Source organism: Sulfoacidibacillus thermotolerans (assembly GCF_003144315.1).
GTDB lineage: Bacteria > Bacillota > Bacilli > Alicyclobacillales > SLC66 > Sulfoacidibacillus > Sulfoacidibacillus thermotolerans.
The window spans coordinates 1-95,731 of sequence record NZ_MPDK01000010.1 but is presented as its reverse complement, the minus strand read 5'-3'; the positions used below and the strand labels follow the sequence as shown (position 1 = coordinate 95,731).

Annotated in this window: 84 protein-coding genes and 1 pseudogene; 73 read left to right on the top strand and 12 right to left on the bottom strand. The window is 47.3% G+C overall.

Annotated elements, in window-relative coordinates:
- Positions 1–118: 118 nt before the first annotated feature.
- From BM613_RS07800 to guaA, 6 genes are all read left to right on the top strand, one after another.
- Positions 119–982 (top strand): DMT family transporter, encoded by an 864-nt coding sequence (locus tag BM613_RS07800; RefSeq protein ID WP_109430610.1) that lies wholly within the window; start codon positions 119–121, stop codon positions 980–982.
- A gap of 91 nt (positions 983–1,073) precedes the next feature.
- On the top strand, positions 1,074–2,441 hold the full coding sequence (locus BM613_RS07795; protein WP_219930659.1) for a purine-cytosine permease family protein: 1,368 nt from the start codon (positions 1,074–1,076) through the stop codon (positions 2,439–2,441).
- 126 nt (positions 2,442–2,567) lie between these two features.
- Entirely contained in the window at positions 2,568–3,539 is a 972-nt protein-coding gene (locus tag BM613_RS07790; protein WP_245926301.1) for an AAA family ATPase, read from the top strand.
- 69 nt (positions 3,540–3,608) lie between these two features.
- Positions 3,609–4,751, top strand: a complete 1,143-nt coding sequence (locus tag BM613_RS07785) for a DUF58 domain-containing protein (protein ID WP_146192775.1) — start codon at positions 3,609–3,611, stop codon at positions 4,749–4,751.
- Positions 4,752–4,984: 233 nt separating this feature from the next.
- On the top strand, positions 4,985–6,829 hold the full coding sequence (locus BM613_RS07780; RefSeq protein ID WP_181362966.1) for a transglutaminase TgpA family protein: 1,845 nt from the start codon (positions 4,985–4,987) through the stop codon (positions 6,827–6,829).
- A 30-nt stretch (positions 6,830–6,859) separates the two neighbouring features.
- Positions 6,860–8,401 (top strand): glutamine-hydrolyzing GMP synthase, encoded by a 1,542-nt coding sequence (gene guaA, locus BM613_RS07775; RefSeq protein ID WP_109430616.1) that lies wholly within the window; start codon positions 6,860–6,862, stop codon positions 8,399–8,401.
- 32 nt (positions 8,402–8,433) lie between these two features.
- Here the strand turns inward: guaA and BM613_RS07770 are convergent, their stop codons facing one another.
- The gene (locus BM613_RS07770; protein WP_109430607.1) at positions 8,434–9,033 is read right to left on the bottom strand and encodes a TlpA family protein disulfide reductase; all 600 of its coding nucleotides are present in this window, start codon (positions 9,031–9,033) and stop codon (positions 8,434–8,436) included.
- 164 nt (positions 9,034–9,197) lie between these two features.
- Between BM613_RS07770 and argJ the strand changes: the two genes are divergently transcribed.
- Both argJ and BM613_RS07760 read left to right on the top strand, forming a co-directional pair.
- Positions 9,198–10,409 carry a bifunctional glutamate N-acetyltransferase/amino-acid acetyltransferase ArgJ gene (argJ, locus tag BM613_RS07765; protein WP_109430606.1) on the top strand — a complete coding sequence of 404 codons (1,212 nt, stop codon included), beginning with the start codon at positions 9,198–9,200 and terminating at the stop codon, positions 10,407–10,409.
- Positions 10,410–10,467: 58 nt separating this feature from the next.
- On the top strand, positions 10,468–10,974 hold the full coding sequence (locus BM613_RS07760; protein WP_342767160.1) for an N-acetyltransferase: 507 nt from the start codon (positions 10,468–10,470) through the stop codon (positions 10,972–10,974).
- A 20-nt stretch (positions 10,975–10,994) separates the two neighbouring features.
- Here BM613_RS07760 and BM613_RS07755 read toward each other — a convergent pair whose 3' ends face one another.
- From BM613_RS07755 to BM613_RS07735, 5 genes are all read right to left on the bottom strand, one after another.
- Entirely contained in the window at positions 10,995–12,707 is a 1,713-nt protein-coding gene (locus BM613_RS07755; RefSeq protein WP_109430604.1) for a DNA polymerase/3'-5' exonuclease PolX, read from the bottom strand.
- A 10-nt stretch (positions 12,708–12,717) separates the two neighbouring features.
- Positions 12,718–13,449, bottom strand: coding sequence for a CDP-alcohol phosphatidyltransferase family protein (locus BM613_RS07750; RefSeq protein ID WP_109430603.1), 732 nt, complete (start codon positions 13,447–13,449; stop codon positions 12,718–12,720).
- A gap of 51 nt (positions 13,450–13,500) precedes the next feature.
- Positions 13,501–14,238 carry a phosphocholine cytidylyltransferase family protein gene (locus BM613_RS07745; protein ID WP_109430602.1) on the bottom strand — a complete coding sequence of 246 codons (738 nt, stop codon included), beginning with the start codon at positions 14,236–14,238 and terminating at the stop codon, positions 13,501–13,503.
- Positions 14,238–15,386: a glycosyltransferase gene (locus BM613_RS07740; RefSeq protein ID WP_181362965.1), complete on the bottom strand. Its 1,149-nt coding sequence runs from the start codon at positions 15,384–15,386 to the stop codon at positions 14,238–14,240. Before BM613_RS07740 ends, BM613_RS07745 begins: the two co-directional genes overlap by 1 nt.
- 77 nt (positions 15,387–15,463) lie before the next feature.
- On the bottom strand, positions 15,464–15,712 hold the full coding sequence (locus BM613_RS07735) for a hypothetical protein (protein ID WP_109430600.1): 249 nt from the start codon (positions 15,710–15,712) through the stop codon (positions 15,464–15,466).
- A gap of 208 nt (positions 15,713–15,920) precedes the next feature.
- On the opposite strand from BM613_RS07735, the gene purB reads away from it, so the two are divergent.
- The 42 genes and pseudogenes from purB (at position 15,921) to BM613_RS15525 (ending at position 62,642) form a co-directional block, all read left to right on the top strand.
- Positions 15,921–17,228, top strand: a complete 1,308-nt coding sequence (gene purB / locus BM613_RS07730) for an adenylosuccinate lyase (protein ID WP_109430599.1) — start codon at positions 15,921–15,923, stop codon at positions 17,226–17,228.
- A 47-nt stretch (positions 17,229–17,275) separates the two neighbouring features.
- Positions 17,276–17,983 carry a phosphoribosylaminoimidazolesuccinocarboxamide synthase gene (gene purC / locus BM613_RS07725; RefSeq protein WP_109430598.1) on the top strand — a complete coding sequence of 236 codons (708 nt, stop codon included), beginning with the start codon at positions 17,276–17,278 and terminating at the stop codon, positions 17,981–17,983.
- 50 nt (positions 17,984–18,033) lie between these two features.
- The gene (gene purS / locus BM613_RS07720) at positions 18,034–18,285 is read left to right on the top strand and encodes a phosphoribosylformylglycinamidine synthase subunit PurS (RefSeq protein ID WP_425450693.1); all 252 of its coding nucleotides are present in this window, start codon (positions 18,034–18,036) and stop codon (positions 18,283–18,285) included.
- Positions 18,286–18,287: 2 nt separating this feature from the next.
- Positions 18,288–18,980: a phosphoribosylformylglycinamidine synthase subunit PurQ gene (gene purQ, locus BM613_RS07715; RefSeq protein WP_109430597.1), complete on the top strand. Its 693-nt coding sequence runs from the start codon at positions 18,288–18,290 to the stop codon at positions 18,978–18,980.
- Positions 18,961–21,270 (top strand): phosphoribosylformylglycinamidine synthase subunit PurL, encoded by a 2,310-nt coding sequence (gene purL, locus BM613_RS07710; RefSeq protein WP_281267836.1) that lies wholly within the window; start codon positions 18,961–18,963, stop codon positions 21,268–21,270. Before purQ ends, purL begins: the two co-directional genes overlap by 20 nt.
- A complete protein-coding gene (gene purF, locus BM613_RS07705) occupies positions 21,255–22,694 on the top strand; it encodes an amidophosphoribosyltransferase (RefSeq protein WP_109430596.1) in 1,440 nt (479 codons plus the stop codon). The genes purL and purF overlap by 16 nt, the downstream gene beginning before the upstream one ends.
- A 6-nt stretch (positions 22,695–22,700) precedes the next feature.
- Positions 22,701–23,744: a phosphoribosylformylglycinamidine cyclo-ligase gene (purM, locus tag BM613_RS07700; RefSeq protein WP_109430595.1), complete on the top strand. Its 1,044-nt coding sequence runs from the start codon at positions 22,701–22,703 to the stop codon at positions 23,742–23,744.
- A complete protein-coding gene (purN, locus tag BM613_RS07695; RefSeq protein WP_109430594.1) occupies positions 23,741–24,346 on the top strand; it encodes a phosphoribosylglycinamide formyltransferase in 606 nt (201 codons plus the stop codon). Before purM ends, purN begins: the two co-directional genes overlap by 4 nt.
- Positions 24,327–25,868, top strand: coding sequence for a bifunctional phosphoribosylaminoimidazolecarboxamide formyltransferase/IMP cyclohydrolase (purH, locus tag BM613_RS07690; protein WP_109430593.1), 1,542 nt, complete (start codon positions 24,327–24,329; stop codon positions 25,866–25,868). The genes purN and purH overlap by 20 nt, the downstream gene beginning before the upstream one ends.
- Positions 25,869–25,897: 29 nt before the next feature.
- Complete coding sequence (purD, locus tag BM613_RS07685) at positions 25,898–27,181, top strand: phosphoribosylamine--glycine ligase (RefSeq protein ID WP_109430592.1); 1,284 nt, start codon at positions 25,898–25,900, stop codon at positions 27,179–27,181.
- A gap of 61 nt (positions 27,182–27,242) precedes the next feature.
- On the top strand, positions 27,243–28,142 hold the full coding sequence (locus tag BM613_RS07680) for an EamA family transporter (RefSeq protein WP_181362964.1): 900 nt from the start codon (positions 27,243–27,245) through the stop codon (positions 28,140–28,142).
- 91 nt (positions 28,143–28,233) lie between these two features.
- A complete protein-coding gene (locus tag BM613_RS15020) occupies positions 28,234–28,374 on the top strand; it encodes a hypothetical protein (RefSeq protein WP_181362963.1) in 141 nt (46 codons plus the stop codon).
- A 211-nt stretch (positions 28,375–28,585) separates the two neighbouring features.
- Positions 28,586–28,927, top strand: coding sequence for a hypothetical protein (locus tag BM613_RS07675; RefSeq protein ID WP_109430590.1), 342 nt, complete (start codon positions 28,586–28,588; stop codon positions 28,925–28,927).
- A 139-nt stretch (positions 28,928–29,066) separates the two neighbouring features.
- On the top strand, positions 29,067–30,137 hold the full coding sequence (gene argC, locus BM613_RS07670) for an N-acetyl-gamma-glutamyl-phosphate reductase (RefSeq protein WP_181362962.1): 1,071 nt from the start codon (positions 29,067–29,069) through the stop codon (positions 30,135–30,137).
- 11 nt (positions 30,138–30,148) lie between these two features.
- Positions 30,149–30,955 carry an acetylglutamate kinase gene (gene argB, locus BM613_RS07665; RefSeq protein ID WP_181362961.1) on the top strand — a complete coding sequence of 269 codons (807 nt, stop codon included), beginning with the start codon at positions 30,149–30,151 and terminating at the stop codon, positions 30,953–30,955.
- A complete protein-coding gene (locus tag BM613_RS07660) occupies positions 30,948–32,174 on the top strand; it encodes an aspartate aminotransferase family protein (protein WP_109430587.1) in 1,227 nt (408 codons plus the stop codon). Before argB ends, BM613_RS07660 begins: the two co-directional genes overlap by 8 nt.
- 15 nt (positions 32,175–32,189) lie before the next feature.
- Complete coding sequence (gene argF, locus BM613_RS07655; protein WP_109430586.1) at positions 32,190–33,152, top strand: ornithine carbamoyltransferase; 963 nt, start codon at positions 32,190–32,192, stop codon at positions 33,150–33,152.
- An 11-nt stretch (positions 33,153–33,163) separates the two neighbouring features.
- Complete coding sequence (locus BM613_RS07650; protein WP_109430585.1) at positions 33,164–34,369, top strand: argininosuccinate synthase; 1,206 nt, start codon at positions 33,164–33,166, stop codon at positions 34,367–34,369.
- Positions 34,370–34,384: 15 nt separating this feature from the next.
- Positions 34,385–35,776 carry an argininosuccinate lyase gene (argH, locus tag BM613_RS07645; RefSeq protein ID WP_109430584.1) on the top strand — a complete coding sequence of 464 codons (1,392 nt, stop codon included), beginning with the start codon at positions 34,385–34,387 and terminating at the stop codon, positions 35,774–35,776.
- A 140-nt stretch (positions 35,777–35,916) separates the two neighbouring features.
- Positions 35,917–36,603 carry a cell division ATP-binding protein FtsE gene (gene ftsE / locus BM613_RS07640; RefSeq protein WP_109430583.1) on the top strand — a complete coding sequence of 229 codons (687 nt, stop codon included), beginning with the start codon at positions 35,917–35,919 and terminating at the stop codon, positions 36,601–36,603.
- Positions 36,593–37,471, top strand: coding sequence for a permease-like cell division protein FtsX (ftsX, locus tag BM613_RS07635; protein ID WP_181362960.1), 879 nt, complete (start codon positions 36,593–36,595; stop codon positions 37,469–37,471). The genes ftsE and ftsX overlap by 11 nt, the downstream gene beginning before the upstream one ends.
- A 95-nt stretch (positions 37,472–37,566) precedes the next feature.
- The gene (locus tag BM613_RS07630) at positions 37,567–38,973 is read left to right on the top strand and encodes a S41 family peptidase (RefSeq protein WP_109430581.1); all 1,407 of its coding nucleotides are present in this window, start codon (positions 37,567–37,569) and stop codon (positions 38,971–38,973) included.
- 89 nt (positions 38,974–39,062) lie between these two features.
- A complete protein-coding gene (locus BM613_RS07625; protein ID WP_109430580.1) occupies positions 39,063–40,328 on the top strand; it encodes a PDZ domain-containing protein in 1,266 nt (421 codons plus the stop codon).
- 88 nt (positions 40,329–40,416) lie between these two features.
- Complete coding sequence (locus BM613_RS07620; protein ID WP_109430579.1) at positions 40,417–41,223, top strand: flagellar motor protein; 807 nt, start codon at positions 40,417–40,419, stop codon at positions 41,221–41,223.
- 96 nt (positions 41,224–41,319) lie between these two features.
- Positions 41,320–43,290 carry an excinuclease ABC subunit UvrB gene (gene uvrB / locus BM613_RS07615; RefSeq protein ID WP_181362968.1) on the top strand — a complete coding sequence of 657 codons (1,971 nt, stop codon included), beginning with the start codon at positions 41,320–41,322 and terminating at the stop codon, positions 43,288–43,290.
- Positions 43,291–43,332: 42 nt separating this feature from the next.
- Positions 43,333–46,200 (top strand): excinuclease ABC subunit UvrA, encoded by a 2,868-nt coding sequence (gene uvrA / locus BM613_RS07610; protein WP_109430577.1) that lies wholly within the window; start codon positions 43,333–43,335, stop codon positions 46,198–46,200.
- A 34-nt stretch (positions 46,201–46,234) separates the two neighbouring features.
- A complete protein-coding gene (locus tag BM613_RS07605) occupies positions 46,235–46,564 on the top strand; it encodes a tRNA-binding protein (protein ID WP_109430576.1) in 330 nt (109 codons plus the stop codon).
- Between the two features lie 51 nt (positions 46,565–46,615).
- On the top strand, positions 46,616–47,650 hold the full coding sequence (locus BM613_RS07600) for a PucR family transcriptional regulator (protein ID WP_109430575.1): 1,035 nt from the start codon (positions 46,616–46,618) through the stop codon (positions 47,648–47,650).
- 164 nt (positions 47,651–47,814) lie between these two features.
- A complete protein-coding gene (locus BM613_RS07595; RefSeq protein WP_109430574.1) occupies positions 47,815–48,924 on the top strand; it encodes an ABC transporter ATP-binding protein in 1,110 nt (369 codons plus the stop codon).
- A gap of 119 nt (positions 48,925–49,043) precedes the next feature.
- Entirely contained in the window at positions 49,044–49,976 is a 933-nt protein-coding gene (gene hprK / locus BM613_RS07590) for an HPr(Ser) kinase/phosphatase (RefSeq protein WP_109430573.1), read from the top strand.
- Positions 49,977–50,088: 112 nt separating this feature from the next.
- Entirely contained in the window at positions 50,089–51,348 is a 1,260-nt protein-coding gene (hisZ, locus tag BM613_RS07585) for an ATP phosphoribosyltransferase regulatory subunit (protein ID WP_109430572.1), read from the top strand.
- Positions 51,342–51,953 (top strand): ATP phosphoribosyltransferase, encoded by a 612-nt coding sequence (gene hisG, locus BM613_RS07580; protein ID WP_109430571.1) that lies wholly within the window; start codon positions 51,342–51,344, stop codon positions 51,951–51,953. Before hisZ ends, hisG begins: the two co-directional genes overlap by 7 nt.
- Before the next feature lie 11 nt (positions 51,954–51,964).
- Complete coding sequence (gene hisH, locus BM613_RS07575; RefSeq protein WP_109430570.1) at positions 51,965–52,585, top strand: imidazole glycerol phosphate synthase subunit HisH; 621 nt, start codon at positions 51,965–51,967, stop codon at positions 52,583–52,585.
- 5 nt (positions 52,586–52,590) lie between these two features.
- Complete coding sequence (gene hisA, locus BM613_RS07570; protein ID WP_181362959.1) at positions 52,591–53,319, top strand: 1-(5-phosphoribosyl)-5-[(5-phosphoribosylamino)methylideneamino]imidazole-4-carboxamide isomerase; 729 nt, start codon at positions 52,591–52,593, stop codon at positions 53,317–53,319.
- Positions 53,320–53,331: 12 nt separating this feature from the next.
- Entirely contained in the window at positions 53,332–54,108 is a 777-nt protein-coding gene (gene hisF / locus BM613_RS07565; protein WP_109430568.1) for an imidazole glycerol phosphate synthase subunit HisF, read from the top strand.
- Between the two features lie 7 nt (positions 54,109–54,115).
- Positions 54,116–54,766: a bifunctional phosphoribosyl-AMP cyclohydrolase/phosphoribosyl-ATP diphosphatase HisIE gene (gene hisIE, locus BM613_RS07560; RefSeq protein ID WP_245926303.1), complete on the top strand. Its 651-nt coding sequence runs from the start codon at positions 54,116–54,118 to the stop codon at positions 54,764–54,766.
- A 253-nt stretch (positions 54,767–55,019) separates the two neighbouring features.
- Positions 55,020–56,000: an ABC transporter ATP-binding protein gene (locus BM613_RS07555; RefSeq protein WP_109430566.1), complete on the top strand. Its 981-nt coding sequence runs from the start codon at positions 55,020–55,022 to the stop codon at positions 55,998–56,000.
- Entirely contained in the window at positions 55,997–56,968 is a 972-nt protein-coding gene (locus BM613_RS07550; RefSeq protein ID WP_109430565.1) for an ABC transporter ATP-binding protein, read from the top strand. Before BM613_RS07555 ends, BM613_RS07550 begins: the two co-directional genes overlap by 4 nt.
- A gap of 17 nt (positions 56,969–56,985) precedes the next feature.
- Positions 56,986–57,900 (top strand): ABC transporter permease, encoded by a 915-nt coding sequence (locus BM613_RS07545; RefSeq protein ID WP_219930658.1) that lies wholly within the window; start codon positions 56,986–56,988, stop codon positions 57,898–57,900.
- 96 nt (positions 57,901–57,996) lie between these two features.
- A complete protein-coding gene (locus BM613_RS07540; protein ID WP_109430564.1) occupies positions 57,997–59,661 on the top strand; it encodes an ABC transporter substrate-binding protein in 1,665 nt (554 codons plus the stop codon).
- A 95-nt stretch (positions 59,662–59,756) separates the two neighbouring features.
- Positions 59,757–60,677: an ABC transporter permease gene (locus BM613_RS07535; protein ID WP_109430563.1), complete on the top strand. Its 921-nt coding sequence runs from the start codon at positions 59,757–59,759 to the stop codon at positions 60,675–60,677.
- Between the two features lie 294 nt (positions 60,678–60,971).
- Positions 60,972–62,642 (top strand): annotated as a pseudogene (locus BM613_RS15525) (ABC transporter substrate-binding protein).
- Between the two features lie 145 nt (positions 62,643–62,787).
- Here BM613_RS15525 and argS read toward each other — a convergent pair.
- Entirely contained in the window at positions 62,788–64,572 is a 1,785-nt protein-coding gene (gene argS / locus BM613_RS07520; protein ID WP_245926300.1) for an arginine--tRNA ligase, read from the bottom strand.
- Positions 64,573–64,750: 178 nt separating this feature from the next.
- Here argS and BM613_RS07515 point away from each other — a divergent pair, with 178 nt between their 5' ends.
- From BM613_RS07515 to BM613_RS07450, 14 genes are all read left to right on the top strand, one after another.
- Positions 64,751–66,433: a tetratricopeptide repeat protein gene (locus BM613_RS07515; protein ID WP_109430559.1), complete on the top strand. Its 1,683-nt coding sequence runs from the start codon at positions 64,751–64,753 to the stop codon at positions 66,431–66,433.
- Between the two features lie 53 nt (positions 66,434–66,486).
- Positions 66,487–68,382, top strand: a complete 1,896-nt coding sequence (gene selB / locus BM613_RS07510) for a selenocysteine-specific translation elongation factor (protein ID WP_245926302.1) — start codon at positions 66,487–66,489, stop codon at positions 68,380–68,382.
- 31 nt (positions 68,383–68,413) lie between these two features.
- Positions 68,414–69,727, top strand: coding sequence for a 3-phosphoshikimate 1-carboxyvinyltransferase (gene aroA, locus BM613_RS07505; protein ID WP_109430557.1), 1,314 nt, complete (start codon positions 68,414–68,416; stop codon positions 69,725–69,727).
- A 163-nt stretch (positions 69,728–69,890) separates the two neighbouring features.
- On the top strand, positions 69,891–70,877 hold the full coding sequence (locus BM613_RS07500) for an ROK family glucokinase (protein ID WP_181362958.1): 987 nt from the start codon (positions 69,891–69,893) through the stop codon (positions 70,875–70,877).
- A 14-nt stretch (positions 70,878–70,891) separates the two neighbouring features.
- Positions 70,892–71,773: an RNase adapter RapZ gene (gene rapZ / locus BM613_RS07495; RefSeq protein WP_109430555.1), complete on the top strand. Its 882-nt coding sequence runs from the start codon at positions 70,892–70,894 to the stop codon at positions 71,771–71,773.
- A 182-nt stretch (positions 71,774–71,955) separates the two neighbouring features.
- Positions 71,956–72,933 (top strand): gluconeogenesis factor YvcK family protein, encoded by a 978-nt coding sequence (locus BM613_RS07490; protein ID WP_281267837.1) that lies wholly within the window; start codon positions 71,956–71,958, stop codon positions 72,931–72,933.
- Between the two features lie 32 nt (positions 72,934–72,965).
- Positions 72,966–73,916, top strand: coding sequence for a DNA-binding protein WhiA (gene whiA, locus BM613_RS07485; protein WP_109430612.1), 951 nt, complete (start codon positions 72,966–72,968; stop codon positions 73,914–73,916).
- Positions 73,917–74,000: 84 nt separating this feature from the next.
- Positions 74,001–74,258: an HPr family phosphocarrier protein gene (locus tag BM613_RS07480; RefSeq protein ID WP_109430553.1), complete on the top strand. Its 258-nt coding sequence runs from the start codon at positions 74,001–74,003 to the stop codon at positions 74,256–74,258.
- 77 nt (positions 74,259–74,335) lie between these two features.
- Complete coding sequence (locus BM613_RS07475; protein ID WP_109430552.1) at positions 74,336–74,839, top strand: hypothetical protein; 504 nt, start codon at positions 74,336–74,338, stop codon at positions 74,837–74,839.
- A gap of 115 nt (positions 74,840–74,954) precedes the next feature.
- Positions 74,955–75,383 (top strand): DNA-3-methyladenine glycosylase I, encoded by a 429-nt coding sequence (locus BM613_RS07470; RefSeq protein ID WP_109430551.1) that lies wholly within the window; start codon positions 74,955–74,957, stop codon positions 75,381–75,383.
- Positions 75,383–76,477 (top strand): M24 family metallopeptidase, encoded by a 1,095-nt coding sequence (locus tag BM613_RS07465; RefSeq protein ID WP_109430550.1) that lies wholly within the window; start codon positions 75,383–75,385, stop codon positions 76,475–76,477. The genes BM613_RS07470 and BM613_RS07465 overlap by 1 nt, the downstream gene beginning before the upstream one ends.
- A gap of 29 nt (positions 76,478–76,506) precedes the next feature.
- On the top strand, positions 76,507–77,031 hold the full coding sequence (locus BM613_RS07460; protein ID WP_109430549.1) for a transcription repressor NadR: 525 nt from the start codon (positions 76,507–76,509) through the stop codon (positions 77,029–77,031).
- A 65-nt stretch (positions 77,032–77,096) separates the two neighbouring features.
- Positions 77,097–77,345, top strand: a complete 249-nt coding sequence (locus BM613_RS07455; protein ID WP_181362957.1) for a hypothetical protein — start codon at positions 77,097–77,099, stop codon at positions 77,343–77,345.
- A 2-nt stretch (positions 77,346–77,347) separates the two neighbouring features.
- Positions 77,348–77,965 carry an Hsp20/alpha crystallin family protein gene (locus BM613_RS07450; RefSeq protein ID WP_109430547.1) on the top strand — a complete coding sequence of 206 codons (618 nt, stop codon included), beginning with the start codon at positions 77,348–77,350 and terminating at the stop codon, positions 77,963–77,965.
- A 69-nt stretch (positions 77,966–78,034) separates the two neighbouring features.
- Here the strand turns inward: BM613_RS07450 and BM613_RS07445 are convergent, their stop codons facing one another.
- Positions 78,035–78,292 (bottom strand): hypothetical protein, encoded by a 258-nt coding sequence (locus BM613_RS07445; protein WP_109430546.1) that lies wholly within the window; start codon positions 78,290–78,292, stop codon positions 78,035–78,037.
- A gap of 134 nt (positions 78,293–78,426) precedes the next feature.
- Here BM613_RS07445 and BM613_RS07440 point away from each other — a divergent pair, with 134 nt between their 5' ends.
- The 3 genes from BM613_RS07440 to BM613_RS07430 are packed head-to-tail and all read left to right on the top strand — an operon-like array spanning position 78,427 to position 82,458.
- Positions 78,427–78,681: a spore germination protein gene (locus BM613_RS07440; RefSeq protein WP_109430545.1), complete on the top strand. Its 255-nt coding sequence runs from the start codon at positions 78,427–78,429 to the stop codon at positions 78,679–78,681.
- Between the two features lie 35 nt (positions 78,682–78,716).
- Positions 78,717–78,971, top strand: a complete 255-nt coding sequence (locus tag BM613_RS07435; protein WP_109430544.1) for a hypothetical protein — start codon at positions 78,717–78,719, stop codon at positions 78,969–78,971.
- Between the two features lie 55 nt (positions 78,972–79,026).
- Positions 79,027–82,458, top strand: coding sequence for a pyruvate carboxylase (locus BM613_RS07430; RefSeq protein WP_109430543.1), 3,432 nt, complete (start codon positions 79,027–79,029; stop codon positions 82,456–82,458).
- A gap of 98 nt (positions 82,459–82,556) precedes the next feature.
- Here BM613_RS07430 and BM613_RS07425 read toward each other — a convergent pair whose 3' ends face one another.
- On the bottom strand, positions 82,557–84,131 hold the full coding sequence (locus BM613_RS07425) for an APC family permease (RefSeq protein WP_109430542.1): 1,575 nt from the start codon (positions 84,129–84,131) through the stop codon (positions 82,557–82,559).
- Positions 84,132–84,718: 587 nt separating this feature from the next.
- Between BM613_RS07425 and BM613_RS07420 the strand changes: the two genes are divergently transcribed.
- From BM613_RS07420 to cobT, 4 genes are read left to right on the top strand one after another with little or no spacing between them, the layout of a single operon-like run.
- Complete coding sequence (locus BM613_RS07420) at positions 84,719–85,300, top strand: bifunctional adenosylcobinamide kinase/adenosylcobinamide-phosphate guanylyltransferase (protein ID WP_181362956.1); 582 nt, start codon at positions 84,719–84,721, stop codon at positions 85,298–85,300.
- Positions 85,301–85,304: 4 nt separating this feature from the next.
- Entirely contained in the window at positions 85,305–86,069 is a 765-nt protein-coding gene (gene cobS, locus BM613_RS07415; RefSeq protein ID WP_181362955.1) for an adenosylcobinamide-GDP ribazoletransferase, read from the top strand.
- Between the two features lie 8 nt (positions 86,070–86,077).
- Positions 86,078–86,689, top strand: a complete 612-nt coding sequence (locus tag BM613_RS07410) for a histidine phosphatase family protein (protein WP_109430539.1) — start codon at positions 86,078–86,080, stop codon at positions 86,687–86,689.
- A gap of 40 nt (positions 86,690–86,729) precedes the next feature.
- Positions 86,730–88,583, top strand: coding sequence for a nicotinate-nucleotide--dimethylbenzimidazole phosphoribosyltransferase (gene cobT, locus BM613_RS15735; protein ID WP_342767159.1), 1,854 nt, complete (start codon positions 86,730–86,732; stop codon positions 88,581–88,583).
- Positions 88,584–88,594: 11 nt separating this feature from the next.
- Here cobT and BM613_RS07395 read toward each other — a convergent pair whose 3' ends face one another.
- Both BM613_RS07395 and BM613_RS07390 read right to left on the bottom strand, forming a co-directional pair.
- On the bottom strand, positions 88,595–89,395 hold the full coding sequence (locus tag BM613_RS07395; RefSeq protein ID WP_109430538.1) for a C39 family peptidase: 801 nt from the start codon (positions 89,393–89,395) through the stop codon (positions 88,595–88,597).
- 122 nt (positions 89,396–89,517) lie between these two features.
- Positions 89,518–90,963, bottom strand: coding sequence for a cation:proton antiporter (locus tag BM613_RS07390; protein WP_181362954.1), 1,446 nt, complete (start codon positions 90,961–90,963; stop codon positions 89,518–89,520).
- Positions 90,964–91,236: 273 nt separating this feature from the next.
- On the opposite strand from BM613_RS07390, the gene BM613_RS07385 reads away from it, so the two are divergent.
- Positions 91,237–93,657 carry a transglycosylase domain-containing protein gene (locus BM613_RS07385; protein ID WP_109430536.1) on the top strand — a complete coding sequence of 807 codons (2,421 nt, stop codon included), beginning with the start codon at positions 91,237–91,239 and terminating at the stop codon, positions 93,655–93,657.
- Positions 93,658–93,728: 71 nt separating this feature from the next.
- On the opposite strand, the gene hemQ is transcribed toward BM613_RS07385, so the two are convergent.
- Entirely contained in the window at positions 93,729–94,478 is a 750-nt protein-coding gene (gene hemQ, locus BM613_RS07380) for a hydrogen peroxide-dependent heme synthase (RefSeq protein ID WP_109430535.1), read from the bottom strand.
- A 259-nt stretch (positions 94,479–94,737) separates the two neighbouring features.
- Here hemQ and BM613_RS07375 point away from each other — a divergent pair, with 259 nt between their 5' ends.
- Positions 94,738–95,625: a flagellar hook-basal body protein gene (locus BM613_RS07375; RefSeq protein ID WP_109430534.1), complete on the top strand. Its 888-nt coding sequence runs from the start codon at positions 94,738–94,740 to the stop codon at positions 95,623–95,625.
- The last annotated feature ends 106 nt before the right edge of the window (positions 95,626–95,731 follow it).

Genomic DNA, 95,731 nt, shown 5'->3' with positions numbered 1-95,731 from the left:
ACCGCCGTATGCGGACCCGCATGTACGGTGGTGTGAGAGGTCGGGGGCTAGCCGCCCCCTCCTACTCGATCCTATACCGGTTTTGTGCACCATTTATCGTTGAAGGAGGATTTATCGAGTGAAAAAGGGAATTTTACTCTTAGTTGTTGCGACCCTTTTATGGAGTGGAAATTATATTGCTGGCCGGGTCTTAGCTCCAGCTATGCCGGCTTATTTTCTTAACGGTGTGCGCTGGGTCATTTCTGCTTTTATTTTATGGCTGATTTTGCGCCTACAAGGGAAATCGATCCCATTAAAACGAGAGTGGAAAATATTATCTATTCTTGGATTTGTAGGGATGTTTGCTTTTTCGACACTAACTTATTTAGGGCTAAAGTCTATACCAGCTGCTCAAGCAGGAATGATTTCAGGGATGATCCCGGTTATTATCCTTCTCTTTAGTGTGCTGTTTTTGCATGATCGACCTCCCTTGATTGCTTGGCTTGGGATTGTGCTCTCTGTGATCGGTGTAATCGTACTGTTTGGGGCGGGAAGCGGTTCTTCGTTTACTTTTTCGCTCGGCGATTTGGAACTTGTCATTGCAGCTGTTGCTTGGGGACTCTATACCGTACTCGGAAAAAGGCGAAGTCATCATATTGATCCACTTACAATGACTGCTGGCGCCGCAATTTATGGTGCAATTCCAAGTGCGATTGCGGGAATTTTGTCGTATTCGCCGACAGCGATTCACATGACGCCAGTTGCGTGGCTTTCCTTACTTTACGTTAGTACTGCAGCTTCTGTTGTCGCTTATTTTGTATGGACGTCAGGAGTTCATGTTGTTGGGGCGAGTCGATCGGCACCTTTTATGAATTTACTGCCAATTTGGACGGTGATTCTTGGTATCTCATTGTTAGGAGAGCACTTAAGTATACATGAAATGATTGGAGGGACAATTATTCTTGCAGGAGCTGTACTAGCAAATTTGCGTGGCTATCAATAACTGGTAATCGCTTGCTTTTCCCTCAGCAACATTGTATATACAGTAGTGTACTTATAGTGTCATTGCTAGTGTATATAAACGGGGTGGCAAGATGGAGATGTCCCTAAAGCAACGAAAAGAAGCGCGCTATGGAAATCGCACGTTTCAGGTTGAACCGTATGGGATCGAAACAGTAGGACAAGTGGAACGCCATGGGAGTGTACGCAGTCAATTTACGCTGTGGCTAGGCAGTAATTTGACAATTGCAGATTTTGCACTGGGTTTTTTACCAGTGAGCTTAGGATTGCCTTGGCCGTGGATGATTTTAGCGATTCTCCTTGGCAATGTGGCGGGTAGTCTGCTATTAGGTATGAGTGCTGCAATGGGGCCGACATACGGATTGCCCCAATTGATGATTGGCCGCTTTTCTTTTGGGCGTATTGGGGGATTCATTCCTGCTTTATTCAATTATCTAAGCACGATTGGATGGTTTGCGGTCAATAACATTCTGGGCACTTTTGGACTGCGCGTATTGTTCCCGCAACTATCTTTTTGGCAAGGTGCGTTGTTTCTCGTAGTCATTCAAGGTTTACTTGCTATCTATGGGCACAATCTGATCCACGCGTATGAACGCCTCATGTCGATTGTTTTGGCGGTTTTGTTTGCCATTATTACCTTAGTTGCGTTACTGCATACTCGACAATTGACCGCGTATCATCCTGTGACCTCGGGTCTGTGGCCACTCTTTGCTACGATGGTTGCAGCAGCCTTTTCGTATGTAGGAAGTTGGGGACCCTATGCTTCTGACTATAGCCGGTATTTATCTGAGCGAACAGATCGGAGAAGTATTATCTGGCATGTTTTTGGGGGCTCTTTGATCGCCTCTGTTTGGTTGGAACTCGTTGGTGCTTTCGTTGCAGTTTTAGCTGGGGCGGATGCGAGTGATCCGATATCTGCGTTGCATGCTGTAACAGGTGGATTTGGTGCATTGGCAGTGATTGCAGTGGTTCTTGGCGGTACCGCGGCTGATGCGCTCAATTTATATTCAAATGCACTGACAGCGGGAGCATTAGGCATTCGTCTGCCGCGTTGGCTGCTTGCGGTAGTTGCGAGCGGGATTGGACTTGTATTGAGTTTGTTTGGATCAGGTCATTTTGAGCAAAATTATGAAAACTTTCTTCTCATGCTCGGTTATTGGATGACACCATGGCTTGGGGTTCTGTTCACAGATTTCTTTATTTTACGGCGTGATCAGATTGTCAAAACGGATTTTCGTGCTTCACGTAGCTTTTATTGGCCAGGGGTGTTTAGTTTTGTAATAGGGATCATATGTTCCTTGCCATTTATGAATGGTCCTTTTTATGAGGGACGAGTAGCAAAAATTATGGGGGGAGCGGATATAAGCTTTTACGTGGGGTTTGTCGTGGCAGGATTCATTTATTATGGTCTTGCAAAGCGTGCGTCAGTGAGTTTGGATTAAAAATTTTTTACTGCTGTGCTGTTTCGAAAAAGGCGCAATGTCACTTGCGAAGTGGCATTGCGTTTTTAGTGTGAGCATGTAAAGATGGAGGGGAAAAGGCAATTTTTGATGGGAGTGTGAATCGGCGTGCGTTTTGGGGAAGTAACGCCACCGCGGACCACCGAAGAGATTCAACAAGTGCTTGATAACGTGGCAAAGGTTGTTGTTGGCAAGAATGAAGCAATCTTTATGTGTCTAGTTGCGGTTGTCGCTGGTGGTCACGTGTTATTGGAGGATGTTCCTGGTGTAGGGAAGACACTTCTCGTGCGCGCATTAGCAAGAACTTTAAATTGTCACTTCAATCGGATCCAATTTACGCCTGACTTACTTCCATCTGATGTGACAGGCACGGAAATATACAATCGCGAGACGCGTCAATTCGAGTTTCGAGCAGGGCCCATCTTTGCTCAGATCGTGCTTGCAGATGAGATCAATCGAACGTCACCGCGCACGCAGTCAGCTTTGCTTGAAGCTTTAGAAGAACACACGGTTTCTTGCGATGGGACAACACATGAGTTACCCTCCCCCTTTTTCGTTTTAGCTACACAAAATCCGATCGAGTATGAAGGTACTTATGCACTTCCTGAGGCACAACTTGATCGTTTTTTGATGAAACTCTCACTTGGTTATCCCACACCCGACAAAGAACAAGATGTCTTGCGCGCGGCGCTTAGCGATAGAGGAATTGAGACCGTCCATTCAGTCGTAAATCCGCAAGCTGTGCTGGCTTGGCAAGTAGCTGCACGACAAGTGAGGGTGGAGGAAAATTTACTCCAATATATTGTGGAGATCATCACAAAGACGCGTCAGCACCCAGATGTTTTTCTGGGCGTGTCACCGCGAGGGGGAGTTGCTTTGGCGAAAGCTGCGCGCGCACTTGCCTGGCTGGAAGGTCGAAGATATGTGATCCCTGATGACATCAAGCGACTGTTGATCCCGGTACTCAGTCATCGCCTACTCTTACATTCACATGCGCATCTAAATAGACGCGATGAAAAAGCGATTATTGAACAAATTGCCAGGGAGACTCCTGTCCCTGTCGCAATGCCGCGGAGGTGAGCTGTGCGAGGATGGAACGTGTTGATCTTTCTATACCTAGTGGTAGTCGCATTTTGTTTCGGGGCGTACATGCGAAATGAGAGTGCGGAATGGTTCTTGTTTGGCGTCTATGTTGGCTTGGCGATCTATGAAACTTTGATTTGGATGGTTTTGCAAACTCCTTTATATGCTACGCGTAAAATCTCTGAGACAGTGCTGTATGCTGGCGCGACAGTTCATGTACAAATTACAGTGAGACGTTCAAAGTCTCTATGGCTACTTTCACCCCGTGTCCAGATTAAAGAGGTTTTGCCTAATAGAATAATAGATACTGCGTTGGTCTATGAGCGGCAAGCGCGGGGCAGGGAAGCATTAGAATATGTAGTGAATTATGAACTTCGTGATTTGATGCGTGGAATCTATGAATTTCATGCGTTGACTGTTCATAGCAGGGATTGGTTTGGGATCTTAACGCAACGCGTAATCGTTCCTTGTTATACAGAGGTGCTAGTATATCCACGTATAGATCCCTTATTGCATTGGCCGTGGTTTGATCAGATGTTGCGTCAGGAACGCGCTCAGACAACGGTTCTTGCGGATGAAAGTAGTCAAGTGATCGGTACCCGCAAATATCGTCCTGGAGACCCACTTCATCACATTCATTGGCTCGCGTCTGCACGAGCCAATGAGCTGCGTTCGAAAGAAATGGATTATGTGAATCACATTGCATTGTCGCTTGTTTTCTATGCGCATACAGATGTTCAAGGGATAGATGAAAGATACGAATTAGCAATTTCTGCTGCTGCATCCATTGCGACTTACGTTTTAAAACGTCATCTCGCGGTAGAGTATTATGATACAAGGGATGCTACTTCAAAGATCTATCAGGCAAATGGCAGTCGCGGATTGCCTGACTTGCTCACTGTTTTAGCGCGTATGGCCCCTCATGCTGGGCTTAATTCGACGCCTGTTTGGCGGGTTTTGCGAAGTCTCAAAGGGCGCATGCAAGTGATTGTTACGACGGCTTTATCTCCTTTTTTAGAGGGAATCGAAATGCAAAGAGCCTGGGAACAATCTCCGTTTGTTTTTTATCTCTGCTCAGGAGCCGTAATGTCTGAGTCGGAACAACAGGCATTTGCACGTGCGAGTGCTCACGGATGGCAGATTGCTTGTATTTCTTCGCCAGATGACTGGTCTATGGTGCAAGCGCAAGGGAGCGGCGTGAGATGCTAACTTTCCTCAGAGATCGAGTCATTGTGGACATAAGTGCGAGATTGGTGCTGTGGGGTTTTCTTGTAACGATTGCAGTGGTTTTTGTGCAAGTGACGCCAGTTCTCCTATGGGTTAGCGTCTATCTATTTTTTTTGCTGCTGGTTTTCAGATTACAAAACCGATTCATTTACTGGTTTCTATTCTTGTTGCTCGTTTTGTGCATGCCTGTAAAGCTGAATAATCCCTTTCAAAGTATGGCGCAACTGTGTTTTGGAATGATTCAGGGAGATCCAAGTAGACTTGATGCAAGTGTATTTGTGCGAGCTGTAGCAGTACTTGGTTTTATCACATTTAGCGTAAAACTTTTAGAAGAAAGTTTGCAAAAACCACTGTGGCTATGGAGTTGGATGACAGCGGCAGAAGCGATTCTGCTATTTCTTCAACCTGTACAGCCGTCGTTTATACTGTCGCTTTGTATTTGTCTTGCGATCATGGAATTCGTGTTGTTGGCGTTTGCAAGTGAATTGACGGGGAGTTTGTATGCTCTGCGATCAGAATCAATACTTTCTATTCCATGGACGATACGTTTGACTGTTCTTTTGGTTTCTTTTGTAACAAGTGGACTTCTTCTATCATTTTTTGCGCATGGGTTTGCACATTCTCATCTTGTCGAGGGGCGTCAGGCGAATTTGGGGCAGGGAGATCAAACGGCATTTGATACACTGAATGTCAGTCATTTGGGTGGTCCCTTCCTTGGGACTTCACGCGTGCTCTTACGTGTCTTTGCTAAGCGTCCCACCTATTACTTAGGGGAAATATATAGCGATTATACAGGGCAAGAATGGAAGGCCAATACACCTCAGATGATGCATTGGTATCCTGTAGGTGCGCCGATTCAAATGAATTTATTATCTGGTGGAGTGTCTTTACGTGCACCCTATGAACGGGAACTGAGACAAACGGTAGAAGTCGTTTCAGGATCTTATCCAGTTTTATTTGGGGCAGATCAAATTGTTGCAGTAGAGACTGCAAAACGTTCTCAACAGTATCAATTTAATCCACAGACAGATGCGTTTTCACTAGGAGAAGTCGGCCCAGGAACAACTTATACCGTGGTTTCTGAAGTGCCCCGGATCAGCGCGAGAGCTCTTTTGCAGGTGCGTAATGGGAGCCTAGCTTACGCATTTCCCACTGATCTAGAGCTTCCTGCAGATTTTCCAGCGCGGGATGTTGCACTTGCCCGAGCGATCACGCAAGGCGCTCGTGGGACGTATGAAAAAGTAGAAGCGCTGATTGCGTATTTGCGGACACATGAACATTATGCGACGAAGGACATTCCATTTTTAAAACCAGGACAAGACGCTGTTGACCAATTTTTATTTGTGACGCATCGGGGTTATTGTGACCAATATGCAAGTGCTTTGGCGACACTTGCGCGCGCGGTGGGGATTCCTGCACGCTATGCGATCGGATTTGTCGCTGTTCCTCCAGATAAAAGGGATTCAGGGAGAATGCAGGAGTATGAATTGCGTGGAACAGATGCACATGCCTGGACACAGATCTGGTTTGCGGGATATGGGTGGGTTTCATTCGACGCGACACCCCCTGCGTCATGGCCACAAAGTCAAAGGGTACAGCAACTAGCCTTAACAAAACGCGTTTTGCGGCAGATTGATCCTTCGTCTATGGATAAGAGATCTACTCTGAAACAAAGGTCGCTGACTTCAATTTCTGCAGTTTTTGCACACTCTACATGGTCAATGCTTGTCTTTGTGGCAGGGAGTGTTGTAGTATTCGGACTGATCCCTTTTTTCCTGTTGCGGCGGATTTCCTCGAGGCGCAATTGCAGCCATTTGATCTCGTCCAATGTCACGATGACAGATAGTGCGCAAGGCGTGAAGGATCTACTTGATCCAATTTACCGCAAGTATGGTCCACGTGCTTCTTCACAAACACTGCGCGAATATGTACAAAACATAGGTGCACCCGATGACCGGGGGAAACTCATGCAGTTTGTGCAGTGGTATGAAAAGATTTGCTATGGACAGGGAGAACTTACTGATTCAGCAGGTTTTTATAAAGATGCAAACGATACTTGAGTCATACAACAAATAAGGGAGTTGGCAGTGATCTTGAACGAGCAAAGAGAACGGGTGGTTGTCCTTGACTTTGGTGGCCAATACAATCAGCTCATCGCACGGCGAATTCGTGATTTACATGTATATTCGGAACTTCTTGCACATGACATTACGGCGGACGAATTGCGTGCGTTACCTATCAAAGGCATTGTGTTTTCCGGTGGGCCACGCAGTGTTTATGAAGATGGGGCCCCGCGTGTCGATCCAGCAATCTATGAACTTGGCATTCCCATTCTCGGGATCTGCTATGGCATGCAATTAATGGCGAGAGATTTTCATGCACATGTTGATCGCGCACAGATGCGTGAGTATGGACAAGCTATCGTTGAGACGACTGGTAAGGCGCCGTTGTTTGTGGGCACTCCGGATCAACAACGTGTGTGGATGAGTCATAGTGACATCGTTACCTCACCGCCACCTGGCTTTCAAATCGATGCGGTAACGAGCAGCGCGCCAGTTGCGGCGATGAGTGCTCCTGATCGCAAGTTATTTGGGGTGCAATTTCATCCAGAGGTTCAGCATACGGATTATGGAGATGCGATTTTGCGAAATTTTCTTTTTGACGTGTGTGGTTGTGAGCCGAACTGGAGTATGGATTCATTTATCGATCGGGCAATCGCTGAAATTCGCGCGCAAGTAGGTGATAAACGCGTACTGATGGCGCTCTCTGGCGGTGTGGATTCGTCTGTGACAGCGGCGCTTTTGCATCGGGCAATTGGAGATCGTCTAACCTGTGTGTTTGTCGATCATGGGCTATTGCGCTTAGGGGAAGCCGAACAAGTGATGGAGATGTTTGCTGGAGTCTTCCAGATGGATATTCGCAAGATTGATGCCCGAGATCGTTTTTTTGCTCTGTTGCGAGGAGTAACTGATCCTGAAGTCAAACGTAAGCGGATCGGCACAGAATTTGTCCGCGTATTTGATGAAACGGCACGAGATTTAGGTGAATACGCATTTTTAGGTCAAGGAACACTTTATACGGACGTAATTGAGAGCGGCACGAAGACTGCGGCGACGATTAAATCCCACCATAATGTCGGCGGCTTGCCCAAGGATATGCGGTTTCAATTGATCGAACCTTTGCGTTCCCTCTTTAAAGATGAGGCGAGGGCGCTTGGTGAACAATTGGGACTTCCACATGCGTTTGTCTGGCGACAACCATTTCCAGGTCCTGGGCTTGCGATTCGCGTGATTGGAGAAGTGACGCCAGAGCGTGTAGACATCCTCCAAAAGGCGGATGCAATTGTTCGCGAGGAAGTGATCAATAATGGGTTGGAACAGGAGGTGTGGCAGTACTTTGCTGTGCTCACTGATACAAGAAGTGTCGGCGTGATGGGGGATGAACGCACGTATTTTGCGACTGTGGCGATTCGTGCAGTCACCTCACGCGATGGCATGACTGCAGAATTTGCACAGATTCCGTATCACGTACTTGCGATCATGTCCAATCGGATCTGTAATGAAGTGCCGGGTGTCAATCGCGTGGTATATGATGTTACCTCAAAGCCACCTGCGACGATTGAATGGGAATAGAGAGTAGAAAGAGAGACATCGGAAGGGGACCCCTATGCCGATGTCTTTCTATTTGTGGAAATCTGTGCGTGATATAGTGCTTCTTTCCAAACGGGAAATGTATGTTCACCGGCGAGTTGCTCGACTTTTCCGTTGGTTGAATAAAAAACTAGTAAGGGGAACTCTGGAATTAGTGAACGCCATTGGTTTGAGAGAAGGAAGTACATCTGCTCATCACGCAATCCGAATGTCGTTGACTCCTTTTCTGTTAACTGAACCGCTTGCTGAAGCGTTGTACCAGGGGCAAAACCAGTGCTAATGAAAAGTGGAAGATGGTGCAAGTGCGTTCTCTTTTCATTTAAAAGAACGAGTGTGCGCTGACAATGTGGGCACCAGTAGGCTTCAAAGAGCAGAGGATATTCTTTGGCATCAAGCACAACGGGTTTCCCATTTGCTGTTTCTACGAGTAGATGGGTAAAAGCGCTTGCGTGGGACACGGGTTGTGGTTGATAGGTTGCGAGTGGAGTTGTTTTGTCGATGGCAAGCAAATTTTGAAAGGGAGGGTTTGTGTGTGCTGCATGCCACTGTAAGATCTCTAAGCCGCTAATGAGCGCGACTGCAAGTAAAACTGCGGCACTGACTTTGGATTTCATATGCAGACTCCTTATGGATTGACGATGTGTGATTGCGTTGAAAAGTGTCTTTATTATAATACGGGGCAAGAAAAAATGCAGTTTGCTAAAAAGTTGATTGCATAATTATAAATCGAGTTGTATAGTAATTAAATCATAATTTGCGAATTGAGGAGGTCGAGCGGATGGATATGCCGTCTTCGATCAGCATTACAGCCGTCCCGGGAATCTCTTGTGCGAGTGGCTATATCGGAATTAAGCGAGATGAGAGGCCGGATGCCGCTTTATTTATTTGTGATCAGAAAGCGGCTTATGCGGGTGTTTTTACGACAAATCAATTTCGCAGCGCTTGTGTGGAAAGTGCTCTTGAGCGGCTGCATGGTGGAAAACAGGTAAAAGCTGTGCTCATTACAAGTGGCAATGCGAATGCCGGAACGGGACTGGCGGGTCGAGCGGATACAGAGTTATTAGCCGCTGGTGTAGCTGAGCAGTTAGATTGCCAGGCGGATGAAGTCATTGTTTTGCATACGGGTGTCATTGGGGTGCCGATGCATGCAGAGCGACTTTTGCCGAGGCTGCGTAATCTTGTGGCTGCTGCAGATCGTACGAGTGAAGCAGGGATTGCCGCTGCAACGGCGATGATGACCACAGATACTTTTCCTAAGACGAGTGTGCGAGCTATCCACACGGGGCAATACTCAGGGATGATTGGCGGAGTGGCCAAAGGTGCAGGGATGATTCATCCGCGCCTAGCGACGATGCTTTCATTGATCGTGACAGATTTACCTGTTCATCCGGTCGCGTTGCAAAGAGCGTTAGTGAAGGCAGTAAAACCAAGCTTTAATGCGATTTCTGTCGATGGAGATACGAGTCCTAACGACAGTGTCATTTTACTTGCCACAGGCACAGGAACTGAAGTGATCACGGAGCAATCAAAAGAATTTAGCGATTTTTGTGATGCGCTCACTGAGGTAGCGCAAGAGCTTGCAAAAATGATTGTAAAAGATGGAGAAGGCGCAACGAAGTTTATCGAGATTGAAGTACAAGGGGGGGCAACGGAGGCTGATGTGGAGCGTGTGGCATCCACTGTGGCGACTTCCCCGCTCGTTAAGACAGCTTTTTACGGTGAGGATTTTAATCCTGGGCGCATCGTATCAGCTATTGGGCGTTCGGGTGCCCATTTTGTACTTAATCATTTGACACTGCAAATTGGTGGGATCACTGTATTTGTACATGGAGCCTTTACAGAAGTAGATGAACAAACGGCAAAACGCGTGATGAGTCAATCTGAGATTGTCGTCGTCATCGATTTAGCAGCTGGTTCGTTTGCAGGACGGTATTTCACGTGTGACTTGACGCACGATTATGTACAGATTAACAGTGAATATACTACTTGATGCATTGCAAAATCGGTTTGTTCCATCAAGCGAAAGTGTTCAGAGAGGGGCAGGTATAGTGATTCGGACCGCGACAGTGGAGGATGTAGAACAGATCGCGCTGCTTTTGCGGCACTATGCAGATCAGGGGCTTTTGTTGCCTCGCTCCCGGCAATCGATTTGTGAGAATCTGCTTTCTTTCTATGTCATAGAAGAAGCGGGTCATGTTTACGGCACGGGAGCACTGCACGTATTAGGGGATGACTTGGCAGAGATTCGCTCACTTGCCATTGCGCAGAATGCACAAGGAAAAGGATATGGACGGGTATTGGTGGACACGTTATTTCAACGTGCGCAAGAGCTAAAGATTCCACGTGTTTTAGCGCTCACCTATCAAGAAGCGTTTTTTTCACGTTGTGGGTTTCAAGTGGTTGAAAAGCAAAATCTACATCAAAAAATCTGGAAAGACTGCATTAACTGCAAAAAATTTCCTGCCTGTGATGAGATTGCGATGATACGTGAAACTGGGTATAAGCCTGTGCTTACTCCATGGATTGAATCGCCCTTATACAATGTCCAAAGCTAGTTGCTCTGTAGTCTAGGAGTTTAAGAGGTAGCAAGCCATTGCAGTAAATGCGAAAGCTCCCATGTATTGATTACGCGCTCAGGTGTGAGGAGGCCTTTGCGGCCAATGGCAGATCCATACAGGGTAAGGCGTTCTAGATCACGAACACTGTGTGCATCACTGTCAACTGCAAATAGACAGTGACTTTCCATCGCTTGGCGTAACCAAATCGGATCGAGATCCAGACGATTTGGATTGCAGTTAAGTTCAAGTGCAATATGATTGTGTTCTGCTGCAGCAAAGATGCGGTCAAAGTCCACAGAATAGCTCTCTCGATGACCTAGCATACGCCCTGTGGGATGGCCTATTATATCCACGTGTGGCGATTCAATGGCATATAGTAAGCGAGCCGTTAATTCATTTGCAGATTGCGTCATGGCGGTATGGATGGAAGCGACAACAAAATCTAAAGACGCAAGGATGAGATCGTCGAAATCGAGTGTGGCATCTGCCAAAATATCCACTTCAGTTCCATGGAGGATCGTGATTTGTGGATATTTTTCACGTAATGCAGCGATTTCTTCACGCTGGCGTAGTAGGCGATCGACGGTGAGTCCATGTGCGATGTCAAGGGACTGAGAATGATCAGTAATTGCTAGATACGTATAACCCTTCTCAATGCATCGTTGCACCATCGCTTCGATGGGATCTGCGCCATCACTATCGCGTGAGTGCATATGTAAATCTCCCTTAATTTGCCCTTCCTGTAAAAGCTTTCGTGCCTCCTGGTGAAGGCCCCACTGTTCGCGCATTTCAGGAAGTAGATAGGGGTGGTCAATAAGCTGATACACCTCTTCTTCATGCTGTGCACGTAGGCTTGCGACCTGTTTTTGTGGATCTATGTTTAAGCGATTGTGAACAAATTTTGCGTGTGCGTCATCTCCAGTTGTCAGAACCCATGCAAGGGCGAACGACTCTGGAGAAACGAGATGTACAGTAAGGGGAAATGTACGATCGTCGTGTTCTACCTCTTTTGTCAAAGTGACCGCAGTAAATTCAGATTCGATCATTTGATTCGTCGTGCGTGTATCGTGCTGTATGGAGAATCCATTCATCTGCAATTGCGCTAAGGTTTCCGTGTCCCCATCCCAGGAAGCTAAAAGCTCGATAGTTGTCGAGATAGGGCACATGCGTCGCAGGGATCCAGTCATCTCGATACGTAAAAGATGTGGATAGGTTCGGTGCAGGTGTTCAATCGTGACAGCAGCGACTTCGCGACCTGTAGGTATTGAGATAGCACGGTTTCTTTGGCGCAATTTGTAGATTTCCATCGGCAGTTGCTGTAATTGGCTTTCTGGAAGAATGCGCGCAAATTGTATTTTTCCATTGTTTAACGCAATCTCCAAATCGCGCAGAGAGCAAATATGAAGTGTTCGATATAAGCGGCCTGTGAGTTTGGGTCCAAAACCAGGCAGTTCCATGATCTCGAGTAAAGACAAAGGTACATCAATCGGGAGAGCAAGAAGAGCGGCTTTTCGACCCTTGGTAAGTAAAAGTTCGATGGTTTGGCGTATCGGTTCTTCAAAGTGAAATTGCTTCTGCAATTCATCGATACCCAATTGTACATGAACTGGAAGTCTCCGAATGGTGTCTGCAGCTTTTTTATACTGTAAGGCTAGTTTTTCTTCATCGTGTCCAAGAGCGTAGAGTGAAGAAATTGCGCGCAGGGTTCGAGCAACGCCACGCTTATCCATTGTTCATCTCCTAACTTTCAAATCGACGCTTAGTGATCGTGGCAAGTGGATGATATATGGCCATAATCAGCGCGACGTAAGTAATTCCTATCAAGGTATCTTTTTCGTTCGTAAAGAGCAGCAGGATTCCTGTCAAAAAGTATTGTTCGCCAATTGTAAAGCCGCGAAATGGGATGCGTGATCGCATGTTGCGCAGTGCTTGATAAAATCCTGACTCCGATTGCTTTTTTTTATGATCGTCAGGAGTTTGCTGATTCGTTATAGGTGCTGATGTCTTTCCAATCTTTCCTCTTTGCTGCTCATAGTATTCAAGCAAAAAGAGAAGGAAGAGTTCGGCTAACGCATATTCCCAAACGGCAATACCGGGATGAAAACGCGAGTAGCCATAAGCGAAAGCAAGCGCAAGGACATATTCTTTGATGCGGTCGGCAATTTGGTCGAGCCATGCTCCATAAGGTGAAAATTGCTGCTTGTAGCGTGCAAGTTGACCGTCTGCACAGTCAAAGACAAAAGACAGCTGATGAATGAGTACGCCAAATAAAATAGCATTTCGTGTTCCACGGCTAAATAGCCATGCAGCAAACAATAATAAAAAGAAAGAGAATAGTGTAACCTGATTAGGCGTAATATTTGTTTTGCGAATCAAATATACGAAGCGCAGTGAAAAAAAGTAATACCCATAATTTGTCCATATATCGACGGGACGTTTGGCACTCGCGTTGATTGCCTTAAATTCAGACACGGAACTTAACTCCTTTGCATGTTGGACCGTTTGACGAAGAAGTGTATAAAATTATTCTTGAAAGTGTTTTACGACATAGGAGACGGCATACTCATAGTCTTCCTTAAAATCAACTTCAACACACGGGAGACCCGTGATGTCGACGGGGGTTAACGTTTCCGTTTTTGCCAAATCGTCCAGTGCATATTCAAAGAATTTACGTTCATTACCGGAAATTGCAAGGCGTTTGACGGCGGAGCGAAAAGAATGAACAAATGCGCCGGAAAATTTTGCGACACCAATGAACTCTCCCAAACAAATTTCAGGATTGATTTCTTTTCCGATTTCTACTATTTGATTCTGGTTTACGCGAACTTTTACCTCTTCCTCACGGCATTGTTTGCAATCGATTGCGAGAAGAGCCTCCTCTTTATGTTCCTCTAAGCGCTTGATGATCTCTTTGTGGAATACAACGTCGGCATTTAAGTAGTAGAAGTCTTGAGCAGGTAATGCAGCAAATGCTTTTGCTAGTGAAAAGAGGGTATTGGTGGTAGCGTATTCTTTATTTTCGATGTAAGTCACTCGCAGATGCGACCATTTTTCCTGAACATGTGCACGTATAATTTCTTGTTTATAACCGACGACAAGAGCGACTTCCTTTATGCCAATCGCAGTTAATGCGTATAATTGCCAGTCAAGAATCGTGCGGTCGCCCATAGGGAGTAAGCATTTTGGCGCATCATCCGTAAGTGGTCGCAGCCGACTTGATAAACCAGCGGCAAGAATGATGGCCGTTGTTGATAAACTCATCACATGATCTCCTTTAATAAATGATCTGTCATTTCAATATGGGTGCTCCAGGCATTTGCTTTGGCAAGCGCAAGGCGGACACTCGGATCGAAGCGTCCAGTGCCATTGACGATCCCATCCATAAGGAGTGCAAACTCTTCGGCATTTTTTCCGAGGTGGATGGCATGTTGCATAGGTAATAATTCGCGCATCGGCGTAGCGATGACTTCAATGCCTGCCGCTAAATATTCGTATACTTTTACCGGATTCACACTTTCTGTTAACTCATTTAAGCGAAATGGCGCCAATCCAGCATCAAATGCTTGCACGTAATAGGGCAATTCACTATAAGATTTCGGCCCTAAAATTTTAACGTTGGGCAGTTTTTCTAATGCATGCAGATCTGTCAGCACGGGCCCGATGAGAGCAAGTGTATAGTGTTCTCGCAATTGAGCAAGTCGTGTCATCAACTCAATGTCGATCCAATCTGCGATTCCCCCAACAAACCCCATCACCACTTTGGCGCCCAGTTCTTTTTTCCATTCTTGTGCTCGCAATAAGCTTTCTTTGGTAGGGGTAAAATGTTCGACGTGCACTCCGTTTGGCACAAGTTTTGGCGTCGCACCATAACTTTGCAGTTGCTCTGCAAGCTTGTTTGATGTTGCAAGCGATAGATCGGATTGCAAAGTTAAGCGTTGTTCCAGTTGTCTGACGTACGTTTTCGAGATGAATCCCGTAAATGCAGCGTGATCGTCCACACAGTCGTAAAGTATGCGTTTTTCTCCTGCTAATAAGGGAAGTAAATCGGCTGCAGTTGGCAACAATGAATAGATCACGTACTTATCAATTTGCAAGTGCGCCAGTTCTTCATTGATCGCGCGGGCAATGCGGTGTTGGTTCCACACATTCGAGATTGCTGTCATAGAACCAAAAGGCGCGATAACGGGCGGTTCAAGCACTCGGATGTGAGGTTCAACCTCCTTGCTGTGCCACTGTGTCTTCCATTTATGAAGTAGTTTTCGATCCTTTATTGGAGAGAGCCACGTAATGGGTGCGTTAACATATAAGATATTCCAACCGCGGCCGGCAAGTCCACGTAACATATGTTGTGGTCGATGATTTATGCCATGCCAATCGGTAGATCCAATGCAAACAATCCATGGTTTCAAGAGGTTCGTGAACTCCTTCCGATTTTGCACAATGGATTTGCCCATTGATTAAGTTAAACAAACCAAAATAGACATTGTCAATCTTTTCGCTGGGCATCTTTTGCAGCCTCATGCGTGTCTATGGTTTGGCTTGTATCTAAATAGTGATCACGGGGTGTCCAGCAGTTAAATTTCCAGTTCGGACGCGTTTGATAACCGAGTCTGGAACAGTGAAAATGCACTCCATCGGCTTCGCGAATTGCTCGAATATGGCGACATGTAGCGCAAAAATGGATATCTCGTCCCTGATGATCAAAATGCGGAGGGGATGGAGAACGGTCATACATAGAAACTCCTCCTCGAACCATCCTAAACTTGAAAATAAAGGGTTGCATGAGGAAAAAATACGAACGATATAGGTTTTTTAAAAATAAATGTTCGTATTTTCGTTGACCCTCGTGCGCGAAGTTGATAGACTAAACATGTAAGAAAACCATAAGTAAAGCATAACACGAACTTCGCCCGTGCGTCTGCGGGCAGGAACGAGGGATTGCCTTGATCGAACGTTATTCGCTCCCAGAAATGGCTGCGATTTGGACACTTGAAAACCGTTATAAGACGTGGCTTGAAGTTGAAATTGCTGCTTGTGAGGCTTGGGCGGAACTGGGCGTCATTCCGAAAGAAGATGTACAACTCATCCGCCAAAATGCCAGAGTCGACGTGGAACGCGCCCTTGAAATCGAAAAAGAAACCCGCCACGATGTTGTGGCGTTTACACGTGCAGTATCTGAAACGCTTGGCAAAGAACGCAAGTGGGTACACTACGGTTTGACAAGTACGGACGTAGTGGACACAGCGCTTGGTGTACAATTGAAGCAAGCAAATGCGCTATTGCGCGTAAAAATTCAGGAATTGAGCGAAACATTGCGCAAGCAAGCTTGGCGCTACCGCAACACTGTGATGATGGGGCGCACGCATGGTGTTCATGCAGAACCTACGACATTTGGGCTCAAGTTAGCTTTGTATTATGCGGAAATGGTTCGCAATCTGGATCGTTTTATGCATGCCAGCGAGACGGTTCAATACGGAAAATTATCTGGTGCGGTAGGGACTTATGCAAATATTGATCCGCGCGTGGAAGAGATCGTGTGTGAGCGCCTTGGACTAAAGCCAGCGCCGATCTCAACACAAACTTTACAGCGGGATCGCCATGCAGAATACATGGCGACAATAGCTCTCATTGGCACGACGCTTGACAAAATTGCGACGGAGATTCGCGGATTACAAAAAACTGAAATTCGCGAAGTCGAGGAGCCGTTTTATGCTGGGCAAAAAGGCTCTTCGGCAATGCCACACAAGCGAAATCCCGTGACTTGTGAACAGATCTCTGGACTTGCGCGCGTACTGCGCGGCAATATGGTCGCAGCCTATGAAAATGTTCCACTTTGGCATGAACGCGACATTTCACACTCTTCCGTTGAACGGGTTATCCTCCCTGATAGCACAATTTTGCTCCATTATTTGTTGCATAAAATGAATCATATCCTCACTCATTTGACGGTCTTCCCGGAAAACATGAAGCGCAATATGAATCGCACATTCGGGCTCATCTACTCTCAACGAGTATTATTAGCGCTTGTAGAACACGGAGTTGCCCGTGAAGAAGCATATGATGCGGTACAGGCAATGGCGATGCAAGCGTGGGAAGAGCAGAGGCCATTTCGTGAGTTGATCGAGCAAGTGCCGCTTGTACAGCAACATCTGACAAAAGCAGAGCTTGATGCATGTTTTGATTATACCCACCATTTGCAACATGTAGAGATGATTCTGCGGCGTCTTGGCATTGAGTCGTCAGCAGAGTGAGAAAAAACAAGCTAGGCAAGAGAGCGAGAGAGATGGAGGGAACTGTAGTGCAAAAGGGCCGGATGATGTATGAGGGCAAGGCAAAGCGCGTCTATGAAAGTGAGCGGGAAGATGCGTATGTTGTCGAATTTAAGGATGATGCAACAGCGTTTAATGGCCAAAAGAAAGGGTCGATTGAACAAAAAGGCGTGTATAACAATCGGATTAGCACGAACTTTTTTCACTGGATAGAAGCGGAAGGTATCGCAACCCACTATCTAGATACGCTTTCAGATAGAGAAATGCTCGTTAAACGCGTTCGGATTATTCCAGTCGAAGTTGTTACACGCAATGTAGTTGCAGGTACACTTGCTACGCGTCTTGGGATGGCAGAAGGTACAGAATTATCTCGGCCGGTGGTTGAGTTTTATTTAAAAAATGATGAATTAGGAGATCCGTTGATCAATCGTTCTCACGCACTTGCGCTTGCGATAGCGACGCGCGAGCAACTGGACTTGCTTGAAGCGACTGCGTTGCAAGTCAACGCGATTTTGCGTCGGAGACTACTTGAAAAAGGTTTGTTGTTGGTCGATTTCAAATTAGAATTTGGTGTCACGCAAGCGGGTGAGATTCTTGTGGCGGATGAAATTTCTCCGGATACGTGTCGTTTTTGGGATGCCAAGACGAAAGAAAAATTGGACAAGGATCGATTTCGCCGCGATTTGGGGCGTGTAGAAGAAGCATATCAGGAAATTTTGCGACGCATAGAAGAGTAAGGAAAGCAGGCGATGTAGATTGCTTGCCAGTTTGGATGGAGGGAAATCTAGTGGACGTCTTGGCTAAAATCTACGTTACTCTTAAAGAAAGCGTTCTCGATCCACAGGGGGCGGCTGTCAGTCATGCACTGCATGCGCTGCGTTATGACACGGTGAGTGATGTGCGGATCGGAAAATATATGGAAGTCACTTTGTCGGCAGGATCAGAGCAGGAAGCACATCAGCTTGTGCGCGGGATGTGCGATCAGTTATTGACTAATCCAGTAATAGAAAAATATACGTATGAATTGGTGGAGGCGTGATCATGAAGTGTGCAGTGATCCAATTCCCGGGCAGCAACTGTGATTTCGATGCGGTCAAAGCGATTGAAGCGACGATTGCACAGCCAGTAGATTTGGTATGGCATACCGCGACAGATCTTTCACAGTATGATTTCATTGTCGTTCCAGGCGGATTTTCTTATGGGGACTATTTGCGCGCCGGGGCGATCGCGCGTTTCGCAGCAGTGATGAAAGAAGTGGAGCGGGCGGCAGCAGATGGAAGATTTGTCTTAGGCATCTGCAATGGGTTTCAGGTATTAACAGAAGCGGGTCTGCTACCTGGCGCTTTGCGGCGCAATGAGTCTTTGCAATTTCGCTGTGAGCTGACTGAATTGGTGGTTGCGAATGCTGCTACTGCATTTACTCGCCACTATCAAGAAGGGGAGCGGATTGTAATTCCGATCGCACATGGCGAGGGGAATTACTATGCAGATGAACAAACACTAAGACGATTGCAGACGAATGGACAGATTGTATTTCGCTATGCACAAGGGTGTAATCCAAACGGCTCGATAGACGATATTGCTGGAATTGTCAATGAGCGTGGGAATGTTCTTGGAATGATGCCGCATCCGGAGCGCGCGATTCACAGTCGTCTAGGCAGTGAAGATGGAACAAAGGTCTTTACGTCGATTTTGCAGGTTTGGAGGGAGACGCATGCGGCAATCCAGTCTTAATGAAAACGAGGCATTGACAACTGCGCTTCCATCGCCAGAAATGGTTCGGGAGCAAAAAATTTATCGCACATTTGGCCTCACGGATGCAGAGTACGCACGCGCCGTCGAACTCCTTGCGCGCGAACCGAATTATGTAGAGACAGGTATTTTTAGTGTTATGTGGTCTGAACATTGCAGTTATAAGAGTTCACGGAAGGTTCTACGCCGCTTCCCCACTCAAGGCCCCCAAGTGTTGCAAGGGCCGGGAGAAAATGCAGGCATTGTCGATATCGGGGATGGGCTTGCTGTGGCTTTTAAGATTGAGAGTCACAATCATCCAACAGCAATTGAACCGTATCAAGGAGCGGCAACTGGGGTTGGCGGTATTATACGCGACGTTTTTACAATGGGTGCTAGACCGATCGCGCTTTTGAACAGTCTGCGATTTGGTGAACTGGATCATGCACATACACGCTATTTATTTGCTGAATCTGTCGCTGGTATCGGTGGTTATGGCAACTGTATTGGCATCCCAACAGTAGGGGGCGAAGTTGTTTTTGACAATCGCTATCAACAGAATCCGTTAGTCAACGCAATGTGTGTCGGAATCATGACTCACGATCAGATTGCTACGGGCAGTGCGAGTGGAGTAGGAAATCCTGTGTTGATCGTTGGTGCACGCACAGGGCGTGATGGTATCCACGGTGCGACTTTTGCGTCTGCTGAAGATCCCCATGCAAAAGAGCGTTCAGCTGTGCAAGTAGGGGATCCTTTTATGGAGAAACTACTGCTTGAAGCTTGTCTTGAATTGATTGCTACAGGACAAGTTGTAGGGATTCAAGACATGGGGGCTGCTGGCCTAACTTCATCGTCGGCAGAGATGGCCAGTCGTGCGGGCAGTGGTTTAACACTAGATGTGGCGCTTGTTCCATGTCGTGAAACAGGGATGAATCCATATGAGATCATGTTGTCTGAATCACAGGAACGCATGCTTGTTGTGATGCGTCAAGGTGCAGAAGAAGTAGCAAAGAAAATTTTCGAAAAGTGGGATTTGCAAGCGACAGTCATCGGTCGAGTTACGGATGACGGAATGTTGCGCGTGCTCGAAGGAGGCGTGGTTGCGGCTGAAATTCCCGTCTCGGCACTCGTTGATGAGGCGCCTTTGTTAGATCGCCTGGCTTTGCGTCCCGCCTATTTAGACGAATTGCGCGAGGATGCTCCAGTGCTTGCACAGCCGAGTGACTTTGTCGCTGAACTGGCAGAGTTACTTGCACGCCCAACGATTGCAAGCAAACAATGGGTGTATGATCAATACGATTCCATGGTGCGGACAGAGACTTTTGTGCGTCCCGGATCTGATGCGGCGGTTGTGGGGATTCCTGGGACGAAAAAGGCGATCGCTCTTGTGACAGACGGCAATGGGCGGCAAGTATATCTCGATCCTTATGAAGGCGGCTTGCGGGCAGTTGCTGAGGCTGCACGCAATCTAGTGTGTAGTGGTGCGAGGCCTCTTGCGGTAACTGACTGTCTGAATTACGGGAATCCAGAGAAACCAGAGGTGTTTTATCAATTTGAACGTTCCGTTGATGGGTTAGCGACTGCCTGTGAAGCTCTGCAAACCCCTGTAATTAGCGGAAATGTATCTTTGTATAACGAATCAAACGGTGTGGATATTTATCCGACTCCTGTCATTGGCATGGTAGGATTGATTGAAGATCGGGAACGGATCGTCACCTCAGAGTGGAAGATGCCTGGTGATGAAATTTACGTAGTTGGTGCTTTATCACATGCGCTTTTGGCTGGAGTTGGCGGATCAGAGTACCTCGCATTGCGTCAGCCAGACGCGAGTTTAAAATACCGCTTACCGACGTTTGATTTAGAACAGGAAGTGCGATTGCAGCAATATTTACTTGCTTGTGCGCAACAGGGGCTGTTGCAGTCTGCGCACGATGTGTCTGATGGTGGATTGCTCGTCACTTTTGCGGAGTCGGCGATTACAGGCGGACGAGGTGCAGAAGTGCAATTTGATTTTGCTGTGCAGCGTGAGGGGCGCGCGATAGAGAGCGACGAGCTTTTGTCTTTATTTTTTGGTGAAGGGGTCAGTTTAGTTGTGATTACTGCCAAACCAGAAAGTGCTGGTGCGCTTTCGCGCTTGGCAAATGAACATCAAGTCGCGCTAACGCGCGTTGGAGTAGTAGCGTCGACGCCGTTTTTACGTGTGTCTGTCGATCGTCAACTCTATGTGCACGCTGACATTTGGCAACTGCAAGCAGCTTGGCGAGGAGCGATTGCATCATGGATGAAGCATTAGATGTATTGGATAAAATGCATGAAGAGTGTGGGGTCTTTGGGATTTGGGGACATGAGCAAGCCGCGCAGCTTGCGTACTATGGATTGTACGCACTGCAGCATAGGGGACAAGAGAGTGCTGGCATCGCAGTGATTGATGGACAAACGATGCACAGCCATCGCGGCATGGGGCTTGTCACCGAGGTTTTTGCGAATGATCGGTTGCAGAGCTTGCGTGGATTTGCAGCTGTAGGGCATGTTCGCTACTCTACGACAGGAGAGAGTTCAATCCGCAATGCACAACCGTTGGTGTTTGATTTTCGACAAGGCAATCTCGCGTTAGCGCATAACGGCAATCTCGTGAATGCGCGGCATATCCGCGATATTTTAGAGCATCAAGGGAGCATTTTTCAGTCTACGAGTGATACGGAAGTCGTCGCACATCTGATTGCGCGCGGAATTTATAAAACGATCCCAGAAAATGTACGTGAAAGTATGTCTATGTTAAAAGGCGCTTATGCGTTTGTCATTCTGACTGACCATGAATTGATTGCTATGCGTGACCCTCATGGATTGCGGCCAATGGCGCTTGGACAATTGGATGGGGCTTATGTGGTGGCCTCTGAAACGTGTGCATTTGATACGATTGGCGCCACCTTTGTTCGTGACATCGAGCCTGGGGAAATGCTTATTATCGATCACAATGGGTTGCAGACACACCGTTTTTCGGAAACTGCGCACAAGGCGCTATGTACGTTCGAATATATCTATTTTGCTCGTCCTGACAGTGATATTGATGGATTCAACGTGCACATGGTGCGAAAGCAACTTGGACGTTTGTTGGCGCGTGAAGCGCCAGTTGAAGCGGATGTGGTGATTGGGGTCCCAGATTCCAGCATTTCAGCGGCAATTGGCTTTGCAGAGGAAGCGCATTTGCCCTATGAAATTGGACTGATCAAAAATAAGTACAGTGGCCGCACGTTTATTCAGCCCTCACAGGAATTGCGCAGTTTAGGGGTGCGTCTAAAACTGAGTGCAGTGAAAAAAATTGTCGCTGGCAAACGTGTCGTAATGGTCGATGATTCTTTAGTTCGTGGCACGACGAGCGCGCGCCTTGTGAGTTTATTGCGCGAGGCAGGGGCTACGGAGGTGCATGTGCGCATCTCGTCGCCGCCTGTGCGTCATTCATGTTTCTATGGCATTGACACGTCTGCACGTGAGGAATTGATCGCTGCGAAAAAGTCGATTGCGGAGATTCAATCATTCATAGGTGCAGACAGCTTGGCCTATATGGAGGAAGCGACGATGCTTCAGGCATTTGGCGTTACAGCGAATGAACCGCACGGTTTTTGTAATGCGTGTTTCACGGGCAGGTATCCGACGGAAATTTTCCCAACAACAAAGACGGTGCTCGAAGAGCGGAGTAAACATCCGGTGGAGAGGTAGGATCGCATGACGGATTTGTATCGGGCAGCAGGTGTGGATATTGACGCCGGCAATGAGACGGTTGAGCGGATCAAACCACACGTTAAACGGACGTTGCGCAAAGAAGTTTTGGGGAGTATCGGGTCATTTGGTGGTGGGTTCCTATTCCCAAGTGACCAATACCGTGAGCCTGTATTGGTTTCTGGGACGGATGGTGTAGGGACGAAGCTGAAATTGGCGTTTTCGCTGCAGCGTCATGACACGATAGGGATTGACGCGGTTGCGATGTGTGTCAATGACATCTTAACCACTGGCGCTCAACCCCTTTTTTTCTTAGATTATTTTGCTACGGGAAAATTGCAACCAAAGGTTGCTGAACAAGTGGTCAAGGGCATTGCGGATGGATGTGTATCTGCGGGTGCGGCGCTCATCGGCGGAGAGACGGCAGAAATGCCTGGAATGTACTCTGAGGGAGAATATGACATTGCCGGTTTTGCTGTAGGGGTCGTTGAGCGTGCGCGCATGATCGACGGCCGTGCGGTGCAGTCTGGAGATCGTGTGATCGGGCTTGCTTCATCAGGTCCACACGCCAATGGGTATTCTCTCATCCGAAAGCTTGTAAAAGAGCATGGCCATGCTTATGAAGAGCCATTTGGCGATGGTACGCACAGCCTTGGGGAGATTTTGCTGACGCCGACAAAAATCTATGTGAAGCCAATCTTACAATTATTGCAAACGCATTCTGTGCATGCAATGGCGCATATCACTGGGGGCGGACTGCTAGAAAATATCCCGCGCGCTTTACCAGAAGGTGTGGGATGTGTGATAGAACTTGGCAGATGGCCTGTTCCACCAATTTTTTCGTGGTTTCAGACATTGCAAGAGATTGATCAACAGACGCTTTATCGCACATGGAATATGGGGATCGGTTATGTGCTCATTGTTGCTGAAAAAGACGCTGCATCAGTTGTAAGTGCTTTGCGTGCGCTCGGGGAAGATGCATATGAGATTGGGTATGTGGAAGAGGGCCGAGCAGGAGTTACACTTTTGTCTTCTGAGGGATTGCGATGAAACGTGTTAATATTGCAGTTTTTGCTTCGGGTCAAGGGTCGAATTTTCGCCGTCTTGTAGAGGCAGAACGCGCAGGGGAACTCGGTTGTGGTCATATCGCGTTGTTAATTAGTGATAAACCGACGTGTGGAGCAGTGGCGTATGCAACTCACGTCGGGATCCCTTGTTTTGCGCATACGCATCAGGAACTGCAGGGTAAGGCGCAGTGGGAGCAGATGGTGCTTAACAAATTACAACAGGAGCAGATTGGGTTTGTTGTGCTTGCTGGCTATATGAAACTTATAGGGATTACGCTGATTGAGGCTTATGAACAACGAATGATCAATTTGCATCCTTCGCTGTTGCCTGCATTTAAAGGACTCAATGCAGTTGAGCAGGCGCTAGCGGCTAAAGTTTCAGAGACTGGCGTTACTGTGCACTATGTTGATGCACAGTTAGATGCCGGACCGATTCTAGAACAAGTGCGTGTTCCTATCTTTGAGACAGACGCAGTGGAAGACGTGCTGGCGCGAGTTCACCGCGCAGAGCATGAGTTGTTGCCGCGCGTTGTAAAACAGTGGTGTGAAAGGGAGATTGGATGTCATGGCAAGGGCATTAATTAGTGTTTCGGATAAAACGGGGATTGTGGAACTCGCGCAAAAGCTTCAGGCTGCAGGCGTTGAACTTGTTTCTACTGGTGGTACATTTCGTGTCATCGCACAGGCGGGAATTCCCGTTCGAGAAGTTTCCGAGGTGACTGGGTTTCCAGAAATGATGGATGGGCGCGTCAAAACGCTACATCCGCTCATTCATGGTGGATTGTTGGCGTTGCGTGACAATGTAATGCATATGCAAGCAGCAAAGCAGCATGGTATAGAAATGATTGATTATGTAATTGTAAATCTATATCCTTTTTCGGAAACAATAGCGAAAGCTGACGCTACTTTAGAAGAGGCAATTGAAAATATCGATATTGGTGGACCTAGCATGCTTCGTGCAGCAGCGAAGAATTACCCGCATGTCGTCGTTTTGGTCGACCCTAGTGATTACGCATGGGTAGGAGAACGCGTAGCCAAAGGAGAGGCGATTGTGCGCGAGGAACGTTTTGCACTGGCGGCGAAAGTGTTTCGGCACACAGCGGCGTATGATGCAAAAATTGCTGATTATTTAACGCAACAAGCGGGGGAAAGTTTCCCACAATCGCTCTCACTTACCTATGAAAAGGCGATGGATTTGCGTTATGGGGAGAATCCTCACCAAAAAGCGGCCTTTTATACGTCTGCGCAAAAAGTCTATCCTTCTTTGCAAACTGCGGTGCAAAAGCAAGGAAAAGAGTTATCGTATAACAATATCCAGGATGCAAACGCCGCTCTCGATCTCTTACTTGAGTTCACCGATCCGACGGTAGTTGCAGTAAAGCATATGAACCCTTGTGGGGTGGGGACGGGCCGCGATGCGCTAGAGGCGTTTACTCGTGCATATGAAGCGGATCCAGTATCCATATTTGGTGGGATTGTCGCATTCAATCGCGTGGTTGACGCAGCGGTTGCAAAGCATTTGACGGAGCTATTTCTCGAGATTGTCATGGCGCCTGCTTTTACGGAAGATGCGTTAGCTGTCTTAGCGAAAAAGAAAAATGTGCGTGTGCTAGAATTGGGGGAGTTTGGGCATCTAACATCTGCTGTACCGTCACTTGTACTGCGTAGTGTACGCGGCGGATTACTGATTCAAGAGTCTGATTGGCGCACAGTGCAACCTGATGATTTAACGGTTGTCACGAAAAGAGCGCCTTCGAAAGCAGAACTTGATGAATTATTATTTGCCTGGAAAATTGTAAAGCATGTGAAAAGCAATGCGATTGTGTTAACCCATGCACATCAATCGATTGGTATTGGGGCTGGGCAGATGAATCGCGTGGGTGCGGCGAAAATTGCGATTGAACAAGCAGGGGAACGAGCCAAAGGGAGTGTATTGGCGTCAGATGCTTTCTTCCCAATGCCCGATACGCTCGAGGTAGCGGCAAAAGCGGGGATTCAAGCGGTGATTCAGCCAGGTGGTTCGATCAAGGATCAACTGTCGATTGATGTGGCCGATGAGCATGGGATCGCGATGGTGTTTACTGGGGTAAGACATTTTCGCCATTAGGAAGCGGCGGATTTTTGGGGGGAAAGCGAGTGAAGATTCTCGTGATTGGCAGTGGTGCGCGGGAGCATGCGATCATCCGCAAACTCGCGTTTGACGCAAAAAAAAGTGGGACAAGTGGCCTGCTTAAACTATTTGCGGCACCAGGAAATCCAGGAATGGAGCAGTGGGCGACTTGTGTGTCCATCGATGTGTTAGATATCGATGGACTCGTGTCCTTTGCCCAAGCGCAACAGATTGATTTGACAGTCGTAGGACCGGAAGCTCCTCTTGCTGCAGGGATTGTCGATCGTTTTATGGCTGTAGGGCTGCGTATCTTTGGTCCTGAAAAAAAAGCAGCTCAATTAGAAGCAAGCAAATCATTTGCGCGTGAGTTGGCGCAAAGAGCAGGGATTCCTTCACCACAGTATCAGATTTTTGAAGATCCTGTCCGTGCTCGTGAGTATGTTCGAAAACAAAGTGGGCCGATTGTGGTGAAAGCTGATGGACTGGCTGCGGGGAAGGGTGTCGTCATTGCGCAGTCAAGTGCTGAGGCAGAGCAAGCTTTACATGCGCTGATGGAAGAACGTACATTTGCGAGTGCAGGCGAAACGGTTGTCATTGAACAGTTTCTTGTGGGCCGCGAAGTGTCTGTGATGGCTTTTGTCGATGAGTCTGGATATGTTCTTATGCCAGCGATTGAGGATCATAAACAATTATATGCTTCTGATCAGGGACCCAATACCGGGGGGATGGGGACGTATACTCCAGTTCCTTTTATAGGGGAAAAGGAACAAGAGCGCATTCGTACCGCGATTTTCGATCCGATTTTAGCACAGTGTCGCAAAGAAGGAATTCGTTTTCAGGGTGTCTTATTCGCTGGGCTGATGATGGTTGAAGGACAACCGTATTTAATCGAATTTAATGTTCGCTTTGGCGATCCTGAGACACAAGTGGCGTTAGAATTGCTAACAACGGATTTGCTTGCAGTGTTTGAGGCGGTTGTAGAGAATCGCATCAGTCAAATGGAAGTGCAGTTTGCTAAAGATGCGGTAGTTTGTGTTGTGCTTACGGCGGCTGGATACCCAGATGCGCCGCGTAAAGGAGAGATCATTACAGGACTTGATGCTGGCGAAGAAAGTGAAATTGTGTATACTTTACACGCAGGCACTCGTCGTGATGCTGCTTCTTTGGCTTTAGTTACAGATGGGGGACGCGTCTTAAATGTGATTGCGCGCGGAGAGACACTGACTATTGCGCGCGAACGAGCGTATCATCGCGTCCAGAGCATTTCCTTCCCTGGTAAACATTATCGAGAGGATATTGGAATGCGCTAAGGACAGTTTTGCACGGGATGATTTTGCGGCCTGACATTTAATATTGGGGTACATGGCTGTCATGATGCGAAAGGTCCGGTCTTACCGTCTTTACGTTTTGGCTGTATTATTGGGTGGAGCAAGCTATGGATTTGTCTCGCCGATTGTTAAAGTAGCCTATCACAAAGGGTTTTCAGCAACGGAGGTGACAAGCGGCCAATTTTATTATGCTGCGTTGCTCTTGTGGTTGATCGTGCTCTTTCAAACGCGAGGGAAAATTTCCTTAAAAACGCTTAGCCGGGTAGACTTTTGGCGTCTCTTGGCACTTGGTTTGTTAGGTACGGGAACTGCCGTTTTGTATTATCGTGCTCTGACTGTCTTGCCTGCATGGTTAGCCATCATACTTTTGTTTCAGTTTTCTTGGATGACCTTTGTTCTTGATTATATTGTGCGTCGAAGAATTCCAACTGGTTGGCAATGGGGTGGAATTCTTTTGATCGTCATAGGCACTGTATTAGCAAATCTCCATTCACAGATAGGGCATCACTGGTCTGCTTTGGGGATGTTTGATGGTTTGATGTCAGGAGCTACGTATGCTGCATTTTTATATATCAATGGGCATGTACAATCTCCAATCAAGCCGTTTTTGCGTGCTTCACTCATTACGTCAGTCTCAGCAGTTGCAGTTTCAGCGATTTATCCTCCACATGTGGAGCTATTTGTTGCGGCTTGGCATGGCATGTGGGTGTATGGTCTCCTCATTGGACTCTTTAGTCAAGCGATTCCAACTTCGCTGTTTGCTGTTGGTGTGCCGCACGTAGGGGGATCTGCAGCCGCGATTTTGTCGAGTGTGGAACTGCCGATTGCCGTACTGTTAGCTGCGGGGTTGCTGCATGAGCAGGTAAGTGTGATTGGGTGGATTGGCGTACTTTTCATTATTGCAGGAATTGCGGTAGGACAGCGGCAGCAACGAGTTGCATAGTGCCTTGCATTGTGATTGGAAGGTCTACCTCGCGCGCATACTAAAAAAGGAGTCGCCACTTTTTTAACTTGCTGCCGAGGGAGGTTATGATGTGGACAATAAGACCAGTCGAAAAGCAGATGAGCCTTCTGCAACGAGATTGTCCCCACTTGCTTCAAAAAGCCAAGCGCGCGGAGAAAGCATTGAAGAAGTAAAGAAGCAAGCAGACCATTCCCCAATTCGGCGCGTCTAAACATCTTTTGACCGCGCAGTGGAATGTCTGAGGTACTCGTTTGGGGTGCTCTACATGGTGTTTCATCTCTTATCCCATGTAGAGCACTGGCGATCGAACCCTCCATACATAGATTTGACGCGCTTTTTCCCTATGAATGAGAGTTCATGAGAGATAAACTATGAGAAGGAACGCTTATTTGGAATAGACTGTGTGGAAAAGGGGTTTTCCATTGTTTGAACTTCATGTGGTACTGGGACTCATCGCCATGATCCTCTCTTCTCTTTTATTGTTATGGAATGCATTGCGTTTTGGGAATGGGTGGAAGAGGCCTGGGTTTGGGCGAATCTTATTAGTCCTTTTAGATTTGCAAGTTTTAATTGGACTGATCGTATTTATTGCACACCCGATTTGGGGATTGTTTTTGTTACATCCTTTGATCATGATTGTCGTGGTCGGGATTGCACATGTGCTTGTACAAGAGAAACGCAAACCACAGACGCAACTGGTTGGCTACTTGTTGACGACCTTGCTGCTCATGGTGGGCGTTTATTTCGCGACGCGGTTTGCCTGATCTAGAGAAAAAGTCACGAGTATTTATACAAATTCAACGCTGAAAGCATTGATAAACCGGGCATTCCGGTTTATTTTTATAGACATATTTGAAACTTTATGCACATAGTTGTATAATGATTCACAAGAGGGGTGACGGTATGCGGATTGCGCTACTTGGCGCTACCGGATATGGAGGCATTGAGACACTTCGCCTTCTTGAAGGGCGCAAAGATGTGGAAGAACTTGTAGTTTTCTCTGATCGATATGCAGAGCAAGCGATTGAGCAGGTGTTGCCTCAGTTTAGGGGCACGTCACTTGGGCGGATCGCCTTTTCACCGCTTGCAAAGTTTCATGACCTTTCTTTGATGGATGCAGCCTTGCTCGCGATGCCGCATGGGGAAGCCCCAAAGTACGTGGAAAGATTACTTGATCAAGATGTGCGTGTGATTGATTTTAGTGGGGATTATCGATTGCCTAGTGATCTTTATGAACTTTGGTATCATGCTCCAGCAGCAGAGCGCCATGCGCCTGCTGTGTATGGGTTGCCTGAGCGTTATCGGGAGCAAATTCGTACGGCGCGGCTTGTCGCGAATCCAGGGTGCTATGCAACAGCTTCGGAGCTTGCGCTGTTGCCGTTGCTTGAGCAGCGGTTGATTGACCCGTTGCGTATTGTGATCGACGCGAAATCAGGGGTTTCAGGAGCAGGTAGAAATCCAAAAATGACGACTCACTTTGCTGAGGTCGCTGAAAGTTTGCATGCCTACAAAGTAGGCGCTCATCAACATACACCGGAAATTGAGCGCATTCTAGCTGATGCGTGGGTACGTGGTCGAGAACATGGGGGAGGCGAATTTGCTTCTCAAGATGTGAAGGTACTTTTAACAACGCAATTACTACCTATTAAGCGGGGAATTTATGTTACTGCGTATGGGCAATTGAATAAAGAAGAGATGACGACAGCTGATGTTTTAGGCATCTATCAGACTCGCTATGAAAAAGAGCCGTTTGTGCAGGTTTTGCCTTTAGGAGAGATGCCAGAAATTAGGCAAGTAACAGGAACGAATCTGTGTCAGATCGGCGTGCATGTCGATGAGCGCACTCACACCGTACTTGCGGTGGCGGCGATTGATAATTTAGGTAAGGGAGCTGCCGGTCAGGCCTTGCAAAATCTAAATCTCATGTTGGGTCTCAAAGAGACATTAGGCCTACAACTGAGCCCGTGGTGGTAGGAGGTGGCAATGTGCAGACGCTTGTTGTGAAATATGGCGGCAGCGTAAGCGAAGAACACACTTTTTTGCTTGAAGAAATCGCCTATTATGCCCGCAATGATGTCCATGTGGTTGTGGTTCACGGTGGGGGGCCTGAGGTGACGCAATGGCTCTCACGCCTTGGGCACGCTACGGAGTTTGCTAAAGGACAGCGGATTACTGATGAATTGGCACTCCAAGTGGTGGAAATGGTGTTGTCCGGACGAGTAGGGAAACGCATCGTGCGCCAATTGCAAAAATATGGTGTGCGTGCACTTAGTTTATGTGGTGAGGACGCTGGGATGGTTCGTGCAGTGCCTTATGAGAATGGGCTGCTCGGTTATGTCGGCCAAGTGGAGATGGTTGACGTCAGATTGCTTTGTTCTCTGCTTGCAGATCGCTACGTGCCTGTAATCGCACCTCTTGGGGTAGATGCAAATGGTCAAGTGTATAACATCAATGCAGACTTTGTAGCGGCTAGTCTTGCAGGTGCTTTGCGGGCGGATGCGTTTGTGTTGGCGACAGATGTCGCGGGAGTGCGTGAACATGCGAACTCACAGCATACGCTCGAGCAACTCACGGAAGAGGAAGCAATTTCTATGGTTGAGGATGGACGGGCGATTGGCGGCATGATTCCTAAATTGCAAGCGGTCGTGCATGCGGTGCAAAGTGGTGCAAAAGCTGCGTATGTGCTCGATGGCCGTATGGCTGATGCGTTGCACAGCGTAATGGAGGGACGTTCCATTGGGACGCGCATTATTCCCACAGGGATAATGAAAGGAGGAGTGGAACATGCCTGAAGTACACAAATGGAACACGCGGCAACAAGTCGTTGAGCAGGTTCCAGCTCAGACGCTTGATGCAGAGTATGTCATGCACACGTACGCACGGCAACCTCTGCAGATTGTACGCGGAGAAGGCGTATATGTATTTGATGAGCAGGGAAGAGCATATTTAGATTTTACGAGTGGAATTGCCGTCTGTGGGCTTGGGCACTGTCATCCGGCTCTTGTTGCGGCGGCAACCGATCAGTTGCAGCAGTTATGGCATATTTCAAACATCTATTTGACTGCTCCGCAAGCAGAGTTAGCTGCGCGACTTACCAAGATGAGTGGGATGGACCAAGTTTTTTTCGCGAATTCAGGGGCAGAAGCCAATGAGGCAGCCATTAAGTTGGCGCGCCGCTATTCGAAGCAAAAGTACGGGGCGCATAAAGGAGAAATTCTGACGTTTGCGCACTCTTTTCACGGGCGTACGATTGCGACTGTGACTGCGACGGCACAACCCAAGTATCAAGAGGGGTTTGGACCATTGCCTGGGGGATTTCGCTATGTGGAGCAGGCGACGATCCAAGCTGTAAAAGAGGCCGTGACGGAAAAAACGTCGGCGATTCTGATTGAGCCGATTCAGGGGGAAGGCGGTGTTCGTCCTTTTCCGACAGAGTTTTTGCATGAACTACGCGAGTTTTGCACACGCATGGGCTTACTTCTCATTTTCGATGAGGTGCAAACGGGAGCGGGGCGCACTGGAGCTTGGCTTGCTTGGCAACGTCTCGGTATCAAGCCGGATATTGTAACGATGGCCAAATCATTGGCAGGTGGGTTGCCGATGGGCGCGATGCTTGCGGTTCAAGAAGTGGCGCAAGTATTTACTCCGGGGACTCACGGCTCAACCTTTGGCGGAAATCCTGTTGCTGCACGGGCGGCTTTAGCATTGATGGACGTGATGTCGGCACCTGGATTTTTTGAACAAGTGCGCCGCAGAGAGCAGCAGTTGTACGGGGAATTAGTGAAACTGGCAGCGCTGCGTGAAGACATCGTTGATGTGCGCGGACTTGGACTCATGTGGGGGATGCAATTAAAAACACCGCGAGCCGGTGAAGTTGTAGAGCGTTGCCGCGAACTTGGGTTGCTTGTGTTAACGGCAGGGCCAGATACTCTTCGATTATTGCCGCCGTTAATCGTATCGCAAAAAGACGTAGAGCTGGCAGTAAATATTTTGCAAGCAGCATTAGGATAAGGAGGGATTGATGATATGAGTATGGCGGCTGCGCGCGAGAGTGGATTAAAAGGCACTCATTTTCTTGATTTTTCTGGTTGGACTGCGCACGAGATGCATGCGGTGTTGGCGCTAGCCAATGAATTAAAGCAAAAGCGCGCGAAAGGGGAGCCCACGCCTTATTTACAAGGGAAGACCTTAGCGATGTTGTTTGACAAGGCATCGACGCGGACGAGAGTCTCTTTTGAAGTGGGAATGTATGAATTGGGTGGGCATGCATTATTTTTATCCAATCAAATGACCCAAGTGGGGCGCGGTGAGCCACTCGCTGATACTGCTCGCGTGCTTTCGCGCTATGTGCAAGGAATCATGGTGCGCACTCATGCACACGCCAATGTGGAGGAATTAGCGCGCTATTCCACGGTTCCTGTGATTAATGGGCTCACAGACGATCATCATCCAGTACAAGTATTAGCAGATTTTATGACTATTCTAGAGCATAAAGGGCGTCTGCGTGGGCTTACTTTGTGTTATGTTGGAGACGGCAACAACATGGCTCACTCGCTGTTGCAAGCTGCTGCTCTTGTCGGTATGCATATCCGCATTGCTTCGCCTCATGGATATGAGCCGCGCGCTGATATTGTCCAACAAGCGCGCCGTAGAGCGATGCCGGCGCACTCTGAAGTGACAGTAACAGAAGATCCCTATGCGGCGGCAAAGGGTGCGGATGTCATTTATACGGATGTATTTACAAGTATGGGGCAAGAACAGGAAGCAGAGAAGCGCCTGCTTGATTTTGCAGGGTTTCAGGTCAATCAGGAGCTATTAGGATTGGCTGATCAGGATGCCATTTTTATGCACTGTCTCCCGGCACACCGGGGTGAAGAAGTCACAGAAGAAGTTCTTGAAGGTGCGCAATCCGTCGTATTTGACCAGGCGGAAAATCGCTTACATGCACAAAAAGCGTTGCTTGTGGCCCTCATGAGCGATCATTCATAAGGAGTGGGAGAATGGGAAAGCAAAAATTGGTTCTTGCCTATTCAGGCGGACTGGATACATCGGTTGCTATTAAATGGTTGAGTGACAAATATGGATATGATGTGATTGCATTATCTGCTGACGTGGGTGAAGGTAAGGATCTGTCTTTTGTTAAGGAAAAGGCGTTGTCTATTGGCGCAGTGGAATCCTATATGATTGATGCGCGTGAACAGTTTGCGGAAGAGTTTATTTTGCCTAGTTTATATGCTAATGCTTTGTATGAAGGGGTATATCCGCTTTCAGCTGCCTTGTCGAGGCCGTTAATTTCGAAGTTGCTTGCGGAAGTTGCGGAAAAAGTTGGCGCAAAAGCGGTTGCGCATGGCTGTACGGGCAAAGGGAATGATCAGGTTCGCTTTGACGTCTCTGTTGCGGCCCTTGACCCTGCGCTAAAGGTAGAAGCGCCTGTTCGGGAGTGGGCGTGGTCGCGGGATGAAGAAATTGCTTATGCAAAAGAACATGGCATCCCGATTCCAATCACGTTAGATAGTCCATTTAGTATTGATGCAAACCTTTGGGGAAGAAGTTGTGAGGCGGGTGTGTTGGAAGACCCTTTTGCGGAAGCGCCAGAAGAGGCATTTGAGTGGACGGTGAATCCAATAGATGCGCCGAATCAACCAGAATACGTGGAAATTGAGTTTGCAGCTGGCCGCCCGATCAAGTTAAATGGAGAGAGTCTGTCACTTGTGACATTGATCGAACAACTGAATAAAATTGCGGGTGCGCATGGGGTAGGACGTATTGATCACGTGGAAAACCGGTTGGTAGGGATTAAATCTCGCGAAGTGTACGAGGCACCAGCAGCCATCACATTGATCAAGGCGCATCAGGCACTTGAGTATTTGACATTGACGCGCGAAGTTGCGCAATTTAAGCCGATGATGGAGCAAAAATATGCGGAGCTTGTCTATAATGGTTTGTGGTTTTCACCGCTAAAATCCGCGATTGACGCGTTTATTAAAGACACGCAGGCACATGTGACGGGAACTGTGCGCATGAAACTGTTTAAAGGCAGTGTTTTTGCAGCGGCTTCGCGCTCACCCTACTCTCTTTATAACAAAGATTTGGCAACGTATGCAGGTGGAGATACATTTGATCATAAAGCAGCAGTTGGATTTATTTCCTTATGGGGATTACCGACACGCCTTCAGGCGACGGTGCAGTCAGATACAGAAGAATAAGGGGCGGTTTGTCACATGGGAAAGCAGTCCAACGCAATGTGGGGCGGGCGCTTTACAAAACAACCGGATGAACTTGTGGAGGCGTTTGGCGCCTCCATCGCTTTCGATCAGCGTTTAGCTTTTTATGATATTGCTGGTAGCAAGGCACATATTCGGATGTTAGCCAAGCAACAAGTCGTAACTGAACAAGAGGCACAGATGATTGTGGAGGGACTTGACAGCATTCGTGAAGAGATTGAGGCTGGCACGTTCGTTTGGGAACAATCATTAGAAGATGTGCACATGAATATTGAGCATCACTTGATCGAGCGCATTGGGGCGGTAGGGGGAAAATTGCACACAGGGCGAAGCCGCAATGACCAAGTTGCGCTTGATATGCATTTATTTGCTTTAGAAGAGGTTGACGTGCTTGTGACTCTTGTCACTTCCTTACAAACAGCATTATGCGATTGTGCAGAACGGAATTTTGATGTGATTATTCCTGGCTATACGCACCTACAGCGCGCTCAACCTGTTTTATTTGCACATCATTTGCTGGCGTATGTATGGATGCTCGCACGTGATCGCGAGCGCCTCTTTGGCGTTCGTAAACGGGCGGATTTAATGCCTCTTGGCGCGGGAGCACTAGCGGGTACGACGTTTCCAATTGACCGAACGTTTGTGGCCAGTGAACTCGGTTTTACAGCACTTTATGAGAATAGCATGGATGCGGTGAGCGATCGCGATTATGTGATTGAGATGCTTGCTACTCTGTCTGTGGTTATGATGCATTTGTCGCGCTTAGCTGAGGAGATTATCTTATGGAGTAGTGCAGAATTTGGTTTTCTTGAATTGGATGATGCATATACAACGGGGTCGTCCATGATGCCGCAAAAGAAAAATCCTGATATGGCGGAGTTAGTTCGTGGCAAAACAGGACGTGTCTATGGGCATTTGCTCGGAATGCTTACCACTTGTAAGGGGCTTCCGCTCACTTATAATAAAGATATGCAAGAGGACAAAGAAGGATTATTTGATGCAGTTGACACCGTGAAGACGGCTCTGCGAATTTTTACTGGGATGATAGAAACGTTAACAGTTCGCACGGAGGCCGTGGAGTCAGCGCTGCGTCAGGATTTTAGCGCGGCGACGGACGTGGCAGATCTACTTGTGCGAAAAGGTGTTCCTTTTCGAGAAGCGCACGAAATTGTAGGGAACATGGTGCGTTATTGCATTGAAACGAAAAAGCCGTTGGCAGAGTTAAGCAAAATGGAGATACAGCGTTTTACTCCACTGCTCGATGAACAGGAACTTGTCGCCTTGACTCCACAAGCTTTGGTTGCTGCGCGCAATTGCCGTGGGGGTACAGCACCAGAGGCTGTACGCAAACAATTGCAATGGGCACGCGAGCGCTTGGAACTCAGATAAGGGCGAGAAAAACTCTGGTAATTTAATCCACATGCAGGAGTTTCGACGCACATGTCGAATACTTTGTCGAAGCGTGGCGTATTGCGACTCAAGTTGCGATGCGCTGCGGCTTTGAGATCAACTCCGCATGGGGGATCGGTATGATTGAAATGCAAGATGTTTGGAAGGAATATGAGAATGGCGTAACTGCATTGTCGGGGGTTTCCGTTCGCATTCCACAAGGATCGTTTGTCTATGTGGTGGGACCTAGCGGTGCTGGGAAATCGACGTTTATTAAATTGATGTATCGCCAAGAACGTCCTACGAAAGGACATATTTTCGTTGGGGGCTTTAATATTGAACGGCTGCGTGAAAGTCAAATCCCTATCATGCGGCGTCATGTCGGAGTAGTCTTCCAAGACTATAAGTTGCTGCAACAACTTACGGTGGCGGAAAATATCGCTTTTGCGCTAGAAGTCATTGAGGCTTCACGGCGCACGATTCAAAAGCGTGTTCAGGAAGTATTGGAGTTAGTTGGACTTGAAGACAAAAGAAATATGCTGCCGCGAGAACTTTCTGGCGGCGAACAGCAACGGGTTGCCATTGCTCGAGCGCTCGTTAACAAACCCAAAGTTGTCGTTGCAGATGAGCCAACGGGGAATCTTGATCCAGATAATTCATGGGCGATCTTGAAGTTGTTAGAACGTGTCAATGATCGTGGGACGACAATCGTCATGGCGACACATAACCGCGAATTAGTTAATGCGTGTAAAAAACGTGTGATCGCCATTGAAAATGGACGGATTAGTCGAGACGAAGAGCGTGGGGATTATGGCTATGAAGATTAGGACAATAGGTCGCCATGGTCGCGAAGGATTTAAAAACTTGTTTCGCAATGGCTGGATGACGTTTGCCGCGATTAGTGCCGTTGCTGTAACGCTGCTGATTTTAGGAGCGTCGCTGGTCTTAAGTGTCAATATACAATCGATGTCGCTCAATATTGAAAACCAATTACAATTCAATGCGTATGTCTCCGATCGCGTTCCTAATAAAGAGTTGCCAAAGTTGGCACATGAACTTCGGAGCATCCATGGGGTTCGCACGGTCACGTTTATCTCGAAGGCTGAAGGGTTAAAGCGGATGAAGCAAATTTTGCAGTCGAACTCAGATTTAATTAATGGGCTAGGCAACCCGCTTCCTAATGAATTTGTACTGCAAGTAAATAACCCGCATCAAATCCCACAAATTGCAAACGAAGTAAAACATGTGCGTGGGATTGAAAAAGTGCAGTACGGTGCGAGTGTTGTGCCAAAATTGCTTTCTGTTATGACGATTGTTCGTGATACGGCGATTATTTTTATCGCGGGTTTGATCGTAATGGGGATGTTTTTGATCTCCAATACGGTGAAAATCACCATATTTACGAGGCGGCGCGAAATTGAGATTATGAAACTCGTCGGAGCAACAGATGGGTTTATCCGTGGTCCATTTTTCGTCGAAGGGACATTGATGGGGATCTTTGGGGCGTTGATTCCGAGCGTGCTCTTGTATGAAGGGTATCGGTGGATTCGCCATCAAGTTGCCTTGTTTCCGCCGTTCTCATTGCTGCCTACGCCCTATGTGATGGATCGTGTGGTACTCGTGCTACTTGCATGTGGTCTGTTTATCGGGGTGTGGGGATCGCTTGTTTCGATGCGTAAATTTTTGCGCGTGTAGTCTGAGTGTTACTGGCAGTCTCGTCCGCATAGAGTATAGGAGGCTGTATGAAAGTACAGGCCTGCCGATTTGCGAACGAGGGTCAGGTGGTTTGAATGTTAAGTGGAAAAGTAGGAAAGTGGAGTCGATTGATCGGAACGGTCGCCCTAACGGCGGCAGTCACCGTCCTTTCGCTCAGGTGGATAGGAGCAGATTTCTCTCCATTGGCGAGTGATGCTTCATATCAAAAATTTCTTTCTGCATATGAGTTACTCTCTGAGAATTATTTTCAAAAGGTGTCGACAAACAGGTTGTTAGAGGGTGCCATTGGAGGAATGGTGCAATCTGTTGGAGACCCTTTTTCACTTTACATGAATCCGGGAATGACAGCTCGCTTTCGCGAGCTAGTAACGTCTCATTTTCAGGGGATCGGCGCCGTTTTGACTTTGCAAGATGGGAATTTGGTGATTGCGAATGTGATGTCAGGGTCTCCTGCACAAAAGGCTGGCCTTGCGCCGGGAGATGTTTTGTTGCAGATTGCGGGGACGCCGACGACGGGGATGTCACTTGAGCAAGCGGTAGAAAAGATTCGTGGTCCGCGCGGAACGTATGTTTCACTTGAAGTGAAGCGTGGTGACCAGAAGTTGCGCATGAAGGTGATGCGCGCACGTCTCGATCAGATGACAGTTTATGCGCGTATGCTGCCTGATCGGATTGGGTATCTATTGATTACGCAATTCAGTGAGGATACGGCGTCGGCTTTTGCGCGCGATCTTGACATTTTAGAAAAAAGTGGCGCGCGCGCTCTGATCATCGATTTGCGGGATGATCCTGGAGGGTTATTGCAGAGCGTAGCGCGCATCGCAGATGACTTGTTGCCAAAGTCAAAAGTGATCGTACAATTGCAAGATCGTAGTGGACATCGCGAGGTGTTGCGTTCTACAGGTGCAAATGTGCATCTTCCAATGGTGTGTTTGATCAATGGTGACAGTGCGAGCGCCGCTGAAATTCTTGCTGCTGCACTCGGGGAATCCTTGCATGTACCGCTCATTGGGGAGCGTACATATGGGAAAGGAACAGTCCAGGAAACCCGCGAGTTTCACGATGGTTCAAGTATTAAATTGACCGTGGCGCGTTGGCTTACTCCTGATGGGCAATGGATTCATAAGCGCGGGATTGCTCCCACGATCGCTGTGCCTACCCCCTCTTATTTTCGACTGCCGCCACTATCTATGAATATGCCTAGGCCGTATACGCAAAATGCAAACAATGTTGAAATTGCAGTGTTACAGCGAATGCTATTAGCGTTAGGATTTAATCCTGGACGTACAGATGGATATTTCAATCAGGAAACGAAAAACGCACTATCTATTTTTCAACGTCAAAATCGCCTGCCTGTGAATGGCGAATTGAATAATGCAACGGCATACGCGATCAATGTCGCGATGTTGCGTTTGAAGCAACGCGAGGACCCGCAGTTGATGGCTGCGATTGGTTATCTCGAACAGAAACTCATGCGCTAGCAGCAGGAAGCCGCGACGTCCCTGTCGAATAAGTAACCTGTGGGTTATCTGCAGGTTACTTATTGTTGTTTCGTGTCGAGGAAGGGACGATGGTCGTGGCGTTGTGGCAGCAACTGAGTGATGGCTATATGCGACTATTGATGGAACCTTGGATCTATTTCCTCCTGCTTGCAGTCGTTTGGTTGCAATATCGTCGCGCTGAGCGTATGGAGCGCGCCTCGTTTGGCGTAAAAGTGAATTTTGCGAGTTTAGAGTGGGCGATCTCTGCTGTATATGGATTACTCGCGGGAATTGTGGCAAGCAGTTTGTTTGCACTGTTGCACATTCAGGTGAGTGCGGGAGAGATCCTCGCTGTGTGGGTACTAATTTTTGTTTTGATGTGGGTCGATGTCCGATTAACGTGCACGGCGTATGTCGGACCGCTGCTGATTCTTGGTAGCTTTATTTTGCAGTGGTTCGTGATGCGTGCAGGGAGTCAATCGATTCCCTGGATTCGTTCGTTACTGAATACCCCTGAACATTTTTCTTCACTTCTCCTCATGACTGGAATTCTTCATGTGTTTGAAGGAGTACTTGTTTTTTTAGCTGGATGGCGCGGGGCTTCCCCATTATTTGTCGAAAGCCGACGCGGTCAAATCATCGGGGCCTTTGCCTTACAGAAATTTTGGCCTCTGCCACTTGTGGTAGGGGTGGGGATGGGCGTTGCCATTCCGTTTCCAGTGCTGATTGGGTTTAGCACTTTTACGATTGGATACATACCAAAAACCGCCGCACGTGTAGCGGCTTTGCCCCTTATCCTCTACGGATTACTGGTAACAATGGGCGCTTTTTTTGCGCGCGGGCACAGCGTTTGGATCCTATGGGTTGCACTTTTTACTTTGGTCGCGCATGAAGCGATTTATCAAATGATACGCCGGAAAGAGATGCATGCCAGTGCACTTTTTGTCCGTCCGGCGAGGGGAGTACGCGTGTTAGCAACGCTTTTGCGCAGTCCGGCTCGGATGATGGGACTGCAACCGGGTGATACGATGATCAGGGTAGGCGGCATGAGTGTGAACAGCGCATATGATATCCATTTTGCACTTGATCAAAATCCAGCTTATGCGAAAATCGAAGTTGTAGATCTGCGTGGGGAGACCCGCTTTTTAGGCACTCCCGTGTTTGAAAATGATCCTCATCAATTGGGTGTCATCATGGTTCCTGATGAGCATGCGAGGGAGTATGCGGAAATCTATCCATTTTCAGTTGGGCGCTGGTTGTTTGAATGGTGGCGACGCAAAAGATCAATCGGTCAAAAAAAATCCGCGACCATGTCTGAACGCCCGAATCAAGGGAACTCTGCGCCAGGTTCTTAAAATTGGCATACGCTTGCTCGTAGTGGTTACTGCAGAGGACAATATAGCTACACTACTCTATGCGTTATAGATAAGGGGTTATGTATATATGGATATGACTACTCTGATAGGGTTACTCTTGAGTTTTATTTCTTTGCTTGTAGCATTTGTCATGGAGGGAGGGTCACCACTTGCGCTATTTGGATTATCTGCTGGCCTCATTGTATTTGGAGGCACGATTGGCGCACTGATCGTTTCCTATCCAGGAGCGCAACTGCGCAGGATACCGGCGTTGTTTAAAATTGCCTTTACCAACCGGACAAGTGAACCTCTAGACACGATTGACGAACTGGTCACTCTCGCTACGATTGCGCGGCGCGAAGGGATTCTCGCACTCGAGGATAAGGTAGTCGGACTTGAGGATACTTTTTTAAAGAACGGCATTCAATTAGTAGTGGACGGAGTAGATCCAGAACTTGTGCGCAGCATTTTAGAAACAGAGTTGACCGCTATGGAAGAGCGACATGAAACGGGTGCAGGGATGTTTGAAGCGGCTGGCGGCTTTGCCCCTACGATGGGGATTTTAGGGACAGTTATGGGACTCATTCATGTATTGAGCAATTTATCAGATGTTTCAAGGTTGGGGCCTCTGATTGCTACCGCGTTTATCGCGACCTTATACGGGGTTGGCAGTGCCAACTTGATCTGGCTGCCGATTGCAAGCAAATTGAAAATGCGATCAAAATCCGAAGTGACGTCACGTGAATTGATTGTGGAGGGGGTTCTTTCCATTCAAGCGGGTGAAAATCCCAATACATTGCGACAAAAACTACAAGTTTTTTTAGCTCCAGGTCAGCGCGAACGCGCAGTCACAGCGCAAGCACCGAGCGGTGCAGCAGAGGTGGCAGATATGTAATGGCTGATTTTGGGGGACGCCAGTTTATATCGAACGTATGATCGTATATAATAAAGAAAGGAGTGCAAAAGGAGGGTTGGCAATATGACGAATTCGTTGCCGGGCTCATTTCAGTTGGTGTCTGATTATGCGCCGACTGGAGATCAACCAGCAGCTATTGATGCATTAGTTGAGAGTTTGCGCGAGGGCAATACTTTTCAAACGCTGCTTGGCGTCACAGGCTCAGGGAAGACGTTTACGATTGCCAATATCGTCGCAAAGTTGAATCGGCCGACGCTTGTCATTGCACACAACAAAACGTTGGCTGCACAGTTGACTGCCGAGTTTAAAGAGTTTTTCCCACATAATGCGGTCGAGTATTTCGTCAGCTATTACGATTATTATCAACCAGAAGCTTACATTCCGCAATCTGATACTTTTATTGAAAAAGATGCAAAAATTAATGATGAGATTGATAAGTTGAGGCACTCAGCGACGAGCGCTTTATTTGAGCGCAATGATGTGTTGGTCGTTGCGAGTGTTTCAAGTATTTTTGGTTTAGGGAGTCCATTTCGCTATCGAGAAAATGTATTGTCGCTGCGTGTTGGGATGGAGCGACCGCGTAATGAGGTGTTGCGTCGGTTGGTCGATATGCAGTATGAGCGCAATGATATCAATTTTACCCGTGGCACGTTTCGCGTTCGTGGGGATGTGCTTGAGATTGTTCCGGCTTCGCAAGGAGATCATGCGTTACGTGTCGAATTTTTTGGTGATGAGATTGATCGGATCACAGAAGTTGACCTTGTGACAGGGGAACTGATTGGCAGAAGAGATCATATTGCCATTTTTCCGGCATCACACTTTGTCTCTTCGAAGGAAACGGTGGAGCGTGCAGTAAAAAGCATTCGTATTGAATTGGCGCAACGCCTTGAAGAGTTGCGTGGAGCCGGAAAATTGTTGGAAGCGCAACGCCTTGAGCAACGCACGAATTACGATTTGGAGATGTTGCTTGAGGTGGGGTTTTGTTCAGGTATCGAAAATTACTCGCGTCATTTAGATGGACGCGTGGCGGGCGAACCACCTTATACGCTGTTTGACTATTTCCCGGAAAACTTCCTGCTCGTCATCGATGAATCTCATGTTACGATTCCACAATTACATGGGATGTACGGAGGAGATCACACGCGGAAGATGACACTGATTGAGCACGGATTTCGTCTGCCCTCAGCTGCCGATAATCGGCCATTGCGTTTTGAGGAACTTAGTCGTTACAAATATCAGACAGTATTTGTCTCGGCTACGCCTGGTGATTATGAACTAAAAGTCAGTGCAAAGATTGTGGAGCAGATTATTCGTCCGACTGGATTGCTCGATCCACTGATTCACGTCCGACCGATCAAAGGGCAGATTGATGATTTAATTGGTGAGATCCGCAAACGCACGAGTCGCGATGAACGCGTTTTGGTCACTACGCTGACAAAGAAAATGGCGGAAGATTTGACAGATTATCTAAAAGAAATTGGCATTCAAGTACGTTATTTGCACAGCGATATAAAGACGCTCGAACGGATGGCAATTTTGCGCGATCTGCGGCTAGGTGTATTTGATGTTTTAATTGGAATTAACTTATTGCGTGAAGGATTGGATCTGCCTGAAGTGTCGTTAGTTGCGATTCTTGACGCCGATAAAGAAGGCTTTTTGCGCGCAGAACGTTCTCTGATTCAAACGATAGGTCGGGCAGCGCGCAATGCATCGGGTGAAGTTATCATGTATGCAGACGTGATCACACGTTCTATGCAAGTTGCTATTTCTGAGACAAATCGGCGGCGTGAGCGACAAGTCGAATACAATCAACTGCATGGAATCATTCCTCAAACGATTAAGAAGGCTGTGCGTGACGTTATTGAGGCGACGAAATCACTAGATGAAGCTGAGAGCCTTGAAGAGCAGGTCAAAACGATGACAAAGTCAGAACGCAAGGAATTGATCGGGCGTTTAGAGAAAGAAATGAAAGACGCAGCCAAAGCGCTTCAGTTTGAGAGAGCTGCACAGTTGCGCGACTTGATCTTGGAATTGTCAGCGTCATAAGTAAACATTTAAAAATCGGCCAAAAGGAGGGCTTAAAACAGCATGGCCCACGAGTATATCGTGATTAAGGGCGCTCGCGCCCACAATCTAAAAAACATCGATGTGGTCATCCCGCGCGATCGCCTTGTGGTACTCACTGGATTGAGTGGGTCAGGGAAGTCTTCACTTGCATTTGACACTTTGTATGCAGAAGGGCAGAGAAGGTATGTAGAATCGCTCTCAGCCTATGCGCGCCAGTTTCTAGGCCAGATGGACAAACCAGATGTAGATGCAATCGAGGGACTTTCTCCTGCGATTTCAATTGACCAAAAGACGACGAGTCGCAATCCGCGATCGACAGTGGGGACAGTGACGGAGATTTATGATTATTTGCGGCTATTGTATGCACGTATTGGCAAGCCACACTGTCCAAAATGTGGAATTCCGATTTCATCGCAAACAGTAGATCAGATGGTGGATCGGATTATGAGTTTAGACGAGGGGACACGAATTCAAATTCTTGCCCCCATCGTGAGTGGCAAAAAAGGGGAACACGCAAAGGTAATAGAGGATCTGCGCAAGAGTGGCTATGTACGCGTGCGCGTAGATGGCGAGTTGCGTGACCTAGCGGATGAGATTCGGCTTGAAAAAAACAAGAAGCATAGTATTGCCGTGGTCGTGGACCGTATTATTGTCAAACCGGGTGTTAACGCGCGCGTTGCCGACTCACTGGAAACAGGTCTAGGATTGACGGGTGGCACTGTCGTTATCGATATTTTGCAACACGAGGAGTTGCTGTTTAGTCAAAATCTAGCGTGTCCAGTGTGTGGATATAGCGTGGGTGAAATCAGCCCTCGCATGTTCTCGTTTAATAGTCCTTTTGGTGCGTGTGAGGTGTGCAGTGGACTCGGGGTGAAGCTTGAAGTAGATATGGAGCTTGTGCTCCCTGATCGGACAAAAACGCTTGCGGAGGGTGCTGTAGTACCTTGGATTGGATCTACCTCCTCGTATTATCCCCATTTATTGGAGGCTGCGTGCCGCCAATTCAAAATACCGATGGATCTCCCGGTTGAACAACTTCTACCTGAACAGATACAGAAGTTATTGTATGGTGCGCCAACAGAAAAAATTAAATTTACCTATGACAATGACTTTGGTCAGACAAAGCAGATTGAAGTGTTGTATGAGGGAATCATTCCGAATCTCGAACGCCGTTATCGGGAAACTGCGTCAGAGTCGATTCGCGAATTTATTGAAGGGTTTATGGCGAGTCGCCCTTGCCCGTCCTGTCATGGGGAGCGCTTGCGACCTGAGAGCTTAGCAGTGCGCATTGCGGGAAAAAGCATTTCGGATGTGACGAGTCTTTCAATTGATGAAGCACTTCATTTTTTTTCCACATTGACGTTGAGTGAAAAGGAACAACAAATCGCAAATCTGATATTAAAAGAGATTTCTTCGCGTCTAGGATTCCTGTGCGATGTCGGTTTGAATTATCTCACTTTGGCGCGTGCAGCAGGAACGTTGTCAGGTGGAGAGGCACAACGCATTCGCCTTGCTACTCAGATAGGGAGTAGCTTGGTTGGTGTGCTGTACATTTTGGATGAACCAAGCATTGGTCTACATCAACGCGACAATGCACGACTTATTCGCACGTTGACGCAGATGCGTGATCTTGGGAATACACTGATCGTCGTAGAACACGATGAGGACACCATGTTTGCGGCGGATCAGATTATCGATATTGGTCCAGGCGCCGGTGTACATGGGGGACGCGTGATGGCTCAGGGGACCGTGGAAGAGATCATGGCAGATCCACAGTCACTTACGGGCCAGTATCTCAGTGGTCGCAAATTTATTCCTGTGCCCGAAGATCGGCGCAAGCCGAATCAACGTTTTCTTGAGATTCGGGGAGTGAGAGAAAACAACCTTAAGGGTTTTGATGTAAAAATTCCCTTGGGATTATTTACGTGTGTTACAGGGGTTTCGGGTTCCGGGAAAAGTACTTTGGTGAATGAAATTTTATATAAGATACTTGCTGCGCAGCTAAATAAAGCAATGACGAGACCAGGTAAATATAAATCAGTGAGTGGGCTGGAGTATTTAGATAAAGTGGTAAATATCGATCAGTCTCCAATAGGGCGCACGCCGCGATCGAACCCGGCCACATATACAGGCGTGTTTGACGATATTCGAGATGTTTTTGCAGCGACCTCTGAAGCAAAGATTCGCGGGTATAAAAAAGGCAGGTTTAGTTTTAATATCCGCGGTGGACGCTGTGAAGCGTGTCGTGGGGATGGGATCATCAAAATTGAAATGCATTTTTTGCCGGATGTCTATGTCCCGTGTGAAGTTTGTAAAGGGCGCAGGTACAATCGGGAGACACTTGAGGTTCATTATAAGGGGAAGTCAATTGCCGATGTACTCGATATGACGATTGAAGATGCTGCGGAATTTTTCGCCAACGTACCTCGTATTACTCGTAAATTGCAGACGCTCGTCGACGTTGGGCTCGGCTATATGCGGCTTGGACAGCCAGCTACCACGCTATCTGGAGGAGAAGCACAACGTGTCAAGCTTGCGTCAGAACTGTATCGACGCAGCACGGGTCGAACAATGTACATTTTAGATGAACCGACAACAGGTCTACATGTAGCAGATATTGAACGCTTACTCGTTGTTTTACAGCGACTCGTCGATGCGGGAGACAGTGTCGTAGTCATTGAACACAATCTCGATGTGATTAAAACGGCTGACTACTTGATCGATCTCGGACCAGAGGGTGGAGATGGGGGCGGACAGTTAATTGCCGCAGGAACGCCTGAAGCCATTTGTGAGGTTGCAGAGTCTTATACTGGACGCTATTTGGCTCCTATTTTAGTGCGTGACCGCGAACGTGCGGAAAATCGGGTGAAGTGCCAGACTGTCTCATGAGGTGACTACGTAATAGGAGAAGAGGAGAGATTCGATGGCTACAATCGATGAATTTGCTGCGCTTGATCTTCGCGTTGGAACCGTGCTGTCCGCAAAGTTGCATCCTACAGCAAGAAAACCAGCCTATCAGTTAGAAATCGATTTCGGACCGATAGGTATAAAATGGAGTTCTGCACAATTGACAGCTTTGTACCAGCCGGCGGATTTGGTTGGGCTGCAGATCGTCGCCGTGACGAATTTTCCTCCGCGCAGAATCGGCGATTTTGTCTCAGAGGTGCTCGTTTTAGGGGCGATGCAGGCGGATGGGCGTGTCATATTGTTGACGACTGAGCGACCAGCTATGCCGGGTGACCGGATTGGTTAAAGTTGCATAGAAGTCCTCGGATTTGCGAATTTTTCTGTGGGGAGACGGAGCATGGATCGTAAAATGATCGATATTTTTGGCGAACGTGTCGAGGTTTTAAAGCAACTTCCGCCGCAACTTGTTGAATGTTCGAGTGACGAGCTGAAAAAAGGAGTGACTGTGGGGGAGCAAGCTTGGTTCATGCTTGAAGATGAGGCCAGTGTCCCGCTCTACTCGGTCCTAGCTAAAGATCGGTTGAGTCCAACGGAGTGGGATCTTTTGCAATTGCTTTTAAAGAGTTCAAAAGGCCGTCAACAAGATGAAGATTCTCCACGTTGGCGCAGGCAACTCATTGAGGCGCTGCATGAGCCACCAGAAGCGTTTGCTAGTGCCATTCGAATTGAAGATGATATTGAAAACATGTTGGTCCCGTGGTCGTGGCCCGTATTTTTAATTGCGGTTCGACCCAAAGATGGCGCACTTCAGGAAATTGGCGCAGAAGTAAAAAAGACGTTTGAATCTTTGACACAAACGGTAGAACAGGCTCCTTTTGTCGTCCAAGACGCGGCTTTAATCATGGGGATTTTTCCTCTTGCACAAAAGGAACGCGATGGCAATGAGGTATTTATGGGAGAAGAGACGGCATTCGCATTGGTCGATGGTCTGCTTTCAGAATCGTTTATCGAGGCACGAGCCGTATGGAGTGAACCCATACGCAGTTTTCCTGAACTTTTGCGAACAGCGAAGCGAATGCTGTATGTCGCATTGACAGCTGAGCGTTTTGTTCCAGATCAACGAGTCCTCTCGATGCGCGGTTTGGGGATCTACGAATTACTGTACTCGATTAAACCGCAGTTGCGCCAAGCATATGCAGAACATGTGTTACCTTTATCAGCACTTGCAACGCTTGGCACTGAACTAGAACAGACAGTGACCCTGTTTATTCAGTGTGATTTAAATATTAGTGAAACAGCTCGTCGCTTGTATCTGCATCGCAATAGTTTACTGTATCGCATTGAGCGCATTCGTGATCTTACAGGATATGACATTCGTCGGTTTGATGATGCGATCACGGTTTGGAGTGCGTTGTTGCTTAACCGTTTCTGAATATTTTTGTATGGAATGGGTTTGGGGGTTATCTTACAGGACGAGCGATCTATCCAAAACGCAGCTAAGATCTTTGTGTACGTTGCCATATAGTGTGACGCTTTGCTAGCAAGCTATACTATAGAAGAACATTTAAGAAAAGCTTGCGAAAGGGGAACCCTTTTTTGGCAGAGGTTATCTTATCTCATGTATATAAGCGTTATCAAGGGAATGTAGTTGCGGTTACAGATTTCAATCTAGATATTGCGGACAAAGAATTTATTGTATTGGTGGGTCCGTCTGGTTGTGGAAAATCGACAACATTGCGGATGATCGCTGGATTAGAAGAAATTTCAGAAGGCGATCTAGTGATTGGCGGTAAGCGGATGAATGATGTGGCGCCAAAAGATCGCGATATCGCAATGGTTTTCCAAAATTACGCACTGTATCCGCATATGACGGTATACCAAAATATGGCCTTTGGTCTTAAATTACGTCACTTCTCTAAGGCGGAAATTGATAAAAGGGTACGTGAAGCTGCACAAATTCTCGATATTGCGCACCTCTTGCAACGAAAGCCAAAGGCATTATCTGGTGGACAAAGGCAGCGTGTAGCGCTTGGACGGGCGATTGTGCGTGAACCCAAAGCATTTTTAATGGACGAACCGTTGTCAAATTTGGATGCGAAATTGCGTGTGCAGATGCGCTCTGAAATTAGCAAATTGCATAAACGTCTGCAAACGACTTTTATTTATGTCACTCACGATCAAACTGAGGCGATGACGATGGGAGATCGCATCGTCGTGATGAAAGACGGATTTATTCAGCAAGTTGCAACTCCACAAGAGATCTATAATCATCCACGCAATCTTTTTGTGGCAGGATTCATTGGATCGCCCTCCATGAATTTTATCAATGGTCGTATTGAGCAAGATGGAAGTGAGATCAAGTTTGTTGCCCCGGGGATGTCGCTAACAATTCCACAAGGCAAACACGATGTGATTTTGCGTGAAGGAATTGTAGGGAAAGAAGTTGTATTTGGAATTCGCCCAGAGCATGTACATGATGAGCCGATGTACATTGAGACTTTTCCTGGAGGTGTGTTTGAGGCACCGGTCGATGTCGTAGAGCATATGGGCTCAGAAATGTATTTGTTGCTTGACGTCAGTGGACAACAGGTCAATGCGCGAATCGTAGCGCGCGGGGATATTCAGATTGGAACAAAAATGCGCATGGCGATTGATATGGATAAAATACATTTGTTTGATAAAGAAAGTGAATTAGCGATTTTTTGATGATCATTTTTGCAATGTAATAGGAGGAGAATTGAGGGGATGACACCAATTGGGTGAGCTCCTCTCTTTTTATTATTTGCATGCAAAATGAAGAGCGATGCAAGAAAGGGGATTTTTATATGGACAAATATGTTACCGTTGCAGAATTATGCGATGAATTATCTCTCGAAGTCGCAGCGGGTGAGGAAGGGTTAGAGAGGAGAATTGGCACTGCCGAAATTAATCGTCCTGGGTTAGCACTTACAGGGTTCTTAAAATACTTTCCTTCAGAGCGGGTTCAAGTGATTGGTCGTTCTGAAATGGCTTTTTTGTCGTCTCTGCCACAAGCAGAGGCGATGGAGCGTTTGCAGCGCGTGTTTGCTTATGAAAACCTGCCTTGTGTCGTTATCACGAGAGATTTAGAAGTGACAGAGGATCTGGTGGCCGTCGCTGCGGAGGCGAAAGTCCCGTTGTTGCACACCACACTTTCCACACCGCGTCTAATCGCAAAGTTGACGTCCTTTTTAGATTTGCGCCTTGCTCCAGAAACGCTAGTTCATGGTGTCTTGGTGGATGTGTATGGGATTGGTATCTTGATGGTTGGTGCAAGCGGGATTGGCAAGAGTGAGACGGCACTTGAACTTTTAAAGCGAGGACATCGTATGGTAGCTGACGATGCTGTGGAGATTCGCAAAATAGGTGAAGATACACTGGTTGGAACGGCGCCTCCGTTGTTGCAACATTTACTCGAAATTCGTGGTCTAGGGGTCTTAAATGCGATGACTTTGTTTGGAGCAGGTGCGATTCGCACGCATAAGCGCATTGAGATGATGATAGAGCTAGAAGCCTGGCAAGATGATCGCTCTTACGATCGTTTGGGACTCGATGAAAATAAACGCAAAATCCTCGACTTTGAACTTACGTGTTTAACTGTTCCGGTGCGGCCTGGGCGAAATCTCGCCATTATCATCGAGGTGGCTGCAATGAATCAACGGTTAAAGCGAATGGGATACCATGCAGCGCGTGAGTTATCAGAAAAATTGATGTCAAGCATGGTGGAGCAAGATGACTAAACCGTCTTCTTGCTCACTTAGGATTGACAGGTGAAGAAGAGGATGTTAGGATACCGACAAGGAAATCCTTTAATACATTAGCAAACTAAAGTATCGGATCGGAGTCTTTCAGATGCATCCCATCTACTTGGAGCGTCCATCAGGTACGCGTGATTTATATGGACAGCAATTACAAAAAAAGCGTTGGATAGAGCAGCAAATGATTGCTGTATTTCGGAGTTTTGGCTATGACTTGATCGAAACTCCGATGATTGAATATGTGGAGACATTTGCGCAAGGCTTACATGGCAGTGAACAAGAGCAACTGTATCGCCTTTTCGATCGGCGCGGGCGAACTCTTGCGTTACGACCGGAGATGACGACACCTGTAGCGCGAGTTGTTGCTACGGAATTCGCGCATGTCGCTTCGCCGCTGCGTTTATCTTATGCGGCAAAAACGTATCGTGCAGAAGAAGGGCGTTTGCGCGAGCCAGTAGAGGTAACGCAGGCGGGTATAGAGCTTATAGGCGCGTTAAGTCCCGATGCTGATGCCGAGGTGATCGCACTGATGGCGACTGCGTTAAAGCGTTTAGGGATTGAACATTTTCGCTTTGCCATAGGTCACATGGCGTACTTACAAGCGATGCTCGCACCATTGCAAGAAACACTGCAGGCAAGGCTGCGACAGGCGTTAATTGATCGCGATTTAGTTCGTTATGAACAAATCTTAGCACAGGAATCAGATGTGGATCCTAAGTGGTTGGAGAGTTTGCGCGAATTTCCACGCATTCGCGGGGGGCTGGAGGCAATTGACGCTGCGCGCGAACTTGCACTCGATGAACGGGCTGAAAAGGCTTGTGATGAGTGGTCAGAACTTTTTGCGGCGCTTGATGCGTATGGGGTAGCTGAGCTGACGCATGTGGATCTCGGATTGTATCTTGATCATGATTACTATACAGGCATTGTCATTGAAGGATATGCAGATGTGCTTGGCGTGCCGATTTGTTTTGGCGGGCGCTATGACGGATTGCTTGAACGCTTCGGTCGAGGGGCACCGGCGACTGGATGTGTTGCACACGTGGAACGACTGTTGCAGACGGTTGAAATCGGATCAGAACAACCTTTTCGGATTCATCTTTGCTATTTGGCTGAACAAAGGACGCTTGCCTTTTCCTTTGCAGCTTATCTGCGAGAAAGAGATTATGCTGTGGCAACTTCTCGCGTAGAAGTTCAGGAACTGCCGTCTCTTGAGGCACAAAGTATAGGAGAATGTTTTGGTATGTTTACTGCAGGTGGGGAGCTTTTGACGGAGGATTCACTTTTGCAGCAGATTTGGGAGTATTACCGTTCGAGCGGGGCTTCTGAGACGGACGGGGGGAAGTCGATATGTTGACGGTAGCGCTAGCAAAAGGGAGGAATCTATTCGATACTGCCAATCGCTTGCGCATTTCTGGCTTTGCTTTGCCAGGGGACTTTGAAGAGACGCGTCGACTTGTGATCGAGGACGAACGCATGGAAATTCGCTATCTTTTGGCAAAGCCAGTTGATGTCCCGACGTATGTGGAGCACGGTGCCGCAGACTTAGGAATCGTGGGGAAAGATATTTTACATGAAAAGGGTGCAGATGTCCACGAACTATTAGATTTGGGTTTCGGTTTCTGTCGTTTGGTGGTAGCGGGGCCAAAGGAGACGGATGTTAGTCGTGTGACGCGCGTTGCGACAAAGTATCCGCGTTATGCAACGGAGTATTTTCGTAAGCTAGGCAGACAAATTGAAGTGATTTCACTGCAAGGGAGTGTTGAACTCGCTCCTTTGATCGGATTGGCAGAATGTATCGTCGATCTTGTGGAGACTGGTCGCACGTTACAAGAAAATGGGCTTGTCGCACTTGCAGAGGTTGCACAAGTCTCTGCACGACTTGTCGCCAATCGACGCAGTTATCAGTTGCGTGCCGCAGAGGTGGATGATTTTGTGATGCGTTTGCGGCAGAACCGGTGAGGTGAACAGAAATGATTGCAATCGTCGATTATGGCTTGGGGAACTTACGCAGTGTAGAGAATGCGTTTCACTATCTGCAGGTTCCTGTGTATACGACGTCTGATGCCTCTGAAATGGAGCGGGCGGACGGGGTTATACTTCCTGGGGTGGGGGCGTTTGGGGATGCAATGGAGCAACTGCACAGACGCGATTTAGTAAAGCCACTTCAGCAGTATGCGCGTTCGGGTAAGCCGTTGCTTGGAATTTGTCTTGGCATGCAACTATTATTTGAAGTTAGTGATGAACATGGCGAACATGAAGGACTTGGTTTACTTGCTGGTCGAGTAACGAGGATGCAAGGGGATTATAAGATTCCTCACGTTGGGTGGAATCAACTACAACTTCACGCACAACATCCGCTCGTAACCCATATTCAGACGGGGGATTATGTGTATTTTGTGCACAGTTACTATGTAGTTCCCCAAAATAAAGAGATGATGATCGCGACTGCAGACTATCATCAAGCGGTACCAGCAATTGTTGCTTCACAGCAAGTCTATGGGATGCAGTTTCACCCGGAGAGGAGTTCGAAAATCGGGTTGCAGTTATTGCGAAATTTCGCGCAAAGCGTAGCTTTGCACATGAAGAGGTGACAGTGGTGATTGTATTGCCCGCAATTGATTTGTACGATGGGAAAGCGGTACGCCTACGTCAAGGGAATTATGAGGATCAACAGCAGTATGGAGATCCTCTTGACGCTGCACTACGTTATGAGGAGGCAGGAGCGACGCATGTTCATCTCGTTGATCTTGCTGCTGCCCGATCTGGTAGATCTGATGATCGTACGCTCGAGATGATAAGGCGCATTTTGGCGCAGACGCGATTAAAAGTTGAAGTGGGCGGTGGAATTCGAACGCGGGAAGATCTGTTGCGTTTTTATGATGCGGGTGTGTGGCGGTGTGTACTAGGAACAGCTGCTGTTCGCAATTTGGATTTTACACGTCAGATGATCGCTGAATTTGGGGAACAGATCATCGTTGGAATCGATGTGAAAAATGGTCAAGTGGCTATTTCTGGTTGGACAGAGACAGAAGCAATAAGTGCACATGAATTGGGGATCACGTTACAAAGTTTTGGATTGCGAGAGTGTATTTATACCGACATTTCAAAAGATGGGATGCTTTCTGGCATCAATCTTACGGGTGCACTAGACTTAGCGCGGCAAACGGGTCTTAAGATTATCGTCTCAGGAGGGGTGAAGGATCTTCAGGATATTGAACTTATTGCCAAACAAGAAGGGCAGGGGCTTTCTGGCGTAGTCATCGGAAAGGCGCTTTATGAAGGCAGGTTGTCACTGGTAGACGTGTTCGCACGGGTACGTGGATAAGGAGGGGTTAATGTGTTAGCGAAGCGGATCATTCCGTGTTTTGATGTGGCCAATGGTCGCGTGGTCAAACACGAATCCTTTTTTGCTAATCCGCGAGATGCCGGGGACCCTGTGGCACTCGCTGCGCTTTATGATCAGCAAGGGGCGGACGAGCTCGTTTTGCTTGATATTACAGCGACTCATGAGCAGCGTGGAATTTTACTTGACATTGTTAGGCAGACTGCTGCGAAAGTATTTATTCCCTTTACAGTGGGTGGAGGCATCAAAAATGTTGACGAGGTTCGCGATGTACTTCGTGCGGGAGCTGATAAAGTGTCATTGAATTCTGCTGCTGTGCGAGATCCTTCCTTAATAACTGAGGTGGCTCGGCGCTTCGGGTCACAATGCGCTGTCGTTGCGATTGATGCGAAGTGGTCAGATCAACAACAAGATTATGAGGTTGTGATTAGCGGCGGGCGTATTCACACAGGGAAATCTGTGTTGGAATGGTCTAAAGAAGCCGAGCGGCGCGGTGCGGGAGAAATTCTGTTGACTAGTTTTGATCAAGATGGTCGACGCAATGGCTATGATCTGCGGTTGACGAAGCAAGTGGCGACGGCCGTTGCTATTCCTGTTATCGCGTCTGGGGGAGCGGGCAAGAAGGAACATTTCTATGATGTGTTAACCATTGGTGAAGCGGATGCAGCGCTTGCAGCGAGTGTCTTTCATTTTAAGGAGACTTCAATCGCAGAAGTTAAAAGGGATTTACAGAGGAAGGGAGTTTCAGTCCGTGAGCCAATTCTCGCTTGATTCTGATGTGGATTTTTCACAATTTCGATTTGATAAGCAGGGGCTACTGCCAGCGATTGTACAGGATGTACAAACAGGGCAAGTTTTAATGGTAGCTTATATGAACCAGGACGCATTGAAAAAGTCTTTGACGACAGGACAAATGTGGTTTTATAGTCGATCGCGGCAGGCGCTTTGGCATAAGGGAGAAACATCAGGCAATACACAGACCATCGTGCAAGCGTTTTATGATTGTGATGCAGACACGTTGTTATTTCACGTGATTCCGGCGGGACCTGCTTGCCATACAGGAGAAGTTTCTTGTTTTGTGGGAGCTTCTGATCACGAAGTGAACCACACTCCTTGGCTACTTACATCAACTGTTGAGCAACGGCCCTCTGATGTGTTACAACTGCTTGAACAGCGTGTGGCAGAGCGCGCTGCAGAAATGCCTGAAGGATCTTACACGACGTATTTATTTGAAAAGGGCATCGACAAAATACTTAAAAAAGTTGGGGAAGAAACTGCTGAGGTGATTATTGGCGCGAAAAATCGCAACCCAGCAGAAGTGCAATATGAAGTTGCTGATTTGCTCTATCATTTGATGGTGATGTTGCGAGAACAAAATGTCCCTTTTTCGGCAATTTTGCAAGAGTTAGAACGGAGATATGCGAACTGACAAAGAAAAGAGAGATGACAGCGCTTTCACCTTTGATGTAAGGCCAACGTAAAGTTGGTTTTTTTTATGTTGTGCAGGTGGGTGGTTAATATTGATAGAGAATCGTTGAACAAAGTATGTTAATATATCAATTGAATTTAATGAATATCATAGTCTGTAATTTCAGGTATAAGTAAGACACTATTTCGAATCTCAAATTATTGCACATCGGTATTGAATTTGTTAGTCTAAATGTCGAAATCGAGGTGATTACATGTCGACACTATTAGAAGTCTCGGGAGTTACGACGAGCTTCAAAACTGCAAACGGGTTCTTGCCTGCTATTGAAGATGTGAGTTTTACCATTAAAAAGGGTGAAACACTAGGAATTGTAGGTGAGTCTGGCTGTGGAAAAAGTGTAACTTCGCTGTCGATTATGCAGTTGCTGACAGCGAACGGAAAAATTGAACGCGGCTCCATTCGCTTTAATGGCAGGGAGTTAGTTGGCCTCAAAGATAACGAGATGCGCAAGGTGCGCGGCAATGATATAGCGATGATCTTTCAGGAGCCGATGACATCCTTAAATCCCGTTCATAAGATTGGCCGACAAATTGGTGAATCACTGCGCATTCACAAAGGGTATGGCAAAGCACAAGCTAGGGCTAAGGCCATCGAATTGTTGAAGTTAGTCGGCATTCCACGCGCAGAAGAGATTGTCGACGAATATCCACATCGCCTGTCTGGGGGTATGCGCCAGCGCGTGATGATCGCGATTGCGATGGCTTGTAATCCACAACTGCTCATCGCAGATGAGCCGACAACGGCACTCGACGTGACCATTCAAGCGCAAATCTTGGACCTGATGCGCAAGCTAAAGGCTGAGCTAGATATGTCGATCATGTTGATTACGCATGATCTTGGCGTTGTAGCAGAGATGTGTGATCGTGTGGTTGTCATGTATGCAGGTAAAGTAGTGGAACAAGGGAATGTGAAAGATATCTTTCGCAATCCTAGCCATCCTTATACGGTGGGCCTACTTAGCTCCATTCCCCGTCTTGAAGGTCGCCAAGAGCGTTTGTCTTCTATCCCAGGCAACGTGCCAAGCCTTGAGTTAATGCCTGCTGGATGTCGTTTTGCGTCACGCTGCCCACATGCCACGCAACGATGCGTGACGGAAGAGCCTTCCCTGTTGCCTGTTTCGGGTGAACATGATGCACGGTGCTGGCTCATGGATGAAAAGGGGGTAGCCGTGTGAGCGAGCCATTGTTACAAGTGCGTGGATTGGAGAAGTATTTTCCCATTAAAAAAGGGGTCATGCGCCTGACTCGTGGGCATGTGCGCGCTGTGGATGGTGTAAGTTTTGATGTTCGAGAGGGAGAAACGTTTGGTCTTGTTGGGGAAAGCGGCTGTGGCAAATCGACGACTGGACGCAGTATCTTGCGCTTGATTGAACCGACAGGCGGACAGATCATATTTAATGGAAAAGATGTCCGCAAGCTGGGTCGTTCGGAAATGCGAAAAATGCGTCGTGATATGCAGATTGTTTTTCAAGATCCCTATGCATCCTTAAATCCGCGCTATACAGTGCGGCAGATCCTCGAAGAGCCGATGATTATCCATGGACTCTATGGAGGATCGGCAGAGCGAAAGAAGAAAGTCGCAGATTTACTCGAGACAGTTGGATTGTCTGGAAGTCGGATGAATCGTTATCCACATGAGTTTTCAGGCGGACAACGGCAACGTATTGGTATTGCGCGTGCGCTGGCTGTGAATCCGCGCTTGATCATTGCGGATGAGCCAGTATCGGCACTCGACGTATCGGTGCAATCACAAGTGCTGAATTTATTAGATGATTTGCAAAAGGAATTTGGCATCGCCTATGTGTTTATTGCGCATGATCTAAGCGTTGTAAAGCATATTAGCGACCGGATTGGCGTCATGTACTTGGGGAAAATTGTAGAATTAGCTCCTGCTGACGGATTGTATAGTAAGCCGTTGCATCCGTATACGCAGGCGTTGCTTTCTGCGGTACCGGTTCCTGATCCGGAGTTCAAAAGAGAGCGGATCATTTTACAAGGAGACTTGCCAAGTCCCTCCAAACCTCCAACAGGATGTCATTTTCATCCGCGCTGCAAGGATTGTATGGAGATTTGTAAGACGACAGCTCCAGAGTGGAAGGAAGTAGAACCAGATAGGTTTGTTGCCTGTCATCTCTATAATTAGTCGAACGGAGGTGCGATATGTCACAAGCGATGACACCGCCATCAACGAAGTTGACGCAAACATTGGCTCACCCGCAAGGGAAGGTGCAAAGTAAATTTGTGCGCGTGTTAAAAGCGTACCCGCTGGTGTTTGTAGGCGGTTTGATGGTCTTGGTTTTGATTTTTGTCGCCATATTTGCTGATAAGTTGGCGCCGTTTAATCCGGATTACCAGTTTGCAAATGGCCTTGCGGCCGATGGTGCTCCGCTTGCCCCCAATCACACCTTTATTATGGGCACGGATGATTTAGGGCGCGACGTGTATAGTCGTCTGCTTTATGGCGCTCGGATTTCGTTAGAAGTTGGTGTGTTTGCAAGCTTGATTAGTCTCTTTATTGGCACATCACTCGGTATTATATCTGGTTACTATGGGAAATGGATCGACAGCCTGATTATGCGAATTACAGACATTATGTTGGCATTCCCGTTTATTTTGTTTGTCGTTGCGCTCGTGGCAGTACTAAAACCATCGGTAGATAATATTTTTCTCGCCATTGGCGTCTTAGGGTGGGCAAGTACAGCGCGTATCGTGCGTGCGCAAGTACTTGCAGTTAAAGAGTTTGAGTATGTGCAGGCAGCGAGAGCACTTGGGAGTCGCCAGTGGCGAATTCTATTTCGCATCGTTTTGCCAAACATAATGGCACCGGTAATTGTTCTTACAACACTTGCGATCGGAAACAATATGTTGCTTGAATCAACGCTCAGTTTTCTTGGGATTGGCGTGCAGCCGCCTACGCCAAGCTGGGGTAGCATGTTGGCAGAAGGGCAACAGGTATTCGAATACGCACCTTGGTTGCTCTATTATCCAGGCCTTGCCTTGCTATTTTCAGTACTAGGATTTAATCTTTTAGGGGACGGTTTGCGTGAACTGTTCAATCCGCGACGTGTTCGCTAAGCGAATTTGGGCAAGTCGCGCAGAATCTGTATGGAGATTACGCTGCTCTGGGAAGAGTAAGGGTAATCTGGTTTAGTCATTAAAGGGGGTACACAGATGAAAGTCAGTAAAATGCGCCTGTTTGCTGTAGTCGCTTCGATGGCGATGCTTGGCACAGCGCTTGCAGGGTGCGGAACTCAATCCGCAACCGCACCACAAGGCGGAGGAACTACTGCAGGTGGGGGCGGACAACCGGTATATGGAGGGACTTTGACACTCGATCTGGCCAGTCAATTTCCTCACCTTGATCCGGCAAAAGCGTACGACACGACTTCGGATGAAGCAGTGGAGCAGTTTTATAACACGCTTGTGACCTATCAGGGGACGACAAATAATATAGTGCCTGATTTAGCGACTTACAGCGTGTCAAATGACGGGAAAGTTTACACGTTCCACATCAAGTCAGCGAAGTTTTGGAATGGCGATCCGGTGACGGCGCAAAGTTTTATCACAGAGTTTGAACGTGTGCTAAACAACAACATGCAATCGGGTGGACAAGGGTTCATTGATCCTCTGATCCAAGGCTCAGCAGCGTATGTTGCGGGAAAAGCGACAAGCGTTTCTGGCCTCAAGGCGTTGAACGCTAACACCTTGCAGATTACTCTGACCCATCCAAGCGCCACGTTCTTATACGTTTTGGCCATGCCATTTTTCTCAGCCGTTGATCCATCGTATATCGCGGCACATCCAGAGTCATACATTGATACCCATCCGATGGGGACAGGTCCCTTTGAACTCGCGTCGTATACGCCTGGGAAAGACTATGTCTTAACGAAAAACCCGAACTACTTTGTCAAAGGCATTCCGTACTTAATCAAGATCGTGTTTAATATTAACAACTCGCCAAGTGCGGTATTGTTCCACTTTGAACAAGGGCAGACAGGGCTTATTTCTTGGAACCAAACGGGGATTCCGTCCGAAGATTATCTGCCGCTTAGCAACAATCCGAAGTATTCAGGCGATATTGTAAAACAAACAGAAGTGGCGACTAACTACTTTGGTTTGAATTGCAAGTACGGACCGACGGCGAATGTGAACGTTCGTCGGGCACTTGAGTATGCTGTGAACAAACAAGTGATCGTGCGAATTCTCGATGGATTGGCAGTTCCGGCCAATCAGATCATTCCGCCGAGCATGCCAGCTGGTTATGAGCAGACACTGCCTGCGCAAGATCAGTACACATATGATCCGGCGCTTGCGAAAAAACTGCTTGCTCAAGCAGGCTATCCACATGGCTTTAGCACGACAATTTACACAGATAATACGAGCCCGACTGATCTTAAAATTGCGGAAGCGATTCAGCAGATGTTTGCGCAAGTTGGCGTGCGTGCGCAGATCAATCAGACCTCGTGGAATACGTTCTTGACAAACAACGAGACAGGTAAACAAGATATGTTTACCCTGGCGTGGCTCGAGGACTTCCCGGATCCTTCTGACTTCTTGAACACTCTGTTTAATACCAATCAAATTCCGGTGAACAACTCGACAAACTACAGCAATTCACAAGTCGATGCGCTATTGAATAAAGGAGCATTGATGCCAGCAGGCACAGCGCGTGACAATGTGTACAAGCAAGCACAAAACATCATCTTGTCGCAAGCGCCGTGGATTCCGCTTGTGTATCCAGTCTATGCGGCTGCTGTCCAACCGTGGGTAAAAGGCTTTTACATCAATCCAAACTTGATGGATCCGCTGCAATACATGTGGATCGCAAAACACTAATCAAGGACTTTGGATGGAACGTTAGAAATACGTTTGGCTTGGGCAAAAGCGCTCAAGCCAAACGAATCATAACTATCTAAATAGGAGGTGCCTATGTGATTGCGTATATTATTCGTCGCATTGGTGGCTCAATCATTGTGTTGATTGGGATCTCCATTATTACCTTTGCGCTAGCGTATTTGGTGCCGGCGAATCCGGCCCGGGCAATTGTCGGCCCCCATGCGTCAGAAGCTCTTGTATTAAAAGTTGAACAACAACTTGGATTAAATGAACCGTTGCCTGTTCGTTATATTCATTATATGGAAAATTTAGTACACGGGAATCTTGGTACATCCTATGTTTTAGATCAACCGGTTACGACGTTGATTGGGCAACGCGTAGGGGCAACCGCGCAGTTGGCAGTGACGGCTTGGATCGCTGAATTGCTGATTGGGATTCCTATAGGAATTATTTCCGCGTTATATGATCGCAAAGCGCTTGACCATGTAGTAAGTATACTTGCACTTGTTGGAATCTCACTTCCCGTATTCTTTGTTGGATTAGAGCTGATGTATTGGGTAGGATTTAAACTAGATTGGCTTCCTGTCGGTGGTACTGGAGGATTTAATTTTGTAATCCTGCCAGCACTGACTTATGGGATTACCGGTGCAGCGTATTATGCTCGTTTGCTTAAATCCTCGATGATTGACGTAATGAATTCTGATTATATTCGGACAGCTCGTGCCAAAGGAGCAAGTCCAAATCGTGTGATTTTCCGACATGCACTGCGTAACGCCATCATTCCGGTTTTGACATACGGCGGCATTGACATTGCCAGTTTATTTGGCGGCGTTGTCGTCATTGAGGACGTGTTCGGTTATTCTGGAATTGGACAATTGACAGTTCAGGCGATCAATAACCTCGACGTGCCTGTCATTATGGGAACGGTGTTATTTGCTGCGCTGTTTGTCGTACTCTTTAACCTCTTAGTAGACGTTTTATATGGAATTATTGACCCGAGGATCACTTACTCTTGATGGGTTTAGAGCTGTGAATGAAAGGTGTAGGATTCCACATGGTTGGAGTCGTGCGCCTTTTTTATTTTGCTCTAGAAATGACAGAAAGAAGAGAACTCACACGCTTCTAAATTAAATAGTGCTTTATTTTATTTTCTGACTTGACTAGTTATACAAATAACCCTAACATATTGCTAGATACATATTACGCTTTTATTACAAACTTACACTGTCGTTACAAAGTAGAGGAGAGCAAAAGACGGGAATTGCTTCAAGAACTTTGGACAGGGTATTTAAAATAAAGGAGGACCATGAATGAATCGCAATAAATTGCGTTTACTTGGCGTAATTGCTTCGATGGCAATGCTTGGAACTGCGCTCGCTGGATGTGGAACACAATCAGCAAGCTCTGGAGGGACATCGCCAAGCCCTGCTTCGTCAAGTAGTCAGCCTGTCTACGGCGGAAGTTTGACGATGGATCTATCGAGCCAGTTTCCACACCTTGATCCAGCTAAGGCGTACGACACGACGTCCTATGAGGCGGTTCTTCAGTTTTATAATCAACTTGTAACCTATCAGGGTGCAACGAACAATATTGTCCCTGATTTAGCAACCTATTCGATTTCTGATGGAGGGAAAGTTTACACGTTCCACATCAAGTCAGCGAAGTTTTGGAATGGTGATCCGGTGACGGCGCAAAGTTTTATCACAGAGTTTGAACGTGTGCTAAACAACAACATGCAATCGGGTGGACAAGGGTTCATTGATCCTCTGATCCAAGGCTCAGCAGCGTATGTTGCGGGAAAAGCGACAAGCGTTTCTGGCCTCAAGGCGTTGGACGCTAACACCTTGCAGATTACTCTGACCCATCCAAGCGCCACGTTCTTATACGTTTTGGCCATGCCATTTTTCTCAGCCGTTGATCCATCGTATATCGCGGCACATCCAGAGTCATACATTGATACCCATCCGATGGGGACAGGTCCCTTTGTACTCGCGTCGTATTCGCCTGGGTAAGACTATTGCGTAACGAAAAACCCGAACTACTTTGTCAAAGGCATTCCGTACTTAATCCAGATCGTGTTTAATATTAACAACTCGCCAAGTGCGGTATTGTTCCTCTTTGAACAAGGGCAGACAGGGCTTATTTCTTGGAACCAAACGGGGATTCCGTCCGAAGATTATCTGCCGCTTAGCAACAATCCGAAGTATTCAGGCGATATTGTAAAACAAACAGAAGTGGCGACTAACTACTTTGGTTTGAATTGCAAGTACGGACCGACGGCGAATGTGAACGTTCGTCGGGCACTTGAGTATGCTGTGAACAAACAAGTGATCGTGCGAATTCTCGATGGATTGGCAGTTCCGGCCAATCAGATCATTCCGCCGAGCATGCCAGCTGGTTATGAGCAGACACTGCCTGCGCAAGATCAGTACACATATGATCCGGCGCTTGCGAAAAAACTGCTTGCTCAAGCAGGCTATCCACACGGCTTTAGCACGACAATTTATACAGATAACAGCAGTCCTTCTGACTTGAAGACTGCAGAAGCGATTCAGCAGATGTTTGCGCAAGTTGGCGTGCGTGCCCAGATCAATCAGACCTCGTGGAATACGTTCTTGACAAACAATGAGACAGGTAAACAAGATATGTTTACCCTGGCGTGGATTGAGGACTTCCCGGATCCTTCTGACTTCTTGAACACTCTGTTTAATACAAATGAGAGCCCGGTGAACAACTCGACAAACTATAGCAATTCACAAGTCGATGCGCTTTTGAATAAAGGAGCATTGATGCCAGCAGGCACAGCGCGTGACAATGTGTACAAGCAAGCACAAAACATCATCTTGTCGCAAGCGCCGTGGATTCCGCTTGTGTATCCAGTCTATGCGGCTGCTGTCCAACCGTGGGTAAAAGGCTTTTACATCAATCCAAACTTGACAGATCCACTGCAATACATGTGGGTTGTACCCCACAATTCTTAAATGATTGGCACAGGTGCCATTTGTTTGCGCACTCTTGCAGTTATCTAAGGAAACAAGGCGGGCCCCCTCAAATTCAGAGGGGGCCCGCCTTGTTAGCGGCATAAGATCATGATGAAGATCATGCTGTAAGCTCATGTTGATTTACTCAAATTTGCGCCGGATATGCGATTCCGAGGAGTTGGAGTGCTGCCCGGATGGTAAGACGCGTGGCGTCCGTGAGTGCTAGGCGCCAAGTTCTTAACTCAGATTCTGCAGTAAGAATGGGACAATCGTGGTAGAAGCGATTGAAAGCTTGGCAAATGTCAAGGATTTGCTTGGCGATCAGCGACGGATCCGACTCATTGAGTGCACGTTGGCGCAGAGTTGGGAACAAGCTAATCTGCTTGGCAAGTTGCCATGTCGCATCATCAAACAAAAATTGCTCTGCGGTTTCTGCGATCTCAGAAGGCAGATTGAGAGCGGATGAAATGGCAACTGAGACGCTAGGTGAAACGTTTGTATCCAATAACTCTGCCTTGCGCAGTACGGAGCATGCGCGTGCATGCGTGTACTGTACATAAGGACCAGTTTCACCATCAAAAGCGACAGCTTGTTCTAAGGAAAATTCAATGTCGTGAAGACGGTGTGTTTTTAGGTCGTTAAAAATGACTGCGCCAACTCCGATTGCCTTCGCAACTTCGTCTGCATCTGGCAAATCTTTACTTTTCTCGGCGATGATGATTTGTGCTCGGCGAATCGCTTCATCCAACACTTCTTGCAAACGAACAACTTGTCCTTTGCGTGTAGACATTTTTTTGCCGCCAATTTTCATGAGGCCAAATGCGATATGCTCACACTTTGCTGCGAAATCATAGCCCATAAGGGATAGAACGCGGAAAATTTGTTGAAAATGCAAACGTTGTTCTCCACCGACAACGTACAGTAGTCGAGTTGCACCAAGGACGTTGTGACGATACAGTGCGGCCGCCAAATCACGTGTAGCATACAATGTAGCTCCGTCAGACTTGCGAATGAGACAAGGAGGGAGGGAAAAGGCATCCAATAAGACGACATCAGCTCCTTCACTTTCGACGAGGAGGTGACGTGCTTCTAATTCTTCAACGACGGATGCCATTTTATCGTTATAAAAACTCTCGCCAAGTACATGGGTAAAAGGTGTACTTAACAGTTCGTAGGTGCGGTTAAATTCCTCAAGGCTTACTTCGACAATCCAGCGCCACAAAGCAAGTGCGTCAGGATCACCATCTTCTAATTGCTTAAATGCGGCACGAGCTTCAATTTCTAAATTAGGATCGTTTTTTTCCTCTTCATGAAAGCGCACATAAAGCTGATTTAGTTCTTGGATCGGGTTTTTTCTTATAAGATCGGGATCGCCATAACGCTTATAGGCTACGATCATTTTACCAAATTGAGTACCCCAATCGCCGAGGTGGTTGATACGAAGTGCCGTATATCCGGCGGATTCAAATAAATTTGCAAGAGCAGTTCCAATGATCGTTGAGCGCAAATGCCCCATCGAAAAAGGTTTTGCGATATTTGGGGACGAAAGGTCAATCGCGACGATTTCTCCGACACCTTCTGTGCTTGTGAAAAACGATCGATCAGCAGACAAGGCATCCAGCCACATGCGAACGGCAGTTGCGCGGTTTAAGTGTAAATTCACATAAGGTCCTACAGCTTCTGCGCGCCGTACAATCGAAGTTTGGGCAAACTTCTCTGCGAGTGTCAAGGCAATGCTTTGCGGGCTTTTCTTTTGTTCTTTTGCCAAGCGAAAGCACGGCAACGCCAGATCCCCAAGTGTCGGGTCAGGCGGTGTCTCCAACCATTCTACGAAGGAGTTTGGTTCACTGTCTATCTGTGCAGCCAACTCCTTTGCAATCCACTCTTTTATGCCGTACACAGCTTGGTTCGCTCCTTTATTTTGTTGCAATAGGCAACATGACTTTTTAACCATATATCTTTTCATTATAGACAAAACGCAGAGCCACAGCAATTTTAGGCAGACTCGCATGCGTTTGATGGCATGACAATGGAAACCTGACTGTGATATACTTCGCTTAATGAACGCTTTGAATTACTCCCAGAGGATGAGTTAAGGAGGCTACTTCATGGAAGAACGGGAGAAAAACTCAAAAATAGTACCGTTTGAACCAGATGCTGCCTTTTTCTTTGAGCGAGGAGTTCGATATTTGAACAGACACGATCTGTCCCGCGCTTTGAAATCTTTTGAGCGTGCCGTGCAGTGTGAACCCAATAATGCTGTAAACCATTGTAATTTAGCAGGCGTTTTATCTGAGTTAGGTGATTTTGAAAAATCAAACGAAATTTTACAAAGCGTCTTGACGAACATCGCGCCGGACATGGCAGAGTGTTATTTTTATATGGCAAATAACTATGCGAATCTCGGAGAATATGAGTTAGCGGAAGCGCATGTTGTAAAGTATTTAGAAGTCGATCCGACAGGGGAGTTTGCCCCTGACGCAGATGAAATGCTAGATGTGTTGATTCACGAATTTGGTGGCGGCGACATTTTGCGCGAGAGCCGGCGCAAGCAGCATGAATCGAGCCGCGAACGCGATTATGCACGCACGTTGCTTGAGGAAGGGAAATTTCATGAAGCAAGTACTTTGTTGACTAAGGAAATTGAAATGCAACCGGACGCTGTTGCGCCGCGCAATAATCTTGCACTGGCACAGTACTATCTTGGACATATTGACGAGGCGATTGCGCTAACTAGACGAGTTTTAGAGCTTGAGCCAAAGAACATTCATGCGTTGTGTAATCTCGCTGTGTTTATTCGGCACCGTGGTCAGCACGAAGAATACCGACATTTGATCGCATTATTAAAGAAGCTTATGCCTCTTCAGTTTGATCAAGGGTATAAACTCGCAACAACACTTGGGATTCTTGGAGAACATCAGGCGGCCTATCAAATCTTTTTACAGCTTGTCCAATTTGGCGATCGTCATGATCCAACGTTGTATTTTGCACTTGCAGCTGCGAGTGCAAACTTAAACCGCTTTAAACAAGCACGTCAATGGCTGTTGGAGGTTCAGGCGCTTGATCCTGAGAGTGGCGTTGCTGATTATTACCTACAGGAGATTGATCGCGGATTAGAGAAGGGCGAACGCGTTTTACTCAGCTATAGTTATCAGCTTCCTTTTCATCTGCGTTCCAATATGAATGCACAGATGCGTTCGGGAGCGTTTGCCAAAATCGGAACGTGGGCAAAAGATCCAAGTGTCCGATCATCGCTGTATTTTGCGCTCTTTCGTGGTCCGCGTTCGACAAAGCGCGAGGCACTCCAAGCGTTAGCAGTTCTGCATGATACAGAAACAATTCACATTTTGCGCGACTTTGTGCGTGATGCAACGCAAGGAGAAGACATGGTGTGGAATGGTGTTTTTGTCTTGCAGGCGATGCATGTTACGGGTGCGCTCGATGTTTATCTCGGAGGGCAGTTGACGACGTTGCAATTACCTGTAAAAGATGAGCGTATTTTGTCGTGGAATCCGACGCTTGAAGCTATTTTTCGCGATGTGCAGTCTGCACTGGCAACAAGCGATGCTGATCTGATCGAAATTGCTTATGATGTGTGGGTGCGATATTTGATGAATGTGTTCACGGAATTGCCTAAAATCGTAAAACGCAGTGTGTGGGCCGCTGCTCTTGAATATGTTGTACGGAGAACTGCCGGTCGTACTGAACCGCAAGCGATCGTTGCGAGTCGTTACGAGGTATCGGTTAAAGCGCTCGCAAAAGCAGCACAAGCGATTACCGTGACGCTATAGTGGATGTTAGAATCTATATGTAAACAGGGGATCGGTGTATACGCGTGGATTTTATGATCGTTGGAACGGCTGGACATATCGACCATGGAAAAACTGCGTTAGTAAGAGCGCTTACGGGAATTGATACGGATCGGACGCGCGAGGAAAAAGAGCGGGGCATTTCCATTGAACTTGGATTTGCCCCGCTTTTGTTGCCAAGTGGCAAACGCATTGGGATTGTCGATGTGCCCGGTCATGAGCGGTTTATTCGTAATATGCTTGCTGGCGCAGGTGGCATGGATTTGATTTTGCTCGTGATCGACGCGCGCGAAGGCGTCATGCCGCAAACGCGTGAACACGTAGATATTTTGCAACTGCTTGAAGTGACGGCAGGCATTCTCGTAGTCACGAAGGTTGATCTTGTAGACGAAGAGTGGCTCGCGTTTATGCATGATGAGATTCGCACACAGATGGCGGGGACTTTTCTAGAAAATGCGCCGATGGTAGACGTGTCTGCAGTTTCTGGACAGGGGCTCGATGTTTTACGCGCGGTGATTGAACAGTCGCTTTTACGCGTTCAACCTAAATCTAGTGTAGGCGCGGTGCGTATGCCTATCGACCGCGTATTTCGTGTGGCGGGATTTGGATCTGTTGTAACTGGGACGATGTGGCGTGGGCAGCTACGCGTTGGCGATGCAGTAGAACTTTTGCCAACGTCAGAAGCACTGCGTGTTCGCTCCTTACAGGTGCATGGGGAACAAGTTGCACAAGCGATGGCGGGGCAGCGTGTAGCTGTCTCATTTACGAATGTTCGCGGGGAAATCAAGCGGGGAATGACCTTAGCCACACCTCACACGCTAATCCCTAGTCGATTGCTCGATGTTCGGCTCAGAGTGTTACAAGATAGTCCGTTTGTCTTAAAACATCGGATGCGTGTGCGCTTTTATCACGCAACTGCCGAGGTCATGGGGCGCGTATTGCTGTTGCGCGATCAAGAAGTTGCGGTGGGGGAAGAAGCATTGGCACAGGTATTATTGGAACAACCTGTTGTGGTGGAAGCTCGTGATCATTTTGTGCTGCGCAGTTTCTCGCCCATGCATACGCTTGGTGGAGGAATTGTCATCGATCCACATCCCGCGCGATTACATCGTCGCAATAGTACAGAAATCGTTTTACAACTCTTACGCCGCGAAGGGGGAACATTACGCGAGCGATTGCTTGATCAGATTCAATCAGCACCAGACGCTGAGCTCTTCGAGCTTGCAAAGAAGCTTAACGTTACCTTGGAAGAACTGCGCCCTGTTTTTCAGGATCTAGTGACCACGGGGGAATTGATTGAGTTTGAAAATAATGGATGGCTCCCGAAAAATCTTCTGATTTCTTGGGAAAATGAGTTTGTCCACGCATTAGAAGAGTATTATCAAAAAAATGCATATGATCTGTGGATGCCAAAATCTGTAGCTTACCGCGTATTAAAAGCAAATGGTGTGCCTCCCCGCTTTCATGATCAGCTGTTAAGCAACTTAGGTGCGCGAGGAATTCTTGTGGTTGAGGCGGAACGCGTGCAAAAGCCGGGTCGACAAATTGCTCTTACAACGGATGAAAAGTTGATGCAGTCGGCGATTTTAAAGCAACTTCAGGGGCAGCCGTTTGCACCACCAACTCTGCAGGAATTAGAGAAAGTGTATAAAGGCAGAGAAAAGGGATTACGTCTCGTTTTGCATGCGCTGGTGCAAGCCGATGAGATTGTCTTTATCAGCCAGGATCTGTTTCTATCGGTGTCTGCGTTGCATGCTGCAGAAGTGGCTGCTCGCAAATTGTATGAGGAGCGTGGGCCGTTTGCAGTCGCTGATTTCCGCGATCAGACGCGTACGAGTCGCAAATTTGCAGTGGCGATTCTTGAATATCTCGATCGTCAGAAAAAGACACGTCGCACGGGTGATGTACGCGTCTTTTTAGAAAACAGTTAAATGCAATTCATCGTCAAGGGGGAGTGGAGAAATGAAGAGTCGGGCTTTTCAGTCGAGCTATGAGGTTCCCGCATGTGCGACTCCGCTTCAGGCGACCATTACAGTGCCGGGATCAAAATCAATCACGAATCGAGCGCTGCCGATGGCGGCTTTAGCAAATGGACGCACGCGACTTCGGGGCGCATTGTTTTCGGATGATAGTCGGTACTTTATTCAATCATTACAGAGACTGGGATATCGTGTGGAAATAGACGAAATGGCCAAAGAAGTCATTGTGTATGGTGCAGGGATCGAACCTTTGCAACATGTGCAAGGATTGGATTTATTTGTTGGGAATTCAGGGACAAGCGCTCGCTTTCTCTCAGCTTTCGTAAGCCTTGGCAAGGGAAGTTATCGCATAGATGGAGTGTCACGGATGCGCGAGCGGCCGATTGCGGCATTGATTGCGGCGTTACGTGAACTCGATGTTGATGTTGTCGATGAACTGGGTACGGGGTGTCCGCCAATTTTAATTGAAGCGCAGGGTCTGCGAGGCGGAACCGTGCTGATGAGCGGGAAAGATAGTAGTCAGTTCGTTTCTGGGCTTTTGATTGCAGCACCTTATGCGAAGGATGAAGTGACTCTTATCGTACAAGGAGAACTTGTATCTGCACCTTATGTGACGATGACACTTGCGATGATGCGCCAATTTGGTGCAACAGTAAACCAGGAAGGGAACGTCTTTCACGTTGTTCCGAGTCATTATGTTGCTAAGGACTACATGATCGAACCAGATGCGTCGGGTGCTTCGTATTTTCTTGCGGCGGCAGCCATTTGTGGCGGAACTGTCACGATTCTTGGGTTGGGACGAGATTCACTGCAAGGCGATGCGCAGTTTGCCCAAGTGTTAGCGAATATGGGATGTACAGTTCGCTATGGATTCGATCGAATCGAACTAAGTGGTCCTCCAGAGGGGTTGCGCGGGATTGATGTCGATTTGTTTGCGATGTCGGACATGGTGCCGACGTTAGCGGCAATTGCTCCTTTGGCCAGGGAGAAAGTGCGAATTCGCAACGTCGCAAACATTCGCCTGAAGGAAACAGATCGTATTCGTGCTTGTGTGACAGAATTGCGGCGCTTTGGCGTCACAGTTACGGAGTTTGATGATGGACTTGAGATTGAGCCTTGCGATCAATTGCAAGAGGGGGTCACCGTGCAAACCTACGATGATCATCGCATGGCGATGGCATTTTCCATTCTTGGATTGCGTGTGCCTGGGACGCGGATTGAAAATCCAGCGTGTACGGCGAAGACGTATCCTGAGTTTTTTCAACATTTGGAAGAAACGATTCGCGGTGGCGCCTGATCGTGGTCATTCTATTTTCATGTACTTGTAATCATTGTGCAATCTCTCAGGATTATGATGTGGGTGTAGCATATTTGACCCCCTTTTGATGATTGTATTTGCGTAACGAAGGCGATGGCCTTTCGTTGCGTCTTTTTTTTGGCGGCATGTTACAATAAAGCTATTGCAGTGTCAAGAAGGTGTAGGTAATGGATTGACTGAGGGGGAAGCCGTTTTGCGTGTTGCAGTGGGAATCGATTTGGGTGGAACGTTTATTAAAGGAGCCGTCATTGATGAGGAAGGACGGCTCCTCGTAAAAGAGGAGGTGCCGACAGAAGCGGGCAACGGAGCAGATTCAATTTTAAGGCGAATTGAACAGTTGACACGCCGTCTGATTGTTGCGAGCGATGTGCGAGCGAATGAGGTTGTAGGGCTAGGAATTGGAATTCCCGGTTTTATCGATTCCAGTCGAGGCGTGGCAGAAGAGGTGATTAATATCGGGTGGCGGGATGTCCCTGTGATTGCCCCACTGCGTTCATGGCTACAGATGCCCGTTTTCATGGAAAATGACGCGAATCTCGCTGCGCTTGGTGAAGCGTGGGTCGGAGCCGGACGGGGATATCGCACAGCACTTTGCATTACACTAGGTACAGGGGTAGGCGGGGGAATTATTATTGATGGAAAGGTGCTGCAAGGTGCAAGTCATATGGCTGGAGAAATCGGTCATCTTGTACTTGACCCACTAGGCGCACCATGCAACTGTGGTCATTTTGGTTGTTTGGAAACAGTTTCCTCTGCGACGGGTGTCGTGCGTTTAGCGCGTGAGCGCATAGAAAAGGGAGAGCAGACACAATTGACGCTACAGCAATTGACAGCTGCAGATGTATTTGCAGCTGCAGAGCGACACGACCTATTGGCGCAGGCTGTCGTGCAAGAGGCTGCGCAAACTCTTGGGCGCGGACTTGCCATCGCTGCAAATTTGATCAATCCAGATGTCATCGTGATTGGCGGTGGGATGGCGCGGGCGGGAGAGACACTATTTAAACCTGTGCGTGAAGCATTTTCTGCGTACGCTTTGCGTCGTGTCGCAAGTGCAACAACACTTGTCCCTGCTTTGCTAGGCAATGATGCGGGAGTTGTAGGAGCAGGCAAACTGGCCTTGTATCCGTAAAAGGAGTGGCACACATGGGTCAAGGCGTGCGGATGTTAATTATTACAGGGATGTCTGGTGCTGGTAAGACGGTGGCGGTTCAGTGTTTAGAGGATTTAGGCTTCTTTTGTGTCGACAACTTGCCTCCTGCACTCATTTCAAAATTTAGTGAGCTACTGCGGCAATCCGATGGTGCGATTAAGCGAGTCGCACTCGTATGCGACCCGCGAGGAGGCGAGTTTTTTAAAACATTGTTCGCAGCCCTTGCTGAATTAGAAGAGCAATCTGGGATGGACTATCAGATCTTATATCTCGAAGCGGATGATGAAACGTTAGTGCGGCGCTATAAGGCATCCCGTCGCAGGCATCCAATGGCTCCAGAGCATGGGCGAATTGTCGATGGTATTTTGCGCGAACGTCAGTTATTAGCTGAAGTTCGCGAGCGAGCGGACTTAGTGATTAATACAAGTCGGCTAACACCAGCTGAATTAAAAGATATTTTAGCTAAGCACTACGGTACTTTTAGCGCCAGTGAGCGAATGACGGTGAATGTGTTGTCTTTTGGGTTTAAATATGGACTTCCTATTGATGCAGACTTGGTTTTTGACGTACGCTTTTTGCCAAATCCATATTACGTGGATACACTTCGTCCGCGTACTGGGCAAGACCCAGAAGTGTATGATTATGTAATGCAGTGGCCAGCTACACAAGAATTCCTAAAAAAGCTGTTAGAGATGGTTGATTTTCTTCTTCCCCAATATATTAAGGAAGGGAAGTCACAAATTGTCGTTGGGATTGGGTGTACAGGTGGGCGCCATCGCTCTGTCGCCATTGCGGAAAGATTGCGTGAGCACTTGCAAAAATCGTACGTAGTGATGGTCTCACACCGCGATCTCGACAAGGAAGGTGAGCGATGAGAAAACATCTCAAAGAGCTAGCGTGGTTAATTCTCACACTTGGCGCGGGCATTCTCATCGGCGCTTATATGGTACAAACTACGTATGGATTTAAATGGTGGTTGATTGGGCTGTTTTGTATCACTTTTGGTGCAGTAGCCCTACTTGGTTTACGGTTGCGTGAACGCACACGCGAAAGGTTGATGCAACGGCAAATGGCGCGCCGCCCACGCATCGTCGTAATTGGCGGGGGAACAGGTCAACCCGTGCTGTTGCGCGGACTGAAGGCAAAAGATGCAGAAATTACGGCGATTGTTACCGTAGCGGATGATGGTGGAAGTTCAGGTCGTTTGCGCTCGGATCTTTATATGCCGCCACCTGGCGACATTCGCAATTGCCTGATTGCTTTGGCGGATACGGAACCTTTGTTAGCAGAACTGCTGCAATATCGTTTTGATGCTGGAAGTGAATTATCTGGACATAGTTTTGGCAACTTGTTTTTAGCTGCGATGACCAATATAACTGGCGATTTTGAAACGGCGGTCAAAGAGACGAGTCGAGTTCTTGCTGTACGAGGCCGCGTTTTGCCAGCCGCACGTCGCGCGATTACGCTTGCGGCGACTTTCATAGATGGATCGCGTGTAGTTGGAGAATCGCAAATACCGCTTGCAAAGAAAAAAATCAAAGAGGTCGAATTATTGCCGCGGCATGTAGAACCATTGCCTGAGGCGCTTGAGGCATTGGCCGAAGCTGATGCAATCGTGATCGGTCCAGGAAGTCTATACACGAGTATTTTACCGAATTTACTGGTCCCAGGAATTGCCGATGCGATCCGTCGTTCTCCAGCGAAAGTAATCTATGTTTGTAATGTCATGACACAGCCAGGGGAAACGGATGGATTTAGCGCCTCCGACCACGTGCAGGCAATCTATGATCACATTGGGCCGCGCTTTTTTGATATTATTATTGTCAATTCAGCGCCTATTCCTCAATCCATTCTAGAACAATATGAGTCAAAGGGCTCATATCCAGTGCGTGCCGACGTCGAAAAATTGCATGCACTTGGATTAACTGTCATCGCTCGCAATTTTTTGCATTATGCGATGTATGCGCGGCATGATGCGGATATGATTGCGATGCAAGTTCTTTCTTTAATTGGTCGCGAACATAAAGCAAAGTAGAGGTCAAGAAAGTGGAAGCGAGGTGGGTGAAATTGTCGTTTGCTGCGCAAACCAAAAAAGAACTCACTCAACTCCAGAGTAAACCTTGTTGTGAACGTGCTGAACTTACTGGATTTATCCAACATTGTGGTCGTATGAACACGGATATCGATCCACCTGTATTGGAACTCGCGACAGAAAATGCCGCGATTGCACGTCGTATGTATCAGTTGTTAAAGGCAAAGACAGGGGTAGAACTTGAAGTTTTAGTGCAACGTAAAATGCGTCTCAAAAAAAATAATGTCTATATTGTGCGAATGCGCCAAGATGTTTCCGCGGTATTTGATGAGTTGCAGGTGGGAGATGCACATGAACACATTGCGGCAGAAATCCCAACGTTTGTAAGGTCAAATACATGTTGCAAGAAAGCGTATTTGCGAGGAGCTTTTCTAGCGAGTGGATCGGTAAATGATCCAGACAGCCATTCTTATCATTTAGAAATCTATTGCAAGACACAGGAGCATGCGCAGGAGCTTTTGAGTTTATTTACTGGGTTTCACTTGCATGCAAAAGTAACACGGCGCAAAAAAGGATATATCGTCTATCTTAAAGAGGGCGATAAAATTGTTGAATTTCTTGGGATGGTCGGTGCGCATCAGGCGCTGTTGCGCTTTGAGGAAGTGCGAATTGTTAAGGAAATGCGCAATCAGGTGAATCGTTTAGTGAACTGTGAAACGGCGAACTTAAACAAAACGATCTTAGCTGCTGTGCGTCAATTGGATAATATTCGCTTGATTGAGCGCGAACTCGGTTTTGCGCGCTTACCACAAAAGTTGCGTGTGGTGGCAGAAAAACGTTTGCAGTATCCGGACATCACTTTGCAAGAATTATGTGAGGTGCTTCCTGATAAAGTGAGTAAGTCTGGATTAAATCATCGTTTGCGCAAATTAGACGACATCGCTCAAAAAATTCGTGCAGATCGCGGAATCTTTGAGGAATCGTAGCGTGGCTACAAGTCGTCTGGTATAATGTGAAAATAACACGAGAAATGAAATCGCTTGGAATTCGAGGTATAGGGGGTTGCGATCATGGCGGAGAGAACCGTGACCGTGAGTTTGCGAACAGGGCTGCAAGCGCGTCCGGCAGCTTTGTTTGTTCAAGAAGCAAATAAATTTAGCTGTGAAGTGACGTTAGAGAAAGATGGGAAATCCGTAAATGCAAAAAGCATCATGGGTGTGATGTCACTCGTGATTCCACGGGGAGCCGTGATTACTTTGCGGGCGCAGGGCAATGACGAAGATCAAGCGGTTGAGCGCTTGGCTGCGATGGTCAGCGCGGAGGAATAAGCCGCTGCTTACTAGTACTAACCCATTGTTCAATCTCATAGAGTATAGCGATGACATTGCTTAGGAGCTCGATGAGATTGGAGTTGAGAGATGTGCGTCTGCGCGCGAACCCTACGAGAGTTCAAAGACGACGTTCAAGGCGACCACAGGCGTATGTGATTTTATTGGTCGGTGCGATGGTCGTCTTTTTGCTTTGGGTGCTCATTTCTGCAAATCCTTTCCAAACAACAAATCCGTTCTTGCGTCAGACGACCATCGGGCAATCTGTATTAGGTGACTGGCGTTATGGTGGTTCAGATGCAACGGGTCAGATGAAATTTTATGATGCCTATCAATCTGTCGTTATCCCTGGAAATGCGACGACATTTGCAGCAGATGGGCAATTTGTCACAATCGACGCACATACGCCAACAACGATTACGTTTGAACCCTCTTATGAATCGGAGACGATTGGGCCTACGGTATTTTTGTGGATGTCGTTGTTTGTCGCAGCAGGAATTGTTGCTTTTCACCAAGGCAGTAAACAGCGCGGGCGACAGCGTTTTGTTGGTCGACGAAAAGGCTTGCGTTTTCGCAAATAAAACGTATGTGTAGAGATAATTATATTCAAGGTGAATATTTAATCTTCTAACTTTCATGGTGCTCGATCGATTCCCTGTGTAAGCTTCTCATAAGTCTATGGGAGGCGATTAAACGGTGGAATCTATCACTTTTTCTTGGGTTGGGACTGATCACGCTTTTTTTGAGATACTGACTAAAGTCATTTTTTATACCGGTTTTAGTAAAGGGGTTGTGAATCGGCGTTGGTCAGCATTTCGTATCGCGTTTTGTGGATTTGACATCGCGCGGGTCGCTTTTTTTGACGAGTTACAGATTGAATCGCTCTTGCGGAAAGATTCGGGTATTGTGCGTAACGCGCGCAAAGTTCAGGCTACCGTAACAAACGCTCGGATATGTATAGAATTGATCGGGCAATACGGCTCTCTTCAAAATTTTATGGCAGAGTTATCTAGAAGTTCTCCATTGTCTATGCAAATTGTATTTCGGAAAACATTTTCTTTAGTTGGTGAGAGTGCAGCACTTGCTTTGTGGAGAGAATTACAGGAAGAAAGGGGAACGATTTGATGGCGCTGTGGGATCGCGCAGCGAGTGAGCTAACGAAAATGGGATACACGCATTTTATCGTGACTCCAGGGGCTAGTTTTACCTATTTGACAGGATGGGAAACGCATTTAAGTGAACGACTTACTCTATTTGGGATGCGCTCCGATGGAAAAGCTGCGCTACTGGTACCTAAACTAGAAGCAAGTGGAGTTTCAAGTCATCAGAACATCAAGATATTCAACTATTCAGACGAAACGGGGCCGACTCAGGCCCTGCAAGCGTTTGTGTCAGAGTTAGATCTCACGGCAGAGAGTCGTGTAGGGATTGAATCGATGCAATTGCGTGTGTTTGAAGCAAATTTCCTGTTGCAACAAGGAGTAAAGCATCTGCTTGCTGCAGATGAACTCCCGATGTCTTTGCGATTGATCAAGGATGATCAGGAGATTGCACACCTCCAAAGCGCAGCTGAGATTGTCGATGCAGCGTTGACTGCAGCGTTGCCGCTTTTTCGGTTTGGAATGACGGAACTTGACGTTGCCGCAGAACTAGAGTATCAAATGCGCAAATTAGGTTCACAGGGAACGCCATTTGCAACAATCGTTGGGTCTGGACCTCGTGGAGCCTTACCGCATGGAGGACCGACAACCAAACGCATTACAGCGGGTGAACTCGTTGTGCTTGACTATGGGGCACGCTTTGCTGGCTATGCAGCGGATACGACGCGGACGCTCGCTTTTGGTGAACCAAGTGATACCGCACGCAGAGTCTATGAGATCGTGCGTACTGCCCAACAAGCAGCGATTGATGGAGTCACTGCAGGCATGACTGCTGCACAAGTCGATCGTCTGGCTCGTGAGGTGATTGAGCGGGCAGGATATGGAGAATATTTTACTCATCGCACAGGCCATGGTCTGGGTCTTGATGTTCATGAATATCCAAGTATTATGGAGGGAAATGAACTAGCGCTCACTGCGGGTATGGTTTTTACGATTGAACCAGGAATCTACTTGCCAGGGGAGTTTGGTGTTCGCATAGAAGATGACGTAGTCGTAACAGCAAAAGGGGCTCTTGTACTTACACGTTTTACAAAAGAGCTTATGGTGGTTGGAAACTAGAGCAACGAGGAGTGTAGGGAGCCGATTTGATGGAGCGAAGAGATGAATTGATTCGAATTTTGCAAGCGAGTGAAGTGCCGCTTACGGGTGCTGAACTTGCACAGCGCTTTGGGGTGACGCGGCAAGTCATCGTTCAAGACATCGCCGTTTTGCGTGCGAAAGGCTATGCGATCGTAGCGACACCGCAGGGCTATTTTCAACCCAAGGCTCATCCTCATCACCTTTCTGAGCGGGTGTTTCGCTCGATTACCATTGTGCATACGCCTGAACAGACGGAGCAGGAACTGTTGACGTTTGTCGACGCTGGGGTTGAAGTGTTAGATGTTTCGGTCGATCATCCGATTTATGGAGAATTTGTAGCGAGTCTCATGTTTGGCTCGCGCCGCGATGTGCTTCGTTTTACAAAGGCAGTAAGAGATCAGCATGCACCTCTCTTACTGAGTTTGACTGGCGGTGTGCACCGGCACACGTTGGCTGCAAAAGAAGAAGTGATGATCGATGAGGCGCTTCATGAGTTAAAACATGCAGGATTTCGCATCTTAGATGATCACTAAGTGCCCAGGAGTCCGTGTTTTGCATAGCATGGAAGCATAGTGAGGTGGCTTGCATGCGAATCCGTATGACTTTTAACATTGGTTACATTCGGTTTTCTAATATTGAGAGTGCTTCTGCAGTCAATTTTGGTCAGAGTGTTCAGGCAGATTGGGATGCGTATTCGAAGGTCAATTCAGGTTTTGGCAAGGTGACAGGCAACCAGAACTCTTTTCCTGGAGCGCGAAGTTACGTAGAGGATCCTGACGTCGTCGATTCCATTATGGCAGAAAGATACAGTGCATACCGGCCCCGTGTGCAAGGAGAGGGGCGGTAACGATGCCGCAAGGCTTTGACCCAGGTCAATCTTGGCAATCAATGACAGAGCAGTTTCGCCGTGTTTTTGGCGATGAATTTGTGCAAAATCTCATGAAATCGATCAATTTATCTGAGATGATGAATTCGGCCCCTTTTTTTTCACAGTCAACGCAAGGGGCGGGAGAGAGAATGGGTGGAATGCCTGGAGGACCTGTAGGTATGCCGGGTATGCCAGGAAGTAGGTTCCCGTTTGACCAAGGAGGACAAACGCCTGGCGCGGGTTCTTCCGCGCCTTCGACTGCACTTCCGCGCATCGATATGATTCAGACTCGTCACGAATTAATTGTCATTGCCGAATTACCAGGCGTACAGGCTGGTGATGTAAAGATTTCGGTCTTGCCAGATCGTTTGCGTTTGTCTGGGCAAATGAAAAGGCCGTACACGCCGACCGTAGATGACCAAGTTCTTTTATCAGAGTTGGCTCGAGGTGACTTTGCGCGTGAAATCCCTCTTCCTGTCCGCGTAAAAACTGAGCGCATTCGCGCAAATTATAAACAAGGGTATCTGGAAGTGCGCATGTTTAAGGAGGATGCAAGGGAATCGTGGCAAGGGCATGAGATCCCGATTCGTTTTGAGTAAGTGAAGTAGGCTGTTGGCGAATTAGTAACATAGCAAAAGAACAGCCGCAGGGCTGTCCTTGAAAAAACTTTAGGGCGCTATCTTGCCTGAATTTGAGATCGATTGTGCGTAGAGACGTGGCATGCGAAGCGTGTCGAGGGCGTCGGAATCATTTGTTTTGGCGTCTACAAGGGTGCGATTGTAATTGCCTGACGTATCGCCGAATCCGTTATTTTCCTTTTTAGTTGATGACCACTTTGCTTGAATAGTAGATCCTACAAATACCCCTGACGTTTGTACAATTGAACCGAGTTTGATCTGTCCGATATTCATCTTTACATCTGCCATATAAACCCCCCTATCTTATGTTGATCTCTTTTGTAAGCTGTGCGCCCATCTCTCATCTATATGCGAATTTTAACTAAAGTGCGAACTGGTACATGATCTGTTGCGTATAGTGGCGTCGTAAGGGGGAATTGGGCGTGGCAGTATGGGTAAATCTTGGGTCGATAAAAGTGGGCGGCATGACGAATGACAGCGGAATTTATATCGGTCAGAATATGCAAAATGGCTGGGACAGTCATGCGAAAAACAATACAGGCATTGGCGAAATTACAGGTGACTACAATTGGTTGGGTGTGTATATGGCGATTTTGTACGATCCGGATGTGATTGACGCGCCGATATTTGACAATGATATAAAATCTCCATCTCTTGCGCATATTCAAGGAGTTTAAGCGATTGTTTTACGATGCATTGGGGGGATTACAAGATGGCTGTTTGGGTGAATTGTGGAGTGATTAAAACTGCCGCACAATCGAATGATTCAGGGATTTTTTTCGGACAGAATATACAAAATGGATGGGATTCACACGCGGTGACAAAGACGGCAGCTTACTTCAATATGGGTGATTTTTCAATTGCTAGTGTAGCATTCACGTTTTTCATTGACCCAGATGTGATCGATGCCCCGATTTTTGATCAAGATGTCAAATCTCCATGGGCTCCAATGATACAAGGTGTCTGAGTATTATGATACAATAAAGTTGAGAACGAGTGTTTACATTCAAGGAGGATGTGGCGTGGCTTTTCGAAAAATTCTAGTGGCTAATCGGGGAGAAATTGCGATTCGCATTTGCCGCGCCTGTACAGAACTTGGCATTCGAACAGTGGCGATTTACGCGAAGGAAGACAGTTTGTCACTTCATCGCTATAAAGCGGATGAGGCGTATCTCATTGGAGAAGGCAAAGGGCCTATTGAGGCGTATTTGGATATCCCAGGAATTCTTGAAATTGCAAAACGTCATGACTGTGATGCAATTCATCCGGGATATGGATTTTTATCAGAGAATGCAGAATTTGCAAAAGCATGTAAGGAAAACGGGATTCAATTTATTGGTCCTTCGCCTGAGCATTTGGAGTTGTTCGGGAACAAGGTGTTTGCCAGACAAGCGGCTGAAGCGGCGGGTGTACCGATCGTTCCAGGGATCGATCACGCCATTTCGATTGAAGAAGCGCGTGCGTTTGCTCGCGATGTCGGATACCCTTTGATGCTTAAGGCAATTAGTGGCGGCGGGGGCCGAGGCATGCGAGTGGTGCAAAGTGACGAGGAATTGACAGATGCATTTGCGCGAGCGAGTTCCGAGGCACAAACCTCTTTCGGAGCTGCACAAGTATATGTGGAAAAACTAGTACAAGATCCAAAACACATTGAGGTGCAAATTTTAGGGGATCAATTGGGTCAACTCGTTCACTTATTTGAACGAGATTGCTCGATTCAGCGCCGTCATCAAAAAGTGGTTGAAGTAGCCCCTTCCCTTTTACCTGATGAGGTTCGTAAGGACATCTGTGAGACGGCGCTCACGTTGATGAAGAGTGTAGGGTATACAAATGCGGGAACGGTTGAATTTTTACTTGGGGCGGATGGCAAGTACTATTTTATTGAGGTGAATCCGCGCATTCAGGTTGAGCATACAGTTACTGAATTAATCACTGGAATTGACCTTGTGCAAGCTCAGATTCTCGTTGCACAAGGGATCCCCCTTTCGGATCCGAGAATAGGGATTCAAAGTCAAGAAGATATTTCTGTTCGGGGGTTTGCGATTCAATGTCGATTGACGACGGAAGATCCACAAAATAATTTTACACCGGATACCGGTCGCATTGTCGCCTATCGTTCGGCGACTGGCTTTGGTGTTCGTCTTGATGGTGGCAATGGTTACAGTGGGGCAAGGATTACACCGTATTACGATTCGCTTTTGGAGAAGGTGTCTGTCTGGGCTCTGACATTCTCTGGGGCGGTCGCAAAAATGCAGCGTGCATTGGCTGAATATCGTATCCGTGGGGTCAAGACGAATATTCCATTTCTTGAGAATGTCATCCATCATCCGCAATTTCAAAGTGGCGATTATACAGTCAATATGATCGAAACGCATCCAGAACTTTTCATCTTTTCAAAACGACAAAATCGCGCAAATCGACTCCTCCATTATATAGCTGAAATTACTGTAAATGGTATCGAGGGTGTAAAAGCAGGGACGAAAAAACCACTTGTTGAATTGCCGCAACTTTTGTCTTATCGACTTGACGATGCAACGCCGCGAGGCACGCGGGATGTTTTACGAGACCGTGGAGTCGATGGGTTGTTGCAGTGGATGCGCGAAGATGGACGATTGTGGTTGACAGATACAACTTTGCGCGATGCGCATCAGTCATTGCTTGCAACGCGGATGAGAACGTATGATTTACTAAAAATTTCTGACGTGATTGCTCATGAATTACCCCAGTTGTTTTCTCTCGAGATGTGGGGTGGGGCGACATTTGATACCGCGATGCGCTTTTTAAAAGAGGATCCTTGGGATCGATTGGCACAATTGCGGGAACGGATTCCGAATATCCTTTTCCAAATGTTGCTGCGCGGTGCAAATGCTGTCGGTTATCGCAATTATCCAGACAATGTAGTTACACGGTTTATTGATGAAGCAGCGGTGGCCGGTATTGATGTTTTTCGCATTTTTGACTCTTTAAATTGGTTGCCAAATATGCAACTTTCAATTGAACGCGTTCGGCAAAATGGAAAGATTGCGGAAGCTGCAATTTGCTATACGGGGGATATACTCGATCCGACGCGCACAAAATTCACTTTATCGTATTACGTGGATTTAGCGAAAGAACTTGAGCGATCAGGAGCGCAAATTCTCGCAATCAAGGATATGGCAGGATTATTGAAACCGTATGCAGCGTACCAACTGGTGAAGGCGCTCAAGGAGCACGTTGGTCTTCCCATTCATCTGCACACTCATGATACGGCATCAACGGGTGTGGCGACGATTATCAAGGCGGTTGAAGCGGGTCTAGACATCGCTGACGTGGCAGTGGGTTCAATGTCTGGACTGACTTCACAACCAAATTCTACAGCTGTTGTGGCAGCGTTTGCGAATTCTCCGCGCGATACAAAACTCGATGCGGAGAAGCTAACACTTGTGAGTAATTATTTTGGTGCTGTTCGTGGATACTACGCTCCGTTTGAAAGCGACGCCAAGGCAGGCGTACTTGATGTGTATGAACATGAGATGCCTGGCGGACAGTATACCAATTTGCAAAAACAAGCGGAATCTCTTGGGTTAGGTGATCGCTTTGACGAAGTCAAACGCGCTTATCGTGCAGTCAATGACCTGCTAGGGGATATTGTGAAAGTGACGCCATCCTCTAAAATGGTAGGAGATTTTGCGTTATTTATGGCCCAAAATCGACTGACACCAGAAGAGTTGCAACGTCGTGCGTACGATTTTGATTACCCCGCTTCTGTAGTAGATTACTTCATGGGATATATGGGCCAACCGCCCGGAGGTTTTCCCGAGTGGTTGCAAAAGGCAGTCCTCAAAGGCCGTACTCCGCTTACCGTTCGCCCGGGAGCTCTGTTGGAAGAAGTAGATTTTGACGCGCTGACTACGGAGTTAAATGCAAAAGTGCGACGCATTATTACGACACGTGATGTCAGTTCCTATGCATTGTATCCACAAGTGTTCTTAGACTTTATGCAAGCTTATGAACAGTATGGGGATTTGTCGAAACTGGATTCCGGGACATTCTTTTATGGACTTCGTCCCGGTGAACAAGTGGAAGTTGAGATTGCCAAGGGCAAGACCTTGATTATCAAATTGATTTCAGTCTCTTCGGTTCGTGCAGACGGTCATCGAATTGTGTTTTTTGAATTAAATGGACAACCTCGTGAAATCGAAGTACTCGATAAACAAGAGTCAAAAGCAATTGTTGGACAGCGTAAGGCAAATCCAGCAGACAATCGCGAAGTGGGCGCTTCGATGTCCGGAACGGTCGTTAGCATCATGGTAGAAGAAGGCGATCAAGTAACGGAAGGACAATTTTTAGCAGTCACAGAAGCGATGAAAATGGAGATGCAGGTACAGGCGCCGCGCAGTGGTCGAATCAAAGAAATTGCAGTGAAGGTCGGGGATCCTGTACAAGCTGGCGATCTACTTATGCGTTTTGAGTAGAAGTTTATGCGAGGATTAGGAGTACAAATAACAAACAAGAGGTGCAAGGAGAATTCCTGCACCTCTTGTTTGAATACATTCGAGTGTTGATTTGATTGTCAAGCCACGGTGGACTCGTCTTGAAGTTTGACTTTCAGCTCTTTTAGATCCTTTGTCTCAAATCCAGAGGCAACTCCCCAGTAATAACAGACCAGTGATACGATTGCGATGACTACGATATCCATTGGGAAGGAGAGAGCACCCGTTCCGCCGAAGTTTTTATCTCCAAAATAAGAGATGATTAAAAGGGCGGCGATGTATACGACTAACCAAGTACCCTGAACTAGATCTTTCGTTGTAAAACCACTTACTTTAAAGAACCCAGCATAAATCAAGAGTCCGATGATGATAGCAAACAGCGCATATTTATCAGTATTCCATCCTGACCAATACACGATCAAGCCAGACATAATAAATGCAATCGGCGCTACGATTGGCATGCTCTTTAGATAGACGGGACGCGGCAGATCAGGTGCAGTTTTGCGAAACGTCGCTGCAGAAATCGGGCCGATCAGATAGCTGAACACTCCAGTGACGGAGATAAATCCGATAATGTGCGACCAACCTTGAGATGGGAATAGGGTGATAATTCCAACAATCATGTTGACGAGCATGGCGTTAGCAGGGACACCAGATTTGTTGAGCTTCGCAAGCCAAGCCCACATGTAACGATTCTCCGCCATCGCAAATAGTCCTCTTCCTGTGGAAGCCGTATAGACAAGTCCAGTCCCGCTTGGAGAGAGCCACCCGTCAATTTTAAGCAACATGGCTAACCAGCCTAGATTCATCGTAATCGCTAGGCGCACCCAAGGATTGTCGAAGCTCACGTTTCCCCAGCCTTTTGCTAAATCTGCAGTTGGAACTCCAGCAACAAAAGCTGCTTGCAATCCAGCATAAACCACAATACCGATGAGGATGGATAAAACGACTGCGCGGGGAACATCGCGCGAAGCATTTTTTGCTTCCCCAGCAAGCTCAATGGCTTGTCTAAACCCAAGAAAGGAAAAAACAATACCGGAAGTGCCGATAGCGAGAAAGACATTGGAAAATCCATTGCTAGCAAAACCCTGGGAAGTATAGTTGCTAAAGTGATGTGCGCCAAAAAGGAAAATCAGGGCTGTACCAAGCGGCACAATAAATTTAAACCAAGTCAAGGCAGTGTTTGCGCGAGCAAACCATTTTACTCCATAGTAGTTGATTAAGAAAAATACGAGGATCAACAAGGCAGATAACAAGAGACCTACCGGAGTGAGAAGACTTGTCGATGAATTGTATAGTCCAGGAATATATGCATTCGCAAGCTGAATCACTGCTTCAGCTTCCGCAGGAGCAACTGTGACCCAGGTTAGCCAACCCGCCCATGCCATGATAAAACTTACAAAACTTCCGTGTGAATATTGCGGATATCGCACGGCAGCCCCAGCTTCTGGGATCATGGCACCAAGTTCGGTATAAACAAGACCTAACAATAAAATCGCAATGCCGCCAATGATCCAGGAAATGATAGCCGCGGGACCGGCGATTTGAGTTGCCGTTTGGGAAGCTAAGATCCAGCCCGACCCAATAATGCCTCCAACAGAGGCGAATGTTAAGTCAACTAACGTCAACTCTTTTTTCATTCCAGGAATTTTCATGTAGAACCTCCTCTATTATCAAAAGATCTAGAATACAGTGACGATACACAGGCGCAGTGCCGAGTAAGATGTTCAACATTTAAAATTCTTTAACTTCTACTTCACACAGAAGCTGTATACATCAAGTAAAATGACGTTACTACGAAGTGATTTTACAATGCTTGGCCTACTTCAGAGGCAATTTAGAAATAACAGTAAATAGAATGAATTAAATATTCATTCAACTCGGTTTCGATTAGTTTGCACCTCCTCACTAAAATGGAACTGTACGGAATGAATCAATGCATCAATCCTTGAAACTTTCAGATTGTTGAGCATAGTCTTCAATTCGGTACAATGGTCATAATAGCATAGAAATCTTTTCGTGTGTTGAATAATTGTGAGGAAACTTATCGGGAATTTGTGATCACCTCGACATCTTGCAAGAATATCGCTATACTTTGAGACAGTGTGTGAGTCCGCATCGGGTCAAGCAAAATATTTGGTCAGTTGGCCAGCTGCGTATGAGCAGTTGGTTTTTTTGTACGCAGCCAAAGGTTGTCATTTTGTCATTTGGAGGTGTACTGACTAGAGGAAGGAGACATCTTATGCACCTAGTTATCGGTGGGGCACGCAGTGGTAAAACGGCTTATGCAGAGCGAGTAGCTTTAGCGACTGCAGAGCGGCTACAAGTTCCAGTTACATATATCGCCACGGGCATCGCACTCGATGCAGAAATGGAAGCGCGCATCGCAAGGCATCAGGAGGCGCGAGCTCGCGAATTTTTGCTTTGTGAATTTCCAAGGCATCTGCATGAGAACTTAGCTGCATTAGATGAACGAGAGCATGGCGTCTTGCTTATTGACTGTCTCTCGACGTATTTAGGTACCCTTAGTTATGATTTGGGTGACACGAGTAGCGAGGCAATGTTATTTGATGCGGGAATGCAACTAATCGAAGAGATTAAGCGGTACCCATTTCCTGTAGTTGTCGTTACAACTGAGGTGGGCATGGGAATTGTTCCATTATATGAAAGTGCTCGTGTTTATCGGGATGCATTAGGCCGTGTCAACGCGCATTTTGCTGAAATGGCAACAGATGTAACTTGGTTGATGTCTGGAATTGCACTTGCCTTAAAGCGCAATGGAGATTTGTCGCCATGCTGTGAAATATGGCCTATGCCGCGGTGATCTTATGTTAAATCGCGCGTATGTCCAAGCAAAGGCATTTATTTTAGCCATTCAATTTTTATCGCGATTTCCCGTTCCAAGCCTTCGCGACGTGGAACCAGCGGATGTCGATCGCAGTTATGCCTATTTTCCCGTTGTAGGTGTGATGCTTGGCGGGGCGTATGCACTTCTCGCTGTTGTCGCACATATCTTTTTTTCCTCTTCATTGTTGGTGGCAACTCTCGTCGTTGGATCGCAACTGTATCTGACGGGGGGGCTACATATCGATGGATTAATGGATACGGCTGATGGTCTGTTAAGCTATCGTTCAAAAGAGGACGTTTTAGCGATTATGAAAGATAGTCGCGTGGGTGCGATGGGCGTGATGGCGTTTGGCGTTGATTTACTGTTGCGCATCGCGGTTTATCAATCGTTGCCACTGCTGCTGTTTGTTTCATTACTCTTTGTCACACCGTTTTTTTCGCGCTCTGTGTTGTTGTTGCTCCTGCGTTTTACGCGTCCTGCACGGACTGATGGGCTTGGTGCGCGAGCGATGCAAAAGACAAGAGGGAGTATCATCTTTACAACAAATGGGATAGCTGTGCTTGTTGTTGTCGGATTGTTAGGGAAAACCGGATTGCTCGGTGTGCTTCTCGGGGCACTTGTCCTGCTGCGTTTTATTCGGACTTGTGATCGCCGCATTGGCGGTATGACAGGGGATACATTTGGCGCTGCAATAGAATTACTTGAAGTTTTATTGGCGCTTGCAACTGCAAGTCGGCCGTTTTGAGGTGAAAAATGACGACACAGGTCATTTGGATTCGACATGCACAAACGCTTGCAAACCAAGAGCAAAGATATCTTGGACATGCAGATTCGCCACTCACAGAGGTTGGGCTTCAGCAAGAGCAGCGTTTATTAAAAGCGTTGCATAGGGAACGGATTGTTGCAGTTTATGGTAGTGATTTGCCCCGTGTGGCAAAATTTGCGGCGTGCATTGCAGCTGACCATCAGTCGCGCGTGACGTTTGTTCCGGAATTGCGAGAAATGGATTTTGGGGTATTTGAGGGCATGCGGTATCCAGATATAATGGAAAATTTCCCTGATGAAGCGACAGCGTTTTATGGAGATTTGTTACATAATCGACCTCCTAAGGGGGAATCAGGCTTGGACGTTTTGCGTCGCGTGCGCCACTTCTATTACATGCTTGTTAAGGAGATTCAGGAGGAACCTTTGGGAACGCGTGTTGTCGTAAGTCATGGTGGGCCTTTGCGCCTCTTGTTTGCCGACTTGCAATTCGGCGATCCTTTGCGTCACTTTGATTTTGGTATTGCTCATGGGATGGGGGTGCGCAGTTCTGTATCTGTCACTGGACGTTTAACCATACTGTCCACATTCGGGATGCAATAGAACATGATGGAGTGGATTCATTCACTGGAGGGATTTTATTGTGAGCAGTCCATATCGGCGTTTAGTTGATCGCGCGCTAAACCGCATTTCTCGCCTTGATGATAAGGCAATGGAAGCAGCGGCCAAGCGTTTAGATTCCCTCACGAAACCAAAAGGTAGTTTAGGCCAATTCGAAACCTGGTTGATTCAAGCAGCTGGCATTCAGGGCACGCCAATCGCGCGCTTTGATCAGGCGCATGTCGTCATTATGGCGGGTGATCACGGGGTGGTAGAAGAGGGCGTATCGGCTTATCCAGCGGACGTTACAGCTCAGATGGTCATGAATTTTTTGCGTGGGCAGGCAGCTGTTAACGCACTTGCGCGCCAAGCACAGGCACAGGTGCATGTTGTGGATATTGGTGTCAAGGGAACAATCGATCACCCCTTCTTAATTCACAAAAAAGTTCGTGCAGGCACAAGGAATTTTTGCCATGAACAGGCACTTACAACTGAAGAAGTATGGCAGGCGTTAGCCATAGGAGTGGAAGTTGGTGAGGCGGTTGCTATAGGCGGGGAGCGCGTCATCGCTTTAGGTGAAATGGGAATTGGCAACACGGCTGTGAGTTCCGCGCTTTTGTGTGCCTTTTCTGGAGTGGAAGTCGCAGATGTCGTCGGTAGAGGAACGGGGATTGATGATACGGCACTCGCACGCAAGATATCCGTGATTGCGCGTGCATTGGATTTGCATCAACCAAAGGCGCAAGAACCTTTAGATGTGCTCTGTAAGCTTGGCGGGTTAGAAATTATCGGACTTGCGGGGGTAGCTCTAGGTGCGGCTGCGAATCGTGCGGTCATTTTGGCCGATGGTCTGATCAGTACGGTCGCTGTACTCATCGCAGCAAAATTTGAGCCGCGCGTCAGTCAGTATGTGATTGCTGCGCATCGCTCGCCTGAACCTGGACATGCGCTTGCGCTGCGTCTGCTCGGATTGCGTCCAGTTCTTGATCTTGGTATGCGCCTTGGAGAAGCATCAGGGGCAGTGACTGCGCTTTTAACGCTGCAGGGTGCTGCACGGGCGATGAAAGAAATGGCTACATTTGAAGAAGCAAGTGTGGCGACAGAGCGTTTTGATTCCCATCTAGCAAGTGCGATCTCGGCAAAACATGTGCACAATGTTGAGGAGCAGCGTGATGATGGAATGACTTTGCCCGGGAAATCATCAAGTTTTTCACAAGAAGAACCAGGGCTGCAATACACAGAAGAGGAGTTGTTTTTTTCCGAAGCAGAACGAGCAGCTGTTTATAAAGCAATCTATCTGCGTCGCGATATCCGACGCTTTGTGCCCAAAGAACTTCCTGAGGATGCGTTGTTGCGCATTTTGAATGCAGGCCATCACGGGCCTTCAGTAGGCTTTATGCAACCGTGGAATTTTATTGTGATTCGCGATCACAAACTCAAACAACAGTTGCGCAATGTAGTAGAACGAGAACGAATTGCAGCTTCGCTGCATTTTCCAGATCGAAAACGCGACGAGTATTTGCGCCTAAAAGTGGAAGGGATTTTGGAAGCCCCGCTAACGATATGTGTAACGAATGATCCGACTCGGGGTGGGAGTCATGTGTTGGGACGCAATTCGATTCCTGAGACAGATCTATTTTCCGTGTCTTGCGCGATTGAAAATATGTGGCTTGCGGCACGCGCTGAAAATATTGCACTCGGGTGGGTGAGCATTTATCAGAAACCAGATATTCAGGAGATCCTGCGCATTCCACCGCATGTGACGCCAGTGGGATTATTAACGCTTGGCTACACAGATGAATGGCCGCAACAGCCCATCTTAAAAACGTCAGGGTGGCGTGAGCGAGTCCCATTTACAGAGGTGCTCTATCAGAATCAGTGGGGAAATCGCGGGTAACAGATGCAGCTTTATTTAGTCAGCGGCTCTCCTTGTGGCGCGATGGTGACTGCTTGCCGGCCCATTTGAATCCAACTTTCCCGAAAAGCAGCCATCGGAACAGACTGAAAAGAGTCAGTTAAGGGGTTGTTGATAAACACCTGTGTATCGTTATACCCCACGAGTAGTACTGCATGTTCAAAAAGTGTGGTGTGAATAGGTCCGGATGGGCTGTTCCATGTCACAAAGTTTGTCACGGGCGCCAAGTAAATTGTGGTCCACGCAATGACTGGGCGTCCGCTTTTTACGACTTGCAATAGTGTATCCCAGTTCGTACCCGTTAAATCAAGTGCTTGATGAGGCTCATAGCGTGCTAACAAGAGCGCAATGGGATGATGGAAAACACCAAACCCGGGTTTGCGTCCCGTGATGCTTCCAACAAATCCGTCATTTGGGTCCCCCCAACTTGCAATATGTCCATTCTGATTGATGACAAGCGGCGTGGGATCGCGCGCAATCTGCTTTGCAAGAGTTGTACTGCTTACTGAAATATGTTCATATTGGAGTAACATAGCGAGACTCGTGACTTCACAGCCGTTTTCAAGCTGAGGTAATTGTCCAAGGATCGGTGCGTGTAGAAGGATATTGTGTTTTATGGATGGGCTTTTGGGTGCTGTTTGGAGCAGTAGTTGTCGTGCCTTTGTACGGGCGTATACCGGGTTTGCAACGATGTGATCACTTTTTGAAGGCAGTGGAGCAATCAATAGGAACAGACTGCTTAAAATTGCGACTGCAATTTGAATTCGAACATAGTGTTTTAACCAATGGAACATGCCGCTTGGGCAAGTATGGACAGACCTTGCCCACCATTCCCCTCCATAAAAAACCAGAATTTTTATAGGGTCTATTTTACACGAGTTGACTCGTTGCGCAAAGATTTATGCGGTTTTGTTCGTCATCCACTTTTAAATCTGTTGCGCAATCGCTCAATTGAAGAGGTAGAGCCCATCAAGTGAACGACGTCAAACTGCTCAAGTATTGTATGTCCGCGTGGAATGATCTTTTCTTCCCCTCTTTCAATAGAGATAAAGAGTACATCGTGTGGCAACAAAAGTCTTCGCATCGGAGTGTGGCTAAGGCGCGGGGATAGGATCTCAATTTGGTCGATAATCCACCCTTCTGGTAGAAAATCGGCTGGTAGCGAGGCATTGTTTTTCGGATGTTTGATACGCGTTTGTGTTCCGACAAGTCGCGTAAAGACTCCAGGTGAGATGAGACAGGTGATAATTGAAAGTAAGATGAGGCCGTTGGCAAGTCCAGCAGGAAGGACGCCGATTTGTTGACCTAGCTTACTTGCTACAATGGTCAAGCTCAATTGTGAGCCGAGCAAAAAACCGGCAGCTGTGCGTTGCTTTGGGGTAAATCCTTTCATCCACCAGAGTGTCGCAACCATTTTATTGGCATACATACCGATAAAGACGATTGCGAGACTTAACCAGAAATAGAGGTTTCCAATCAAAGAAGACAGGTTAAAGGTTAGTCCGACGTTGACAAAAAAGATGGGTAGAAAAAAACCATAGCCAATAGAGTTTAGCTTTTGCGTGAGTTCCGAGTGTTTTTCCGATAGTAAGCTGATGATGGCGCCAGCCAAAAAAGCTCCGACGACAACTTGAGTACCGAGTAATTGTGCGAGTGCGAGAAAGACCAGGATAAGGGCAAATGAACCACGCAAACCAAGCTCACTCGTTGCATTTTCGACTACTGAAAACATCCGAACGCCTTTGACCGCTTTCAAAATGCGGTAGACCGCGACGAAAATGAACAGCAGGACAAGGACAAGTAAGACGCTTGCGGCATTTCCAGAAGTGTGCCAAGTGGTATAGGCTGCAACAAAAATAAGTGTCATAATGTCAGCAAGTAAAGCGTAAACGAGAATTTCTTGACCGTATGGGACAAGCAACCAACCTTTTTCCTTTAATGCGGGGGTTACAATCCCAATTGAGGTTGTGCTCAAGATAAATGTGAGAAAGAGTGGATGCTGAACAAGATGTGCCCCGTACAAGCTATAGGCAATGACTCCGGATGCGGCCATGGCTGTTATGAAAAATAAGATGCCCTTGAGCCAAGGGGGGCGTTCATTGCGATTTCCACGCTGCAAAATGAGATCAAAGTCGATCTCTAGGCCGGATAAGAACATGAGATATGAGAAGGCGAGATTAGAAAGAAAGTTCACATAGGTGGTAGTTTGCGTTAGGTGAAATCCACTTGGACCAACGAGAATTCCCAGCAAAATCTCTACGACAATGGCTGGGACGAGGCCGCGTGTCAAACGATACGACGCCCAAGGGGAGAGAAATGCGATAACAGTGACAAATAGCAGTGAATAATAAGTATTGTACAAGTTGTCCACTCCTTACACTGTGAATCGCGATTCGCAGTGAGCTTGTTCTATCATGTTACTATGAGCATATGGATAAGACCACCATGTATTTGGCTCCACAGTTTTCCGATTTATTGTATCGAAATTCGCTTTGCGATATGTGACTGTAGCGTAGGAGTGCAAGAAAGTGGTTGCAAGATTTGGCGTTCCGGTGACAATCTGCCCTGAAACTTTGCACAACTATGAGACCTCTATTACAATGTTAACGTCGCCAGCAGTAGAGGGAGGATAGGCATGGATAAAAAGGGGAAGGCAGCAACCAAACGCTCCGCTTCAAGATCAGAAGCTAGAAGGTCGCAAAAGCGTGTGCCGGGATGGGTAAAGTTTGCTTGGATCGGCAGCTTTAGCGCGCTTGTATTCGCAGCGTTGGTTGTAGGCTTTGTCTGGTTTTTTGCTACGCCAAGGGTCAATCTGGCGCAACTGGATCAGTCGAGTACGCCGACAGAAGTGTTCGATCGCTATGGACAGCTTGCATTTAAGATTCAACCAGCGGGTATTTTGCAAGTTCCACTAAAGGAGATCCCGCTTAATTTGCAACAGGCACTCATCGCGACGGAAGATGCAGGCTTTTACCATAATTTTGGATTTAGTATCAAAGGCTATTTTCGGGCTGCCCTGCACGATCTTTTGCATATGGATACGGGACAGGGAGCGAGTACAATTACACAGCAGTTGGCGAAGTTTGTGTATCTCAATGACAACAAAACGATTGGATATAAGTTGGAAGAATTGCTGCTCGCTATTCAAATCTCCCGCGAGTACAGTAAAAATCAAATTCTCGACATGTATTTTAACCATGTGTACTTTGGCAATGGGGCGACAGGGATTGCGCAAGCAGCTTATACCTACTTCAGTTTAAAGCCCAATCAGATGGATCGTATGACCTTGCCCCAATCTGCTTTGTTAGCGGGCTTGCCGCAAGCGCCATCACTTTATGATCCGCTTGTAAATCCTAAACTTGCGCTGCAGCGGCGCAATGAAGTGTTACAGCGGATGGAAGAGCAACATTATATCTCGTATGCAAAGATGGTCCAAGCGCAAAAGGCGCCATTGGAATTGCATCCGAGTACGAATAATTTGTCCGGAATTCCACCGCAGTATGATTATTATCGGGACTTTTTATATCAGGAATTAAATCAATTGCATTTAAGCACACAAATGCTCTCGCAAGGCGGAGTGAAAATCTATACGTCACTCGATCCGCAGTTACAGATGGCGACGTATAACGTGATTAACGATCCCGCCTATTATCCCACGCCTCTCTCGACAGCCACAGAAGAAATCCAAGGCGCGGCGACGTTTATTGATCCTCATACAGGGGGGATCATGGCAATGGTCGGGGGGCGGCAAAATCAGTACACCTATCGTGGATTCAATTACGCAGTCGCTACACAGCGCTCTCCTGGTTCTGCAATGAAACCACTTGTGGTCTACGGGCCAGCGCTTCAAACGGGTCAATGGAATGCCGGGTCTGCATTAAAAGATGGGAAAAATAATCAATTAACGTTTGGCAGTTACACGGTAAGTGACTGGGAACCACATCCTACTGCAAATGGCTATGTGACTCTGCGCTGGGCTCTTGCAGAGTCGTGGAATGCACCTGCTGTGTGGTTGCTCGATAAAATCGGCATTCAAACGGGGATTGATTTTGCCGAGAAAGCTGGAATTAATCTATCGAATCCAGCCAATCAGAACTTGACGATTGCTCTTGGGAACATTCATCCAGGAATTTCACCCTTAACACTTGCGGATGCCTATTGTCCATTTGACAATAATGGCGTGCGAATGCCTGCACACGCAATAGATCGCATTGTAAACTCGCAAGGTCAAGTGATTTATCAGTATCAGCCTCAGCCAGTGACTGTGATGTCGCCGTCAACAGCGATGCAGATGGTCGCTCTTTTGCGCAACAACGTCGTGAATGGGATCGTTGCTGGAGCAGCGGCACCTGGACATGAAGTTGCAGGGAAAACAGGATCAGTCGCTTATACGAACACATCACATACGGATAGTGACTTGTGGGTTGCGGCTTTCACACCAAACGTCGTTGGCGCTGTGTGGGAGGGTTACCCAGACACGTCGTTGGCGAATAGTTTGCCGCAGTGGTCTAGTGGTTATCCACCGCGCGTGTTTTCTGCGATCATTAGTCAAGGATTGCCGCCAACAGGTGCTTCATTTGGGGTTGCGCCGGCTGCAGGGCCTGATTTTCCTGGCGTGGTTCCTGAAAGTAAAACTGCGAAATCCGGGAATAAAGGAAAGAACACAACTGGGACGACACCAAACAGTTCGCAAAGTGGTACGTCTTCTACTCCTGCACCCAATCCAAATGCTCCTACAACGTCAACCACGGGGGCTGGCTCCAGTCAAGGGAATGGCGGCACACTGACTGTCACAATTCCTGGAACGAGTCAGACGAGCCCAGGTACTTCAACTGGCAGCGGGACAACAACGAATCCGCCTACCAGTACGCAAGGTTCGGGAACGGGGACACCAGCTGGAACTGGGGGGGCAAGCAGTAGTCCGCCAGCAAGTTCTACGCCAAGTGGAAGCAACGGTCCACCTCCAGGTCTTGGTAGCAGCCAAGGGCAGGATCGTGGGGGTTCTGGCACATCCCCTAGTACAAATACTACGGGTACGACGACTAGTACAGGTTAGCAGAATCGGATCACGTAAAGAGGGAGTCGCTTCATGTACGAGAAGCGACTCCCTCTTTACGTGATTTGCGATTAGACGCGAAGGTAAGCGGATATTGCTGTATCGTCCATGACTTGTCCTACATAGAATGATCCAAACTCTCCATAACGAGCACTTACTTCATCAAAGCGCATTTCGTACACGAGTTTCTTAAACGTGAGTGGATCTGCTGAATAAAGGGTTACTCCCCACTCCCAATCGTCTAATCCCATGGAACCAGTGATAATCTGAGTGACTTTTCCAGCGTATTTGCGCCCAATCATGCCGTGACTGCGCATCAACTGCACACGCTGCTCCATCTTTAACATATACCAATTCTCATCGCCCATGCGACGCTTGTTCATTGGATAAAAGCAAATGTAATCGGCCATTGCGCCTATCTCCGGATGCAATCGTGGCAGTAACTCGGGATCTTGTTCTGGCGCAAGGTCTGGTTTAGATAAATAGTTACTAAGTTCGACAATCGAAAGATAAGAATAAGGTTTGCTCATAAACTGTGCAAAGCGTGTTTTGTCAAGGCCAACTTCCATATCTATTGCATCGGGGAGAGTCGGTACAAAATGGACAAACAGTAAATCTGCTTTGTGGCCCGCTATTTTGTAGACGCCAAATCCACTCGTCCTCGCTTGATCGCGGGTTCGTAAGGTCTTTGTATAGTCAAACAGGTCTAGTAAAGCTGCTTCACGCTCTTGTGGAGTTGCCGCTTTCCATGCAGCCCAGTTCATCGTACGAAAATCGTGCAGTGCATACCAACCTTCAATCGTAAGTGTAGGTTCAGCCATTGTAGTATCTCTCCTTTGGGGCAACGACCTTGCGGTCTGTACAAACTAAACTAAGCGTACCGCATGGGCAGGGGAGAATCAATGCAAAGCGCACGGTGAAAGATGACAAATTGCGGCATGTGTCCGTTGAATTTTGTCGGAAATTGGCGAAACATGCATTGACTCTCCAAAATTCTTGTGCTACTGTTCAGATAGATTACGCACTTTTTATAGGCGGTTCGGGTATTTTACATAGATTTTTAGAAGGCGAGGATTGTGCATGCCGATCGCGTTAGACTCTGCAACTTCAGGGATGAACGCATTTCAACAAATGATGGATGTAATTGGGAATAATATTGCCAACGTAAACACCGTAGGGTATAAATCTGCGTCAACAACATTTGAAGATCTTCTTAGTCAAACTTTGAATGGCGGGTCAGCTGGAAATGGAACAAGCGGTATTGGGGGTACGAATCCAGTACAAGTCGGCTTGGGTACACAGGTAGCTGCAATTACGTCAAATTTTGCAGAGGGATCGCTGCAAAATACGGGGGGTCCTAGTGATCTTGCCATAAATGGCAGCGGATTTTTTATTGTCAGTCCAAGTACCAATGGAGGACAATTATATTATACGCGGGCTGGCTCATTTCACGTAGATTCCAACGGATATTTAGTAAATCCTAATGGGTATTATCTGATGGGTGTTGCAGAACCGTCTGGTACGACCCCACCCAGCCAACCAGCACCGTCGTCCACAGTGCCAACTTTAACAGCAGTCAATGTATTTGAACCTGGGGCAACGGGAACAGTTGGAAATTATACGATTGCTCCAAATGGTCTTGTTACAGTAAACAACTCGACGGCAGGGGGAAGTAATAACTACTATTATCTCCCACTCGTCACGGTTCCTAATGAAGAGGGTCTAGTGAAGGCGGGAGGTAGTTTGTATTTATCTTCGTCAGCGAGTACTGCTGGTGGCGCACCACAGTATGGATACGGTGCAACGGGGATTTATGGGAGTATTCAGCAAGGTGCGCTTGAAGGATCGAACGTGAATTTAACCAAAGAGATGAGTAATATGATCGTGGCACAAACAGGCTATGAGTCTAACTCAAAAGTAATTAACACAGAAAATCAGATGGATCAATTTATGTTGCAGCAGGTATAGTTATTTGATTGCAGGTTAGAGGCATGCTCTTTTTGTTGTACGCCCGGCATGGGCGGAATCTTTAGGGTGTAAGTCCCGAACGGGGGTTGGCGACAAACCTACCGTT

What these genes read in the sequence shown, in the direction of transcription:
- BM613_RS07795 (WP_219930659.1), top strand. Translation starts at nt 1,074, where the DNA reads ATGGAGATGTCCCTAAAGCAACGAAAAGAAGCGCGCTATGGAAATCGC.
- BM613_RS07785 (WP_146192775.1), top strand. Translation starts at nt 3,609, where the DNA reads ATGCGAAATGAGAGTGCGGAATGGTTCTTGTTTGGCGTCTATGTTGGC.
- BM613_RS07780 (WP_181362966.1), top strand. Translation starts at nt 4,985, where the DNA reads ATGGCGCAACTGTGTTTTGGAATGATTCAGGGAGATCCAAGTAGACTT.
- BM613_RS07770 (WP_109430607.1), bottom strand. Translation starts at nt 9,033, where the DNA reads ATGAAATCCAAAGTCAGTGCCGCAGTTTTACTTGCAGTCGCGCTCATT.
- argJ (WP_109430606.1), top strand. Translation starts at nt 9,198, where the DNA reads ATGGATATGCCGTCTTCGATCAGCATTACAGCCGTCCCGGGAATCTCT.
- BM613_RS07755 (WP_109430604.1), bottom strand. Translation starts at nt 12,707, where the DNA reads ATGGATAAGCGTGGCGTTGCTCGAACCCTGCGCGCAATTTCTTCACTC.
- BM613_RS07745 (WP_109430602.1), bottom strand. Translation starts at nt 14,238, where the DNA reads ATGAGTTTATCAACAACGGCCATCATTCTTGCCGCTGGTTTATCAAGT.
- BM613_RS07735 (WP_109430600.1), bottom strand. Translation starts at nt 15,712, where the DNA reads ATGTATGACCGTTCTCCATCCCCTCCGCATTTTGATCATCAGGGACGA.
- purQ (WP_109430597.1), top strand. Translation starts at nt 18,288, where the DNA reads ATGAAGTGTGCAGTGATCCAATTCCCGGGCAGCAACTGTGATTTCGAT.
- purL (WP_281267836.1), top strand. Translation starts at nt 18,961, where the DNA reads ATGCGGCAATCCAGTCTTAATGAAAACGAGGCATTGACAACTGCGCTT.
- purF (WP_109430596.1), top strand. Translation starts at nt 21,255, where the DNA reads ATGGATGAAGCATTAGATGTATTGGATAAAATGCATGAAGAGTGTGGG.
- purM (WP_109430595.1), top strand. Translation starts at nt 22,701, where the DNA reads ATGACGGATTTGTATCGGGCAGCAGGTGTGGATATTGACGCCGGCAAT.
- purN (WP_109430594.1), top strand. Translation starts at nt 23,741, where the DNA reads ATGAAACGTGTTAATATTGCAGTTTTTGCTTCGGGTCAAGGGTCGAAT.
- purH (WP_109430593.1), top strand. Translation starts at nt 24,327, where the DNA reads ATGGCAAGGGCATTAATTAGTGTTTCGGATAAAACGGGGATTGTGGAA.
- BM613_RS07680 (WP_181362964.1), top strand. Translation starts at nt 27,243, where the DNA reads ATGATGCGAAAGGTCCGGTCTTACCGTCTTTACGTTTTGGCTGTATTA.
- argC (WP_181362962.1), top strand. Translation starts at nt 29,067, where the DNA reads ATGCGGATTGCGCTACTTGGCGCTACCGGATATGGAGGCATTGAGACA.
- BM613_RS07660 (WP_109430587.1), top strand. Translation starts at nt 30,948, where the DNA reads ATGCCTGAAGTACACAAATGGAACACGCGGCAACAAGTCGTTGAGCAG.
- argF (WP_109430586.1), top strand. Translation starts at nt 32,190, where the DNA reads ATGAGTATGGCGGCTGCGCGCGAGAGTGGATTAAAAGGCACTCATTTT.
- BM613_RS07650 (WP_109430585.1), top strand. Translation starts at nt 33,164, where the DNA reads ATGGGAAAGCAAAAATTGGTTCTTGCCTATTCAGGCGGACTGGATACA.
- argH (WP_109430584.1), top strand. Translation starts at nt 34,385, where the DNA reads ATGGGAAAGCAGTCCAACGCAATGTGGGGCGGGCGCTTTACAAAACAA.
- ftsE (WP_109430583.1), top strand. Translation starts at nt 35,917, where the DNA reads ATGATTGAAATGCAAGATGTTTGGAAGGAATATGAGAATGGCGTAACT.
- ftsX (WP_181362960.1), top strand. Translation starts at nt 36,593, where the DNA reads ATGAAGATTAGGACAATAGGTCGCCATGGTCGCGAAGGATTTAAAAAC.
- BM613_RS07630 (WP_109430581.1), top strand. Translation starts at nt 37,567, where the DNA reads ATGTTAAGTGGAAAAGTAGGAAAGTGGAGTCGATTGATCGGAACGGTC.
- BM613_RS07625 (WP_109430580.1), top strand. Translation starts at nt 39,063, where the DNA reads ATGGTCGTGGCGTTGTGGCAGCAACTGAGTGATGGCTATATGCGACTA.
- BM613_RS07620 (WP_109430579.1), top strand. Translation starts at nt 40,417, where the DNA reads ATGGATATGACTACTCTGATAGGGTTACTCTTGAGTTTTATTTCTTTG.
- uvrA (WP_109430577.1), top strand. Translation starts at nt 43,333, where the DNA reads ATGGCCCACGAGTATATCGTGATTAAGGGCGCTCGCGCCCACAATCTA.
- BM613_RS07605 (WP_109430576.1), top strand. Translation starts at nt 46,235, where the DNA reads ATGGCTACAATCGATGAATTTGCTGCGCTTGATCTTCGCGTTGGAACC.
- BM613_RS07600 (WP_109430575.1), top strand. Translation starts at nt 46,616, where the DNA reads ATGGATCGTAAAATGATCGATATTTTTGGCGAACGTGTCGAGGTTTTA.
- hprK (WP_109430573.1), top strand. Translation starts at nt 49,044, where the DNA reads ATGGACAAATATGTTACCGTTGCAGAATTATGCGATGAATTATCTCTC.
- hisZ (WP_109430572.1), top strand. Translation starts at nt 50,089, where the DNA reads ATGCATCCCATCTACTTGGAGCGTCCATCAGGTACGCGTGATTTATAT.
- hisG (WP_109430571.1), top strand. Translation starts at nt 51,342, where the DNA reads ATGTTGACGGTAGCGCTAGCAAAAGGGAGGAATCTATTCGATACTGCC.
- hisH (WP_109430570.1), top strand. Translation starts at nt 51,965, where the DNA reads ATGATTGCAATCGTCGATTATGGCTTGGGGAACTTACGCAGTGTAGAG.
- BM613_RS07555 (WP_109430566.1), top strand. Translation starts at nt 55,020, where the DNA reads ATGTCGACACTATTAGAAGTCTCGGGAGTTACGACGAGCTTCAAAACT.
- BM613_RS07545 (WP_219930658.1), top strand. Translation starts at nt 56,986, where the DNA reads ATGTCACAAGCGATGACACCGCCATCAACGAAGTTGACGCAAACATTG.
- BM613_RS07540 (WP_109430564.1), top strand. Translation starts at nt 57,997, where the DNA reads ATGAAAGTCAGTAAAATGCGCCTGTTTGCTGTAGTCGCTTCGATGGCG.
- BM613_RS07515 (WP_109430559.1), top strand. Translation starts at nt 64,751, where the DNA reads ATGGAAGAACGGGAGAAAAACTCAAAAATAGTACCGTTTGAACCAGAT.
- selB (WP_245926302.1), top strand. Translation starts at nt 66,487, where the DNA reads ATGATCGTTGGAACGGCTGGACATATCGACCATGGAAAAACTGCGTTA.
- aroA (WP_109430557.1), top strand. Translation starts at nt 68,414, where the DNA reads ATGAAGAGTCGGGCTTTTCAGTCGAGCTATGAGGTTCCCGCATGTGCG.
- rapZ (WP_109430555.1), top strand. Translation starts at nt 70,892, where the DNA reads ATGGGTCAAGGCGTGCGGATGTTAATTATTACAGGGATGTCTGGTGCT.
- BM613_RS07490 (WP_281267837.1), top strand. Translation starts at nt 71,956, where the DNA reads ATGCAACGGCAAATGGCGCGCCGCCCACGCATCGTCGTAATTGGCGGG.
- BM613_RS07480 (WP_109430553.1), top strand. Translation starts at nt 74,001, where the DNA reads ATGGCGGAGAGAACCGTGACCGTGAGTTTGCGAACAGGGCTGCAAGCG.
- BM613_RS07465 (WP_109430550.1), top strand. Translation starts at nt 75,383, where the DNA reads ATGGCGCTGTGGGATCGCGCAGCGAGTGAGCTAACGAAAATGGGATAC.
- BM613_RS07460 (WP_109430549.1), top strand. Translation starts at nt 76,507, where the DNA reads ATGGAGCGAAGAGATGAATTGATTCGAATTTTGCAAGCGAGTGAAGTG.
- BM613_RS07455 (WP_181362957.1), top strand. Translation starts at nt 77,097, where the DNA reads ATGACTTTTAACATTGGTTACATTCGGTTTTCTAATATTGAGAGTGCT.
- BM613_RS07450 (WP_109430547.1), top strand. Translation starts at nt 77,348, where the DNA reads ATGCCGCAAGGCTTTGACCCAGGTCAATCTTGGCAATCAATGACAGAG.
- BM613_RS07445 (WP_109430546.1), bottom strand. Translation starts at nt 78,292, where the DNA reads ATGGCAGATGTAAAGATGAATATCGGACAGATCAAACTCGGTTCAATT.
- BM613_RS07435 (WP_109430544.1), top strand. Translation starts at nt 78,717, where the DNA reads ATGGCTGTTTGGGTGAATTGTGGAGTGATTAAAACTGCCGCACAATCG.
- BM613_RS07425 (WP_109430542.1), bottom strand. Translation starts at nt 84,131, where the DNA reads ATGAAAATTCCTGGAATGAAAAAAGAGTTGACGTTAGTTGACTTAACA.
- BM613_RS07420 (WP_181362956.1), top strand. Translation starts at nt 84,719, where the DNA reads ATGCACCTAGTTATCGGTGGGGCACGCAGTGGTAAAACGGCTTATGCA.
- cobS (WP_181362955.1), top strand. Translation starts at nt 85,305, where the DNA reads ATGTTAAATCGCGCGTATGTCCAAGCAAAGGCATTTATTTTAGCCATT.
- BM613_RS07410 (WP_109430539.1), top strand. Translation starts at nt 86,078, where the DNA reads ATGACGACACAGGTCATTTGGATTCGACATGCACAAACGCTTGCAAAC.
- BM613_RS07395 (WP_109430538.1), bottom strand. Translation starts at nt 89,395, where the DNA reads ATGTTCCATTGGTTAAAACACTATGTTCGAATTCAAATTGCAGTCGCA.
- BM613_RS07385 (WP_109430536.1), top strand. Translation starts at nt 91,237, where the DNA reads ATGGATAAAAAGGGGAAGGCAGCAACCAAACGCTCCGCTTCAAGATCA.
- hemQ (WP_109430535.1), bottom strand. Translation starts at nt 94,478, where the DNA reads ATGGCTGAACCTACACTTACGATTGAAGGTTGGTATGCACTGCACGAT.
- BM613_RS07375 (WP_109430534.1), top strand. Translation starts at nt 94,738, where the DNA reads ATGCCGATCGCGTTAGACTCTGCAACTTCAGGGATGAACGCATTTCAA.